The sequence below is a fragment of the Rhodococcus sp. 2H158 genome (assembly GCF_053764755.1).
This window is the reverse complement of the sequence record NZ_JBSNCE010000003.1, coordinates 115,344-230,686: the sequence shown is the minus strand read 5'-3', so window position 1 is coordinate 230,686 and position 115,343 is coordinate 115,344. Positions and strand designations below refer to the sequence as shown.

Annotated in this window: 95 protein-coding genes and 1 tRNA gene (2 of these 96 cut by a window edge); 43 read left to right on the top strand and 53 right to left on the bottom strand. The window is 71.6% G+C overall.

From position 1 onward, the window contains the following. On the top strand, positions 1-359 hold the end of the coding sequence (locus tag ACWPOB_RS04440) for a thioesterase family protein (protein ID WP_455400020.1). It extends 466 nt beyond the left edge of the window; only the last 359 of its 825 coding nucleotides appear in the window; the start codon falls outside the window, past its left edge; the stop codon is at positions 357-359. 153 nt (positions 360-512) lie between these two features. On the opposite strand, the gene hisG is transcribed toward ACWPOB_RS04440, so the two are convergent. The 6 genes from hisG to metH all read right to left on the bottom strand — a co-directional run bounded on the left by hisG (position 513) and on the right by metH (position 7,846). Then, entirely contained in the window at positions 513-1,376 is an 864-nt protein-coding gene (hisG, locus tag ACWPOB_RS04435) for an ATP phosphoribosyltransferase (RefSeq protein WP_100058804.1), read from the bottom strand. A gap of 125 nt (positions 1,377-1,501) precedes the next feature. Beyond that, positions 1,502-1,765 (bottom strand): phosphoribosyl-ATP diphosphatase, encoded by a 264-nt coding sequence (locus ACWPOB_RS04430; RefSeq protein ID WP_003937712.1) that lies wholly within the window; start codon positions 1,763-1,765, stop codon positions 1,502-1,504. 77 nt (positions 1,766-1,842) lie between these two features. Next, complete coding sequence (locus tag ACWPOB_RS04425) at positions 1,843-2,730, bottom strand: pseudouridine synthase (RefSeq protein WP_455400064.1); 888 nt, start codon at positions 2,728-2,730, stop codon at positions 1,843-1,845. 2 nt (positions 2,731-2,732) lie between these two features. Next, entirely contained in the window at positions 2,733-3,593 is an 861-nt protein-coding gene (trhO, locus tag ACWPOB_RS04420; protein ID WP_455400019.1) for an oxygen-dependent tRNA uridine(34) hydroxylase TrhO, read from the bottom strand. A 1-nt stretch (position 3,594) separates the two neighbouring features. Beyond that, the gene (locus ACWPOB_RS04415; RefSeq protein WP_455400018.1) at positions 3,595-4,284 is read right to left on the bottom strand and encodes an HAD family hydrolase; all 690 of its coding nucleotides are present in this window, start codon (positions 4,282-4,284) and stop codon (positions 3,595-3,597) included. Continuing rightward, positions 4,277-7,846, bottom strand: a complete 3,570-nt coding sequence (metH, locus tag ACWPOB_RS04410) for a methionine synthase (protein WP_455400017.1) — start codon at positions 7,844-7,846, stop codon at positions 4,277-4,279. The genes ACWPOB_RS04415 and metH overlap by 8 nt, the downstream gene beginning before the upstream one ends. A 51-nt stretch (positions 7,847-7,897) precedes the next feature. Between metH and ACWPOB_RS04405 the strand changes: the two genes are divergently transcribed. The 4 genes from ACWPOB_RS04405 (at position 7,898) to ACWPOB_RS04390 (ending at position 12,860) form a co-directional block, all read left to right on the top strand. Continuing rightward, positions 7,898-8,791, top strand: coding sequence for a PAC2 family protein (locus ACWPOB_RS04405; RefSeq protein ID WP_100057870.1), 894 nt, complete (start codon positions 7,898-7,900; stop codon positions 8,789-8,791). Further along, positions 8,788-9,927 (top strand): MFS transporter, encoded by a 1,140-nt coding sequence (locus ACWPOB_RS04400; protein ID WP_455400016.1) that lies wholly within the window; start codon positions 8,788-8,790, stop codon positions 9,925-9,927. The genes ACWPOB_RS04405 and ACWPOB_RS04400 overlap by 4 nt, the downstream gene beginning before the upstream one ends. Positions 9,928-10,017: 90 nt before the next feature. After that, positions 10,018-12,528: a nitrite reductase large subunit NirB gene (gene nirB / locus ACWPOB_RS04395; RefSeq protein WP_455400015.1), complete on the top strand. Its 2,511-nt coding sequence runs from the start codon at positions 10,018-10,020 to the stop codon at positions 12,526-12,528. Further along, a complete protein-coding gene (locus ACWPOB_RS04390; protein WP_100057239.1) occupies positions 12,525-12,860 on the top strand; it encodes a Rieske (2Fe-2S) protein in 336 nt (111 codons plus the stop codon). Before nirB ends, ACWPOB_RS04390 begins: the two co-directional genes overlap by 4 nt. Here the strand turns inward: ACWPOB_RS04390 and ACWPOB_RS04385 are convergent. Next, positions 12,847-13,743 (bottom strand): DUF4436 family protein, encoded by an 897-nt coding sequence (locus ACWPOB_RS04385; protein WP_455400014.1) that lies wholly within the window; start codon positions 13,741-13,743, stop codon positions 12,847-12,849. The genes ACWPOB_RS04390 and ACWPOB_RS04385 overlap by 14 nt on opposite strands. 365 nt (positions 13,744-14,108) lie before the next feature. Here ACWPOB_RS04385 and ACWPOB_RS04380 point away from each other — a divergent pair, with 365 nt between their 5' ends. Further along, positions 14,109-15,194: a hypothetical protein gene (locus tag ACWPOB_RS04380; RefSeq protein WP_455400013.1), complete on the top strand. Its 1,086-nt coding sequence runs from the start codon at positions 14,109-14,111 to the stop codon at positions 15,192-15,194. A 6-nt stretch (positions 15,195-15,200) separates the two neighbouring features. On the opposite strand, the gene ACWPOB_RS04375 is transcribed toward ACWPOB_RS04380, so the two are convergent. Both ACWPOB_RS04375 and ACWPOB_RS04370 read right to left on the bottom strand, forming a co-directional pair. Then, a complete protein-coding gene (locus tag ACWPOB_RS04375; protein ID WP_455400063.1) occupies positions 15,201-16,259 on the bottom strand; it encodes a tyrosine-type recombinase/integrase in 1,059 nt (352 codons plus the stop codon). A gap of 224 nt (positions 16,260-16,483) precedes the next feature. Further along, entirely contained in the window at positions 16,484-17,503 is a 1,020-nt protein-coding gene (locus tag ACWPOB_RS04370; RefSeq protein WP_455400012.1) for an NAD(P)/FAD-dependent oxidoreductase, read from the bottom strand. 80 nt (positions 17,504-17,583) lie between these two features. Here ACWPOB_RS04370 and ACWPOB_RS04365 point away from each other — a divergent pair, with 80 nt between their 5' ends. The 5 genes from ACWPOB_RS04365 to ACWPOB_RS04345 all read left to right on the top strand — a co-directional run bounded on the left by ACWPOB_RS04365 (position 17,584) and on the right by ACWPOB_RS04345 (position 26,903). Then, positions 17,584-18,189 (top strand): helix-turn-helix domain-containing protein, encoded by a 606-nt coding sequence (locus tag ACWPOB_RS04365; RefSeq protein WP_455400011.1) that lies wholly within the window; start codon positions 17,584-17,586, stop codon positions 18,187-18,189. A gap of 530 nt (positions 18,190-18,719) precedes the next feature. Continuing rightward, positions 18,720-19,739, top strand: a complete 1,020-nt coding sequence (locus ACWPOB_RS04360; protein ID WP_455400010.1) for a hypothetical protein — start codon at positions 18,720-18,722, stop codon at positions 19,737-19,739. Positions 19,740-19,921: 182 nt separating this feature from the next. Continuing rightward, positions 19,922-21,388, top strand: coding sequence for a TIGR02677 family protein (locus ACWPOB_RS04355; RefSeq protein WP_455400062.1), 1,467 nt, complete (start codon positions 19,922-19,924; stop codon positions 21,386-21,388). Then, positions 21,385-22,755 (top strand): DUF2398 family protein, encoded by a 1,371-nt coding sequence (locus tag ACWPOB_RS04350; RefSeq protein ID WP_455400009.1) that lies wholly within the window; start codon positions 21,385-21,387, stop codon positions 22,753-22,755. The genes ACWPOB_RS04355 and ACWPOB_RS04350 overlap by 4 nt, the downstream gene beginning before the upstream one ends. Further along, positions 22,752-26,903, top strand: a complete 4,152-nt coding sequence (locus tag ACWPOB_RS04345; RefSeq protein ID WP_455400008.1) for a TIGR02680 family protein — start codon at positions 22,752-22,754, stop codon at positions 26,901-26,903. Before ACWPOB_RS04350 ends, ACWPOB_RS04345 begins: the two co-directional genes overlap by 4 nt. Positions 26,904-27,031: 128 nt before the next feature. Here ACWPOB_RS04345 and ACWPOB_RS04340 read toward each other — a convergent pair whose 3' ends face one another. Continuing rightward, on the bottom strand, positions 27,032-27,400 hold the full coding sequence (locus ACWPOB_RS04340; protein WP_455400007.1) for a hypothetical protein: 369 nt from the start codon (positions 27,398-27,400) through the stop codon (positions 27,032-27,034). Between the two features lie 655 nt (positions 27,401-28,055). Next, a complete protein-coding gene (locus ACWPOB_RS04335; protein ID WP_455400006.1) occupies positions 28,056-30,161 on the bottom strand; it encodes a DEAD/DEAH box helicase in 2,106 nt (701 codons plus the stop codon). A 314-nt stretch (positions 30,162-30,475) separates the two neighbouring features. Here ACWPOB_RS04335 and ACWPOB_RS04330 point away from each other — a divergent pair, with 314 nt between their 5' ends. Further along, complete coding sequence (locus tag ACWPOB_RS04330) at positions 30,476-31,876, top strand: GreA/GreB family elongation factor (RefSeq protein WP_455400005.1); 1,401 nt, start codon at positions 30,476-30,478, stop codon at positions 31,874-31,876. Between the two features lie 21 nt (positions 31,877-31,897). Here the strand turns inward: ACWPOB_RS04330 and brxD are convergent, their stop codons facing one another. The 11 genes from brxD to ACWPOB_RS04275 all read right to left on the bottom strand — a co-directional run bounded on the left by brxD (position 31,898) and on the right by ACWPOB_RS04275 (position 53,375). After that, positions 31,898-33,178 carry a BREX system ATP-binding protein BrxD gene (gene brxD / locus ACWPOB_RS04325; protein WP_455400004.1) on the bottom strand — a complete coding sequence of 427 codons (1,281 nt, stop codon included), beginning with the start codon at positions 33,176-33,178 and terminating at the stop codon, positions 31,898-31,900. Then, entirely contained in the window at positions 33,175-35,835 is a 2,661-nt protein-coding gene (gene pglZ / locus ACWPOB_RS04320; RefSeq protein WP_455400003.1) for a BREX-2 system phosphatase PglZ, read from the bottom strand. The genes brxD and pglZ overlap by 4 nt, the downstream gene beginning before the upstream one ends. Next, entirely contained in the window at positions 35,832-39,542 is a 3,711-nt protein-coding gene (locus ACWPOB_RS04315; RefSeq protein WP_455400002.1) for a DUF6079 family protein, read from the bottom strand. The genes pglZ and ACWPOB_RS04315 overlap by 4 nt, the downstream gene beginning before the upstream one ends. Before the next feature lie 480 nt (positions 39,543-40,022). Beyond that, positions 40,023-40,184, bottom strand: coding sequence for a hypothetical protein (locus ACWPOB_RS04310; protein WP_455400001.1), 162 nt, complete (start codon positions 40,182-40,184; stop codon positions 40,023-40,025). A 976-nt stretch (positions 40,185-41,160) separates the two neighbouring features. Then, positions 41,161-44,742 (bottom strand): BREX-2 system adenine-specific DNA-methyltransferase PglX, encoded by a 3,582-nt coding sequence (pglX, locus tag ACWPOB_RS04305; RefSeq protein WP_455400000.1) that lies wholly within the window; start codon positions 44,740-44,742, stop codon positions 41,161-41,163. Next, positions 44,742-48,950, bottom strand: a complete 4,209-nt coding sequence (pglW, locus tag ACWPOB_RS04300) for a BREX system serine/threonine kinase PglW (protein ID WP_455399999.1) — start codon at positions 48,948-48,950, stop codon at positions 44,742-44,744. The genes pglX and pglW overlap by 1 nt, the downstream gene beginning before the upstream one ends. Positions 48,951-49,064: 114 nt before the next feature. Beyond that, positions 49,065-50,306: a cysteine--1-D-myo-inosityl 2-amino-2-deoxy-alpha-D-glucopyranoside ligase gene (gene mshC, locus ACWPOB_RS04295; RefSeq protein WP_455399998.1), complete on the bottom strand. Its 1,242-nt coding sequence runs from the start codon at positions 50,304-50,306 to the stop codon at positions 49,065-49,067. Positions 50,307-50,357: 51 nt separating this feature from the next. After that, positions 50,358-51,161, bottom strand: coding sequence for an SCO1664 family protein (locus ACWPOB_RS04290; protein ID WP_050035239.1), 804 nt, complete (start codon positions 51,159-51,161; stop codon positions 50,358-50,360). A 4-nt stretch (positions 51,162-51,165) separates the two neighbouring features. Continuing rightward, a complete protein-coding gene (locus ACWPOB_RS04285) occupies positions 51,166-51,750 on the bottom strand; it encodes a DUF3090 domain-containing protein (protein WP_100058250.1) in 585 nt (194 codons plus the stop codon). 42 nt (positions 51,751-51,792) lie between these two features. After that, on the bottom strand, positions 51,793-52,473 hold the full coding sequence (locus ACWPOB_RS04280) for a histidine phosphatase family protein (RefSeq protein WP_006939362.1): 681 nt from the start codon (positions 52,471-52,473) through the stop codon (positions 51,793-51,795). 56 nt (positions 52,474-52,529) lie between these two features. After that, the gene (locus ACWPOB_RS04275) at positions 52,530-53,375 is read right to left on the bottom strand and encodes an undecaprenyl-diphosphate phosphatase (protein WP_455400061.1); all 846 of its coding nucleotides are present in this window, start codon (positions 53,373-53,375) and stop codon (positions 52,530-52,532) included. Between the two features lie 191 nt (positions 53,376-53,566). Between ACWPOB_RS04275 and ACWPOB_RS04270 the strand changes: the two genes are divergently transcribed. The 5 genes from ACWPOB_RS04270 to ACWPOB_RS04250 all read left to right on the top strand — a co-directional run bounded on the left by ACWPOB_RS04270 (position 53,567) and on the right by ACWPOB_RS04250 (position 58,270). Beyond that, positions 53,567-54,505, top strand: coding sequence for an aldo/keto reductase (locus ACWPOB_RS04270; RefSeq protein ID WP_455399997.1), 939 nt, complete (start codon positions 53,567-53,569; stop codon positions 54,503-54,505). A 108-nt stretch (positions 54,506-54,613) separates the two neighbouring features. Then, the gene (locus ACWPOB_RS04265; RefSeq protein WP_006939358.1) at positions 54,614-55,288 is read left to right on the top strand and encodes a biliverdin-producing heme oxygenase; all 675 of its coding nucleotides are present in this window, start codon (positions 54,614-54,616) and stop codon (positions 55,286-55,288) included. Next, complete coding sequence (locus ACWPOB_RS04260; RefSeq protein ID WP_455399996.1) at positions 55,285-56,295, top strand: heme/hemin ABC transporter substrate-binding protein; 1,011 nt, start codon at positions 55,285-55,287, stop codon at positions 56,293-56,295. The genes ACWPOB_RS04265 and ACWPOB_RS04260 overlap by 4 nt, the downstream gene beginning before the upstream one ends. Continuing rightward, on the top strand, positions 56,292-57,371 hold the full coding sequence (locus ACWPOB_RS04255) for a FecCD family ABC transporter permease (protein WP_455399995.1): 1,080 nt from the start codon (positions 56,292-56,294) through the stop codon (positions 57,369-57,371). Before ACWPOB_RS04260 ends, ACWPOB_RS04255 begins: the two co-directional genes overlap by 4 nt. Continuing rightward, the gene (locus ACWPOB_RS04250; protein WP_455399994.1) at positions 57,368-58,270 is read left to right on the top strand and encodes a heme ABC transporter ATP-binding protein; all 903 of its coding nucleotides are present in this window, start codon (positions 57,368-57,370) and stop codon (positions 58,268-58,270) included. Before ACWPOB_RS04255 ends, ACWPOB_RS04250 begins: the two co-directional genes overlap by 4 nt. Here the strand turns inward: ACWPOB_RS04250 and ACWPOB_RS04245 are convergent. Further along, complete coding sequence (locus ACWPOB_RS04245) at positions 58,223-58,570, bottom strand: hypothetical protein (RefSeq protein ID WP_455399993.1); 348 nt, start codon at positions 58,568-58,570, stop codon at positions 58,223-58,225. The two genes, ACWPOB_RS04250 and ACWPOB_RS04245, sit on opposite strands and share 48 nt — an antisense overlap. Before the next feature lie 138 nt (positions 58,571-58,708). Here ACWPOB_RS04245 and ACWPOB_RS04240 point away from each other — a divergent pair, with 138 nt between their 5' ends. The 3 genes from ACWPOB_RS04240 to ACWPOB_RS04230 are packed head-to-tail and all read left to right on the top strand — an operon-like array spanning position 58,709 to position 61,088. Then, entirely contained in the window at positions 58,709-59,716 is a 1,008-nt protein-coding gene (locus tag ACWPOB_RS04240) for a hypothetical protein (RefSeq protein ID WP_455399992.1), read from the top strand. Then, the gene (locus ACWPOB_RS04235) at positions 59,716-59,976 is read left to right on the top strand and encodes a DUF5703 family protein (protein ID WP_100057666.1); all 261 of its coding nucleotides are present in this window, start codon (positions 59,716-59,718) and stop codon (positions 59,974-59,976) included. Before ACWPOB_RS04240 ends, ACWPOB_RS04235 begins: the two co-directional genes overlap by 1 nt. A gap of 41 nt (positions 59,977-60,017) precedes the next feature. Further along, the gene (locus ACWPOB_RS04230; protein ID WP_100057665.1) at positions 60,018-61,088 is read left to right on the top strand and encodes a quinone-dependent dihydroorotate dehydrogenase; all 1,071 of its coding nucleotides are present in this window, start codon (positions 60,018-60,020) and stop codon (positions 61,086-61,088) included. Positions 61,089-61,198: 110 nt separating this feature from the next. Here ACWPOB_RS04230 and ACWPOB_RS04225 read toward each other — a convergent pair whose 3' ends face one another. Then, the gene (locus ACWPOB_RS04225) at positions 61,199-61,732 is read right to left on the bottom strand and encodes a YbhB/YbcL family Raf kinase inhibitor-like protein (protein WP_006939343.1); all 534 of its coding nucleotides are present in this window, start codon (positions 61,730-61,732) and stop codon (positions 61,199-61,201) included. Positions 61,733-61,761: 29 nt separating this feature from the next. Continuing rightward, a complete protein-coding gene (locus ACWPOB_RS04220; RefSeq protein ID WP_455399991.1) occupies positions 61,762-63,123 on the bottom strand; it encodes a M20/M25/M40 family metallo-hydrolase in 1,362 nt (453 codons plus the stop codon). A gap of 113 nt (positions 63,124-63,236) precedes the next feature. On the opposite strand from ACWPOB_RS04220, the gene ACWPOB_RS04215 reads away from it, so the two are divergent. Then, positions 63,237-63,322, top strand: a tRNA-Leu gene (locus ACWPOB_RS04215). 76 nt (positions 63,323-63,398) lie between these two features. Here ACWPOB_RS04215 and ACWPOB_RS04210 read toward each other — a convergent pair. Further along, positions 63,399-63,623 (bottom strand): PLDc N-terminal domain-containing protein, encoded by a 225-nt coding sequence (locus ACWPOB_RS04210; protein WP_006939339.1) that lies wholly within the window; start codon positions 63,621-63,623, stop codon positions 63,399-63,401. A gap of 146 nt (positions 63,624-63,769) precedes the next feature. Between ACWPOB_RS04210 and ACWPOB_RS04205 the strand changes: the two genes are divergently transcribed. From ACWPOB_RS04205 to ACWPOB_RS04180, 6 genes are all read left to right on the top strand, one after another. Then, positions 63,770-65,212 carry an SDR family NAD(P)-dependent oxidoreductase gene (locus tag ACWPOB_RS04205; RefSeq protein WP_455399990.1) on the top strand — a complete coding sequence of 481 codons (1,443 nt, stop codon included), beginning with the start codon at positions 63,770-63,772 and terminating at the stop codon, positions 65,210-65,212. 141 nt (positions 65,213-65,353) lie between these two features. Then, a complete protein-coding gene (locus ACWPOB_RS04200; RefSeq protein WP_455399989.1) occupies positions 65,354-65,752 on the top strand; it encodes a universal stress protein in 399 nt (132 codons plus the stop codon). A 47-nt stretch (positions 65,753-65,799) separates the two neighbouring features. Then, a complete protein-coding gene (locus tag ACWPOB_RS04195; protein ID WP_455399988.1) occupies positions 65,800-66,171 on the top strand; it encodes a DUF2784 domain-containing protein in 372 nt (123 codons plus the stop codon). 25 nt (positions 66,172-66,196) lie between these two features. Next, the gene (locus ACWPOB_RS04190) at positions 66,197-67,441 is read left to right on the top strand and encodes a saccharopine dehydrogenase family protein (protein WP_455399987.1); all 1,245 of its coding nucleotides are present in this window, start codon (positions 66,197-66,199) and stop codon (positions 67,439-67,441) included. A 284-nt stretch (positions 67,442-67,725) separates the two neighbouring features. Then, the gene (locus ACWPOB_RS04185; protein ID WP_455399986.1) at positions 67,726-68,670 is read left to right on the top strand and encodes a sulfite exporter TauE/SafE family protein; all 945 of its coding nucleotides are present in this window, start codon (positions 67,726-67,728) and stop codon (positions 68,668-68,670) included. A 21-nt stretch (positions 68,671-68,691) separates the two neighbouring features. Further along, on the top strand, positions 68,692-70,071 hold the full coding sequence (locus tag ACWPOB_RS04180) for a CoA transferase (RefSeq protein WP_455399985.1): 1,380 nt from the start codon (positions 68,692-68,694) through the stop codon (positions 70,069-70,071). Here the strand turns inward: ACWPOB_RS04180 and meaB are convergent. From meaB to mutA, 3 genes are read right to left on the bottom strand one after another with little or no spacing between them, the layout of a single operon-like run. Further along, positions 70,068-71,087: a methylmalonyl Co-A mutase-associated GTPase MeaB gene (gene meaB, locus ACWPOB_RS04175; protein WP_455399984.1), complete on the bottom strand. Its 1,020-nt coding sequence runs from the start codon at positions 71,085-71,087 to the stop codon at positions 70,068-70,070. The genes ACWPOB_RS04180 and meaB overlap by 4 nt on opposite strands. Before the next feature lie 6 nt (positions 71,088-71,093). Continuing rightward, positions 71,094-73,340, bottom strand: coding sequence for a methylmalonyl-CoA mutase (scpA, locus tag ACWPOB_RS04170; protein ID WP_455399983.1), 2,247 nt, complete (start codon positions 73,338-73,340; stop codon positions 71,094-71,096). After that, positions 73,341-75,206 carry a methylmalonyl-CoA mutase small subunit gene (mutA, locus tag ACWPOB_RS04165; protein WP_455399982.1) on the bottom strand — a complete coding sequence of 622 codons (1,866 nt, stop codon included), beginning with the start codon at positions 75,204-75,206 and terminating at the stop codon, positions 73,341-73,343. A 224-nt stretch (positions 75,207-75,430) separates the two neighbouring features. Between mutA and ACWPOB_RS04160 the strand changes: the two genes are divergently transcribed. The 3 genes from ACWPOB_RS04160 to ACWPOB_RS04150 are packed head-to-tail and all read left to right on the top strand — an operon-like array spanning position 75,431 to position 77,248. Beyond that, positions 75,431-76,096: a TVP38/TMEM64 family protein gene (locus ACWPOB_RS04160; RefSeq protein WP_455400060.1), complete on the top strand. Its 666-nt coding sequence runs from the start codon at positions 75,431-75,433 to the stop codon at positions 76,094-76,096. 31 nt (positions 76,097-76,127) lie between these two features. Then, positions 76,128-76,709 carry a hypothetical protein gene (locus tag ACWPOB_RS04155; protein WP_455399981.1) on the top strand — a complete coding sequence of 194 codons (582 nt, stop codon included), beginning with the start codon at positions 76,128-76,130 and terminating at the stop codon, positions 76,707-76,709. Continuing rightward, positions 76,706-77,248, top strand: a complete 543-nt coding sequence (locus ACWPOB_RS04150; RefSeq protein WP_006939313.1) for a hypothetical protein — start codon at positions 76,706-76,708, stop codon at positions 77,246-77,248. Before ACWPOB_RS04155 ends, ACWPOB_RS04150 begins: the two co-directional genes overlap by 4 nt. 12 nt (positions 77,249-77,260) lie before the next feature. On the opposite strand, the gene ACWPOB_RS04145 is transcribed toward ACWPOB_RS04150, so the two are convergent. From ACWPOB_RS04145 to ACWPOB_RS04135, 3 genes are all read right to left on the bottom strand, one after another. Continuing rightward, the gene (locus ACWPOB_RS04145) at positions 77,261-78,499 is read right to left on the bottom strand and encodes an SPFH domain-containing protein (RefSeq protein WP_455399980.1); all 1,239 of its coding nucleotides are present in this window, start codon (positions 78,497-78,499) and stop codon (positions 77,261-77,263) included. Then, positions 78,500-78,931, bottom strand: a complete 432-nt coding sequence (locus ACWPOB_RS04140) for an NfeD family protein (RefSeq protein ID WP_100058798.1) — start codon at positions 78,929-78,931, stop codon at positions 78,500-78,502. A gap of 62 nt (positions 78,932-78,993) precedes the next feature. Next, complete coding sequence (locus ACWPOB_RS04135; RefSeq protein WP_100058797.1) at positions 78,994-79,815, bottom strand: DUF3097 domain-containing protein; 822 nt, start codon at positions 79,813-79,815, stop codon at positions 78,994-78,996. Positions 79,816-79,922: 107 nt separating this feature from the next. Here ACWPOB_RS04135 and ACWPOB_RS04130 point away from each other — a divergent pair, with 107 nt between their 5' ends. Then, a complete protein-coding gene (locus ACWPOB_RS04130; RefSeq protein ID WP_455399979.1) occupies positions 79,923-80,732 on the top strand; it encodes a hypothetical protein in 810 nt (269 codons plus the stop codon). Here the strand turns inward: ACWPOB_RS04130 and ACWPOB_RS04125 are convergent. From ACWPOB_RS04125 to ACWPOB_RS04085, 9 genes are all read right to left on the bottom strand, one after another. After that, entirely contained in the window at positions 80,723-80,908 is a 186-nt protein-coding gene (locus ACWPOB_RS04125; RefSeq protein ID WP_455399978.1) for a hypothetical protein, read from the bottom strand. The two genes, ACWPOB_RS04130 and ACWPOB_RS04125, sit on opposite strands and share 10 nt — an antisense overlap. Before the next feature lie 88 nt (positions 80,909-80,996). Beyond that, positions 80,997-82,061: a ferrochelatase gene (locus tag ACWPOB_RS04120; protein WP_455399977.1), complete on the bottom strand. Its 1,065-nt coding sequence runs from the start codon at positions 82,059-82,061 to the stop codon at positions 80,997-80,999. 9 nt (positions 82,062-82,070) lie between these two features. Then, positions 82,071-82,883, bottom strand: a complete 813-nt coding sequence (inhA, locus tag ACWPOB_RS04115) for an NADH-dependent enoyl-ACP reductase InhA (protein WP_100058915.1) — start codon at positions 82,881-82,883, stop codon at positions 82,071-82,073. A gap of 52 nt (positions 82,884-82,935) precedes the next feature. Further along, positions 82,936-83,685, bottom strand: coding sequence for a 3-oxoacyl-ACP reductase FabG1 (gene fabG1 / locus ACWPOB_RS04110; RefSeq protein ID WP_100058916.1), 750 nt, complete (start codon positions 83,683-83,685; stop codon positions 82,936-82,938). 79 nt (positions 83,686-83,764) lie between these two features. Then, positions 83,765-84,745, bottom strand: coding sequence for a VWA domain-containing protein (locus ACWPOB_RS04105; RefSeq protein WP_100059205.1), 981 nt, complete (start codon positions 84,743-84,745; stop codon positions 83,765-83,767). Beyond that, positions 84,742-85,695 carry a DUF58 domain-containing protein gene (locus ACWPOB_RS04100; protein WP_029543665.1) on the bottom strand — a complete coding sequence of 318 codons (954 nt, stop codon included), beginning with the start codon at positions 85,693-85,695 and terminating at the stop codon, positions 84,742-84,744. Before ACWPOB_RS04100 ends, ACWPOB_RS04105 begins: the two co-directional genes overlap by 4 nt. Beyond that, positions 85,692-86,852 carry an AAA family ATPase gene (locus ACWPOB_RS04095; protein ID WP_455399976.1) on the bottom strand — a complete coding sequence of 387 codons (1,161 nt, stop codon included), beginning with the start codon at positions 86,850-86,852 and terminating at the stop codon, positions 85,692-85,694. Before ACWPOB_RS04095 ends, ACWPOB_RS04100 begins: the two co-directional genes overlap by 4 nt. Before the next feature lie 153 nt (positions 86,853-87,005). Next, positions 87,006-88,763, bottom strand: coding sequence for an NlpC/P60 family protein (locus ACWPOB_RS04090; RefSeq protein WP_455399975.1), 1,758 nt, complete (start codon positions 88,761-88,763; stop codon positions 87,006-87,008). A gap of 344 nt (positions 88,764-89,107) precedes the next feature. Next, the gene (locus ACWPOB_RS04085) at positions 89,108-89,653 is read right to left on the bottom strand and encodes an Rv1476 family membrane protein (protein WP_100057649.1); all 546 of its coding nucleotides are present in this window, start codon (positions 89,651-89,653) and stop codon (positions 89,108-89,110) included. A gap of 257 nt (positions 89,654-89,910) precedes the next feature. On the opposite strand from ACWPOB_RS04085, the gene acnA reads away from it, so the two are divergent. Further along, a complete protein-coding gene (acnA, locus tag ACWPOB_RS04080) occupies positions 89,911-92,715 on the top strand; it encodes an aconitate hydratase AcnA (RefSeq protein WP_455399974.1) in 2,805 nt (934 codons plus the stop codon). Positions 92,716-92,812: 97 nt separating this feature from the next. Next, on the top strand, positions 92,813-93,385 hold the full coding sequence (locus ACWPOB_RS04075) for a TetR/AcrR family transcriptional regulator (RefSeq protein ID WP_006939281.1): 573 nt from the start codon (positions 92,813-92,815) through the stop codon (positions 93,383-93,385). Positions 93,386-93,390: 5 nt separating this feature from the next. Here the strand turns inward: ACWPOB_RS04075 and ACWPOB_RS04070 are convergent, their stop codons facing one another. Beyond that, positions 93,391-93,636 (bottom strand): helix-turn-helix domain-containing protein, encoded by a 246-nt coding sequence (locus ACWPOB_RS04070; protein ID WP_006939279.1) that lies wholly within the window; start codon positions 93,634-93,636, stop codon positions 93,391-93,393. Between the two features lie 154 nt (positions 93,637-93,790). Next, positions 93,791-95,419 (bottom strand): ABC-F family ATP-binding cassette domain-containing protein, encoded by a 1,629-nt coding sequence (locus ACWPOB_RS04065; protein WP_006939277.1) that lies wholly within the window; start codon positions 95,417-95,419, stop codon positions 93,791-93,793. Between the two features lie 125 nt (positions 95,420-95,544). Between ACWPOB_RS04065 and ACWPOB_RS04060 the strand changes: the two genes are divergently transcribed. Genes ACWPOB_RS04060 through ku form a run of 3 tightly spaced genes read left to right on the top strand, consistent with a single transcriptional unit; the run spans position 95,545 to position 98,476 of the window. Then, complete coding sequence (locus ACWPOB_RS04060) at positions 95,545-96,333, top strand: SDR family oxidoreductase (RefSeq protein ID WP_455399973.1); 789 nt, start codon at positions 95,545-95,547, stop codon at positions 96,331-96,333. Positions 96,334-96,336: 3 nt separating this feature from the next. Beyond that, entirely contained in the window at positions 96,337-97,446 is a 1,110-nt protein-coding gene (locus ACWPOB_RS04055) for a lycopene cyclase family protein (protein WP_455399972.1), read from the top strand. A 52-nt stretch (positions 97,447-97,498) separates the two neighbouring features. Then, positions 97,499-98,476: a non-homologous end joining protein Ku gene (gene ku, locus ACWPOB_RS04050; protein ID WP_100059130.1), complete on the top strand. Its 978-nt coding sequence runs from the start codon at positions 97,499-97,501 to the stop codon at positions 98,474-98,476. Between the two features lie 65 nt (positions 98,477-98,541). On the opposite strand, the gene ACWPOB_RS04045 is transcribed toward ku, so the two are convergent. The 8 genes from ACWPOB_RS04045 to ACWPOB_RS04010 all read right to left on the bottom strand — a co-directional run bounded on the left by ACWPOB_RS04045 (position 98,542) and on the right by ACWPOB_RS04010 (position 105,586). Continuing rightward, positions 98,542-98,934: a MarR family winged helix-turn-helix transcriptional regulator gene (locus ACWPOB_RS04045; protein ID WP_044476102.1), complete on the bottom strand. Its 393-nt coding sequence runs from the start codon at positions 98,932-98,934 to the stop codon at positions 98,542-98,544. A gap of 92 nt (positions 98,935-99,026) precedes the next feature. Then, a complete protein-coding gene (locus tag ACWPOB_RS04040) occupies positions 99,027-99,407 on the bottom strand; it encodes a metal-sulfur cluster assembly factor (protein WP_006939268.1) in 381 nt (126 codons plus the stop codon). Continuing rightward, a complete protein-coding gene (gene sufU / locus ACWPOB_RS04035) occupies positions 99,407-99,922 on the bottom strand; it encodes a Fe-S cluster assembly sulfur transfer protein SufU (RefSeq protein ID WP_100057859.1) in 516 nt (171 codons plus the stop codon). Before sufU ends, ACWPOB_RS04040 begins: the two co-directional genes overlap by 1 nt. Further along, entirely contained in the window at positions 99,922-101,175 is a 1,254-nt protein-coding gene (locus ACWPOB_RS04030) for a cysteine desulfurase (RefSeq protein WP_455399971.1), read from the bottom strand. Before ACWPOB_RS04030 ends, sufU begins: the two co-directional genes overlap by 1 nt. Before the next feature lie 14 nt (positions 101,176-101,189). Beyond that, complete coding sequence (sufC, locus tag ACWPOB_RS04025; protein WP_100057858.1) at positions 101,190-101,990, bottom strand: Fe-S cluster assembly ATPase SufC; 801 nt, start codon at positions 101,988-101,990, stop codon at positions 101,190-101,192. Between the two features lie 44 nt (positions 101,991-102,034). Continuing rightward, positions 102,035-103,270: a Fe-S cluster assembly protein SufD gene (gene sufD, locus ACWPOB_RS04020; protein ID WP_100057857.1), complete on the bottom strand. Its 1,236-nt coding sequence runs from the start codon at positions 103,268-103,270 to the stop codon at positions 102,035-102,037. Next, a complete protein-coding gene (gene sufB / locus ACWPOB_RS04015) occupies positions 103,271-104,716 on the bottom strand; it encodes a Fe-S cluster assembly protein SufB (protein WP_006939262.1) in 1,446 nt (481 codons plus the stop codon). It abuts the gene before it with no gap. 90 nt (positions 104,717-104,806) lie between these two features. After that, positions 104,807-105,586, bottom strand: coding sequence for a helix-turn-helix transcriptional regulator (locus tag ACWPOB_RS04010; protein WP_455399970.1), 780 nt, complete (start codon positions 105,584-105,586; stop codon positions 104,807-104,809). Between the two features lie 61 nt (positions 105,587-105,647). On the opposite strand from ACWPOB_RS04010, the gene mptB reads away from it, so the two are divergent. Genes mptB through ACWPOB_RS03990 form a run of 4 tightly spaced genes read left to right on the top strand, consistent with a single transcriptional unit; the run spans position 105,648 to position 110,148 of the window. Next, positions 105,648-107,393, top strand: a complete 1,746-nt coding sequence (gene mptB, locus ACWPOB_RS04005; RefSeq protein WP_455399969.1) for a polyprenol phosphomannose-dependent alpha 1,6 mannosyltransferase MptB — start codon at positions 105,648-105,650, stop codon at positions 107,391-107,393. Beyond that, entirely contained in the window at positions 107,390-108,334 is a 945-nt protein-coding gene (locus tag ACWPOB_RS04000; RefSeq protein WP_006939255.1) for an ABC transporter ATP-binding protein, read from the top strand. Before mptB ends, ACWPOB_RS04000 begins: the two co-directional genes overlap by 4 nt. Beyond that, complete coding sequence (locus tag ACWPOB_RS03995) at positions 108,331-109,128, top strand: ABC transporter permease (protein WP_455399968.1); 798 nt, start codon at positions 108,331-108,333, stop codon at positions 109,126-109,128. The genes ACWPOB_RS04000 and ACWPOB_RS03995 overlap by 4 nt, the downstream gene beginning before the upstream one ends. Before the next feature lie 54 nt (positions 109,129-109,182). Then, positions 109,183-110,148, top strand: coding sequence for a COX15/CtaA family protein (locus ACWPOB_RS03990; RefSeq protein ID WP_455399967.1), 966 nt, complete (start codon positions 109,183-109,185; stop codon positions 110,146-110,148). A 78-nt stretch (positions 110,149-110,226) separates the two neighbouring features. Here the strand turns inward: ACWPOB_RS03990 and ACWPOB_RS03985 are convergent, their stop codons facing one another. Next, a complete protein-coding gene (locus ACWPOB_RS03985) occupies positions 110,227-110,568 on the bottom strand; it encodes a hypothetical protein (protein ID WP_029543642.1) in 342 nt (113 codons plus the stop codon). A gap of 40 nt (positions 110,569-110,608) precedes the next feature. On the opposite strand from ACWPOB_RS03985, the gene ACWPOB_RS03980 reads away from it, so the two are divergent. Then, positions 110,609-111,574, top strand: a complete 966-nt coding sequence (locus ACWPOB_RS03980; RefSeq protein WP_455399966.1) for a quinone oxidoreductase family protein — start codon at positions 110,609-110,611, stop codon at positions 111,572-111,574. Positions 111,575-111,660: 86 nt separating this feature from the next. On the opposite strand, the gene ACWPOB_RS03975 is transcribed toward ACWPOB_RS03980, so the two are convergent. Beyond that, complete coding sequence (locus tag ACWPOB_RS03975; protein WP_100057358.1) at positions 111,661-112,638, bottom strand: heme o synthase; 978 nt, start codon at positions 112,636-112,638, stop codon at positions 111,661-111,663. A 184-nt stretch (positions 112,639-112,822) separates the two neighbouring features. Between ACWPOB_RS03975 and tkt the strand changes: the two genes are divergently transcribed. Then, positions 112,823-114,925 carry a transketolase gene (gene tkt / locus ACWPOB_RS03970; protein WP_455399965.1) on the top strand — a complete coding sequence of 701 codons (2,103 nt, stop codon included), beginning with the start codon at positions 112,823-112,825 and terminating at the stop codon, positions 114,923-114,925. A gap of 5 nt (positions 114,926-114,930) precedes the next feature. Continuing rightward, positions 114,931-115,343, top strand: partial view of a transaldolase gene (gene tal, locus ACWPOB_RS03965; protein WP_455399964.1) — the start only. 724 nt of this gene lie beyond the right edge of the window; only the first 413 of its 1,137 coding nucleotides appear in the window; the start codon lies at positions 114,931-114,933; its stop codon lies beyond the right edge, outside the window.

The window sequence follows — 115,343 nt, the reverse complement described above, 5'->3', positions numbered from 1 at the left end:
TCGTGCGCACCCTGGACTGGCGCACGATCACCCCGATCGGGGCGCCGGGGCCGTCGGCGGCGTGGCTGCGCACCGACCTGGCGCTCGTCGAGGGCGAGGCCCCGACCCCTGTCGAGCGGCTGTTCACCGTCGCCGATGTCGCCAACGGCGTCGGTTCCAAGCTCGACCCCGCCCTCTGGACCTTCCTCAACACCGACCTGACGGTGCACCTGTTCCGGGAACCGGTCGGCGAGTGGGTCGGCATCAGCGCCGAGACGTCCACCGGACCGGACGGGGTGGGCATGACCGCCGGGGTGCTGTACGACGAGGACGGCGCCGTCGGCCGGATCGCCCAGACCGTGCAGGTCCGCCGCCGCTGACCACACCCCGCGCGGGGGCCCCGGCATCCGACCGCGGATCACTGCGCGCGGACCCGACCACCGGGTCGTTCGGCCGGCGCCTCGCCGGGAACATCCCCACAGGACCGATGTGCACCTGCCCGCCGCGCTGACGCGACGGGCACTCGGGAGCGGCTACTCGGCGCCGCGCATCGCGCGGCACGACCGGATGTCCGTCGCCAGAATCGCCCGCGCCCCGATCTCGGCGAGCCGATCCATCACCGCGTTGTGGCCCTTGCGCGGCACCATCGCCCGCACCGCCACCGACGAGTCGTCGGCGAGCGGTGAGATCGTCGGCGACTCCAGACCCGGCGTGATCTGCACGGCCTCGTCGAGAACCGGCTTGGGGCAGTCGTAGTCGAGCATCACGTACTGCTGCGCGAACACCACGCCCTCGATGCGGGCGACGAGCTGATTGCGCGCCGAATCCCCGCGGCTCGCGCCCTCCTGCTCGATCAGCACGCCCTCCGAGTCGCACAGCGACTCCCCGAACGCCACCAGATCGTGCTGGCGCAGCGTCCGGCCGGAGCCGACGACGTCGGCGATCGCGTCGGCCACCCCCAGCTGAATGGAGATCTCCACCGCGCCGTCGAGACGGATGACCGTCGCCTCGATCCCCCGCGCCGCCAGATCGCGGCGGACCAGGTTGGGGTACGACGTCGCGACCCGCAGGCCGGCGAGGTCCTCGATCTTCCAGTCCCGGCCCTTCGGCGCCGCGTAGCGGAAGGAGGAGTACCCGAACCCCAGAGCGAGCCGCTCGGTGACCGGCGCGGCCGAATCCAGCGCCAGGTCACGGCCGGTGATGCCCAGATCGAGCTCGCCGGAACCGACGTAGATGGCGATGTCCTTCGGGCGCAGGAAGAAGAACTCGACGTCGTTGACCGGGTCGATGACGGTCAGGTCGCGCGAGTCGGTGCGGCGCCGGTATCCGGCCTCGCGCAGGATTTCGGCGGCGGACTCGGACAGCGAGCCCTTGTTCGGAACTGCGACGCGCAGCATGGACGGTCCTTTCGGCAACGGTGCGAAGAGCAGGGAAGGAACATGCGGAAGGTCTCGAGGGCACGACGGCCGGCCCCGGGCGGCTGCCCGACGGCGAGCCGTCACAGATACCCGACGGCGAGCCGTCACAGATGCTTGTAGACGTCCTCGAGCTTCAGTCCCCGCCCGACCATCAGCACCTGCACCCAGTACAGCAACTGCGAAATCTCCTCCGCCAGCTGCTCGTCGCTCTGGTACTCGGCGGCGATCCACACCTCGCCGGCCTCCTCGATCACCTTCTTGCCCTGCGCATGGACGCCGGCGTCCAGGGCGGCAACGGTGCCGGACCCCTCGGGACGGGTGACGGCACGCTCGGACAGCTCGGCGAACAGGGAATCGAAGGTCTTCACGGGGGTTCATTGTTTCATGACCGCGGCGTGCTCCCGCACCCAGTGCCGCGCCCGCCCCGGGCGCCCGGCCCGGACCGTCAGAACTCGAGAGCGAGGCCGCTGTCGAACCGGCGGCGTCGCCCGGTGCGCGGATCGTCGAACTCGACGGTCCGCGCCAGCAACCGCAGCGGATCCGAGAAATCGTCCGGCGCGCGGCGCCGGAACCGTGGATAGAAGTTGTCCCCGACGATCGGCGCCCCCAGCGAGCTCAGGTGCAGCCGCAGCTGATGGGTGCGCCCGGTCCGCGGATGCAGCCGGTACCGGGCCAGGTCCCCGCGCCGCTCGAGCAGCTCGATCCGCGTCTCGGAGTTCGGCTCGCCGGGCTCCTCCACGGCCGTGAGCTCGCCGTGTCGCTTACGGATCCGGCTGCGCACCGTGCGGGGGAACTCGAGGCCCGGCCGGTACGGGGCGATCGCCTCGTACACCTTGCGCACCCGCTGCCGCTCGAACAGCTGCTGGTACGGCCCCCGCAATCCCGGATCGGTGGTGCACAGCAGCACGCCCGCCGTCATCCGGTCCAGACGGTGCACCGGAACCAGGTCCGGCAGCCCGAGCTCGCGGCGCAGCCGCACCACCACCGTCTCCCGGATGTGCGCGCCCCGCGGGATCGTCGCCAGGAAGTGCGGCTTGTCCACGACGACGAGCCCCTCGTCGCGGTGCAGGACCGTCACCGGGAACGGCACCGGCACCTCCGGCGGCGGCTCCCGGTAGAAGTACACGAACCGGCCCGGCTGGTACCGGGTCTGCGCGGTCACCGGCCGGCCGTGCTCGTCGACGAGCTCACCGGCCGCGACGTGGCGGTGCCAGTCCTCGCCGGGCTCGGCGCCGCGCAGGAACCCGAGGATCGTGGGGGCGGGATCGGCGACGGGCAGCCGCAGCCGGTCCGGGCCGAGACCGTCGCGTACCGGCAGCGGCGGCGCAGCCACCGTCAGGGCCCGACCGGGTCCGGCACGCACGCCTCGCACACCAGGCTCAGCTCCCGGCCGTTGACGTCCGGGTGGTTGCGGTAGCGCGAGGTCGGCGCCCGGCACAGCGTGCACCGGCCCAGCACCGCCGCCGCGTCCGAGAACTCGACGTTCGTGCGGCCGTCGAAGACGTACAGCGAACCCTCCCACAGCCCGTCGTCGCCGAACGTCTCCCCGTACCGGACGATGCCGCCGTCGAGCTGATACACCTGCTCGAACCCGCGGTTGCGCATCAACGCGGACAGCACCTCGCAGCGCACCCCGCCCGTGCAATAGGTCACCACCGGACGTGACTTGAGGTGGTCGTAGCGGCCGCTGTCGAGCACCGACACGAACTCGCGCGTGGTCGCCACGTCCGGCACGACCGCCCCGCGGAACCGGCCGATCTCCGCCTCGAACGCGTTGCGCCCGTCGAAGAACACCACCTCGTCGCCGCGCTCGCCGAGCAACTCGTGCAGCCCGTGCGGCGACAGGTGCACCCCACCGCCGACCACCCCGTGCTCGTCGACCTTCAGCTCGTGCGGCGCCCCGAAGGTCACGATCTCCGGCCGCGCCCGCACCGACAGGCGCGGAAAGTCCCGCCCGGTGCCGTCCGACCACTTGATGTCGGCGTCGGCGAACGGCGCGTACGCGCGGGTGCCGCGCACGTACCGCTTGACGTCGGCGATGTCGCCCCCGACGGTGGCGTTGATGCCGTGCTCGGAGATCAGGATGCGACCGGTGAGATCGTTCGACGCCGCCAGGGTGTGCTGCCACAAGCGGATCGCCTCCGGATCGGCCAGCGGCGTGAACCGGTAGAACAGCACGATCTTCGGGATCGCCACCTCAGCACACCCCCGGCAGGTGCAGCGCGTGCAGGTCCGCGACGGTCAGCCCGTCCAGGGTCTCCCGGAACACCCGCCGCGGCGAGGTCGGCACCTCCGTCAGCGACGGCACCACCAGCACCGTGCAGCCCGCGGCCTCCGCCGCCGCCGCCCCGGTGGGCGAGTCCTCCACCGCCAGGCACTGCGCCGGCTCGAGCCCCAGCAGCTGCGCCGCCCGCAGGTACGGAGCCGGATCCGGCTTGCCGGCCGGCACCTCGTCGCCGCACACCGAATGGTCGAAGTGCTCGCGCCCGAGCGTGTCCAGGGCGAACTCGCACAACGTCCGGTCGGTGTTGGTCACCAGCGCCGACCCGAGCCCGGCGCCGCGCACGGCCCCCAGCGTCCGACGCGCCCCGGGCCGCCACGGCAGCCCCTGCGCGAACAGCTCCCCCATGCGCCCGTACAGCCACGCCTTCGCCGCGGCCAGGGCGTCGGGATCCGGTTCGAGATCCAGCGACGCGAACACCGTCCGCAACGCGAACGCACTCGACGCCCCGATCGTCGCCCGCCGTGTCTCGTCCGTCATCGGCCCGCCCAGACGCAGCGATAGCTCCCGGATCCCGATGTCCCACAACGTTTCCGACTCGAGCAGAGTGCCGTCCATGTCCCACAGGACGGCCCGCAGCGTCGACGTGGTCACCGCACTAGACATTGAAGTACTTCGCCTCCGGGTGATGCAGGACGAACGCGTCGGTGGACTGCTCCGGATGCAGCTGCAGCTCCTCCGACAGCTCCACCCCGATCCTGCCCGGCTCGAGCAGCTCGACCAGCTTGACGCGGTCCTCGAGATTCGGGCACGCCCCGTACCCGAACGCGAACCGCGCCCCGCGGTAGCCGAGCTTGAAGAACTCGGCCACGTCCGCCGGATCCTCCTCGGCCAGGTTGTGGCCGCCGGAGAGCACCAGCTCCTCCCGGACCCGCCGGTGCCAGTACTCGGCCAGCGCCTCGGTCAGCTGCACACCGATGCCGTGCACCTCCAGATAGTCCCGGTAGGAGTTCGACGCGAACAACTCGTTCGCGAAGTCCGCGATCGGCTGCCCCATCGTCACCAACTGGAACGGCAGCACGTCCACCTGCCCCTTCGCCCGCGCATCCGCCCGCGACCGCACGAAGTCGGCGATGCACAGGAACCGGCCGCGCTGCTGCCGCGGATACGTGAACCGGTAGCGCTCGGCGGCGTCCGGATGCGGCTCGGCCAGCACCACCACGTCGTCGCCCTCCGACACCGCCGGGAAGTACCCGTACACCACCGCAGCGTGCGCCAGGATCCCCTCGGTGGACAGCCGGTCCAGCCAGTACCGCAGCCGCGGCCGGCCCTCGGTCTCCACCAGCTCCTCGTACGTGGGCCCGTCCCCGGTGCGCTGCCCGCGCAGCCCCCACTGCCCCAGGAACAGCGCCCGCTCGTCGATCAGGCCGGCGTAGTCGGCCAGAGCCACCCCCTTGACCACCCGGGTGCCCCAGAACGGCGGGGTGGGCACCTCGAGGTCGGCGACCACATCGGAGCGCTCCGGCACCTCGACCGGCGTCTCGGCGGCCTTGCGCTTCTCCGCGATCCGCCGCGACCGCTCGTGCCGGGCCTTGCGCTCGGCGGCCTTCTCCTTCGCCGCGATCGCCTCCGGGCTGTCCGCCGCCGGACCGTCGCCGCGCTTGACGGCCATGACCCGGTCCATCAGATGCAGGCCCTCGAACGCATCGCGCGCGTAGGACACCTGGCCCTCGTAGATCTCGGCCAGATCGTTCTCCACGTAGGAGCGGGTCAGCGCGGCACCCCCGAGCAGCACCGGGAACCGCTCCGCCACCCCGCGATGGTTGAGCTCCTCGAGGTTCTCCTTCATCACCACGGTCGACTTCACCAACAGCCCGGACATGCCGATCACGTCGGCGTTCTTGTCCACCGCCGCGTCCAGGATCGTCGCGATCGGCTGCTTGATGCCGAGGTTGACCACCTCGTAGCCGTTGTTGCTCAAGATGATGTCGACGAGGTTCTTGCCGATGTCGTGCACGTCGCCCTTGACGGTGGCCAGCACGATCCGGCCCTTGCCCTCGTCGCCGGTGGATTCCATGTGCGGCTCGAGATGCGCGACCGCCGCCTTCATCACCTCGGCGGACTGCAACACGAACGGCAGCTGCATCTGCCCCGAACCGAACAGCTCCCCGACCGTCTTCATCCCCGACAGCAGCGTGTCGTTGATGATCGCCAACGGCGGGGTCGTCTGCATCGCCTCGTCCAGATCCGCCTCGAGCCCGTTGCGCTCGCCGTCGACGATCCGCCGCTCGAGCCGCTCGAACAGCGGCAGCGCGGCCAGCTCCTGCGCGCGGGACTCCCGCGACGACGCCGCCGACACCCCCTCGAACAGCGCCATCAGCTTCTGCAGCGGGTCGTAGCCCTCGCGCCGCCGGTCGTACACCAGATCCAGCGCCGTCTCGCGCTGCTCGTCCGGGATCCGCGCCATCGGCAGGATCTTCGACGCGTGCACGATCGCCGTGTCCAGCCCCGCCTGCACACACTCGTGCAGGAACACCGAGTTCAGCACCTGCCGCGCCGCGGGGTTCAGGCCGAACGACACGTTCGAGATGCCCAGGGTGAAGTGCACCCGCGGATGCCGCCGCTTGATCTCGCGGATCGCCTCGATCGTCTCGACGGCGTCCCGGCGGACCTCCTCCTGACCGGTGGAGATCGGGAACGTCAGGGCGTCGACGATGATGTCCTCCTCGCCGAGCCCCCACGTGCCGGTCAGATCCGCGATCAGCCGCTCGGCGATGCGCACCTTGTGCTCGGCGGTGCGAGCCTGGCCCTCCTCGTCGATGGTCAACGCCACGACCGCGGCGCCGTGCTCGACGACGTGCTCCATGATCCGCTCGAACCGCGAACCGGGGCCGTCGCCGTCCTCGTAGTTCACCGAGTTCACCGCGCACCGGCCACCGAGATGCTCGAGGCCGGCCCGGATCACGTCGGGCTCCGTCGAGTCGATCATGATCGGCAACGTCGACGCCGTCGCCAGCCGGCCCGCCAGATCCGCCATGTCGACGGCACCGTCGCGGCCCACGTAGTCCACGTTCAGATCCAGCAGGTGCGCGCCGTCGCGGATCTGGTCCTTCGCGATGTCCAGGCACTTCTGGTGGTCCCCGGCGAGCATCGCCTCCCGGAACGCCTTCGACCCGTTCGAATTGGTGCGCTCCCCGATCATCAGGATCGACGAGTCCTGCTCGAACGGCACCGCCGAGTACAGCGACGACACGCCCGGCTCCGGCCGGGGGCCGCGCTCGGCGCGCTCGGTCGCGTGCACCGCCTCGGCGACCTGCCGGATGTGCTCGGGGGTGGTGCCGCAGCAGCCGCCGACCAGCGCCAGACCGAACTCGGCGACGAATCCGCTCAGCGCCTCCGCCAGCTCTTCCGGCGTCAACGGGTACTCGGCGCCGTTCGCTCCCAGCACCGGCAGGCCCGCGTTCGGCATCACCGACACCGGCAACCGGGCGTGCTTGGACAGATGCCGCAGGTGCTCGCTCATCTCCTCCGGGCCGGTCGCACAGTTCAGCCCGATCAGGTCGATGCCCAGGGGTTCGAGCGCCGTCAGGGCCGCCCCGATCTCGCTGCCGAGCAGCATCGTGCCGGTCGTCTCCATCGTCACGTGGGTGACGATCGGGATGCGCCGGCCCGCCCGCTCCATCGCGCGGCGGCTGCCGACGATCGCGGCCTTCGCCTGCAGCAGGTCCTGGCAGGTTTCGACGAGGATGGCGTCGGCGCCGCCGTCGAGCATGCCCAGCGCCGACTCGGTGTAGGCGTCGCGCAGTGCGGCGAACGGGGCGTGACCGAGGGTGGGCAGCTTCGTGCCCGGACCCATCGAGCCGAGCACGAACCGGCCCATGCCGTCCGGGCCGGGACCCATCTCGTCGGCCACCTCCCGGGCCAGGCGGGCGCCGCGTTCGGACAGGTCACGGATGCGATCGGCGATGTCGTAGTCGGCGAGGTTGGGCAGGTTGCAGCCGAAGGTGTTGGTGGAGACGGCATCCGCCCCGGCCTCGAAGTACGCCCGGTGGATCCCCCGGATGACGTCGGGCCGGGAGTCGTTGAGAATCTCGTTGCACCCCTCGAGGCCGCGGAAGTCGTCCAGACTCAGATCCGCGGCCTGCAACATCGTGCCCATCGCCCCGTCTCCCACGACAACGCGCTGCGAAAGCGCATCGAGCAAGGCAGAGTGCAATGGGGTGGACATGCGTTCCAGACTAGTGGGCGGCCCGTCCGGGTCTCGCCGTAGGCTGGACAGGTGAGTGCAAGCGAGTTCGCCGAGACCCCGGAACCGGACGTGCCGACCCTGCGTGACCCGGTGCTGGTCGCCGCGTTCGAAGGGTGGAACGACGCCGGTGACGCGGCCAGCGGCGCCGTCGAACACCTCGAGCTCATCTGGGACGCCGAACCGTTCGCCGAACTGGACTCCGAGGACTACTACGACTACCAGGTCAACCGCCCCATGGTGCGTCTCGTCGACGGCGTCACCCGCGAGATCGAATGGCCCGCCACCCGCCTGTCGGTGTGCTCACCCCCCGGCAGCGCCCGCGACGTGGTGCTGCTGCGCGGCATCGAACCCAACATGCGCTGGCGCAGCTTCTGCGACGCCATCATCGAACTCGCCGACGAGATCGGCGTGCACACCGTCGTCATCCTCGGCGCCCTGCTCGCCGACACCCCGCACACCCGGCCCGTCCCCGTCACCGGCACCGCCTACAGCACCGACGCCGCCAAGCGCTTCAACCTGGAAGGCTCCCGGTACGAGGGCCCCACCGGCATCGCCGGGGTCCTGCAGGACGCGTGCGTCCGCGCCGGCGTGCCCGCCGTGTCGTTCTGGGCCGCCGTCCCCCACTACGTGTCGCAACCCCCTAACCCCAAGGCCACCGTCGCGCTGCTGCGCCGTGTCGAGGACGTCCTCGACCTCGAGGTGCCTCTCGGCGAGCTGCCGATCCTCGCCGAAGAGTGGGAACAGACCGTCACCGCGATGACGGAGGACGACGAGGAGATCGCCGAATACGTGCGGGCCCTCGAGGAACGCGGCGACGCCGAATCCGACATCTCCGAGGTCATCGCCAAGATCGACGGCGACGCCCTCGCCGCCGAATTCGAACGCTACCTGCGGCGACGGGGCCCCGGCGGCTTCACCCAGTGAGCGCGGCACGCGCCTCGCTGCAGCGTGCCGCCCTCTACGCCGGAGGCTTTCTCGGACCCTTCGGCGGCGGAGTCGTGGCATCCGTACTGCCGGAGATCGGCGCGGCCACCGGTGTGAGCGCCGGTGCGGCCGCGAGCACCCTCACCGCGTACCTCGGGCCGTTCGCGCTGACCATGCTCGTCTCCGGCACCCTCGGGGCACGGTGGGGACGGGTCCGCACCGTCCGCACGGCGTACATCGCCTACACCTGCGCGTCGCTGGCGTCCGCGCTCGCCCCCACCCTCGGGCTGCTGCTCGCGTCCCGGGCCCTGCAGGGCGTCGCCAACGCCTTCACCACCCCGCTGCTGCTCGCCGCGCTCGCCGCGATCGTGCCGCGGGCGCGGCTGGGCCGCGCCCTGGGCCTGTTCGGGGCGATGCAGGCCGCCGGGCAGACCTCGGCCCCGCTCGTCGGGGGCCTGGCCGCCGAGGTCGACTGGCGGTGGGCGTTCGTCGTGATCGCCGCCGCCGCCGCCGTCCTCGCCGCGATCGGGCTGCCCGAACAGCTGACCGCGCCCACCGGAGAGGCGCCGCCGCGGCTGCGCGACGCGCTGCGCCCCGACGTGTTGCGCATCGGTGTCGTCGCGCTGCTCGGCTGGGGCGCCCTCGGCGGCCTGAACTTCCTGCTCGCCTTCCGCGCCGAGGACGTCTTCGGCCTGACCCCCACCCAGCGGGGCCTGCTCCTGACCGGATTCGGGGTCGCCGGCATCCTCACCGCCCGCCGCGTCGGCACCCTCATCGACCGCATCGGCGCCCGCCGCACCGTGCTGCTCGGCGCACTCGCCGGCGCCGCCCTCGTCGTCGTCGCCGGCACCGCCGGACTGCTGTGGCTGGTCGCGGCCGCCTGGTTCGTCGCCGGCATCGCCTCGCAGTGCGTGCTCGTCGGTGTCAACGCCGCCGTCCTCGGCTCCCGGGGCCGCAACCGCGGCGGCGCCGTCTCCGTGGTGCAGGCCTTCCGGTTCTCCGGCGGCGCCGTCGCCCCGCTGGCGCTGACGCCGCTCTACGCCGCGGCGCCGGTCGCGAGCTTCGTCGTGCCCGCCCTGGTGCTCGCCGTCGTCGCCCCGCTGGCGATGCCACGCCGCGACACCACCCCCGGCTGACACCCCCACCCCGGCGGCGGTGAGCACTTCCTGACCGCCGCGTAACCCCGGTGCCGCCGATCCGTCACCGCCCCCGGCGACCCTGGACGCATGACCCCAACCGCGTCGCACCCCCACGGCCCGCGCCGACGGCTGCTCGTCGTCGGCAACGGCATGGCCGGCGCCCGCACCGTCGAGGAGATCCTCGCGCGCGGCGGCCGGGACCAGTTCGAGATCACGATGATCGGCGACGAGCCGTACGGCAACTACAACCGGATCATGCTCTCCCACGTGCTGGCCGGCCAGGCCGACCTCGACGACGACGAACTCGTCCTCAATCCCATGGGCTGGTACCGGGAGAACGGAGTCACCCTCCACGCCGGCGACCGCGCGACCCACCTCGACCGGTTCGGCAAGGTCGTCACGTGCGAATCCGGCCGGCAGGTCCCCTACGACCTGCTCGTCGTCGCGACCGGGTCGAACACCTTCTTCCCCAACATGGACGGCCTGCGCGAACCCGACGGCCGGCTCGGCCGCGGCGTCTTCGGCTTCCGCACCCTCGCCGACACCAACGGCATGCTGCAGATGGCCGACGCCCACGACGACGTCCGCGCCGTCGTCGTCGGCGGCGGCCTGCTCGGCCTCGAAGCCGCCTACGGGCTGCGCACCCAGGGCCTGACCGTCACCGTGGTGCACTCGCCCACCCACCTGATGAACCAGCAACTCGACGAACGCGGCGGCCGGGTGCTGCGCACCGAGATCGAGAAACTCGGCATCACCGTCCACACCGGTACCCGCACCACCGCCGTCCTGCGCGACGACCACAGCCGGGTCACCGGCGTGCAGTTCGCCGACGGCACCGTCGTCGACACCGACATGGTCGTGGTCACCGCCGGCATCCGCCCCAACACCGAATTCGCCCGTGCCGGTGGCATCGTCGTCGAACGTGGCATCGTCGTCGACGACCAGATGCGCTGCGAAGAAGAGTCGAGCATCTACGCCGTCGGCGAGTGCGCCCAGCACCGCGGCGAGGTGTACGGCCTCGTCGCCCCGGTATGGGAGCAGGCCGTCGTCCTCGCCGAGCACCTCACCGGTGCGAATCCGCACGCCGCCTACCAGGGAACCCGCACCAGCACCAAGCTCAAGGTCGCCGGCATCGACGTCGCCTCGATGGGGGTCAAGGGACCCGAGCACGAGGACGACGAGTTCGTCCAGTTCTACGATCCGCGCAGCGGCATCTACAAGAGCATCGTCGTGCGCGACGGCCGGCTCGTCGGCGCGATGCTGCTCGGCGACGTGAGCAAGGCCGCCACCCTCGCCCAGGCCTTCGACGGCACGCTCGAGATCCCGGCGGACCGCGCGGCGCTGCTGTTCGACCTCGGCGACCCGCAGGGCGCCGACGTCGCCGCCGGCCTGCCGGACGAGACCCAGGTGTGCAACTGCAACGGCGTCAGCAAGGGCGACATCGTCGCCTGCGTCCACGACGGCGCCGACACCCTCGTGCAGGTGTGCGCCCGCACCCGCGCCGGGAAGGGCTGCGGCTCGTGCAAGGGCCTGGTCGCCGACATCGTCGCCTGCGCCGCCGGCGGCGCCCTCGCCGAGGACCCCGCCGCGAACTGGTACGTGCCGTGCATCCCGCTCGCCAAACCGGACCTGATCGCCGAGATCCGCCGCCGCGACCTGCGTGCGGTCTCCCAGGTCTTCGCCGAACTCGCCACCGGCGGTCGCGAGGATGCCACTGCCAAGATGCCGCTCGCGTCGCTGCTGCGCACCGTGTGGGGCCCGGACTGGGTCGACGAACGGGGGGCGCTGTTCATCAACGACCGTGTCCATGCCAACATCCAGCGCGACGGCACCTTCTCCGTGGTGCCGCAGATGAAGGGCGGGGTCACCACCCCGGACCAGCTGCGCCGCATCGCCGACGTCGCCGACAAGTACGGCGTGCCCATGGTCAAGGTCACCGGCGGCCAACGCATCGACCTGCTAGGCATCCGCAAGGAGGACCTGCCCAAGGTGTGGGCCGACCTGGACATGCCCTCCGGATACGCCTACGGCAAGAGCTTCCGCACCGTCAAAACCTGTGTCGGCAGCGACTTCTGCCGGTTCGGTCTCGGCGACTCGACCGCCCTCGGCATCGCGCTCGAGGAGCGCTTCCAGGGACTCGAGACACCCGCCAAGCTGAAACTCGCCGTGGCCGGATGCCCCCGCAACTGCTCGGAGGCGCTGTGCAAGGACTTCGGCGTCGTCGCGGTCGGCGACGGCCGCTGGGAGATCTACGTCGGCGGCGCCGCCGGCGCCCACGTCCGCAAGGGCGATCTGCTCGCCACCGTCGGCTCCGGCGAAGAAGTCCTCGCCCTCGCGGGCCGGTTCATCCAGCACTACCGCGAGAACGCCAAGTGGCTCGAACGAACCTACGACTTCGTGCCCCGCATCGGCATCGACCGGCTCCAGGCACTGCTGGTCCGAGACGAGGAGGACATCGTGACCGAACTCGACGAACGCATCGGCACGGCCGTGGCGGGATACCGGGACCCCTGGCTCGAACGGACCACCCCGAAGTCGCCGGCGCAGTTCAGCCCCGCGCTGCCGTTGCTCCCGCTGCCGCAGGTGCCGGTCCGATGACCACGACCGAAAGCCGGACCACCGCAATGGAGTACGAGGTCGGCGCGCTGACCGACCTGACCCCGGGCGAAGGCCGCACGTACACGGTGGGCGGACGGCAGATCGCCGTGTTCCTGCTCGGCGACGGCGCCGTCCGGGCCCTGGACGCGGTGTGCCCGCACCGGGGCGGACCGCTCGCCGACGGACAGATCGACCACGACCTCGTCGTATGCCCCCTGCACCAGTACGCGTTCGTGTTCGACACCGGCCGATGCACCGCGCCCGGCATCGACCCGGTCCGCACCTACCCGGCGCGCGTGCACGACGGCCGGATCGTCGTCACCGTCGGGTGAGCGACGGGTGGCTGTCGCGCCACCAGCAGTACACGTACAGCGTCAGAGCCGCGACGAGGGCGGTGACCACCCACATGGTCACCGCCACGTCGACCCACGATCCGATCGGCGGTGAGCCCGGCAGGATGCCCCGTAGCGGCACCACCGCGAACAGCATCGCCGCCATCCACGCCAGCATGTCGGTCTCCACCGCGCGGCGCCGCCGGAACGTCTGTACCGCGACGAACGCGGCCAGGACCGCGAGGACAACCATCATCAGCAGCAGGATCGCCGCGTACACGAGAGTGCCTCCGGTGCGCGTGAACACCACCTCGGTGCCGTCGACGCCGTCGGGAAAGCCGAGTTCCGGAGCGGCGACGACGGTCCCCTGGTCGATCGCCCACCCGTCGATGCGGCCGTCGATCAGCACGTCCGACGGCACCGGTTCTCGCTCCGACCCCTCCCCCACAGCGGCCTCCACGACGACCGGCGTGACATCGAAGGTGTCGAACGGCCAGCGGATCGCCTGCCCGCGCGCAAGCAGTTCCACCGGGTAGCCGACGGGCACGGAATGGGCCGGGAAGAACAGCTCCGATTGTGAGACGGCCGGCGCGAGCATCACACTCAGCGGCACGGCGAGCGTGGCCCCGTTCGCATCGAGGAACGAGTCCCCGGGATAGATGGTGACCTCCGCATGCACCCGGTCGACCGTCGGCTGCAGCGACTTCATCGTCACCACCACGAGCACCGAGTCGGCATCGACGTCCACCGGCCGCCACTCCCGGGACTCGTGCGTGCTCACCCCGAACAGGACGAGTACGCCCAGGTATGCGGCCATCACCGCCGCCCCGAGCGACACCAGCAGAGTCCGGCGAGACGGGCGATTCGGACGTGGCGCAGGCATTCCCGGACTGTAGCCGCTGGGCCGCCATCGGCCCGGTCGTCGTGGGCGTATTTGGGTGCGGTTTTGTGGGGAAATGAGGGTGATTTCGGTATTTTTTATGTTTCCGTCCCACTCAGAATATGGACACGAGTTGCCAGTCGAGATCAGGACGCTCGACTCACCCCAGCCGGCGTCTCTACCCCCTCCTCACACGTCCGTTCCGCCGTTCCGCCTCCCCGATCGAATCGGGGTTCCCCTCTCGATCAAGATCGCCGGGTCGCGGTGGGGTGTGTCGAGGTCTCCTCCCCTGGGCCGGGTTGATCGGGTGGCGGTGGGTTCGTGAATTGAAGAGCTTCCGTGTCGTACCGATTACCTATTGTGAAGACATGACGGCTTCCGCCCAGCCCACAGAACCGGTCGACAGCGCGATGGGGCCCCGCCCGGAGCGCCCCATCGACATCTACCGTCGCTCGATCGCCGTGGTGGAAGCGTGTCTGCCCCTGGGCTGGACTGCCACGTCCGACCGCCCCCGCTCCCCTGCCGCCCCCGAGCGCATCCTCGTGACCGCGCCCGACGGCGAGTCGGTGTCGTACGCCGTCATCGCTTCCCGCGGTGTGCTCAGCGGGGACGTCGCGCGCATCGCCGCCGAACTGTCCGAGTCCGACCGGGGATTCGTGTGCGCGCACTACCTTTCCGATCCGGTGCGGCGCCAGCTCGACCAGCACGGCATCTCGTACTCCGACGCGACCGGGAATCTCACGCTCGTCGCGTCCCGGCCGGCGATCTGGGTGCGCAACCGGGGCGCCGACGCCGACCCGTGGCGCGGGCCCGGACGGCCCTCGGGCGTGCTCACCGGTGAACCGTCCGAGCGAGTCGTCCGAGCGCTTGCCGACTTCACCGGCGAGATGTCCGTGCCGGAGCTGATCCGGCTGTCGGGCGCCTCCACCGGCGCCACCTACCGCGTCGTCGAGGTACTCGGGGAGCGGGAACTGATCCGCCGCATTCCGCGCGGCCCGATCACCATGGTGCACTGGGAGAAGATGCTGCGAGCCTGGGCAGCGGACCGCAAACCCTGCACCACAAGGGGGTTCGCCGCACCGGACGGCGTCGGCACCGTACGGGCCGATCTCTGCGAACCGCTCGACCTGAGCTATGCGATCACCGGCCTCGGCGCCACCGACTACGCGGCCGCCGACATTCTCGAGGTGTACGCCGACGACCCGGACGCGTTCGCCCAAGCCCTCGGTCTGCGCCCCGTCGATCGCGGAGCCGACGTCGTGGTGGCCACGCCGTGGTCGTCGGTGGTGTTCGAGCGGATGCAGCGGCGCGACGGCCTGCGCTTCGCGGCACCGTCCCAGGTCTATGCGGACCTGCTGGCCGGACCGTTCCGCAACCTGAACGCCGCCGAACATCTACTGGCGGCGCTCACCGCCGACCAGAGCGCCTGGCGCCGACCCGTCGGCCGCACCTGACCGCGGTCAAAGGCCCAGCGCGGTGACGGCATTGCCGACGAGTCCGGCGTGCTGGCGGCTGTAGAGCGCCACCATCCGCTCGTCGGAATGCCCCGTCTGCGTCATGATCGTCTGAGTCGTGGCTCCGTTGCGGACGGCCTGGGTGACGAACCCGGCGCGCAGGCTGTGCCCGCCGAGCGTGGCGACCACCTCGGCGGCGAACCCGGCCTGCCGCGCCCGCCGCTGGATCATCGAGTGCACCGACTGCCCGCTCAGGGCGCCGCTCCCGACGGCACCGGTGCGGTGGATCGTGCGGAACAGGGGCCGCTCCGCACGCCCCTCCCCCGGCGCCACACCGCGGCAGCAGTGCTCGTCGCCGGCGGCACGATCGTCGGTCAACAGCGCCCGGACCGCCGCCCCACCGTCCGCGTCCCACACGTCGAGCACCTCGCGCCAGCGCCGGTAGGCGCACACCGGACAGGTTCGCGGATCGCGGCCGTACGGAAGCGTGACGGTGCGTCCGAGCGCGTCCCGGTCCGCCTTCGATCGGCGGATCGTCACGTACAGCCCGTCGGACCGATGGGCGACGACGTCGGAGGTGGTGAGGGCGGACAGCTCCGACCGCCGCATCGCGCCGGCCAGTCCGAGCAGCAGCAGGGCGGAGTCGCGGCGCTCGGCTACGCGGTCCGGCCACTCGGTGGCGCCGGCGCGCATCGCTCCGACGATCGCGCGGATGTCGTCGGTGAGCAGTGGGGTGCGGCGTGCCGGGGGCGTCGCACGGGTCCGCCGGATGCCGCGCACCACGTCGCGCACCGCCTCGTGATGTCCCGGCTTCGGCAGGCCCGCCAGGGCGTGCACCTTGTTGATCGTCGCGACCCACCGCGCGAGGGTCGACGGGGCGTAGGCCCAGCGCCCGTCGGGTCGAAGCTCGCCCGCCTTCTCGGTCAGGTACCAGCCCACGAGTTCGGGTGGCGCCGGTATCGGCACGTGGCCCACGGCGTCGCACCACCGGGCGAACTTGCTCCAGTCGCTGGTCAAGGCAGCTCGGGTGTTGTCCGACGCGGCCTTGGCTCGGAGTCGGCGCATCGCCTCCTCCACACCGGCGGGAAGTACCGGCGTGGAGATCGACGCCTCGAGGGACTCGTTGCCCGGCAACTGATTCGTCACGGTGACACCACTCCTCATGCCGAGTCGACCGCCTTCGCGGAACGGACGATACGCGCCTCGGCCGAAAACCCCGCCTCGGCGACGCCGATCAGCGCGGCGCGCCCGGCTCGGGCGCGCCGCGCAAGGGACCGGTCCGTCGCGGTTCACACGCCGCAGCGGGGGTCACCCTCCGCCGGTTCGCGCACGCGCGCTTCCGACCGGGCCGGGAACCGATCCCGGTAGGCGTCGACCGCCCTACGGGTCTCCTCGGCGACCAGGTCGGCGTTGATCTGGGCAGCGGCGGCCGCGCCCGCCGCTGCGGCTGCGCCCACCTGGGCGGCCGGATCGGTGACGTTCCCCGCGACCCACACTCCGGGGACGTCGGTGCGGCCGGTCGCATCCGCGGGAATGTGCTCTCCGACCCCGGCCGGGTGCTCGACGGCCCGCAGGCCGAGCGCCGCGAGGAAACCGGCGCGCGCCACCATCCGTGGCGCGACCACCAGCGCCTCCCGGGCGATCGTCCCGCCGTTGCTCAGCCGTACCCCGGCGAGGCGGTCGTCGACGATCTCCACGGCGGTCACCTCGCCGTCGACCACCCGGACGCCACGGGCGACCAGTTGCTCCGCCTGCTCGGCGGTAGGCACCGGCGCGGTGTGGGTGAAGAACGTGACGTCGGCGCTCCACTGCCGAAACAGCAGGGCCTGGTGCACCGACATGGGCCCGCTCGCCAGCACACCGATGGCCCCGTCGCGGACCTCCCAGCCGTGGCAGTACGGGCAATGCAGCACGTCTCGCCCCCAACGTGCCCGCAGCCCGGGCACGTCGGGAAGCTCGTCGACCAGCCCGGTGGTCACCAGCAGCCGGCGGGCGCGGGTCACCCGGCCGTCGAACAGGGTCACCTCGAACCCGCTCTTGCGGCGGGTCACGGCGGTCACGTCCGCGTGCGCCACGTCACCGCCGTGGCCGCGGACCTCGTCTCGGCCGCGGTCGAGCAGTTCGGCCGGCGGGATCCCGTCCCGGGCCAACAATCCGTGCACGCCCGCAGCCGGAGCGTTGCGTGGGGCGCCCGCATCGATGACGACCACCGACCGCCGCGCCCGGGCGAGCATCAGCCCCGCATTCAGTCCGGCAGCTCCACCGCCGATCACCACCACGTCGTATTCGTTTCCGAGCGAATCGCTCATCTCGATCACCTCCACGACGACTATGCGAGCCGACGAGACGGACCCGCAACGTTGTTTGCCGATATGGCAAACTGTGCGGCATGGACGACCTCGACCGAGCGCTCGAGACGGTCGGGCCCCGGCTTCGCGCGCTGCGGCGGAAGCGCGAGACCACGTTGGCCGATCTCTCGGCGGCGACGGGCATTTCGGTGAGCACCCTGTCCCGACTCGAGTCCGGCGCCCGCCGACCGACGCTCGAGCTGCTGCTGCCCTTGGCCCGCGTGCACGGGGTGACGCTCGACGAGCTGGTGGGCGCCCCACCGACCGGCGACCCGCGCATTCATCTGCGTCCGATCACTCGTCACGGCATGACCATGGTGCCGCTCACCCGGCGCGCCGGCGGCATCCAGGCGTACAAGCTGGTGATCCCTGCCGACAGCGGCCGCGGGGAACCGGATCCTCAGACCCATGAGGGCTACGAGTGGCTCTACGTCCTCAACGGACGGCTGCGACTCGTCCTGGGTGAGCACGACCTGGTTCTCGCGCCCGGGGAGGCGGCCGAGTTCGACACTCGCGTGCCGCATTGGTTCGGCGCCGCCGATGCCGCACCGGTCGAGTTCCTCAGCCTGTTCGGTAAGCAGGGCGAACGGGCGCACCTTCGTGCCCGACCGGCCTCGAAAACCGTTCCGCACCAGTCTGATCCGTAGTCGGGCACCCGCCGCGCCCCGCCCCGGCGGTGGGCCCGGAAGGGCCGACGGGCCCACCGCCGAGTCCGTCGCGGCCCCCTTCCCACTTTTCGCACCCCCTGCGCCCCCTGACTCACCATAAGGGGGAGTTATGACGATCAAGCCCAACCCATGCATATATGCGTACCTACGCGTTCCCCGAGCACCGATTGGACCGGTCATCCGTAACGTTTCGAGTTTCGCATCGCGGCACTCCCCTATTGAACTGGTATTACCAGATTTAATTTATTTCGTTTCATAATTCATTTCGTGTTGTGATACGTACAAATGACGTGGAGGAACGCTCCGGAGTCCGGTATCGGGGCCCGCGAGGACCGGGCGGGAGACCTCCCTCCTCGTGCGGTTGGTGGGCGAGTTCGTTCGAGAAGCGTCCGGGACGGTGTGTTCGGTAAATTGATGTATTCCGTAGAAACCCGACTCCACTACCGTCTTTTGGTCCCTCCCCCCACCTGATAGATATGGCTGCAACCACTGCCCGAGACGAGGAATCCGTGAGCGAAGCGAGCACCGGCGAGTCCATGTCCGACGAGCGCATGTCCGACGAGCGCCCGAAGCCGGGACGACCGCGGAAGTACGCGTCCGCAGCCGACCGGGTCCGGGCCTACCGAGAACGGGAACGGCAGAAGAGGGAGGCGGCCTCACTGGCCGAGCTGACCACTCCCCCGGGCCCGGCCGAAGCAGCCACCAACCTGGCGTCCGCCGTCGCCGCGCTCCGCACCCTGACCGCGACGACGCTCGAGCAGTACAGCGCCGTCGCCGCGCAGATCACCGCCGCCGTCGACAAGCTCACCGACCCGGACGCGCTCGAGGCGCAGATGAACCGGGCCACCACGGAACTGGCGAAGGTGAAGGCGGACGCGGACGCCAGGATCGCCCGCCTGCGCGAGCAACTCGCCCAGGCGACCGAGGACCGCGACAACGCGGAGGCCGCCGTCGAGGCCGTCGACCGGGAGCTGTCGGACGCCCGCGCGGCGCACGACACCCGGATCCGGGAACTGGAGACCGCACATCGCGACGAGTCGACACGAGCGGCACAGGAGCACGCGGACACCCTGCGCACCTGGCAGGAACGCATCGATGCCACCGCGGCCGCGCACGCCGCGGAGATCGCCGAGTACCGGTCGACCGTCACCACCCAGCAACAGCAGCTCGCCCGGCTCGAATCGGAACTCGCGACCCTGCGTGACGATCTGGTGCACACCCGCGTCGCCGCGGAGAAGGAGGCAGCCACGGCCGCCACGGCCGCCGCCCGGCTCGACACCGATCTCACCGCGGAACGCGCCCGCGTCGAGGAACTGCGCGGCGCCCTCGAAGAGGCCCGCATCGCGGCGGCGGCCGCCCAGGCCGCCTCGAGCGCGGCCCGCGACCGGGGCGACGAACTACGGGCCGAGATCGTCGACCTGCGCGGCGAGCGGGACCGGCTACGGGTCGACCTCACCGCGGCACACGCCGCAGCGGCCGAGTCCCGCCGCGAGGCGGACACGACGGAGACGGCGCCGGCCGAGAGCTGACCGAGCGGCGGGATCCCGACCCCGACGACGGCCGGACGCGCACGAGGGGCACGGGCTGCACCTCCGCCCGGGTGTGGCGCGCACGGCACCGGGGGTTGCGCGGCACGTGGGCCGCCCCCGCCTACCCTGTCACAGTGAACGAAACGCAGCCGCCCGCCGGGCCCACCGATCCGGGGGCCGGGGTGCAGCACGACCGGCTCCGGTTGTTCTCGTTCGCGACGGCCGAGAAGCGGGCCGAATACCTCTGGGTGCTGCGTGCTTTCGACCTCGCCCGCGCCAACTACGTGGTGCTGCTGCACGCCGCCGAGGTCGCGGCGATCCTCGAGCGGACCGACTCGGCGGATCCGGCGGCGGCGCTGTCGGCCCAGGACGTCGCACCGCTGCTCGAGCAACTGCACGCCTGGGGTGTGCTCGAGCGCAGTTACGACGGCACCCGGGCGGCGTCGCTGGCCGAGTACCGCAACCGGCACTACGTGTATCAGTTCGGCCGGGCCGGTTATCACGCCTTCCGGGCCGTGGAGGATGTGCTGCGGGCGCGCGGCGAGGACGCGTCGCTGTCGCGTCTCGCGCTGGCGGATCTGCTGGCCGACCTGACCGAGCTGGCGGCGGCGAACGCGGCCGGGGACGGGGAGCTCATCTACCGCAAGCTGTCGCGGCTGGACGCGACGTTGTCGGACATGGCCGAGCGGGCCGCGGGGTTCTATCTGATGCTCGGTGATCTCGTGCGCACCACCGAGGTCACACCCGAGTCGTTCCTGGCGCACAAGGATGCGGTGCTGGCGCACATGCGGGAGTTCAGCACGGACCTGGCCCGCTACGCGCCGAAGCTGGCGGCCGCGCTGGCACGGGTGCAGGAGACGGGCATCGACCGCATGCTGGGGCTCGCCGCCGCGCACGACGAGCGGGTGCTGCTGCCCGCGCCCGAACGGCAGGCGGACTGGCGAGCCCGATGGCGCGGCCTCGAGCGGTGGTTCGTGGGCGCCGGGGACGTGCCCAGCGAGTCGGAGCGGCTGCGGGAGGGCACAATGAGCGCGATCGCGGCGGTGCTGGCGCTGCTGCGCCGGGTGACGGAGACCCGGCGCGGCGGGGTGAGCCGCGAGTCGCAGCTGCGGCACCTGGCCGGCTGGTTCGCGGCCGCGCCGAGCGAGGAGTCGGCGCACGCGCTGTTCGGGGCGGTGTTCGACCTGGGCCGCCCACGGCACTTTTCCGCCGTGCATCCCGACCCGGAGACGATCCCGGTGACGACGTCGTGGTGGGAAGCGGCACCCGTGCCGATCGCCCGGACGCTGGCCGAGACCGGACGCACCCCGTCGGCGGGGGCACCGGCGCGGGTGCAGCGCAACGAATCCGGGATCCGGCGGCTGCGGGAGCGGCAGCTGGCGGCGCAGCGGGCGCGGGCCGAGGCGGCGCGATCCCTGGCGGCGGGCGGCGTGGACGAGCGGGAGTTGTCCGAGCCGGAGACCGAGGTGCTGTTGAGCCTGCTCGACGCGGCGCTGTCGGCGCGGGTTCCGGTCAGCGGCACCGTGCCGGGGGCGACGGGCACGCAGAACGGGGTACGGCTGACGTTGAGCCCGGCCGCGGAGGGCACGGTGGTACGCACGGCGCGGGGCCGGCTGCATCTGGACGGACTGCGGGTGAGCGTGCAGTGAGGGCCCGGCGGATCTCGCCGCTCGACCGGGATTCGTACCAGCGGGCGGCGCGGCTGGTCCTGTCGCACCATCTGGTGACCGCGCAGTACCCGGACCGGGCCGCGCTGCCGCTGCTGCGCCGGTGGGCGACGGAGCTGCGGGAGGACCTGCTCGAGTTGTTCGGATACCGGCTGGAGGTGACCGAGACGACCGCGCGGTTGTTCACCGTCGCGGACCGGCTCGATCCCGGGGGCGGCGCGCGCACGGTCACCGACCGGCCCTTCGACCGTCGCCGGTACGCCTACCTGGCGCTGGCGCTGGCGGCGCTGGGACGCGCCGGCGGGCAGATCACGCTGTCGGAGCTGGCCGAGCAGGTCGCGTCCGAAGCCGGCCAGGTGCCCGGGGTGGAGCTGGCCACCGAGCGGGCGACCGACCGGGACGCGTTCGTCGACGCGGTGGCGTGGCTGGCCGCGCGGGGGGCGATCGCGCTGGCGGACGGCGACGCCGGCGGCTGGGTGTCGGATCCGGACCGGGGTGAGGCGCTCTACGACATCGACCGGCCCGTGGTGGCGGCGCTGTTCCGGCCGCCGCGCGCGCTACAGCACCTGCGGTCGGTGCGGGGCCTGCTCGCCGCCGGTGACGGCCGCGACGGGGACCGGATCGTGGACACCGCCGAGGTGGCACGGCGGGTACGGCGGGCGCTGGTGCAGCGCCCGGTGGTGTATGCCGAGGAACTCGACGACGACGCGCGGCTGCAGCTGGCACTGCCACGGACGACCGCGGGGATCGAGCTGCTGACGGGGCTGGTGGCCGAGCGGCGCGCGGAGGGCGTCGCGCTGGTGGATTCGTCGGGACGGATGTCGGATCTGCGGTTCCCGGGGGTGGGAACGGTTCCGCAGGTGGCGTTGTTGCTGGCCGGGGAGATCTGCGCGCGGGTGTCGGATCCGGAGTCGGTGCCGGTGCGGTTGCCGAGGCCGGCGGATGCGGAGGCGGAACTCGAGGCGGGACTGGACGCGGCGATTCCGGCGGCCGGGGTGTTCGCGTCGCTGGCCGGTGACGCCGGCGCCGGGCCGGCGGATACGACACCGGCGCAGCAGCCGGCGCCGACGCATCCGCTGGTCGAGGACAGCTGGCTGGCGGAGACGGCGGCGAAGCTGGTCGACGAGTTCGGCCGTACCTTCGCCGCGCAGTGGCAGGCCGACCCGGCGGGCCTGCTGGCGGCGGCGGTGACGTTGTTGCAGCGGCATCGGTTGGTGGCCCGGGTGCCGGGCGGGGTGCTGGCGTTGCCGGCGCTGGCCCGGTTCCGGGGTGTGGTGGTGACGGTGCGCGAACGCGACCCGCGCCTCGCGCCGGCCGGTGAGGATTCGAACGAAGCGGAGATGTCGTGAGCAGTGCCCGTTTCCGGCCGACACGTGCCGGGATCATCAATCTGTGGGACTACCGGGACCAGGAGTTCTCGTTCGCGGACGGCCGGCTGGTGCTGCGCGGGCCCAACGGGTCGGGCAAGACCAAGGCGCTCGAGGTGCTGTTCCCGTTCGTGTTCGACGGGCGTATCGAGCCGCGGCGGCTGAACCCGTTCGCCGGCGAGGAGCGCACGATGCGGTCCAACCTGCTGTACCAGGGGCAGGACAGAGCGTATTCGTATGTGTGGATGGAGTTCTGCCGCGGCCGCCGGGACGATCCGGAGGCGGTGACCGTGGGGGTCGGGATGCGGGCGGCGCGCGGCAACGACAAGGTCACGCGGTGGTATTTCGTCGTCGACGGCCGGGTCGGTGTGGACTTCTCGCTGCTGGATGCGGCCGATCGCCCGCTGACGCGGCGGCAGCTGATCGAGGAGGTCGGGGCCGACGCGGTCACGGACCGGCCGGTGGACTACCGGGCGGCGATCGATGCGCGGTTGTTCGGGCTTGGGATCGAGCGGTACGACCAGCTGATCAACCTGATCCTGACGTTGCGCCGGCCGCAGCTGGCCAAGAACCTGGACCCGAAGGGGTTGTCGCAGGCGCTGACCGACGGGTTGCGGCCGCTGGACGAGCAGCTGGTGCTCGAGGCGGCGCGGTCGTTCGCCGACATGGAGGAGGTCTCGCGCGCGCTGGAGTCGCTGGCGGCGGCGGACGAGGCGGCGCAGCGGTTCGTCGCGGTGTATGCGACCTACCTGGGTCAGCAGGCCCGCGCCGACGTCGACCGGCTCGGGGCGCGGTTGGCGGCGGTCGAGGGCGGGAGTGCGGAGTGGACGGCGTCGGTGACGGCGTTCGACCGGGCCGGCGCGGAGCGGGCGCATGCCCACGAGCGGCTCGAGGTCGCGGAGCGGGACCTCGAGCAGGCCCGGGCGACTCTCGAGGCGCTGCAGCGGTCGAGCGCGTACGAGGGTAAGCAGCAGCTCGACGATCTGGCGCAGGTGGTGGCGGACCTCGAGCGCACCACGGCCGGGCAGGCGGAGCAGGCGCAGCGCGCGAGGGCGGAGCTGGCGCAGCGCGACGAGGAGGCGCGGCGGGCCGCGGCCGCGGCGACGGACGCGGCGGCCGCGGTGGGCCGCGCCGAGGACGCACTCGCCGCGGCGGCGCGGGATGCGGGTATCGAGTGGGCACCGCCGGCCGAGGACGCGCTGGGCGAGCAGATCGCGGCGACGGTGGCGGCGTGTGCGGAGGAGCGGGCCGCGGATGTGCGGGCGGTGCGGGCGGCGGTGGCGGCCGCGGAGGGCGCGGCGGCGGCGCGGGTGCGGGCCGAGACGACCGCCGAGCGGGGCCGGGCGCAGCTCGAGTCGGCCCGGGCGGCGGTGGCCACCGCGGACGCGGTGGTGGAGCTGGCCCGCGCGGAAGCGTCGAACCTGTTGCGGGAGTGGTGGGTCGGTCACCGGGACACGTGGTCGGTGCTCGGCCTGCCGGAGGAGCTGGTCGAGGCGCTGGCCGCGGCGATCGCAGCGGCCGGCGACGACGAGGCTGCGACGCCGGCGGCGGCGCTGGCCGAGCGCACGGCCCCGGTGGTCGAGGAGTTACGGTTCCGCGGCCGCGGCCTGGAGGCGGAGATCACGCAGGCGCGGGAGCGGATCGCGGTGTTGCGGGCCGAACGGGACCTGGTCGAGGCCGAGCGCGACGACGCTCCCCCGTCGTTCCCGATGCGGCCGACCGGGTCGTCGGGCCCGTCGGGGGCGCCGCTGTGGCGGCTGGTGCGGTTCGCGGACGACGTGAGCGCGGAGGCGGCCGCGGGACTCGAGGCCGCGCTGGAGGCGGCGAACCTGCTGACGGGCTGGGTGTGCGGCGGTGCGGGGGACGTGCCCGCGGGGGCGGTCGCGCTGATGCCGGTGCCGCCGGTGCAGCGGCCCACCGGCCGGACGTTGGCCGACGTGCTGGTGGTGGAGCCGGACACCGGGGTGCCGGCCGAGCGGGTACGGGCGGTGCTGGCGTCCGTCGCAGTGCGGGATGCGGTGACGGACGAGACCGGCCCGGCCGTCGACGAGCGGGGCGGCTACCGCCAGGGGGTGCAGCTGGGCAGGCACACGAAGGCGGAGGTCGAGTACATCGGGGCCACCGCGCGGGCCCGTCGCCGTCGCCTGCGGGTGACCGAGCTCGACGCGGAGATCGCTGCGGCGCAGAACCGGATGGCGGGCGCGGAGGCGGAGCGGGCGGAGCTCGACGGACGGCTCGCGCAGCTGGAGCGGGCCGCGGCGGCGGTGCCGCGCACCGGCGCGGTGCTGGCGGCGCTGCGGAAGGTCAGCGAGTGCGCGGGCGCGCTGCGCACCGCCGGGGAGGCGGCGGCCGCGGCGGACCGGGACCTCGATCAGGTGATCGCCGAGTGCGCCGTGAAGGAGCAGCGGGTGCGCTCGGTCGCGGCCCGGCACCGGGTGCCGCACACGGCCCGTGAGCTCGAGCATCTGGCGGCGGCGATCCGGTTCTTCGAGTCGCAGGGCCAGGCGGTGCTGCGGGCCTGGCGTGAGCACGTCGCCGCGGCCGAGCGGGCACGGGAGGCGCAGGTGCGGCGCGACGACGCCCGGCTGGCGGCGGAGGAGTCCGCCGAGCGGGCGGTGACGGCCGAGGAGTCGCTGGGGCAGCAACAGCAGCGGCTGGGGACGCTGCGCGAGGCGTTGGGTGCCGACGCGCAGCAGATCGACGCGCAGCTCGCGCACGCGCGCGAGCGGATCGAGGCGGCGCGGGTGGAGCAGCGCGCCGCGCGCCGCGCGCACGACGACGCGGTCGAGCGGCTCGGGAAGGCGGAGGCGGCGCACGTCGCGGCGGAGCAGGCGCTGCGGTCGGCGCTGACCGAGACGCGGGCCGACGCCGCACAGCTGGCGCCGTATGCGCGGCCGGATGTGCTGTCGCTGCTAGGAATCTCGGAGGAACTGCGGTGGCCGTCGGCGGCGGCGTGGCCGACGCCGGAGCAGATGGTGGACCGGCTCGCCCGGGCGGACGGGGACGTGCCTGCGGTGCCCGCGGAGGTGGGGGCGCTGTACGCGGCGCTGGCGGCGGCGACGGCGACGCTCAAGGGCGGGGACGGTGCCCGCAAGGCGGCCCGGTCGGCGTTGACGTCGGCGTTGCAGGAGTTCGACGGGCAGCTCGCGGCGGCCGGTCAGGACTATCGGCTGCAGTGGGACGCGCCGGACGGGTTGACGGTGGTGCGGGTGCAGGACGAGCAGGGGTTCTCGTCGGTGGCGGAGTTCGCGGTGCGGATCTCGGCGGCGCGGCGGGATCAGGAGCTGCTGCTGACCGACGCGGAGCGGCGCATCCTCGAGGATGCGCTGCTGGCGGGGCTGGCGCAGCAGATCCACGAGCGCACCGAGGACGCGCGGGATCTCATTGCCCGGATGGGGGCGGAGATGCGGCAGCGGCGCATGTCGTCCGGTACGACGGTGGGGGTGCGGTGGGTGCTGGCCGATCATCTCGACGATCAGGCGCGGGCGGTGTGCCGGCTGCTGGACCGGGAGGTTTCGGCGCTGGGGCCGGCGGAGCTGGCGAGCGTCCGGGCGCATTTCGCGGCGCGGATCCGGGCGGAGCGGGCGGCGCATCCGGAGCGGTCGTATCCGGAGATCCTGGCGACGACGCTGGATTACCGGCGGTGGCGGGTGTTCGCGTTCGGGTTGATCGGGGCGGACGGCGCGGAGGATCGGCTGACGGTGGCGCGGCATTCGGCGTTGTCGGGGGGTGAGCAGTCGGTGTCGCTGCATCTGCCGTTGTTCGCGGCGGCGCACGTGATGCTGGATTCGGCGGATCCGCAGGCGCCGCGGCTGCTGGCGCTGGACGAGGCGTTCGCCGGGGTGGACGACAACGGCCGCGCGGAGCTGCTCGGGTTGAGCGTGCAGTTCGACCTGGATCTGTTCATGACGGGCTACGACCTGTGGATCACGTATGCCGGGGTGCCGGCGTGTGCGCACTACGACCTGGCGCATTCGGTGGCCGAGCACACGGTCGGGGCGACGCTGCTGGTGTGGTCGGAGGGCGGGTTGCTCGCCGAGCACGACGGGTCGGATCTGGCGGCGGCGCTGGGGTCGCCGGGTACGCGGCGGGTGCCGGCGCCGGTGGAGGGGGCGCTCGAGTTCGCGTAGGGGTGCGGGCGCTCCCCTACCTGATTGGTGCGGGGGTCGGCGAAAGCACTCGGATGCGCACGGCAGCGGGCTCTGACCTCGGGCTGGGCGTGGGTTTCGCTGTCGAGGTGGCACTGCTTTCGGTCTTTCTAGTTATTCCGTTTCACTCGGATTTTGCTGGGGAGGTCGAGGCACTCGCAGACCACAACCCCGGTGCCATCGAAGCGGCGCGCACTACGGCACATATCCCAGGAGCACCACGCCGGATCCGGAGGATTTCGTCGGCGCTGCGCAGGTGACGATACGAGCATCGAAGCGATCACGTGCGCTCTGGAACGCGCCGCGATCCCCTCCCCCACTCCACCGGGCATGCCGTCGGCGCCGGCGCTCACGGCGGTACTGATCAGCCTGGTGAACCACGCCTCGCCACCCTCGTCCAGGTCGGTCTCATCTGCCGCGGCGACCAGCAGCACGTCGCCGTCAACGTCGCCCGCGAGGACCGTTGCCTCACCTGTCACCACCTGACGATGCGGCGGGATGACGCATCGTCGCCCCGTTCCCGCGGACGGGGCGACCAGCACGCGCCCGACGGGGTGCCAGCCGAGCGGCTACGGGGTGACACCCCTGTCACCCGGACGCCGTCCTCGAACCAAGAAGCGAACCCGCTGTTGCGGCGCGATCGGCACCTCGTCCACGCCCCGCGACGGCAGCGCACCGGCAAGAACATCCGCAGGTCAAGACACTGGCCGCGGCGTGCCGCCAGGCCGGTCTCACCGGCCGGTTCGACATCCTTACCGCGGCGAAAGCCTCGATGATCGCGCCCTCGGTCGACGTCCACAGCATCATCGACGCGCTCGTGCGCGCGGCACTCGAACGCCATCGACCACACGCCCCCCGCTCGGCAGCGGCGTGGATCCAGACCTGACAGGAACTGCGTCCACCACCCCGGAACTTCCACCTACCTGCGGCAACTGCGACGAGTACGGCTGGCGCCTTGACGACGAACTCGGCAGAGCTGTTCGCTGCCCGTGCCGCCGTATCGGATTCGAGTGGCCGGAGGCACCCATTGGAGTTCGGAGTGCCGAGCGCACGCAAGCGGGCCGAATCCTGCTCCGCTCACGACCGCACGCACCGGGCGCTGTGTGCGAGTAGTGCATGACTCGGACGGAGTGCTTATTCCCCGTGGTCGGTCCGATCGATCCGGCGACGCGTCGCGACGACGTCTCGGGCGTGCGGTTCGTCCGCGAGCCTCACCGCCAGGGTCATCTCGGCGACTCCCGGTGGTAGCGCGGCGGAGAACTTCAGTCCGGCCACGGCGTTCTGCGCGACATGCGGGAGGGTCCAATGAGGTTCTGCCAGAGCCGCACTCACGTCTGCCGGGGCGATGGTCGGAAGGAGACGCAAGGACTTCTCGTCGACCCGCTGGCGGGGATCGACCAAAGCCGGAAGCGATGCTTGCAGGGTGCGGTTGGCCGCGGTTCCTGCCCAGGTCCACCACCGGCCAGAGCCTTCCGACGGCATCGTGAGCACGGAGGCATCCGGATCGACGCTGTCGGCGTAGCTCTGCCGTAGTTCCGTGAGCACTGTGTCCGCGCGTCGGGTGAGGGTCACTCCTGCAGGTGCGGCGCCGAGCAGCACTGCGCGCATGCCCCGAGTGATGTCGTAGGACAATCCGCCGCCTGTGCCGGACCACTTGGCCTTCCCACCGCCGTCCGCGGGTTCGACGAAGCACCGCCGCCGTTGCCAATCGATGTGGGTCACCATCCACGAGCGACCACCGAGCAACAGCACGCGGGGGCCGTCGACCTCCTCGACCAGCAGGTCGGTACCGACGGTGCCGACCTCGTTGCGTCCGGCCAGCACGGTGAACTCCGGTGGGGCACTGAAGACTGCCGTCAGGTCGGAGAAGTATCGCCGTCCGAATCGGCGCTCGGCCTCCGGTCCGATGTGCATGAAGCTCCCGTCACGCTCGAAGAAGCCCTGCGCGCGGAGGAACGCCATGATCTCGTCGGCGTGCTCGTCGAAGATCGTCAGAGAACCCCACCATTGCCGCCAGCTCTTCTCCCCAAGTCGGTGTTCCTGCAGGCACAGCGCCAGCATCTGCTGCGCAGCAATATGCCGCGGGGATGGGGGTGGGACAATCGGCTCCACCCATCCGCGCGACCAGCATTCGAGCATGCCCAGGGTGAGCAGCACCTGTTCGTCGTCGATGCCGAGGAACAGACAGTTGCGGACGCTGCCCGGGCGGCGGCCAGTGCGCCCGAGACGCTGCAGGAACGACGCGACGGTGCGAGGCGAACCGATCTGGATGACGCGGTCGAGGTCGCCGACATCGATACCGAGTTCGAGGGTGGAGGTCGCGACGATCACCGTGTCCCGGGCGTCGACGAACGCCGCCTCGGATCGCCGTCGCTCGGCAGCCGAGAGCGACGAGTGCGACAGGAAGGTGGTTACTCCTCGTTCCCGCAAGGCCGCACCGAGTTCCTCGGCGCGGCGTCGCGAGTCGACGAAGACCAAGCGTTTCTCTCCCTGGTGCAGAGCGGCGATGACTTTGGCGGCGTTGTCGATCGAGCCGACGCAGTCGACGGTGATCTCAGGTGGCGTGGTCGCGGCGGGGACGGTGGGGTCGACGACCCGGCGAGGACGGTCCGGAGTCCCACCCTGCAGCCATTGCAGCAGCTCGTCGGGATTGCCGACCGTCGCCGACAGCCCGATGCGTTGCAGGGGACGGCCGGCGAGGCGCGCGAGTCGTTCAAGTACGGCTAGGAGGTGCCAGCCACGATCGTCGCCGGCGAACGCGTGGACCTCGTCGACGACGACGGCACGCAGCCCCGCAAACAACACGCGCGGGTCGACCTTGGTGGACACCAGCATCGCTTCGAGAGATTCCGGTGTGGTGAGCAGGATGTCGGGGCGGTCCCGCAGGATCCGCTGCCGCGCGGACTGGCCGACGTCCCCGTGCCACAGAGCGGCGGTGCGGCCGAGCCACTGGGCGTAACTGTGGAGGCGGGGTTGGAGGTTGTTGAGTAGTGCCCGCAGTGGGCATACGTACAGCACCGACGTGCCCTGCCAATCGTGCTCGGCCATCGCCGAGAGCATCGGGAAGGCGGCGGCCTCGGTCTTGCCTCCCGCGGTGGGGGCGAGCACGAGGGTGTCGTCGCCGGCGAGGATCGGCGCGACCGCTGCTGCCTGGGTGGGACGCAACCCGTCCCAACGGAGCGTGTTGACGAGGTGGTACTGGATTCCTGGATGAAGAAGGCCGAAGGCGTCGTCGGTCACGAATCATCCTGCTCGGTCACACTGCGGTCGGACACCTCGTCGATCATTCGCCGTTGAATGACTCGGGGCAACTTCATCGTCGATCAATGCCGTGCTGTCCCGGTGCCGCATCACGCACCGTACGAGTCACGGGCGGGGCTGACGTAGAGCCGAGCCCCGCGCGGCTTCCGCAATCCGACACTGCGACCGCCGGACAACGGGAGGAGAAACCCACATCCTCAACCTGGCGGATGCTCGTTGTCCCGAACCCTACTACTGAGGGGGTCCACGCTTCCAACGTTCGATCTGACCGTATTGCGCGATACCATCACGGAGTGAAAAAACGGCTGGGCCGCCTGTGGAGCTTGCGGCGTAGGGTGGGCAGTCGCTCCTCGACTGAACCCGGCGCGCGTGACGAAAATACCGATACAACGATGTCGAGTGAATCGGTCACAGTAGCGCCGCCGGTCAGCACACGGATCAACACCACTCACCCGCTCGAAGATCGGACGATTTCCGAGAATCCACTCTTCGAATTCGACCGTGAACTCGAGCAGCACCAAATCGTCGAGAACATGCTGACCGAGCGTATACGGACACTCCAAGCAAGGATGGTCGAGTGCCGCGACGGAGGCGAATTGTCGGTGGATTACCAGCGTTACCACAGCCAAGTGCGGCGGCTGGAGGAGCAGCTGGCCGGCCTGGCAGACAGCCGCCGCCGGTACGTCGCAGACCGTGATCGCCTCGCTGCATGGGGCCCAACCGATGACTGGGTGGTCGCCGGATCGATCGTGACGATCCAGTACTTGGACGGCCATCGCGACACATTCGTGCTCACCGAACGGCCGCTCGACACCGAGTACGAGACCGTCTCCTACGAGTCACCGATAGGTAGCGCAGTCAAGCGCCGCAAGGTCGGCGACAAGGTGTCACTGCCAGCGGGAGCGCAGCTGACCATTGTTGAAATCACCGCCGGATTTCGGGTTGATCCACACATCGACCGCACTCAACTCAACCAATCCGAGGTGCCTGGCGGGGGCGTTCAGCGCATGGCTACGCAGCCCGTGCCCACCGCCAGTGAGGCTGACCAATTGATCGGAGGACAACGATGCAGCGACAAGACCTATCGCGATGACCTCTATCGCAGACGGACCGCTCCGAACGTTCGACGAATCAACGAGTATGTCGACCTGCTGAGATCGCAGCGTCCCGGTGCATTTATTCCTTACATTGCACCGACATACGGCGGTGTGCATGCCCGGTTGCTCACGCTCATGCAGGACCCGGGTCCAAAGACCGACTCGGCCAATCATAATGGATCAGGGATGATCTGTTTGGAGAACGCCGATCTGACGGCGGCCCGGCAGAAGTACTTCTTGACCCAAGCGGGTATAGACGTTTCACAAATCGTTTCGTGGAACGCCTACCCGTGGCCCAAGCCACATCCCCAAACAGAAAATACCGACCGCGCAGCTGCGGTAGCACTTCGCGGATTCCTTGAACTCACGCCGCAGCTAGAGGCCGTCATACTCAATGGCGTCGTCGCAAAACGGGTCTGGGCAGTGATGAAAAGGCTCGACCCTCACATTGCTATGGCAATTCGGGAGTTTCCGACCTTCCATACGAGTCCGAGGGCAGTTGATCCTGCAAAGAGATCAGCCGAATACATCGAGGATGTGAACCGAGACCTGAGCGCAAAGTACATAGCGGCCGGACGGAAGCTCAATGGAGCCTGAATAATTGGCGGTCTCCGGAGACTACAGATCTAAGTCGATGTCGTCGGCGTTGACAGCCTCTCGCTCCGCGGCTGACATCTCCGATGCTGCAATCTTCACGTCATAGTCGGTATACGGATCGAAGTCTGGATGCAGTTCGACCACGTCGAGGACGTCGACGAGTTTGCGCAGGAACAATCGCGGCGCGATGCCCACCCTGCCCCCGAGGCTGCCGGCGACGGCGGAAGCGAAGCGACGCAGGAACTCGTCGTCGACGGTCGACCGCACCCGATCACCTGCGTCGATCCCGGTGAAGAACAACTCGCGCACGCGCCCCCCGAGTTCGACGAGCCGGTCGAGGTCGAAGCCGGTCAGCCGTAGCTGCGGGGCGCGGGGGTTGTCGAACCGCGGGTCGCGGGAGAAATCGGTGTGCAACCGGTCCGCCAGCGGCGGCAGCAGCTGGATGCCCTGCCGGCCTTCGAAGAACGCCGGTGTGCCAGTGATAAGCAGGTACAAGCCTGGGAAGTGCCCGTCGTGGATCTCGTCGATCAACTGACGCAGCGCGTTGAGTGCTTTGGCGCGCGCGTCGGAACGGACCCGTTGCAGTGTCTCCACCTCGTCGAGTACGAGCAGCAGGCCGGCGTTGCCTGCGTCGGCCAGCACCGCGAGCAAGCCGCGGAGAAAGCCGAGGGCAAGGAAATGGTCGAGGTCGCCCTTGATACCGGCGCGGCGTTTCACCGATGCGGCGACGTGCGGTTGGCCGCCGAGCCAGGCCACCAGGGCATCGGCGCCGTCGTGATCGGCTTCCTCGACCATGCGACGGTACGCGCGAATCGCCATGGGAAACACGGGGGCTCGCGCGGCAACGTCGGCGAGCCGACGTTCGAGCAACTCCTCGACACCCACGCCCTGCCGCGCGGCGTCGTCCTCGACGGTGAACAACCACGCGTCGAGGATCGGACGCAACGCCGACGGCGGGATCGACGCAGTACGCAGCGATTCGATGCTGCGCCGATACACGGTTTCCAGCTTGTGCAGCGGGGTGTCGATCTCGTTGATCTGCACCTCGGCAACCGCGAAGCCCCGTTTCATGGCGCGGTCGGCGAGCCACCGCGCGAAGAACGTCTTGCCCGAGCCGTAGTCGCCGCGCACCGCCTTGAACATCGCGCCGCCACCGGCGACCACCCCGAGTTCGGCGTCGAGTTCGGTTTCGAACTTTCCGAGGCCGACGGCGAGTTGGTCGAGCCCGTTGGCCGGGACAGTGCCACGGCGCAGCGCGTCGAGGATCTCCCGGCGTCGACGGGGCGAAACCGCAGCTGTCACGACCCGAGTCCGAACTGTTCTCGCAGTGCCGCTTCGTCGAGTCCGGCGACACCGCCGTCAAGTAGGAGCACCTCGTAGCCTTCGACGTCGAGCACCCGCTTGATCTGTAGAAGCGCACCGCCGACGCGGGCCGGGGCGATGCCGAGCAGGCTCGCGGCCTGCGCAGTGGTCAGTTCCCGTGCCGGCGCCGCGAGCAGTGCGGCGAGCAACGCTCGGATCTGTTCACGCTGCACCACGATTCGTCCGGCAAGCCGTTCCTGATCGGCGAACACCGGGGTGGCGATCACCTGGTCGGCGACGTTCACGGTGACGGTGGCCGGTTCGTCGGTGTCGAACAGGGTGGGCGCCGCCTGTTTCGCGGGCGCAGCCGACACCGGTGTCGCCGCAGGTGCCGCGATCTGCACGGGGGCATACCACCATCGCGGTTCGACGGGTTCGAGTGCGGTGAGGGTGGCCGGGCGTTCCCCGGTGTGGAATGCGAGCACCGGCACGAGCACCTCGGAGGGCGCCGCTCCCCCGTGGTAGCCGGCGTTGACCGGTCCGTAGCGAACATTCTCCTCGACGGCGAGTACCACCGTATGACTGTCGGTGAGCACCCGCGGGCCGCGAACCACGATCTCTCCGTCGTCGACGTGGTCGAGGTCGCCGTGGGCGCGCTGCCCGTAAAGGTTCGCACGGGCGCGTTTGACGCTGGTGCGCCGTTCGATGATGTGTCCGTGATCGGAGGTGACAACCACCGCCCGCCCGGCGCGCTGCGCGGCCTGCAGCAACGCCCGCAGGTGGGTGATGGTGCCGATTCCCCAGTCGGTTCCGCCCGGGTCGGTGTGGTGGAGCGTGTCGTCGACGAAGTTGAGCACCGCCGCGACCAGCGGCCTGCCGGCGGTGTCGGCGATCGCGTTGGCGACTTCGGTGGCCAGGTCCGCACCCGCGGGCACGGTATCGAGGGCCTTCTTGTGGAAGATCGGATCGACCCGGCCGAGGGCTGCTTCGAGTCCGACCGAGCGCAATGCATCGAGGAATCCGGCGCGTTCGGCGGCAACGTCACCTTCGCGCAGGTCACCGGTCAGCAACGAACAGCGGCTGCGCTGCGTGAGCGTCGGGAGCACCGCCAGCGCGGCGGCCCGGCGGGAGCCGCCGAGAGCTGCAGCTTCGGTCCATCCGTGTTCGGCCGCGGCGGCAGCAATGTCAGTGGCCGCGGCGATGGACAGTGCGTCGACGACGAGCAGCAGGGTGGGTCGGGCCTTGGCGAGCGGCAGCACCACCGTGCGCAGCAGCTGTTCGACGACCGGCCCGGTGGGGTGCGGGGTGTCGGCGAGCGCCGCGGCGAACCGGCGGTCGTGTCCGCGACGACGCGCGGTGACGGCGTCGATGACGCGGGTGACGGCAGCGGCGAGCGCCCGGTGGTCCGTGCCGCGGTACGCGGCGGCCAGCGCGGCGTCGACCCAGCCGTCGCCGTCGATGTATCGCCGGGTGTGATCGTCGAGGTTTCCGGTGGTGGGGGTGTCGACGGCCAGCCAGCGCAGCAATCGCACGGTGGCCTCGGCGGCCCGGTACGAGGAAGAAGTACGGGCGGACAGGTGCCGGAGCGTCTGCTGCCACGCCCACTCGACGCTGTCGAGACCGCCCTGCTTCGGTCCGAACTCGACGGGGTCGCCCGGCATGGCCACCTCGATGGCGTGGGCGAGCGCGTCGAGTCGGGCGGTGAGGCCTTGCGGGAGCAGTTCGGAGCGACCGGCGAGGTCGTCGATCCCGAGTTCACGCGCATGCGCGGCCGCGGATTGAAGCACGGCACGTCGTTCACTGTCGGTGAGCGTGCCGATGACGAGTCCGGACGAGTCGTCGTGCCAGGCGGCGAGGTCCTCGGTGGTGAGGTCGGTCAGTCCGTAGCGGCCGAGAAACAGGCCGCGGGCGAGGTCACTGCCAGGATCGGTGAACAGTCCGGCGAGCAACCCGAGCGGGACCAGGTCGGCGATGCGCTGGGTTTTCAATAGTGCAGCAACGGGTTTTGCGAGACGTCCGGCACGTTCGGCCAGCCACGTGGTGGTGGCGGCGACGAGTTCGGCGCCGCCGTCGGTGCGCAGCCGGTCGAATTCAGCGGTGACGCCGGGCCGGCGACTCCATTCGAGGACGACGAGCGTGTCGATCTCGGTGGCCGGGTCGTCGGTCATCGCCAGCGCACCGCGTGCAACGGCGGACATCGCGTGCGCGCGGGTGAGGACCCCACCCGGCGCGGGGGTCACCGCGGCGGTGGGGATCGCGGCGAGCAATCCCATCGCGAGGGCACGATCGTTGGCCACCCGGTAGAGGGCGGGTTCGACGGTGGTCGCCGAGAACGTGGACCGCAGCGCATCCCACGGGTCGGGGCTGATGAGACGCCCGTCGACGAGATGCGCAAGCACCCCGACACCGAGGTCCGCTTCCTCGATGGGGGTGAGCACGACGAGCCATTCGTCGTGGTTGCGTTGTTCGAGCGCCTCCCACACTGCAAAGGTCGACGGGCACGGCGCGACCGTGACGGGCACGCCGTCGTGCACGAAGGTGCCGCCGTCCCATTTCGGGGTGGCGCGCAGCCCGAGGACGCCGTTCCGGTGCCGCTTCTCCACGGCTTTCGCAAGCTTGGCGGCGATGATGGGGCGGGTGACGGTGAGGGTGCTCACTCGACCCACCACTTCACATGCAGACGAGAGCCATTCTTGACAAAGGCCTTTCGCAACCGAGCTGCGACGGAGTCGATGTCGTCGATGTCGTGGAGGACGACCGTGTCGGGATCGGTGACCACGTCGTCTTCGGTGTCGTCATCTACCACGTGGTCGTCATCGTCGTCGGTGCCACCGCCGTTGTCCTTGACATCGGAGACCACCCACTCCACCACGCGGGTTTCCACGCGCTTGAGCTCGGACAGCGGCGTGCCCGGCGTCGCGACAAGCTCTCGGAGATTCTGCAGGATCACTCGCGCGGATTCACCGCGCTCCCCGCCGGTTTCGGCACCGGCGACGAGGGTCTCGACCAGTTTCCACTGCACGTTGCGCAACGCGCGTGCATCGTCGGAGGCTTCGGTACGCAGATTGCCGGCGGTCTCCATCGCGACGGGTAGCTTCGCGGTCGCGAGGAGACCGATGAGCGCGACATTGCCGGCGGTGCCGACGAGCTGATCACAGAGTTCGACGAGCGCCCGAACCGCGCTGATCCGGTCGGTGTCGGTGACATCCAGCCCCAGCACCCGGTGGGCGTCGGCGAGCCGTTCGACGAGTTGCCGCAGCTCGGAGGTCCGCTCACCCGCCTTCACCCGCACCTGCTGGGCGAAGTCCGCGACGTTCGCGCCGGTGAGGTAGGTGCGCGGGATGGTGTAGCCGAACAGCTGGGTTGCGGCGAGCCGCGCGGCGTCCCAGGCGTTCTGCTCAGGCAGTTCCTCGGCGCGCAGTTCGATGCTCTCCCGCATCCGCCCCAGGGCCGGTGCCGGGACCGGGGAGCCGGCCTCGAACCAAGCGCGTTTGCGCAGCAACGCCCAGGCCGCGACGATCAGGTCGCGGGCCTCGGGCCGCAAGCCCCATGCAGGGCTGACGGCGTCGATGCGGCGTTGCAGCACACCGACGGTGACGCGGTCGGTGTCGACCGCGGCCCGGTCGAGCTCCCCGGCCCAGAACGCGAAGGTGTCTTCCCCGAACAGGAAGTGGTCCTCGGTGGCCTTGCCGACCTTCAACGGACCGGCGACCCGCTGGGCTACCTTGCGTTCGCCCCCTGCGGTGGGGACACGGCCCTGCCGGTCGGCGACGGCCTGCTCGACGAAACCGCGGACGACCTCGTAGTGGCGGGCGGTGACTTCCTCGTCCGGGCTCGGGAACTGCGGGTGGTTCGGATACAGCGCGGCGAAGGCCTGGTCGATGACCTTGTCGAAGGCATCCTCGAGGTTCAGCGCGGTCGGCAGCTTGGGGCTGAAGTCCTTGCTGAGCGAGACGAGGATCTCGGTGTGGCCGGGATCGTCGATGAATCGTTTCGGGTCGGGCGCTTCGATGCCGTAGGCCTGCTCGAGGAGCCGCTCGAACGAGTGGAGCGTGCCCCGATACAGGTTTTCAAGGATGCCGCGGGCCTGTGCGCGGTCCGACGGGGACAGGTGGTCGGTGTTCTCCTGCCAGCGGTCGCCGGTGCCGGTGAACAACCAGTCGAGCTTGACGAGCAGCGCGAGGTCCTGCATCGCCTCGTCGGAGAAGAACTTCGGCAGCCACACGATGGTGTGGCGATCGCCGTCGGCGAGGAGCCGGTCGATGCGGGCGATGTCGTCCGCGGCGGAGAAGTTCTGTTCGTCGAACGGGTAGTCGACGACGAGCCGCCACGTGCCGGGCCGGTTGTCGAAGTTCTGTTCGGGGACCGATGAGGCGTCGCGGACGTTGCCGAACACGACGTCGACCTCGCGGCGGGATCCACGCCAGATCACGGTACGGGTAGCGCCACCGGCGAGGTCGTCCTGCTTGGTGTCGACGCCGAGTGCCTTGTGCACGAGGGTGCGGATGAGCACCTTCCGCTTGCCGAGGTTGTCCTCGCCGCGGATGCGTTCGAGCACCGAGTTGTAGTCGACGTTGGCGAGCTGCACCCGGATGATCGGGTTGGTGCCCTCGGAGACGGTGATCTCGGGGACGTCCTTGGCCCATTCCCGCACGACGCCGAGGACGACGCGAGCCTCTCCGCCCTTCATGCGGGTCTTGATCGAACCGTGGTTGAGCGCGGCGAGACGGGATGCGGTGAGGTCGCGCAGCGCCGGGACCTTGGGGGCGATCGCCGAGAGCAACAGGGTCTTAGCGATGCGGTCGTGGGCTCGGAACCCGGCGGGCACCGAATCGGGGTCCGTCTCGAGCTGTTCGGCAGTCACCTGGTGGCGGGCGAGCAGCAGCGGCAGCAGCTTGTCCTTGTAGAGATTGGCAGCTGCGGTGAACAGGGTGCCGGCAACACCGTCGATGGGGTCTTCGCCGTCGACGATGGGTCCGAAGGCGTCGCCGACGGGAATGAGGTCGGCGGTGGTGAGGGTGTCGCGCCGTTCGACGAGCATGCGCTGCATCACCTTCAGGGCGGTGCGGTCGCGCTGCATCACCGATGCCAGTTCCCGCAGGGTCGCCACGAGCGCCGGGGAGAACGGGTAGGTGAGCCGGAACTCGTGTTCGGAGGCGCCGCGGTAGTCCTCGGTGGTGTTCATCGAGTCGCGCAGCACGTCCCACACCTCGGGGCTGCGGGTGACCGAACGGAACGCCTCGTCGAGGACCTGCCGCGCCTGCTCGTCCTTCGGCTGCAGTAACCGGACGTTGGCGACCTCGGCGAGGTTGTCGTTGCCGAGTTCGGTGGTGCGGAACCGGCCCTGCTGGTATTGCAGGGCCCGGTCGGATGCTTCCTGCTCGGAGCCGGATGCACCGGCGTCGGCGAGCCACTTGCGCAGGTCCATCTGGCGGGAGATGAACGAGATCAGCGGAATGGGTCGCGGGTTGCCGGCGGCTTCGACGAGTTTGGTGATCTTCTGCGATTCGCGACCGAAGAACTCGTTGCTGCGGACGGAGAAGATCAGCCACAGGATCAGCTCGTCGAGGAACAGCACCACCGCGTCGTAGCCGAGGGACTTGGCGTGTTCGGACAGCACCGCGAGGCCGCGGTCGATGTCGATGTAGTCGGCTTGTTCGACGAACGACGAGAAGTAGCTGCGCACCAGCGCGGAGACCAGTTCCTTGCGCAGTTCGCTCTCGGCCGGGGCGGCCAGGGCGCTCTGGTAGCGCTCAAGAGTCCAGCCGTCACTGAGCACCCCACCCCAGCCGTCGTCTGCGGCGGTATCCGAGTCGCCACCGAGACCTGCGAGGAACTGCTCGTCGCCGATGCGTTCGCGGAGGTTCTCGGCGTCGGCGAGCAGCGTGTCCGAGACGTGCAGGGCGGGCAGCGGCGCTTCCGGGTGCAGCCGGGCGATCTGGCGCACGTAACCCTGGAAGATGGCCTGTTCGAGGGATTTCGCACCGATGAGGTGGTAGGTGAGACGCAGGATCTTCTTGCCGGCCAGTTCGCCGTCGTAGCGGCCGGTGAGGTCGCGGAACCGGTCGACGCGCAGCGCCGGATGGTTGCCGAGCAGCGCGTAGAGCACGGCCATGAAGTGCGATTTACCGGATCCGAAGGAGCCGGCGAGGTAGGCGCCGCGCGAGGTGTTCTTCTTGATCGCGTCCGCGATGAGCGCGATCGCAGAGGCGAAGTTGTCCTTGAGCGAGTCGGTGAGGACATAGGCGTCGAGGGTGGCGCGGATGTGCGCGTCGTCGTCGGTGCTGTCGGTCAGCCGCAGCACGTAGTCGTCGGCGCCGATACGTTCCGGGATATCGATGACGTCCCGCAGCAGGATGCTCACGCTTGACCTGCCCTCCTTCGTGGTCCTCGTGACACAGCGGCCCCGAAGCGGGATCGCTGCGTGGTTCATCCTGCCAAAGAACAGCAACAGCTCGAGCCTCGCCTGCCTCGGCGTGCCGTGTACTCAGTCCGTTTCCTTCGGATGTCCCGGCTCGCACCGTTCGAGCAGTACTCGGCCACGACCTTGTCGCCCTTGGGTGCGGATCGAGGAAGAACCAGATGCGCCCACCATCGGTCACCTGGTACTGGTAGCGGGCGAAGTTCCGGCCGCTGTACGTCCCGCAGGCGTACCCGCCCTTCAGTTGGTACAGCCGCGGTGCCTGCACAGTCGGCTCCCGGGTGAGGGTGGCCCACGCATCGACGGGGGCGTTGCGGGCCGTCGCCCACAGATCGGTCCAGCTCTTCTGCGCATCCCGTGTGGCGAACACCAGTTGCCACTCAACGCGCTTGATCGAGCGAGGGATCGCTTCACCCTTCCTCCTCACGCGGGAAGATCCGGTCGTGCGACCACCTCGGCGGCATCGAGGTACTCCAGGTCCGAACCATCAACAGTGAGGCTGGGATCTGCGTATGCCTCCGCGGTCGCCTTCCACGCCTCGAACAGGATCGCGAGCCGGTAGAAACGGGCCACCGCCGTCTGCACTGTTGACTGCCGCGACACGAACGCGTGTTCGAGTTGACCCTCGCCGCCACCCGTGGGACCATCCCTGCACCGGCCTGAATACAGGTCGACCCCGGAAGGTGCTACCAACACCAACCGGGGTCTGGGCACAAGACAGTAGGAGCTGTCATGCACCGTACGGTGGATTCTATCCACACGCCCCGCAGAGGCGTGCATCAGCAACGCGCCGCGAGCGCGTTCCGCGCCGGCCGACACTCCACCCGGCCGCCAGGCCTTCTTTCGACGCTGTAACCTTCCCGCCCCTCGATCCCGCGACCCGCGGTCCGATCGAGGGGCTCGAGGTGTTTCCTCGCCTGTCTCGGTGTGCGCGGCCAGTTCCGGTAACCGCGGCACATCGACGGTGGGTGTCGTCGCTCGTCTCCCACAGTCCGACGTCAGCGCATCGACGCTGCGAACCGGGGTGCCATTCCCTGGTTCGAAACCGACTGGGCACCAGTAACCCTCGTCTCCACAGCTGGTGGTGGAGCACCTGATCGAACGGGTCGACACGAACGGTCGGGTCCAGTACCAGCCGCACGTCCTCCGCGACGTGGGGCCGGAAGTGCTGGCCGAGATGGTCTATCGGGGCATGGCGACCGGGCAGCGTTGGGGAAGGGGCCGAAGCAAGCTCAGGGACCCGTAGGGTCTCCGATCGGTTGGGTGCAGCCGCCCGCAGGGCGTCCTCTTCTCGAAGCTCTTCCCAGGCCACATCGAAAGCGGCGGTGGGCGAGTCGAGTCCACCCGCCGCCTCCGGTGACGTCGAGATGACGATGGACGAGCTACGGATCGTGGCCCACTTCGCGACCGAAGCCGCGCAAGAAGCCGTGCCGATCTTCGACGATGCTCCAACGAGCACAGCACATCTCACCGCGCGCCGACCGCACGCAGCCGCGCGGCCTCTACTTGCGAGCGTGTTCGACCGGGTCCTCCGCACACCAGGCGCGGGCCGGTCACCGGATCAGGCCAGATCGGCCTCCTTCGTGGACTTCTTGGCGGTGCGGCGTCCGCGGCTGGGGGCTGGGGGTCGCCATGCCGCAAGGTCCTCGGTAGTGACGCCGAGGTCCGCACTGTGCGAGCGCAGCACTTCCTCGATGGTGTCGGCGACGGACTCGCCGTACTCCGGGTCGATCTCACCGTGCCACTGCCGCACCCACGGCAACAGTTCCGCCAAACCTGCCAGCATCGGGATCAGCTTCTCGGGGCTCTCCTGATCCCAGCCGTCGGTGGCGACACGTTCATCGACGAGCCCGGCCAGGGCCAAAGCCTGTTCGGCGTGATCCCAGCCTGCCCAGCCGAGCAGCATCGTCGGGTCGGTGTCGCGGTTTGCATTCGGATACGAGATGAACCGTTCCTTAGGCACGTCAAGCTTGCCGCGCCGCGACCAGTACGAACCCTTCAGGAAGTCTGCCGGCTTGTACTTCGGCGGCACCGGAATCGGGGACTTCAGCTCCTCCCCCGCGTCCTCGCGGCGCTGCAACTCCCAGGTGTGCTCCCACGCCTCCCGCTTGATCAGGCCGGACGGCTTGTAGCGCAGCGCGGCGAGGTAAGGCACGCCTTCCTCTTCGAGGAGTTTCTCGAGCGCGGTACCTGTGGAGACATCGGGACTGCCGGCCCACAACCGCAGCACCTGACGGAAGTCCTCATCGCGGTCGAGCCTGTCGGCGAGCTGCGCGACGCTTCGCGGGGTGGGATGCCCGTCCTCAAACCACAGATCGCGACTCTCAACACGATCCAACAGCCAGTCACGCAGGGCTTCGGTGACATGCTTGTCCCACGGTTCAGACGCCCAGCGCCGCTTGTTCTCCGGCTCCTCCAACAGCCGGATACCCGAATTCGACGCGATGACGTCGAGGCGGCGCTGGATCAGGTCGCGATAGTCTTCGGGTAGGTGCTTGGGGATCTCGACGACCGGGGTGGAGCGGTGTCGTTCGAACCAGACGGTGGATTCGCCGTCTTCGAGCCGCCGTGCAAGTGCGACCTCGAAAGCTCGCTCCCCCAGGCTAATTCCGGGCAAGTTCCCGGTGTAGGTGAGCTCCTCGTCGAGGAGCCCGTAGAGGCGGTAGCACTCCCAGTCGAGTTCTTCCTGGTGCGCAATCATCAGCGCACGGATGCGTTCCGACTCGGCACGGGCCGTTTCCAGGGCCTGGGTGGTGAGCGCCCCTGCCGCAGCGACGGCGGCCGGGGCTCGGGAGGCGAGTTCCTGCGCGAGGGTGTCGAGGGTGCGTGCGCGTTCCAAGGGGTAGGACGACGGAAGTGGGAAGTCCTTTAGGTTTGTACCTGTGAACTCATAGAAGACCTCCCACTCGTCGTGCATGAAGCCACCCGAACCGGACTGACTTCCCTTGTCGTGGCACACCTGTTTGAGCCAGAAGCAGCCCACCGAACTGTTCAGCACCCCGAGCAGCCGCAGGTGTTCGTCCTCACTTGCCCCCTCCGGCAACTTGATCACCGGTGCGGAACGGTTGAACACCTTCCCGCCACGGTCCAGGACGAAATGATTGTGCGTGGCGACGAAAGCGAAGGTGATCGACAATGGGATTCGAATCTTGTTGCGGTAGAGCTCGCGAATCTCCCACCAATGAAGTTGAGGAATCTGTTCAACCGGCACCCCAAATCGCTTCCGTACCTGCAGCAACCGCCTGTATTGCCACAGATGGTGACTAATCCCCGAAAGCGAAAGCGGCTCCAAATCCGCGCTGTATGGCCATGCTGTCGCGACAGTCGGGGCCGTTCTGTAATCGCGGACAACGTCCCCCTCGACCATCGGCACAAACTGCTCGATACGTATCCGCGAAGCAGTTTTTCCGAGAGGTAGGAAGAAGGCATCGTCCTCTCCAGTAATCGCGGCGAAACCAATGCTCGTTATATACCGTTCGAGAGTCTCCCTTCCGTCAGCTATGGCGGTCAACAACTCGACTGCACCGCCACCTGACAGACTCCAAGGATGCGCGCTGAGGAGCGAGCGGTTGAGACTAGCTACGCTGATCCAGCCGTTGTCGAAGCCCGGTTCGTCCACATGCTCAACGATGGCCGACCACACCAGTCCCTTCGCTGGCACGTCCGGCTTCCCCGGCTCGCCTCTCACTCCCAGCACCGCGCGAACGGTGTCACCCACCGGAGTCCGATTGCGCCCCACCAGGATCACCGTCGGCGTGCCATGACCTGGGATGTAGGCACCTGAGGTGTCGATGACCTGCTTCAGATCGCGTGTACTCAGAAACTCTTCGATGAGCTTGGTCCCGAACTCGCGCTTCATGAACGAATTCGAGGTGATTTGCCCGACCCAACCGGGCTTGCCCGCAGCGTCACTCTTCGCAAGGTCGAAGAAGAGCTCCATGAACGGCACCGTCAGCGCGTACTGCCGGTGACACGTCGAATAGAGCTGCCGGTAAGTCGCATTGAGAGCCGCGTCCTTGACCGTGATGTATGGCGGATTCCCCACCACCACATCGTGTTCCCGCTGCAGGATCGCCTTCAACGCATTGGCATTCTCCGTCGACAGCGCCATCTGCTCGCTTCCCGTGGACCACAGGTCGTCGCTGATCGCCTGCTGCCGCGCCCCCCACAGCAACGAATCGCCAGCCGCGAGGTTCAGTTCGATGTCGATCAGTTTCTCGATCGACTTGTCCCCGCTCGCGTCCAACGCCGCGACCATCAATCTGAACTGTGCGATCGCAACAGCGAACGGGTTGATGTCTACGCCGAACACTGACGCGAGTGCCTTCTGCACCAACACGCGCGAACCAAGGGCCGGCGCCTCCCGCTCCCACTGCTCCAGCAGGCGATGGAACGCACCGAGCAGGAAGTGACCCGACCCGCACGTCGGGTCGATCACCGTGAACCCCTCGAGCGGCCGCCCGGCGAGCGCCGGCTCCAGGGTCTGGTCGAGGATGAACTCCTCCACGAACTCCGGGGTCTGCAACAGCGCGTACGTCTTCTTCGCGAACTCCGACAGGTCCTGATAGACGTCACCGAGGAAGCGGGTGTCCACCCCGACGAAGCTCCACAGCGGCTCACCGGAAGCGTCCTTGTCCCACCAGAATTCGAGCAGCGCACGAGCCGCGTCACCCGAGGGTGCGACCTGGTGCAGCGGCGAGTAGTCGTCGACGAGGCCGCGGGTGGCTTCCATCTTCGCGAAATGCTCGATGATTGTCTCGAGCCATTCACGGTCGGTGTGCTCAGCGAATTCGGTGAAGTACGCGCGGCGGGCGTCGAGGGCCTGCTGGCGCGCGTCGGCGTTCGGGCCACCGATCCACGCCTTCGACACCAGCGCATGATCCTCGCAGTAGCGGGCGAACACCGTCAGCAGCACCCACGCCACCGCGGCCTGCGTCACGCGTTCGTCCCGCCACGCCTGCCACGACGCCGCCGTGCGCTGCGCCGTGAGCGCGGCCGTGTGCTCGGCGCGCCACCGCTCCCCCGCACCCACCTGCCGGGCATCGACATCCGCGCCGTCGACACGCGCACGCAGATCGTCCTCGAGGACCGTGACCTGCTTGCGCAGCGCCTTCACCAACTCGGTCGCGGAAAAGTCCGCCATCACACCTTCTCGCTCTCAGCTGCCTCGGTCTTCGCAACCGAGTACGTCACATACTGTCCACCCGGCGAACCCAACTGGATCGGATCACCGTCGATCACCGCTCCGCGCTGCCCACGCATCTGCGGCAGCACCACCCACACCGGCCGGCGGCGCGGCGCCGACAGGTCGGCCAGCCGCGCCAGCACGTCGAGGTAGCCGTAGCGTGCGAGCGGCGACAACTCGGTGAGGACCAGTGGCGTCGCCGGCACACCGTCCTCGAACACCTGCGCCTCGATACGGGCACACGCCCGCGGCATCACCTGATCGAGCACCGCGCGCAGACCCCGCGCATCGCGGCTACCGGCCTCGGCGGCGTCGGCGCTGCGGATCAGATCCCACGACACGCCCTTCTCGGCGGCGAACGCGCGCATCGCCTCGACGATTTCCCCGGTCACGTCCACGAGATCGCCGTCGTACGTTGCGGCGAGTTCCGCCGCGACCTTCTGATGGTCGCCGGGGCGATGCACCGTCACACCGAATGCGAGGAAACCGTTCTCCCGCAGCGATGTCGCGACCAGCGAACCGTATATCGAACCACCGCCGCCGGATGCGCCCGCGGTGTCGCCGGGGGGTCCGGTGTAGGTGGCGGCGCGGGTGTTCAGGCTGGTTTCGCTGGCGGGCGTGGCCTGCTCGTAGCGGTAGCCGGTGCCGTCCCACGCCAACCCGATGCCTGCGCGTTCGATGTGCGCATCGAGGGCCGGGCGGCCGGGCAGCCGATCGAGTTCCGGGAAACGGGCTGCCACACGAGCCCGCACCTCGGTGGGCGAGAGCGCCTCGGTCTGCGCGAGACCGGCCAGCGCGATGCGCAGCGCGTCGGACGGCCCGAGGTTACGTCGATGCAGTTCACCGCGTCCCGATACGGCCGCGTACCGGGAGATGGCCGCGGCCAGGCGGATCAACCGTGCATCCGACGGAAGCGGCACCTGGGCATCCGGCCCCGCGGCGCCCTTGTAGGCGCGGGTGAAAGCCGCGCGCAGATCGCGAGCGGCGGTACTGACGCGCACCACCTCGGATGCGGGGGTCGAGACCATCAGGTCGTCGGCGCGCCGCCCGGCCGCTTCCGCTCCAGCGAGCAGCAACTCGTCCTCCGCGATGAGCGCGAGACGTCCGGCGTGACGACGCCGCACCCAACGGCGGGTGCCTTCCGCGGTTTCGTGTTCGGTGAGCCGGTCGAGGGCGGCACGCAGCAGACCCGCAGCGGCGCGTTCAGCGAGGCGCGGTGCCGCGGCGTCGGACGGCGACGCAGGCGGTTGCGGCAGCCGCCCACGGATCTCGGCGGTGAGGGTAGACACCGCCACCACTCCACCGGAGTCGCGCAGTACCTGTTCGGCGACAGCGATCAGTTCGTCGAGCAGTTCACGGGTGGCGGGGTTCTCGGCCCAGTTGGCCTGCAGCTCCTTCAGGAGTTGGTGGCCGCGTGGGCTGGTCTTCCTCAGAGCGGACGCCAGTTCGTTACCGGACGCGAACGCGTCGAGGGTGCCGGTGGTGCCGAGCAGCAGTTCCGCGGCCTGGCGTCGGGTGCTGGTACGGCCCGTCGCGACGGCGGACAGCAGCAGCGCCACGGCCTCGTCGAGGCCGAGCAGCCCCTGGGTGCTCGCGGGCTTCGTCGCGGACCGGCCGAGTTCCTTGACCCAGGCGCGGTGCCGGTCGCGGATCTCGGTGCGGGTGGCCTTCGCTTCCTTCGCGACGAGGCGGTTGAGGCGGGTGGAGTCGAGCGCCACCAGTTCCCCGACCGTGGTGACGTGCACGGCCGCGAGCGCCGACACCGCGCGAGCACTCAAACCGGCCGCGGCGAGCGCCGTTGCGGCCTCGACCTTCTGGACCGGTTCGGGGGCAGCGTCGAGGTCGGTGAACGCTCGACGCCACGCGCCCAGCATGTCTTCGGCGGTGTCGGGTCGCGCGGCGGCGTCGCGGGACAGTGCCGAGGTGAAGAACGCGGTGAGCGCGGCGGCGACCGGCGTCTCGAACATGGCCGGGTCGACGGTGACGTCGTCGTCGACGGTGGCCGGGTTGGCCTGCGGGTCGGGTCCGTACTGCGGGGCGGTGCCGGTGGCCATCTCGAACAGCACCACGGCGGCGCCGTAGCGTTCGGCGGCGGTGTCGTACTGGCGGCGTCCGCCGGTGCCGAGGAACGGGTCCAGGTAAGGCGGGGTGCCGGCCTCGATGTTGCGGGGGTCGACCCCGGCCATCGAGAAGTCGAACAGTCGCAGGTGCGTATCGGCACGCGAACTCGACTGGTGCACACCGAGATTCGACGGTTTGAGGTCGCGGTGGGTGACGCCGGCGCGTTCGAGCGCGATCAGCGCCTGCAGCAGGTCGGTGCCCCAGCGTTCGAGCAGGTCGATCGACAGCCGACCACCCTTGGCGGCCAGCTCCTCGGCGAGGGTGGTGCGACCTGCGTCGTGCACGACCAGCGCGGTGCGCCCGCCGACGTGCTCCTCGGAGGCGAGCTGGACGATGCGCGGATCGTCGAGTTTCGCGAGCACCTGCGCTTCGGCGTGCAGGCGGGCGGCGGCTTCGTCGTCACGGGCGACCTTGAGGACCCGTTCGTGATCGCCGGCCTTGCGGTCGACGACAAGGATGCCCACCGCGGTGGAGCCGGCGCCGAGGCGGCGCTTGTAGACGAAGCGGCCGTCGCCGAGTTCGTCACCGGGTTTGGCCTCGAGCGGGTCGGTTTCGCCTTCCGCGCGGAACAGTTCGCCGCGGACCTGTTCGAGGCGTTCGAGGAACTCGGCGACGGTGGCGATGCGTTCCGCAGGGCTGGGATCGGTGGCGTCGAGGACGAGTTGCCGCAGCACCGACGGCACCTGCGGCAGTTCCACAGCCAGGTCGAGACCGCCGTCGCGACGCAGCCGGTCGAGCAGCTCGCCGCGTTCGGTGGCCGGGGACACCCCACCGCTGAGCAGATAGAAGGCCAGCGCACCGAGCCCGAAGACGTCCATGCGCGCCGGGTCGGCGGGGCTGGCGCCTTCCGGGGCGGCGAACAAGCGCGCCTGGTCGCTGAGCGCCCCGGCCATCAGGCTCAACGGTCCGGCGGACAGCCGGGTGATGCCGGTGTCGGCGTTGGCGGGCAGCACCCCGGCGGTGTCCCAGTCGGTGACCTGCGGTTGCGGGCCGGCGGCGCGGTCGCGCACGACGACCGCACGCGGATTCAGGGTGCGATGCACCACCCGATGCCGGTGTGCGTAGTGCACGATCTCGGCGATCTCGGCGACGAGCTCGAGCTGCTGCTCGAGCGCGAGCCTGGCGCGGTGATCGGCGAGCCACAGATCCAACCGCAGTTCGTCCTTGGACTGCAGGAACACCAGACCGATGCCGAGTTCCTTGTCCTTGACCACGTCGACGGGCACCTGCAGGCCGTCGTGCTTGAGCCGCGACAGCAGCTTGTACTCGTGTTCGACGCCGCGCGCCCGGGCATGTTCCTCCGCGGAGGTGGCGCCGGGTTTGGGCAGGTAGAAGCGGATGCGGGCTTCCCGTTCCATGTCGACGTGGTGGAAGGCCGGCCAGTCCTGCCAGCCTTCCCCGTCGCCGAGGGGTTGTTCGTCGATCACCCACGAGCCGAGTTCCCGCTGCCGCCGCGGTGCGAGTCCGATCGCGGTCATCAGATCGCGGATCAGCAGGGACTTCTCCTCGCTGACCGGCTCGTGCTTGGACGGCGCGAGCAGACGCTCGCCGATGCCGGGCAGGCCGCTGTGGGGTTCGTTGCCGTCGAGGCCGTACAGGTTGATCGCGGAACTGGCCGGCAGCGCGCACCGAAGGTCGGGGTGGTGCAGGAACACCAGTTCCTGCACGAACGGGATGACGCCCTTGAGGTTCTTCTGCCCGGTCTTCTCGGCCAAGCGGTCCTTGAGCAGCGACGAGAAGTACTGGGCCTTCTTGCGGGTGAGCAGCAGCGGCGAGTCCTCGGACCGGTACCCGCCGCGACTCCACACGTGGTCGTTGCCGCGCAGCGTGCCGCTGTAGTACTTGAGTTCGATCAGGTAAAGGGTGTCGCGGGACAGGACGAGCAGATCCACCTCGTGCCAGCGACCGCGGTTGTCGCGGAACTCGAAGTTCGACCAGGCACGGAACGGCGGGGCGTCCGGCAGCAAATCCTTGACGAAGTCGAGGCCGAGCTTTTCATGCTCGAACTGCGAGGGGCTGACCTCGACCCAACGGTCACTTTGCACCTGTTCCCGCACCTCTCGATCTCATCCGTCACCCATGTATAGAGAGTCGAGTGTGCACATCTCGTCGTTACGCCTCGGCGTGTCGCGACGAGATGTGCACACTCGAAATGCGCTCTATCGCAGCGGGATGCCGAGCAGGGCGTCGACGGCGTGCGCGAACGCGGCGGGTGCGGCCGCGTCGTCGCCGCCGCGGTCGACGGCGAAGCGGGCCCAAGCGTCGAGGGCGTCGAGGGCCTTGGGGGTGTCGAGGTCGTCGGCGAGGTGCTGACGCAGCCGCGCGATGGTGTCGTCGGCGGACTGGGCCGAGCCCAGGGCCGCGGCGTCGCGCCACAGGGCGAGGCGGGCCTGGGCGTCGGCGAGGACCTGATCGGTCCAGGCGCGGTCGGTGCGGTAGTGCCCGGCGAGCAGGCCCAGACGGAGGGCGGCGGGGTCGACGCCCTGGCCGCGGAGCTTGGAGACGAACACGAGGTTGCCGCGGGACTTGGACATCTTCTCGCCGTCGAGGCCGATCATCCCGGTGTGCACGTAGTGCCGGGCGAAGCGGCGGTCGCCGGTGACGGCCTCGGCGTGGGCGGCGGAGAATTCGTGGTGGGGGAAGATCAGGTCGCTGCCGCCGCCCTGGACGTCGAAGCCGCTGCCGATGCGGTTGAGGGCGATGGCGGCGCATTCGATGTGCCAGCCGGGGCGGCCGTCGCCGAACGGGGACGGCCAGGCCGGTTCGCCGGGCCGCTGCGCGCGCCAGAGCAGGGCGTCGAGCGGGTCGCGTTTGCCGGGCCGGTCGGGGTCGCCGCCGCGTTCGGCGAAGAAGTGCTCCATGGTGGCGCGGTCGTAGCCGGATTCGTAGCCGAACTGCTCGGTGGCGTCGGCGCGGAAGTACACGTCGGGGTATTCGGCGTCGTCGACGATGTACGCGGCGCCGGAGGCGACGAGTTTCTCGACCAGTTCGACGACCTCGCCGACGGATTCGACGGCGCCGATGTAGTCGCGGGGCGGCAGGACGCGCAGCGCCTCCATGTCCTCGCGGAACAGGGCGGTCTCGCGCATGCCGAGGACGATCCAGTCCTCGCCGTCGCGGGCGGCACGTTCGAACAGCGGGTCGTCGACGTCGGTGACGTTCTGGACGTAGTGCACGTCGTGGCCGGCGTCGCGCCACACCCGGTGGACCAGGTCGAAGGCGAGGTAGGTGGCGGCGTGACCGAGGTGGGTGGCGTCGTAGGGGGTGATGCCGCAGACGTACATCGTGGCCGTGCGGCCCGGGGTGACGGGGCGGACCGCGCGGTCCGCGGTGTCGTAGAGCCGCAGCGGGGGGCCCTGGCCGGGGACGGACGGGAGCGCGATGTCGGACCATGACAGCATGCGCACGAGCCTAGTGGAGGGCGCGGGCGGCTCCGGACGGAGGCCGGGTCCTCAGAACGCCGGCCAGGGGATGCGCCGCTCTCCGACCGGGCGGGGCATGACGGGGCGGCGGAGCAGGGCGCCGACGCGGCCCCGCAGGGCGGCGACCTCGCCGGCGGTGATGTGGGTACCCAGCCGCTGCCCGAGTTCGCCGTCGAGTTCGCGGGCGAGTTTGTCCAGGTCGACGAGCAGCGACGGGTCGACCTGGCTGCCGGCCCAGCCCCACAGCACGGTGCGCAGCTTGTTCTCCCGGTGCAGGCAGATGCCGTGGTCGACGCCGTATACGCCGCCGTCGACGCCCTCGAGGGCGTGCCCGCCCTTGCGGTCGGCGTTGTTGAGGATCACGTCGAGCACGGCCATGCGCTGCAGTCGCGGGTCGTCGGCGTGGACGAGGACGACGTCGGTGCCGTCGAGGTCGCGGGCGCGCAGGACGGGCAGCCAGCCGGGCGGGACGGCGTCGATCGGACACAGGTCGACCAGGTCGAGGCGGCCGGGCGGGTCGGCGGGGTCGGGGGTGTCGATCCACCGCTGCACCATGCCGGTCCCGAAGGGTCCCTCGCGCAGCACGGTGGTGGGGATGACGCCCCAGCCGAGGGCCTCGGAGACGAGGTAGGAGGCCACCTCCCGGCCGGCGAGGGTGCCGTCGGGGAAGTCCCACAGGGGCCGTTCGCCGCGGACGGGCTTGTACACGCAGCGCACGGTGGTCGCGTCGAGGGTGGCGTCGCACACCAGGGTGGCGTTGCTGGCGTGCACGACGCGGCCGACCACGGTGAGTTCGCCGTCGGTGAGCACGGTGCGGACGTCGGGGCTGCCCACCGGGTCAGGTCTCCTCGCCGAGCCAGGCGGCGGGGTCGAAGCCCTCGGTGCGCAGGTACCCGTTGGTGCGTACGCAGATGTGGCCGCCGCCGACCGGTTCGCCGCACAGCGGGCACGGGGTGCGGCCGGCGGCGACGACGAGTTCGGACCGGGCGGCGAATTCGCGGGCCTGCTGGGGGGTGAGGAAGACGCGGACCGCGTCCGGGCCCTCCTCGGCGTCGTCGAGGACGACGGACTCGTCGACTTCGGTCTCGGTGACGGCGAGCAGTTCGACGACGACGTTGCCGCTGTCGGCGTCCCAGCCCAGGCCCATGGTCCCGACGCGGAACTCCGCGTCGATGGGGGTGATGAGCGGACTGATGTCGACGTCCGCGTCCTCGGGCAGGTCCGTGCCGAAGCGGCGGTGCACCTCCTCGAGCAGCAGGCCCATGCGGTCGGCGAGGATCTGCACCTGCTGCTTCTCGAGCATCACGCTCACCACCCGGGAGGCGTGCACGGCCTGCAGATAGAACACCCGGTCGCCGGGTTCACCGACGGTGCCGGCGACGAACCGGTCCGGGGTCCGGAAGACATGTATCGCGCGGGCCATCGCACCTCCTCGTTGTCGAATCCATCCGGTGTCGCTCTCCCATTATCCGCCGCGGGGACCGACCTCCCCGCCCGGCACGGGCGCCGGTTGCGCCGGCGGCGCGAGCCCGGACAGGTCCGAGCCGGTGTCGTTGACGCGCAGCACGAACGGGCGGGTCTCGGTGTAGCGGACGACGCTGAGGGAGGCGGGCTCGGCGACGATGCGCTGATAGCCGTCGAGGTGCGTGCCGAGCGCGTCGGCGAGGACGGCCTTGATGACGTCGCCGTGGGTGCAGGCGATCCAGACGACGTCGCCGCCGTGGGCGGCGGCGAGGCGGCCGTCGTGTTCGCGGACGGCGGTGACGGCGCGGGCCTGGACCTGCGCGAGGCCTTCGCCGTCGGGGAACACCGCGGCGGAGGCGTGCTGCTGGACCACCTTCCACAGCGGTTCCTTCAGCAGGTCACCGAGTTCGCGGCCGGTCCACTGCCCGTAGTCCACCTCGACGAGGCGGTCGTCGACGAGGGGGGTCAGGCCGCGGTCGGCGGCGAGGGGGGTCACCGTCTGGCGGCAGCGCAGCAGCGGCGAGTGCACGATCTCGGCGATGGTGAGGCCGGCGAGCCGGTCGACGAGGCCCTTGGCCTGGATGTGGCCCATCTCGTCGAGTTCGACGCCGGGGGTGCGGCCGGCGAGGACCCGGGAGGTGTTCGCCGTCGAGCGCCCGTGCCGCAGCAGGATGACCGTCATGAAGCCAGCCTAATGGGCCGGGCGCCCGACGAGCGGGCCCGGCGTGGGTCCTTGGGTCAGGTGGCCGAGATGGTGCCGGTGGCGAGCAGGGCCAGGACGGCGGCGCCGAGGGCGATGCGGTAGCCGACGAACCAGTACATCGAGTGGTTGACGACGAACCGGAGCAACCAGGCGATCGAGGCGTAGCCGACGGCGAATGCGACGGCGGTGGCGACGAACAGCTGGGCGCCGGAGGCGTTGAGGCCCTCCCCGGCGGGTTCGAACGCGTCCGGGAGGCTGAACAGGCCGGAGGCGACGACGGCGGGGATGGCGAGCAGGAACGAGTACCGGGCGGCGGCCTCGCGGGTCAGGCCGAGGAACAGGCCGGCGCTGATGGTGCCGCCGGAGCGGGACACCCCGGGGATCAGGGCCAGCGCCTGCGCGCTGCCCATGAGGATGCCGTCGCGGAGGGTGAGTTCGTCGAGCTTGCGGGTCTTGCGGCCGTAGCGTTCGGCGGCGGCGATGACGAGGGCGAACACGATGAGCATGGTGGCGATGAGCCACAGGTTGCGGGCGCCGGTGCGGATCTGGTCCTTGAACAGGAATCCGAGGACGCCGACGGGGATGGTGCCGACGATCACGTACCAGCCCATGCGGTAATCGAGGTCGCTGCGGTGTTCGCGGTGGGCGAGGCCACGGAACCACGCGGCGACGATGCGGACGATGTCCTTGCCGAAGAAGACCAGGACGGCCGCCTCGGTGCCGAGCTGGGTGACGGCGGTGAAGGACGCGCCGGCGTCGGTGCCGAAGAAGATCTCCGAGACGATCCGCAGGTGGCCGGAGGACGAGATCGGGAGGAACTCGGTCAGACCCTGCACGAGGCCGAGGACGAGGGTCTGGAGCCAGGTCATGGATTCGCCGATCACGCGGCGACCTCCGGGTGATCGTGGGGACGGTCGCCGGGGGTGGGGTCGATTTTCACCTGGGCGAGGGTACGCGGCGCGGCGGAACGGTTTTCGCGGCCTCGCGGCACTAGGGTGCTGGGTCAGGGGCGGCGGTCGCGGCTGCGGCGGATCGGCCCCGTCGGTCGGATGGTCACGAGGCGCGGGCGGATATGGAACACAGAACGGTGGGTGCGAGCGGGCTGCGGGTCTCGCGGCTCGGTCTGGGCACCCTGAGCTGGGGACGCGGCACGGACGGGGACGAGGCGGCGGCGCAGCTGTCGGCGTTCGTCGACGCCGGCGGCACCCTGGTCGACACGTCCCCCGCCTACGGCGACGGGGTGGCACAGCGGATCCTGGCGGAGCTGCTCGACGACGTGGTGCCGCGGGATCAGCTGGTGGTGTCCGGCAGCTCGGGCATCGACACCTCGAAGGTCGGGGCGGGCCGGGTGGACTGTTCCCGTGCGGGCCTGCTCACGCAGCTGGACCGCACGTTGCGGGAGCTGGGCACCGACCACCTGGACCTGTGGCAGGTGGCGACGTGGGATCCGCGGACGCCGGTCGACGAGGTCGCGGCGGCGCTGGAGTTCGCGGTGACCAGCGGCCGGGCCCGGTACGTGGGGGTGCGTGGGTACCTGGGCTGGCAGCTGGCGACGGCCGCGTCGGTGGCGACGCGCCACGCGCCGCTGGTGGCGACGCAGGTGGAGTACTCACTGCTCGCGCGCGGGGTCGAGGAGGAGCTGATCCCGGCGGCGCTGCACCACGGGGTGGGGGTGTTCGCGGCGGTGCCGCTGGCGGGCGGGGTGTTGACGGGTAAGTACCGCGACGGCATCCCGGCGGACTCGCGCGGCGCCGACGACGTGCACACCGAGGAGGTGCGCAGCTATCTGACCGAGCCGGCGGCGCGGGTGGTCGAGGCGGTGGCGACGGCCGCGGACGGACTTGGGACATCGCCGCTGGCGGTGGCGCTGGCGTGGGTGCGGGACCGGCCGGCGGTGGCGTCCACGGTGGTCGGCGCGCGGGATCTGGCGCAGCTGACCGGGGTGCTGGTGGCCGAGGAGCTGGAGTTGCCGGCCGCGATCGCGGCCGCGCTCGACGACGTCAGTGCGTGACCTCGGACACGTCGCCCCCCGGATCCGCCGCCGGGTCAGGTTAGCCTGTCTTCTAGGTCGGCGTGGGTGCGCCGACGGTGGACGTCGGGCACGAGGAGGAACCGGTCGATGACCGCGATCGAGGTCACGGGGTTCGCGGAACGGCTCCGGCGCGAGACGGCGCAGGCGCACAGCGACACCGAGAACGCGCAGTTCGTCACCGAACTGCTGGCCGGCCGGCTCACCCGGGAGGGCTACGCGGCGCTGCTCGCCCAGTCGTGGTTCGTCTACGAGGCGCTCGAGCGGGTAGGCCGGGGCCACGCCGGCGACCCGATCGCCGGGCCCTTCCTGGACGACGCGTTGCTGCGCACCCCGGCGCTCGAGGCGGATCTGACGTTCCTGCTCGGCCCGCGGTGGCGGGAGACGATCGCGCCGCTGCCCGCGGCCGAGCGGTACGTCGCGCGGCTCGAGCGGGTGGCCGCGGCCCGGCCGGAGGTGTTCCTGGCCCACCACTACCTGCGGTATCTGGGGGACCTGTCCGGCGGCCAGATCATCCGGCGCATGCTCGAGCGGGCCTACGGGTTCGACCGGGACGGGTTGCGGTTCTACATCTTCGACGACATTCCCAAGCCCAAACCGTTCAAGGACGCCTACCGGGCGAAGCTGGACGCGGCGCCGCTCGACGAGGTGCAGCAGCGCACGGTGATCGACGAGGCGAACCTCGTGTTCGGGCTCAACGGCGACCTGTTCGCCGACCTGGCCGCCGACCTCGATCGGTACCGCACGACCCCTCCCCTGCCATGACGCGGCGCGGCCTCTTCGCGTTCCTCGCCGCGGCGCTCGCGCTCGTCGCGCTCGTCGCCGGCTGTTCGGCCGCCCCGACCGGGGGTGCCGGGACCGGGGCGCGCACCGCGGTGGTGGACGACCCGAACCCGCGGCCGATCACCGAGGCTCCCGCCCCGGCGCTGCCGGTGACGGTCCGCGGCGTCGACGGCGCCGAGGTCACCGTCACCGACGTCGCCCGCATCGTCACCGCCGACCGGTCGGGCACCCTCGCGCAGACCGTGTTCGCCCTCGGTCTCGGGGACCGGCTGGTGGGGCGGTCGACCGCGGGTTTCCCCGCCGTCGAGCAGGTGCCCAATGTCACCCCCGGTGGGCACGGGCTCTCGGCCGAGGCGATCCTGGCCCTGGCCCCGACGGTGGTGCTCACCGACACGTCGGTCGGCCCGCTGGCGGTGCAGGAGCAGCTTCGGGCCGCGGGCGTGCCGGTGGTGTTCGTCGACCCGCGCCGCACGCTGGCGACCGTCGGCGAGCAGATCCGTTTCGTGGCCCGGGCCCTCGGCGTGCCCGCGGCGGGTGAGGCCCTGGCCCAGCGCACCGACGACGAGATCGCCGCAGCCCGCGCGGCCGTGCCGGACGACGGCGACCGCCCGACCGTGGCTTTCCTGTACCTGCGCGGGTCGGCGATCAAGATGCTCGGCGGTCCCGGGTCGGGCGCCGACGCGCTCGTCGAGGCCCTCGGTGGCCGCGACGCGGGCACCGTCGCCGGCTTGACCTCCGAGTTCACCCCGATCACCAGCGAGGCGATGATCGCGTCCGCCCCCGATGTGATCTTGATCATGACCGAGAGCCTCGCCTCCGTCGGCGGACCCGCGGGGCTCGCCCAGCTGCCCGGCGTCGCGCAGACCCCCGCCGGGCGCGACGGCAACGTCGTCGACATGGCCGACTCGGTGCTGCTGAGCTTCGGCCCGGACACCGGGCGGGTGCTCGCCGCGCTCGCCGCTGCGCTCTACCCCGCCGCGCCGGCATGAGCGCCGTCGACACCGCCGCGCCCGCCCGACTGCCCGCCGCGCACCGCGGCCGGACCGCCGCGGTGGTCGCGGGCCTGACGGTCGCGCTGCTGGTGCTGGCGGTGCTCTCGGCGTGCCTCGGGCAGGTGCCCACGTCGCCGGCCGAGGTGATCGGCAGCGTGCTGCACCGCATCGGGCTCGACCTGGGGCCGCTGCCGGCCCACCCGGCCGGGGAGGTCACGCTGTGGGAGGTGCGGTTCCCGCGGGTGGTGCTGGCCGTCCTGGTCGGCGCGTCGCTGGGCTGCGCGGGGGCCCTGCTGCAGGGCGTGTTCGCCAACCCGCTGGCCGAGCCCGGCGTGATCGGCGTGTCCGCGGGCGCCGCCGTCGGCGCGTGCGCCGCGATCGTGCTCGGCGGCGCGTTCACCGCCGGATGGGCCCTGGCCGGCGCCGCGTTCGCCACCGGCCTGCTGACCACGAGCCTGGTGTACGTGCTCTCGCGTTCCGAGGGCCGCACCGAGGTGGTGACGGTCATCCTCACCGGCGTGGCGGTCAACGCGTTCGCCGGCGGCCTGATCGCCCTGTTCACCTTCGTCGCCACCCCCGCCGCCCGCGACCAGATCGTCTTCTGGCAGCTCGGCAGCCTGGGCGGGGCCACGTGGGACGTCGTGGCGGTGGTCGCGCCGCTGGCGCTCGGCGGGATCGCGGCGGCCGTCGTGCTCGCCCCGAAGCTGGACCTGCTCGCGCTCGGCGAGCACGTCGCGCGGCATCTCGGTGTCGACGTCGAACGGGTGCGGCAGGCCGCCATCGTGATCGTCGCCGTGCTGGTGTGCTCCGGCGTCGCGTTCACCGGCATCATCCTGTTCGTCGGCCTCGTGGTGCCGCACCTGATGCGGATCGCGCTCGGGCCCGCGCACCGCGTGCTGATCCCCGCCGCCGCGCTGTGCGGCGCGGTGGTGCTGCTCGCCGCGGACCTCGGCGCCCGCACCCTGGTGGAGAACGCGGACCTGCCGCTGGGCATGCTGACCTCGCTGGTGGGCGGCCCGGTGTTCTTCTGGATGCTGCGCCGCACCCGGGCGCGCCAGGGAGGCTGGGCGTGAGCCCGCGCCTGCCGTGGCCGGACCGGCACGTGCCGGCCCGTGCCGGCCGCGGCGCGGTGACGCTGCGCGCCGCGGGGGTGCGGGTCCGCCGCGGGGACCGCGTCGTCCTCGACGGTGTCGACCTCGAGGTGCGGGTCGGGGAGGTGCTCGCGCTCGTCGGCCCCAACGGCGCCGGCAAGTCCACCCTGCTGGCCGCGCTCGCCGGCGACCATCCCGTCGCCGCGGGCCGCGTGACGGTCGGCGACCGCCCGCTGGCCGGGTTCTCGGCCGCCGCCCTGGCACGTCGACGGGCGGTGCTGCCGCAGCAGCACGCCGTCGGCTTCGCGTTCACCGCGCTGGAGGTGGTGCGGATGGGCCGCGCGGCGTGGGCGCGCACCGGGCGCAGCCGGGACGACGACGCCCTGGTGGCGGCCGCGCTGACCGAGGCCGACGTCACGCACCTGGCGCACCGGCCGTTCCCCGCGCTCTCCGGCGGCGAACGGGCCCGGGTGGCGCTGGCGCGGGTACTGGCCCAGGACACCGAGACGCTGCTGCTCGACGAGCCCACCGCCGCGCTCGATCTGGGCCATCAGGAGACGGTGATGCAGGTGGTGCGTGCCCGCGCCGACGCGGGCACCGCCGTCGTGGTGGTGCTGCACGACCTGGACCTGGCCGCGGCGTACGCCGACCGGATCTGCGTGCTCGACCGGGGCCGCGTCGCCGCCGACGGCCCGCCCGCGCAGGTACTGACCGGCGAGCTGCTCACCCGCGTGTACGACTACCCGGTGCGGGTTCACGCCCATCCCGAGACCGGCGCACCGCTGGTGCTGCCGCACCGGCCGCCGCGGCACCGCGAGGCGGGTGCGGCGGGGTCAGCGGCCCGGCAGCAGCCCGAGCACGCGGTCGAGCAGCGTCGGTGACCGGCACGGCCGGGCGCGCGCGACGGTGTCCCGCACCGCCGCCACCACGCTGCGTTCGTCGGCGAGGTCGACCTCCGCGACCGACGCCCGGGCCCGGGCGATCACGTCCGCCGCGGTGGGGACGGCGACACGGCCCGCGGGCCGGTACACCTCCACCCGCAGCGTCTTGCGGCGCACCCGGAACGAGAACGGCTGTCCCTCGTCGGTGCGACCGAACCCGTGCGCGTGGACGCCCGGGCTGACGTATTCGACGGCGAAGCCGTCGGCGGGCACGTCGGCCGAGCCGGTGGGCCAGGTCACATCGGTCTCCTCGCTGGGTGGAGGGCGGACGAGGCGCCTGCGGCGGCGCCGCGGCGATCAGGAACACTGGGGGTCGGGTGCGGGGCCGGCGACGGTGCCGCCCCGGACCGACCGTGGACGAGTACGAGGAGCGAGACGATGGGCAGACCGGCAGCACGTGGCGCCGCCGCGGCGGTGGGGTTCGCGTTGGCGCTGGTCACCGGGTGTTCCTCCTCGAACAGCGGCGACAACCTGCCCACCATCGACGCGGCCACGCCGGCCGTGGCTCCGGCGCCGGCCGTCCCGCCGGCGGGAACGGTGCAGGCGCTGGGCCGTGCCGTCGACGCCCTCACCGTCGATCCTGGCACGAGTACGGTCGCCGCGCTCACCGACGACGGGTCGCGGCTGCTGCTGCTCGGGGCCGCCGATCCGGCCGCGGCGCCCCGCGAGGTCGCCCTGCCGGCCGCGGCGGTGACCGTGGTCCCCGGCGCCGACGGCGAGGTCCTCGCCCCCGGCCCCGGAGTCGTCGCGCGGGTGGATGTGCGGGCGGGCACCGTCACCGAGGTGCCGGTCGACGGCGACGCCCGCGCCGCGGCCGTGCTGGCGGACGGCCGCCTCGCCGTGGGCACCGCCGACGGTGTCACCCACGTCGTCGATCCGTCGGGTGCGACGCAGACCGTCCCCGGCCTGGCCTCGGTCGACGCGCTCGCCGCCGTGGGCACGTCGCTCGCCGCCCTGGACCGTCGCCAGACGTCGCTGACCGAGGTCGACGTCGCCGACGGCGATCTGGGGCTGGCGTTGCGCGCCGGGGAGGGGGCCACGCAGCTGACCACCGATCCGTTCGGCCGGGTGCTGGTGACCGACACCCGCGGCGGCGAACTGCACGTGTACACCTTCGACCCGCTGGTGCTGCGCCAGCGTTATCCGGTGCCGAACGCCCCGTACGGCGTCGCCTACGACACCGCGAACGATCTCGTGTGGGTCACCTCGACCGGCAGCAACGAGGTCATCGGCTACGATCTGTCGACCGGGATTCCGCAGGAGCGGGGCCGGTACGCGACGGTGCGGCAACCGAACTCGGTGGCGGTCGACGCCACCGACGCGGTCCTGGTGATCGGATCCGCGACCGGGGACGGACTGCAGCGGATCCCGATCGGGGGTGTGTGATGGCAGGGGCACGCGACGTGGGCGGCCGGTGGACCCGGCTGCCGGTGGGCTGGGACACCAGCAACGACGAGTACGAGTACGTGCCGCTGCGGCTGCCGCGCGACGTCTCCCGAGTCAGCGCGTCGCTGCGGCTCGCCATCCAGGCCGAGTTCCACGGCTGGGAGCTGACGCGGGTGCGGCTGTATCCCGACGGCAGCCGCCGGGTGCTGCTGCGCCGCCGCAAGACCGGCCACCACGTTCCCGAACCCACCGTTCGTTGACGCCGACCCCGGGCACCGCCCGGGCCTGCAGGGAGTGTTACGTGTATCGCTTGTTCCTTCGACTGCTGTTCCTGCTGCCGCCGGAGCGGATCCACCACATCGCGTTCACGGCGTTGCGGCTCGCGACCCGGGTCCCGCCGCTGCGGGCGCTGATCGCGAAGGTCCTCGTCGTCGACGATCCGGTGCTGCGCAACACGGTGTTCGGGGTGACGTTTCCGGCCCCGCTCGGCCTCGCGGCCGGCTTCGACAAGGATGCCGCCGGGGTGAACGCCTGGGGCCCCCTCGGCTTCGGGTTCGCCGAGATCGGCACCGTCACCGCCCAGGCGCAGCCCGGCAACCCGGCGCCCCGGCTGTTCCGCCTGCCCGCGGACCGGGCGCTGATCAACCGGATGGGCTTCAACAACCATGGGGCCGGGGAGGCCGCGAACCGCCTGCGCACCCGCGTGCACACCGTCCCCATCGGCGCGAACATCGGCAAGACCAAGATCGTCGCGCCCGAGGACGCCGCCGACGACTACACCGCCAGCGCGCGGCTGCTCGGCCCGCTCGCCGACTTCCTCGTCGTCAACGTCTCCTCCCCCAACACGCCCGGGCTGCGGGACCTGCAGGCGGTCGAGTCGCTGCGGCCGCTGCTCGCGGCGGTGCTGGACACCGTGCACGTGCCGGTCCTGGTGAAGATCGCCCCCGACCTGTCCGACGACGACATCGACGCGGTGGCCGACCTCGCCGTCGAACTCGGGCTGGCGGGCATCGTCGCCACCAACACCACCATCCGGCGGGACGGGCTGCGCACCGACCCGGCCCGGATCGCGGAGATCGGCGCCGGCGGCCTGTCCGGTCCGCCGGTCGCGGAGCGCTCGCTCGAGGTGCTGCGCCGGCTGCACGCGCGGGTCGGTGACCGACTGGTGCTGATCTCGGTCGGCGGCGTCGAGACCGCCGAGCAGGCGTGGGAGCGGATCCTCGCCGGCGCGTCGCTGGTGCAGGGCTACACCGGTTTCATCTACGGCGGCCCGTTCTGGGCGCGCCGCATCCACAAGGGCCTCGCCCGCAAGGTGCGGGCCGCGGGCTTCGGTTCGGTCGCCGAGGCGGTCGGCGCGGACGCCCGCGTCTGATCCGCCGAGCCCGGATCGGCGGGCCGGGACGCGGCTGGAATCGGACCGGCACACCCGTCCGGGGGGTGTGCCGGTCCGATTCCGGTGCGGAGGCGATCCGCGGAACGGGTCTACTGCTCGAACGTGCCGTGCAGCGTCGCGCGCGCGATCGCGTGCGAGAACACGTTGAAGCCGAGGAACGCGGGCGTCGAGCCGGTGCCCACCCCGTCGAGCTTGTCCACGTCGAGGGCGTGCACGGCCACGATGTAGCGGTGCGGGCCGTGCCCGGCCGGCGGGGCCGCGCCGAGGAAGCGGTGCAGGCCGCCGTCGTTCTTCAGGGTGACCGCGCCCTCGGGCAGGCCGGAGCCGGTGTCGTCGCCGGCGCCGGCGGGCAGCGACGTCACCGAGGCCGGGATGTTCGCCACCGCCCAGTGCCAGAACCCGGACGCGGTCGGTGCGTCGGGGTCGAACACGGTGACGACGAAGCTCTTGGTCTCGGGGGGAAAGCCCGACCACGACAGCTGCGGGGAGATGTCCTGCCCGCCGGGAACCCCGAAGATCCCGCTGGCCTGTGCCGGCTTCAGCGGCCGACCGTCGGTGATGTCCTCGCTGGTGAGCTCGAACGTGGGCAGGTCGGGCAGCGGCGCGTACGGGTCGTGGGCCATACCGGTCCTTTCTCTGGGTGCTGGTGTGCTCAGGCGTGCAGCAGGAAGTGTTCCATGACGCGGGTGCCGAAACGCAGCGCGTCGACCGGGACACGCTCGTCCACCCCGTGGAACAGCGCGGCGAAATCCAGCTCCGGGGGCAACTGCAGCGGGGCGAACCCGAAGCAGCGGATGCCGAGCTTGGCGAAGGCCTTCGCGTCGGTGCCGCCGGAGAGCATGTAGGGCACGGTCCGGCCGAGGGGATCGTGGGCGAGGATCGCCGCGTTCATCGCCTCGACGAGGTCGCCGTCGAATGTGGTTTCGTACGAGTCGAGGTCGGTGATCCACTCGCGGGTGACGTCCGGGCCGATCAGTTCGTCGACGGTGCGTTCGAACTCGGCGCGCCGGCCCGGCAGGATGCGGCAGTCGACGACGGCCTGCGCCGTCTGGGGAATGACGTTCGCCTTGTAGCCGGCGTCGAGCATGGTGGGGTTGGCGGTGTCGCGCAGGGTGGCGCCGACGATGCGGGCGATGGACCCGAGTTTGGCGAGGGTGCCGTCGAGGTCGGGCGAGGCTGGATCGAAGTCGAGTCCGGTCTCCTCGGCGACGGCGGCGAGGAACTCGGCGACGGAGTCGGTCAGCACGAGCGGGAAGGTGTGGGTGCCGAGCCGGGCGACGGCCCGGGCGAGGGCGGTGACGGCGTTGTCCTCGTGCAGGAACGAGCCGTGGCCGGCGCGGCCCTTGGCGGTCAGCCGCATCCAGCCGAGGCCCTTCTCGGCGGTCTCGACGAGGTAGAGGCGGCGCTCGCCGCCGTCCCGGCGCGGCACGGTCAGGGAGAATCCGCCGACCTCGCCGACGGCCTCGGTGATGCCGTCGAACAGGTCGGGGCGGTGCCGCACGAGCCAGTGGCTGCCGTAGGTGCCGCCGGCCTCCTCGTCGGCGAGGAACGCGAAGACCAGGTCGCGCGGCGGCACGATGTTCTCGGCCTGGAAGCGGCGGGCGACGGCCAGCATCATCCCGACCATGTCCTTCATGTCGACCGCGCCGCGACCCCAGACGTAGCCGTTCTCGACGGCGCCGGAGAACGGGTGCACGGTCCAGTCGGCCGGTTCGGCGGGGACCACGTCGAGGTGCCCGTGCAGCAGCAGCGCACCCCGGGACGGGTCGGCACCCGGCAGGCGGGCGAACACGTTGCCCCGGCCGGGAGCCCCGGATTCGACGTATTCGGTGGTGTAGCCGACCTCCTCGAGCCGCGCCGCCACCCACATCGCGCAGTCCCGTTCGCCGCGGGTGGTGGCGAGGTCTCCGGTGTTGGAGGTGTCGAAGCGGATCAGCTGCGACACCAGGTCGACGACTTCGGCCTCGGCGCGGGATCCGCCGGCCGGCTGGGCGGGATTCGATGTTGTGGACACGGTCCCCTGTCTACCATCGATCTCGGCAAACACGCAGGTGGGCGGGGCGATTTGGGCGCCGCGACGCGGTGGGTTACTCTTTCACAGCGCCCGCGGAAGTGGGAGCGGAGCAGGTCCGAGTGGCGGAATGGCAGACGCGCTAGCTTGAGGTGCTAGTGTCCTATTAACGGACGTGGGGGTTCAAGTCCCCCCTCGGACACTCTGAGTTGAGACAGACGGCGAAGGCCCCGAACCGATCAGGTTCGGGGCCTTCGCCGTTGCGGCGCCGGAGCCGTTCAGCCGATCCGGCCGCGGCGGAAGTACGCGATCGGACCGATCCAGTTCACGGCGATCATCGCAGCCCACTTCGCCTTGCTGCCCGCGACCTTGTCCGCCGGGCGCCGCGCCAGATCGATCCATGCCGTCGCCGCGAGCGAGAGCTGCACGCAGGCGAGCGTGAGAACGAGCGTCTGCTGCCACGGGGACAGGTCGCGGAACTTCGGGCGGCGCCGTGCGGTCATCGTCGTCTCCTGGGGTCGGGGATCCTTCCGGCCCGAGCCTGCCAGGTTTCGGGCGCCGCGGGCAGGGCCACAGGTCCCGCGGGGTCGGCCCCGCGCGACCGGCCGGATACCATCGGTCGGTACCGCACCACACGACGAACAGGCCCATGACTTCGCACACCGACGCGTCGGGTATCGACCCGGCCGACCTCGCCACCTGCCTCCGCGTCCTGTCCCTCGTGGACGAGCTCGACGCCGACCATCCGGATTCGGTGACGGTGCAGCGCGCCGTCGGGAGCATGTTCAAGAAGCTCAAGCAGTTGCGCCGCAACGAGACCCGCCGGGCCAAGGTCGCTGCGGACCGACAGGTGCTCGCGACGACGGCGACCGGATCGCCCACCCGCATCGACGACGAGACGGCCGGGATCGCGCTGAGCTCGAACGCACCGGGGGCGAGCGCGGGCACCCTGATCCGGCCGCGGGCCTGCTACGTGTGCAAGGACAAGTACACCCGGGTCGATGCGTTCTACCACCAGCTGTGCCCGCGCTGCGCCGCGGAGAACCACGCGAAACGGGACGCCCGTACCGATCTGACGGGTCGGCGGGCGCTGCTCACCGGCGGCCGCGCCAAGATCGGCATGTACATCGCGTTGCGGCTGCTGCGGGACGGCGCCCACCTGACGATCACGACCCGCTTCCCGAACGACGCGATCCGCCGCTTCGCCGCCATGGACGACAGCCCCGACTGGCTGCACCGGCTGCGGATCGTCGGCATCGACCTGCGCGACCCCGCCCAGGTCGTGGCGCTCGCGGACGACGTGGCCGCGCAGGGTCCGCTGGACATCCTCGTCAACAACGCCGCCCAGACCGTGCGCCGCTCCCCCGGCGCGTACTCCGCCCTCGCCGAGTCCGAGTCCGGCCCGTTGCCGGCGGGTCCGCTGCCGGAGGTGCTCACCTTCGGCAAGCCCTCGGACGCCCATCCGGCCGCGCTGGCCGGGTCGCTGCCGTCCGAGCTGACCGCCGAGTCGCTCACCTCGCTCGCGCTGGTCGCCGGGTCGGCGACTCCCGAACGGATCGCTGCCGGTGTCGCGGTCGACGCCGGCGGCCTGCTGCCCGACCTGGTGCACACCAACAGCTGGGTGCAGACGGTCGGCGAGGTCGAGCCGCTCGAACTGCTCGAGGTGCAGTTGTGCAACTCCGTGGCCCCGTTCATCCTGGTCAATCGCCTGCGACCGGCCCTGGCGGCGTCCCCGGCCCGCCGCACGTACGTGGTGAACGTCTCGGCGATGGAGGGGCAGTTCGGCGGGCGCCGGTACAAGGGCGCCGGGCACCCGCACACCAACATGGCCAAGGCCGCGCTGAACATGCTCACCCGCACCAGCGCCGAGGACATGCGCGCCGACGGGATCCTCATGACCGCCGTCGACACCGGCTGGATCACCGACGAACGGCCCCATCACACGAAGCTGCGCCTGGCCGACGAGGGCTTCCACGCTCCGCTCGACCTCGTCGACGGGGCGGCCCGCGTGTACGACCCGATCGTGCGGGGCGAGGCCGGGGTGGACCTGTACGGCTGCTTCCTCAAGGACTACCGCCCGGCCCCGTGGTGAGCACGCCCACACCCGGCAGGTGAGATCCATCCGACACGTCCCCGCAGGTGGAGACCAGTTCCACACCACCGGGAGCGGCCAGGGCGACCCCCGGACGGGGATACTGGAAGGCACACGTCACCGCCGCCTCCGGAGGACCCCATGCCCGTTGCCGTAGTCCACGCCGCCACCCCGGAAGGACGTGCCGCGCTCACCACGGCCGCCCGCGAGGCCGCACACAGCGACGGCACGACCCTCGTGCTCGTCGCGGTCGACGACGACGGCCCGTCCGGGCAGCGGGAACTCGAGTCGGTCCGCACGGACGTCACCGCCGCCCTCGGCGCCGACGGGTGGGAGCTGCGGACGGCGGTGCACGACGGGGACCCGGTCGGCGCCCTCGTCGACCTGGTGGAGCGGTCCGGCGCGGAACGTCTCGTGGTGGGCAGCCGCGACCGCAACGCGCTCGGCAAGTTCCTGCTGGAACGACGCCTGCAGCGGCTGCTGCTCGAGGTGCCGGTGCCCGTCCTCGTGGTCAAGGGCACCGACGCGGACGCAGAATAGAAGCCCGGAACGGCCGCTCCCCCGCCCGATCCGGATAGGCTGGCGGCATGGCGTACCGGCTGTTGGCCGACGTCACCGTGGTCGTGCACCTGACCTTCCTGCTGTATGTGACGTTCGGCGGTTTCCTGGCGTGGCGGTGGCCCCGCACGCTGGTTCTGCACGTCGTGGCGGTGGTGTGGGGGTTCGCCACCGTCCTCGTGGGGTTCGACTGCCCGCTGACCGATCTGGAGAACTGGGCGCGCCGCCGCGCCGGGATCGCCGGCCTGCCGCCGAGCGGGTTCATCGACCACTACCTGACCGGGGTGATCTACCCGGAATCGGCGGTGGGGCTGGTGCGGGCCGCGGTGGCGGTGACGATCGTCGTGTCCTGGCTCGGCTGGTGGCTGCGGCGCCGCCGTGTGAGCCGCGTCGCATCCTGACTTACCCGGCAGTAGGGTGTGGCGCATGACTGCCTCCCGCGATCTCGACATCGTCGTCTACGGCGCCACCGGCTTCGTCGGCCGGCTCACCGCCGCCTACCTCGCCGAGCACGCCCCCGAAGGGGTGCGCATCGCGCTCGCCGGCCGCTCCGCCCAGCGCCTCGAACGGATCCGCACCGGGCTGGGCGCCGCCGCGGCGGCCTGGCCGGTGTTCGAGGCGGACGCCGGCGACCCACAGTCGCTCGCCGCCCTCGCCGCCCGGACCCGCGTGGTGGTCACGACGGTCGGGCCCTACGCCAAGTACGGGCTGCCGCTGGTGCAGGCCTGCGCCGAGGCGGGCACCGACTACGTCGATCTCACCGGCGAGGTGCTGTTCCACCGCGAGAGCATCGACCGGTTCGACGACGTGGCCCGCCGCACCGGCGCCCGCATCGTCCATTCCTGCGGATTCGACTCGATCCCCTCCGACCTCGGCGTGCACGCGCTGCACCGGGCCGTGCAGGCCGACGGCGCCGGCGACCTGACCGACACGACCCTGGTGGTGCGTGCGATGCGGGGCGGCGTCAGCGGCGGCACGATCGACTCGATGCGCACCCAGGTGGACGTGGTGCGCCGGGACGCCGAGGCCCGCAAGGTCGCCCTCGCCCCGTACTCGCTGTCGCCGGACCGGTCCCGCGAGCCGGACCTCGGGCGGCAGAACGACCTGGCGACCGTCGACGGGAAGTCCGTCGCCCCCGAGCTGTCCGGCCGGCTCGCACCGTTCTTCATGGGCCCCTACAACACGCGGGTGGTGCGCCGCAGCAACGCGCTCACCGGCTGGGCGTACGGGCCGCGGTTCCGCTACCGGGAGGTGATGAACGTCGGCTCGTCGCGGTTGTCGCCCCTCGTGGCGACCGGCGTCGCGGCCGGCTTCGGCGCGCTGGTGGCGGGCCTGGCGTTCCCCCCGACCCGGTTCCTGCTCGACAAGGTGCTGCCCGCGCCCGGGCAGGGCCCGTCCGAGTCGGCGCGCGAACGCGGCTTCTTCACCATCGACCTGTACACCACGACGAACACCGGCGCCCGCTACACCGCCCGCGTCGCCGCCCAGGGCGATCCCGGGTACAAGGCGACCGCGGTGATGCTCGGCGAGTCGGCGCTGTCGCTGATCCTCGGCGGCGACCGTCTCCACGCGGGCGGCGGGGTGCTCACCCCCGCGACGGCCTTCGGGGACGTGCTCACCGACCGGTTGCGCGCCGCCGGATTCGAGATCACGGCCCGGCGCCTGCCGTGACCGGCCACGGCGGCATCCCCGGGCGCGACACACCGCCCGAAGATGCCGCCGCCGCGCACGACCGGCTATGCTCGGACGGATCGTCGCGAGCGCGGCGAACAGCAGACCGGCGAAGGGACACGAACGTGCAGGCGACGAGCATCGCGGCGGCTCCGGCCACCCTGCTCGCGTTGATGGCGTTCTGGCCCACCCGACGGGGCGCGTGCTTCGACCAGGAGTGTTGCTGAGCGGCGTCCGCCGCCCGCCCTCCCCCGGTTCGCTCCTTCGTGGTCGGAGTCTTCTGCATGTTCGCTCTCCTGGTGTTCACGCTCGTCGGTATCGGCGCACAGCTCGTCGACGGTGCCCTCGGCATGGCCTTCGGTGTCACCGCCACCACCCTCCTGATCTTCAGCGGGATCGGCCCCGCACACGCCAGCGCCGCCGTGCACCTCGCGGAGGTCGGCACCACCCTCGTCTCCGGCGCCTCGCACTGGCGGTTCCGGAACGTGGACTGGGGGGTGGTCGCGAAGCTGGGCGTGCCCGGCGCGGTCGGCGCGTTCCTCGGCGCCACCGTGCTCTCGAGCCTGTCCACCGAGGCCGCGATTCCGGTGACGTCGACGATCCTGCTCGCCATCGGTGTCTATGTGGCGCTGCGGTTCTCCGTCCGGCCGCCCGCCGTCGCGCACGCCCGCACCTCGCCGCACTCGGCCAGGTTCCTGTCTCCGCTGGGCCTGTTCGGCGGGTTCATCGACGCCAGCGGCGGCGGTGGATGGGGGCCGATCACCACGAGCACCCTGCTCTCCCGCGGCAAGACGGCCCCGCGGACGGTGATCGGCTCGGTCAGCGCCTCCGAGTTCCTCGTCGCGCTCGCCGCCAGCATCGGCTTCCTCGTCGGTCTCGGCCGGGAATCGCTCGGCAACCTCCTCGTCGTGGCCGGTCTCGCCCTGGGCGGGGCGATCGCCGCGCCGATCGCGGCATGGCTGGTCAGCCGGGTGCCGGCCACCCTGCTCGGCACCGCCGTCGGCGGCGTCATCGTGCTGACCAACGCGCAGAAGCTGTTCACGGCGTTCGAGATCTCCGGCACGGCCACCACCCTGCTGTACCTGCTGATCGTGGCCGGATGGATCGCGCTGCTCACGGTCTCGTGGCGCCGCTCCCGGCTCACCCGCGCCGAATCCGCCGGTGCGCTCGAACGCCTCGAGCCGGCCCGCCCCGAACTGCGCGAGCCGGCCGCGGACCGCACGAGCTGAACCTCGCTCTAGGCTCGGCGCATGACGCGCCCCCTCGCCCTGCTCGACGACTACAGCGCCGCCCTCGCCGACGCCGGCCTGGACGTCCCGGCAGACCCGGCCGCCGGCATCCGCTGCGCCCCGGCCGGGCCCTTTCTCGCCGCCCGGCTCCCGGTGGGCGACCTCGCCACGGGGGCCGTGGCGGCCTTCGCGTCGGCCGCCGACCGGTACCGCCACACCCGCGGACTCGAGCCGCAGGGGGCGCGGCTCGACCCGGAGCGCATCGCCGCATCGTTCGCCGGGGACCGGATGCTGCGCCTGGCCGGCCGGCCCGTTCCCGGGTTCGCGGCACTGTCCGGGTTCTTCGCCGCCGCCGACGGGTGGGTGCGCACCCACGCCAACTACCCGCACCACCGCGTGCGTCTGCTCCGCGCACTCGACCTGCCGGACGGTGCGGGCCGTGACGACTGCGCCGCCCGGATCCGGCAGCTGCCCGCCGCGGCGGTCGAGGACGCGGCCGCCACGCACGACGCGATCGCGGTGCGGGTGCGCACCGAGCACGAGTGGGCCACCAGCCCGCAGGGCCGGGGCGCGGCGGCGGGCCCGCTGGTCCGGATCCTCGCCCGGTCCGACAGTGCCGGCGAGACCCGGCCGGGCGGCGATCCGGCGCGGCCACTGACCGGGATCCGGGTGCTGGATCTGACCCGGGTGATCGCCGGCCCCGTCGCCGCCCGGGCGCTGGCCCTGCTGGGGGCGGACGTGCTGCGGGTGGATCCGCCCGCGCTGCCCGAGATCGCCTGGCAGCACGCCGAGAACGGGCAGGGCAAGCGCACCGCGCTGCTGGACCTGCGCACTGCCCGCGGCCGGGAGACGTGCCGCCGCCTGCTCGCCGACGCCGACGTGCTGCTCACCGGCTACCGGCCCGGGGCGCTCGACGCGCTGATCGGCGCACCCGTGCACCAGGCCCGGCCGGGCCTGGTGCACGGCCGGGTGTGCGCGTGGGGATGGTCCGGGCCGTGGGCGCCCCGTCGCGGCTTCGACTCGATCGTGCAGGCCGCGTCCGGGATCGCCGGCGTCGAGGGCCGCCCGGACGCGCCGGGGGTGCTCCCGGCGCAGGCTCTCGACCACGCGAGCGGCTACCTGCTCGCGGCCGGGGTGCTCGACGCGCTCACCGCGCGGCTCCGGGACGGGCGGGGCCGCGACGCGGCGGTCGCGCTGGCCCGCACCGGGGCGTGGCTGCTGCAGGCGCCCGGCCGCAACCCGCACCCGGCGGCGCCGGCGAGCCCCGGCGCGGGCACCGTGGCCACGCACGCGGCGGTGACCGCGGCCCGGCCCGCGCTCGCCGAGTATCCGGACTATCCGTTCCCGGCCCGCGCGTGGGGCGCCGATCCGGCGGCCTGGGCCCCGGCTCCGGTGCTCTAGGGTGCGGCGTCGAACGCGTCGAGGATCTGCCGGGCGGCCAGGGCTGCCGTGAGCGAGCCGTCGCGCACGGCGCGTTCGACGTCGCCGCGGAGCGCACGCACCCGCGGGTTGGTCTCGAGCCGGCGCAGCAGCTGGTCGTGCACCATGGTCCAGGTCCAGTCCACCAGCTGGCGGCGCCGGTTCTCCTCGAACAGGCCCGCCTCGGTGAGCACCCGGCGGTGTTCGAGGACGGTGTCCCAGAACGTGTCCAGGCCGGCGCCCTCCAGCCCGCTCATGGTGATCACCGGTGGTTTCCACACCGCGTCGTGCGGGTGCACGAGCCGCAGCGCGCCGGCGAGTTCCCGGGCCGCGACCCGCGCGTCGCGTTCGAACGGCCCGTCGGCCTTGTTCACCGCGACGAGGTCGGCGAGTTCGAGGACGCCCTTCTTGATGCCCTGCAGCTGGTCGCCGGTGCGGGCGAGGGTCAGGAAGGTGAAGCAGTCCACCATGTTCGCGACGGTGACCTCGGACTGCCCGACGCCGACGGTCTCGACGAGGATCACGTCGAATCCGGCGGCCTCGAGCAGCACCATCGTCTCGCGGGTGGCCTTGGCGACGCCGCCGAGGGTGCCGGCCGTCGGGGACGGCCGGATGTAGGCGTCGCGCTGCACCGACAACCGGGCCATGCGCGTCTTGTCGCCGAGGATGGAGCCGCCGGTGCGGGTCGACGAGGGGTCCACCGCGAGCACCGCCACCCGGTGGCCCTTGCCGAGCAGGTACATGCCCAACGCGTCGATGAAGGTGGACTTGCCGACGCCGGGGACGCCGGTGATGCCCACGCGCATCGCGCCGCCCGCCTCCGGGAGCAGGCGCAGCAGCAGCTGTTGCGCCTGCTCCCGGTGATCGTCCCGGGTGGATTCGACCAGGGTGATCGCCTTCGCCAGGCCGGCCCGCCGGTTGGCGAGCACGGCCTCGGCGAGGGTGTCGACGTCGACCGCGGGCCGACGGGTGGGACTGCCGACCGAGGTGCTGCCCATGCCGGGTCAGGCTCCCAGGTCGTGACCGAGCTGGTCGGCGAGCTTGTGCAGCAGGCCCACCGCGGCGTCCGCGATGACGGTGCCCGGCGGGAAGATCGCCGCGGCACCGGCCTGGTACAGCTCGTCGAAGTCACCGGGCGGGATGACGCCACCGACGACGATCATGATGTCCGGGCGGCCCACCTCGGCGAGGGCCTCCCGCAGCGCGGGCACCAGGGTCAGGTGGCCCGCGGCCAACGACGACACGCCGATGACGTGCACGTCGTTGTCGGCCGCCTGGTTCGCGACCTCTTCGGGGGTCTGGAACAGCGGTCCCACGTCGACGTCGAAGCCGAGGTCGGCGAAGGCGGTGGCGATCACCTTCTGCCCGCGGTCGTGACCGTCCTGCCCCATCTTCGCGACGAGGATGCGCGGCCGGCGGCCCTCCTCCTCGGCGAACTTCTCCACGAGATCGGTTGCCGTGCTGATGTTGCCTGCCTTTCCGGCCTCGTCCCGGTAGACCCCGCTGATGGTGCGGATCTCGGCCTGGTGCCGTCCGTACACCTTCTCGAGGGCGTCGGAGATCTCGCCGACGGTGGCCTTGGCGCGGGCCGCGTCGATGGCCAGGGCCAGCAGGTTGTGGTCCGGGCCGCCGTCGGCCGAGCCGGCGGCGCGGGTCAGCGCGTCCAGCGCGACCTGCACGGCCTCGGGATCACGGTCGGCGCGCAGCTGCTCGAGCTTGGCGATCTGCTCGGCCCGCACGCGGGAGTTCTCGACCTTGAGGACCTCGATCTCGTGGTCCTCGGTGACCTGATACTTGTTGACGCCGATCACCGGCTGGCGGCCGGAGTCGATGCGCGCCTGGGTGCGGGCCGCGGCCTCCTCGATGCGTAGCTTCGGGATGCCCTCGGAGATGGCCTGGGCCATGCCGCCGGCCTCCTCGACCTCCGCGATGTGCTTGCGGGCGCGGTTGGCGAGCTCGTGGGTGAGCCACTCGAGGTAGTACGAGCCGCCCCACGGGTCGATCGGCCGGGTGGTGCCCGATTCCTGCTGCAGCAGCAGCTGGGTGTTGCGTGCGATGCGGGCGGAGAAGTCGGTCGGCAGTGCCAGCGCCTCGTCGAGGGCGTTGGTGTGCAGCGACTGGGTGTGGCCCTGGGTCGCGGCCATCGCCTCGATGCAGGTGCGGGCGACGTTGTTGAACACGTCCTGCGCGGTGAGCGACCAGCCGGAGGTCTGCGAGTGGGTGCGCAGCGACTTGGACTTGGCCGACTTCGGGTGGAACTTCTCGACGAGCTCGGCCCACAGCAGGCGGCCGGCCCGCATCTTGGCGATCTCCATGTAGAAGTTCATCCCGATGGCCCAGAAGAAGGACAGGCGCGGGGCGAACTTGTCGATCTCCATGCCCGCGTCGAGGCCGGCGCGGAGGTACTCGACGCCGTCGGCGAGGGTGTAGGCCAGCTCGAGGTCGGCGGTCGCACCGGCCTCCTGGATGTGGTAGCCGGAGATCGAGATGGAGTTGAAGCGCGGCATGTTCGCGCTGGTGTAGGCGAAGATGTCGGAGATGATCCGCATCGACGGCTTGGGCGGATAGATGTAGGTGTTGCGGACCATGAACTCCTTCAGAATGTCGTTCTGAATGGTTCCGGCCAGCTGCTCGGGCTTGACGCCCTGCTCCTCGGCGGCGACGACGTACAGCGCCAGGATCGGCAGGACGGCGCCGTTCATGGTCATCGACACCGACACCTGCGACAGGTCGATGCCGTCGAACAGCTGCCGCATGTCGAGGATCGAGTCGATCGCGACGCCGGCCATGCCGACGTCGCCCTGCACGCGGGGATGATCCGAGTCGTAGCCGCGGTGGGTGGCCAGGTCGAATGCCACCGACAGGCCCTTCTGCCCGGCCGCGAGGTTGCGCCGGTAGAAGGCGTTGGACTCGGCGGCCGTGGAGAAGCCCGCGTACTGGCGGATGGTCCACGGCTGGTTGACGTACATCGTCGGGTACGGGCCGCGGACGAACGGCTCGAGGCCCGGGTAGCTGCCCAGCGGGTAGCCCTCGGCGACGATCCGGTCGCGGTCGGCCTTGGTGTAGACGGGCTTGACGTCGATGCCCTCGGGCGTGGACCACACCACCTGATCGGTCGTGTAGTGGTTGGCGGCGGCGACCGATTCGACGAGCGCCGTGGCCTGCTCCTCGGTGGGGGCGGCGGGAGCCGGCGCCGCCGGATCCGTCAGCGGGACGTCGGCGAAGCTGCCGATCTCGTGTTCGATGCTCACTTACGCTCCCAGGGTGGTCAGCAGGTCGGTCAGCGCGGCGATCGCGTCGATCTTGGCGGTGAGGAACCCGTCCGGGCGCTCGGCGCCGGTGGTCTCGCTCACGGCCTTCTCCGGCCCGGCGAGCAGGACGGTGCCGATCCCGGCGTCGCGGAGCGCGGTGACCGCGGCGGCGGCGTGTTCGCCGTAGCGTTTGTCGGTGCCGCACACGACGGCGACGGCGGCGCCCGAGTCGCGGACGGCGGCGGCGATGCTGTCGTCGTCGACGGACAGCGGGCCGGGGTTGACCGTCTCGATGCCGCCGGAGGCGAGCAGGTTCGCGGCGAACGTCGTGCGGATGTTGTGCTCGGCGATCGGGCCGAGCGGGGCGAGCAGCGCCCTGGGCCGGGCGCCGTGCGCGGCGAGATGGACGTCGGAGCGGTTGCGCAGCGCCTCGAACGCCGCGGCGTACCGGGCGACATCGGCGCCGGCGTCGGCGGTCTCCGTGGGCAGCGGCGCCTCGGCGAGGTTCGGGAACTCGTTGACGCCGGTCACCGCGGTCCGGCGGTGGGCGATGTCGGAGTCCCGGCGGGCGCGGGTGGCGGCGATGCGCTCGCCGATCAGGCCGTCGTCGAGGGCGGCGCGGTAGCCGCCGGCCGCCTCGATCTGCTGGAAGAACTCCCATGCCTTGGCCGCGATCTGCGCTGTGAGTTCCTCGACGTACCAGGACCCGGCGGCCGGGTCGAGGACGCGGCCGAGGTTGGACTCCTCGAGCAGCAGCAGCTGGGTGTTGCGGGCGATGCGCGCGGAGAAGGCCTCCGACACGCCGAGCGCACCGGTCGGCAGGGCGGTGTCGAACGGGAGCACGGTGACCGCGTCCGCACCGCCGATGCCGGCGCCGAACGCGGCAAGGGTGGTGCGCAGCATGTTCACCCAGGGGTCGCGTTGGGTCATCATCGCGGCGGAGGTGACGGCGTGCTGGGGGGCGTGGCCGGCGTCGGCCGCGCCCACGACCTGCGCGATGCGGGCCCACAGCTGCCGGCCGGCGCGGAACTTGGCGATGGTCTGGAACTGGTCGTCCGTGGCGGCGAGCCGGAACTCGATCTGGCCGAGCGCACGGGCCGCGGACTGGCGGCTGCCGGTCAGCTCGCGCAGGTACTCGAGGCCGGCGGCGACGGCGGCCCCGAGTTCCTCGGCGTCGGCGGCCCCGGCGTTGTGGAACGCGGTGCCGTCGACGGTGAGGGCCCGCACGGTCTCGGCGCGGTCCGCGGCGGCGTGGGCGAGTTCGACGGCCTGGGCGACGGTGACGTCGGCCCGACCGGAGAACGCGCTGGTCAGCGGCGCGGCACCGAGGTGCAGGCGCACGGCGGCGCGGTCGGCGACGTCGGTGCGCGCATCGAGCAGGGCGTAGAGGGCGGCCGCGGCGGCGGCGGTGTCGGCGCCGGCGTCGAGGGTGACCGGCGCGAGGTCGAACAGGACCTTGTCGAGCGCGGCGGGCAGGTCGGCGATCGCGATGCCGTCCGTGCCGACGCGCAGCCACAGGGCGCTGACGCCGTGCTCGAGGGCGTCGAGGATGCGCTCGTTCACGTCACCGGCGGTGTCGCCGAAGCGGGCGCTGACGAGCCAGCCGGTGTTGACGTCGCGGGTCGCGGAACCGCCGCGGACGAACGGGAAGGAGCCGGGCAACGGCGCCTCGGGACGCTCGTCGCGCACGCCGTAGAGGGGGGCGACGGCGACGTCGTCGTAGGTGGTGGTCGCGAGCAGCCGCTGCGGTTCCGGTCCGAGCTCCGCGGGGTCGACGCGGCGGGACTTGGCCAGCACCCCCGCCACCGCCTCCTGCCACTGCGCATAGGCGCGCGCAGCGTCCTCGGCTTCTGAAGCTAATGACACGTGAGGGTCCTCTCGTACGCAGCGGGCGGGCTCGCCGAACACGGCCGTGGGAAACCTTAAACCGATTTCGATGTGATGCTAGCCGCATACACGCCGCCCCTATTGTGGGGATCACCACAATTTCCCTAGCGATCGATAATGTCGTCGCCTAAGGAATCTACCGCGTGCCGAGGCGACCGCTCGTCCGGCCCCCGGCCCCGGTATCGTGACCGTTCGTGACGAGGATGCTGCGGGACCGCCGGATCCTCGGTGCCCTCGCCGTACTGGCCGCGCTCGCGGTCGTCGCGCTGCTGCTCCCCCACCCGTCCGTCGCCGAGGTGCGTGCGTGGGCCGAGTCGGCCGGGCCGCTCTTCCCGCTGCTGTTCTTCCTGATCCACGCGGTGGTGACCGTGGCCCCGTTCCCGCGGACGGTGTTCACCCTCAGCGCCGGGGTGCTGTTCGGGTCGACCACCGGGATCGCGGTGACCGTCGCCGCCACGACCGTCAGCGCCGTGCTGGCGCTGCTGCTGGTGCGCGCGATCGGCCGCGGCGCGGTCGAGGCCCACCTGAATCATCCGACGGCGCAGGCGGTCGACGAGCGGCTGGCCCGCCGGGGCTGGCTCGCGGTGGGGTCGCTGCGGCTGATCGCGCCGCTGCCGTTCGCGGTGGTCAACTACTGCTGCGGGGTCTCGTCGGTGCGGCTGGTCCCGTACACGCTGGGCACGGTCGCCGGCATCCTGCCGGGCACGGTGGGCGTGGTACTGCTCGGCGACGCCCTGACGGGACGGACCGATCCCGCATTGCTGGCGGTCTCGGCGGTGTGCATCGCTCTCGGCGCGTCGGGACTGTGGCTCGAGTCGCGCCTCCCGGCGCCCCGCCCCGCGCCCGACCGATCAAGTCTGAAACCTTGATTTTTCATATTCAAGGCTGCATCCTTGAGCCATGTTCGTGTTGACCGTCGACCAGCGCGGCAGCCGTCGCGACGTCGACCGGGTGGCGGACCTGCTCACCGAGCTGCGCGACGCCGAGCTGCTGCGCCCGTTCGAACGCACCGCCGGCGACGAGGTCCAGGCCGTCGCCGACGACCCGGCCGTCGTCGTCGATCTCGCACTCGACCTCGTCCGCCGCGGCTGCTGGAGCGTCGGCATCGGCGCCGGCGCCGTCGAACAGCCCCTGCCGGCGCAGACCCGCGCCGGCCGGGGACCGGCCTTCGAACACGCCCGCCGCGCCGTCGACCGCGCCAAGAACGCCCCCGCGCGGGTCGCCGTGGAGGGCTCGGACGCCGCCGCGGCCGCCGACGCGGACGCCGCCCTCACCCTGGTGGCGCTGCTGGTGACCCGCCGGTCCGACGCCGGGCACGAGGCCGTCGACCTCGTCCGGGGCGGGCTGACGCAGGCCGAGGCCGCCGCGCGGCTCGGCATCAGCACCCAGGCGGTGTCGCAGCGCCTGGCCACCGCCGGCTGGCAGGCCGAACCGGCCGGCCGCGACCTCGCCCGCCGCCTCCTGGAAAGGGCCGACCGTTGACCGTCGTCACCCTGGTTCTGCTCGCCGTCGCCGCGCTGGCCCCGGCCCTGAGCCTGCGCCGCGGCGCACCGGTGTGGCTCGTCGCCGGGCTCGCCACGGCGGCGCTCGCCGGCGCCGCCCTCACCGCGACGGCCACCCCCGCCGTGCACGGCGTCGCCCTCGCCGCGACCCTGGTGCTCACGACCCTGGCGGCGGTCACCGGGGGCGCCCCCGCCGTGCTGGCCTCGTTCCGCATCGCCCGCCGCCAGCCCGACGCGGGACCGGCCCCCTCCCCGTCGCCGTCGCCGGCCGGCCCCGAACCGCCGCCCGGGCCGCTGCGCGGCGGGCGGGTGATCGGCCTGCTCGAGCGGGCGGCGGTCGCCGCCGCGATCCTGTCCGGCTGGCCGGAGGGCATCGCCGTGGTGCTGGCCGTCAAGGGCCTGGCCCGCTACCCCGAACTGCGCGAACCCCAGGCCTCCGAGCAGTTCATCATCGGCACCTTCACCAGCGTGCTGTGGGCGATCGCGGTGTGCGGGGTCGGGCGGGGCCTGCTCACCTGAACGGCCCTCCGGTCACTGGGGTTCGCCGTGCCGCTGCCCCGGCTGCGGCTGCACCCATCCGCCCGTGATCGGCTCCGACGGCGGCAACGCCGTCGCGGGGGACGCGGCCGGCTCCCCGCCCCGGCGTGCGGCGCCGGTCGGGTTGTGCACCGCCGGATCGACCGGCTTGCGGGCGACGGCCTCGGCGGCGGCGACGGCCTGCGCGACCTCCGGGTCGCGCGCGGTGGAGAACCAGTCGGCCACCTCGTCGGTGTCGTCCTCCGGCCGCGGGAGTCTCTCGTCGATCGGGCTCGGCTCGAACCGGAACACCCCGTCCTCGCCCGGCGCACCGAGGTGCCGGGCGAAGCCCTTGAGGGCGTCCCCGAAATCGCTCGGCACCATCCACACCTTGTTCGCGTCGCCCTGCGCCATCTGCGGCAGCGTCTGCAGGTACTGGTACGCGAGCAACTCGGGCGTCGGCCGACCGGACTTGATCGCCGCGAACACCTTCTCGATGGCCTTCGCCTGGCCCTGCGCCTCGAGGTACTTCGCGGCGCGGTCACCCTGGGCGCGCAGGATCCGCGACTGGCGATCGGCCTCCGCCTCGAGGATGGCCGCCTGTTTGGCGCCCTCGGCCGACAGGATCCGGGACTGCTTGTCGCCCTCGGCGGTCTTGATCGCGGACTCCCGGTGTCCCTCGGCGGTGAGGATCATCGCCCGCTTCTCCCGGTCCGCCTTCATCTGCTTCTCCATCGACTCCTGGATCGACGGGGGCGGATCGATGCTCTTGAGCTCCACCCGGGCCACGCGCAGTCCCCAGCGGCCGGTCGCCTCGTCGAGCACGCCGCGCAGCTGCCCGTTGATCGAATCGCGGGAGGTCAGCGTCTCCTCCAGGGTCATGCCGCCGACCACGTTGCGCAGCGTGGTCACCGTCAGCTGCTCCACCGCCGCGATGTAGTTGCTGATCTCGTACACGGCGGCCTGCGGATTCGTCACCTGGAAGTACACGACCGTGTCGATGCTCAGGGTGAGGTTGTCCTGGGTGATCACCGGCTGCGGCGGGAACGAGACCACCCGCTCGCGCAGGTCCACCTTGGCGCGGATCCGGTCGACGAACGGCACCAGGAACGTCAGCTGTCCCGACACGGTCCGGTAGTAGCGGCCGAGCCGCTCGATCACCGCGGCCTCGGCCTGCGGCACCAGGGCCACCGACTTGACGACCACCAGCGCCACGAACGCCACGACGACGGCGAGCACGATCAGCGCTTCCATCTACAGCCCCTTCCACACGACGGCCGTCGCGCCGTCGATCTGCATCACGGTCACGGTCGTGCCGGGCGGATACACCTCGGTGACGTCCAGCGGACGCGCAGTCCACACCTCACCGTCCAGTTTCACCTGCCCGGAATGCGCGGCCACCTCCTCGAGCACCAGTGCCTGCTTGCCCGGCAGGGCGTCCACGTTCGTCGCCTTCGCCGGCGGCAGCGCGTAGCGCCGGCGCAGCACCGGCCGCACCCCGCCCAGCAGCACCAGCGACGACACCGCGAACACCACCGCGTCGGCCCACACCGGCAGATCCGTCGCGGCGGACACCCCGGCGGTGGCCAGGGCCGCGCCGCCGAGCATCAGCAGGACGAAATCACCCGTCAGCGCCTCCGCGGCGGCGAGCACCAGTCCGGCGATCAGCCATATCAATGCCGACACGACGCCATCCAACCACAAATCGGACATCCCGGGTGGATCCGCAGGTCATGGCCCCGGCGCGCTCAGTCCCCGGTGGGCTCGGTGACGAAATCGACGAGCCGCTCGACCGCCCCGATCAGCGGCGCCTCGAGATCCCGGAAGCTCGACACCGCCGAGTAGACGCGGCGCCACCCGTCCTGCGGGCTGCCCCACCCCAGCGCCCGGCACACCCCGGTCTTCCAGTCCTGCCCGCGCGGAATCGTCGGCCACGCCTCGATTCCCAGCGCCTTGGGCCGCACCGCCTGCCACACGTCGACGAACGGATGCCCGGTGACGAGCACGTGCGGCCCGAGGTTCGCGGTCAGCCGCTCCTCCTTGGATCCGGCGACGAGATGGTCGGCGAGCACCCCCACGCGGCGGCCGGGACCGGGCGCGAACTCGGCGAGCCGCTCCCCGAGATTGTCCAGGCCCTCGAGTTGCTCGACCACGACCCCCTCGACGCGCAGATCGTGTCCCCACACGCGTTCGACGAGGGCCGCGTCGTGCACGCCCTCCACCCAGATACGGCTGCCGCGCGCGACCCGCGCCCGCAACCCCTCGACCTTCGTGGACCCGGACGCGGACCGGGTGGGTCCGCCCGCCGTCGGCCGCGGCGCGGGCCGCACCAGCGTCACCGGCCGGCCGTCGAGGAGGAACGCGGCGGGGCGCAGCGCGAACAGCCGGGTGCACCGCGAAGCGTCCTCGAGCCGGACGAAGTCGCCGTCGTAGGTGCGTTCGATGCCGACGATCGCACCGCACCAACCGGACGCGGCGTCCTCGACCACCAGGTCCTTCTCGGCGGGCACCTCGGGGATCGTGGGCTTACGGGCGCGCGGATGGCCGGCGAAGATGTCGCCGCCGTACATGTCGGGACTCACGCCCGCCACGTTAGGGCCGTCGCGGCCGCAGCGGCGGGAGGGCACGCCGACCGGCCGTGGCCCCGTCGCCGGGACGGCGCCTATGCTCGGAAACCGTGAGTTCACCCGGTCAGACCCTGACGGTGTGGGCCGGTTCCTGGTTGGCCGGGCACGCCGCACCGGACGACGTCATCGACGCCCTGCACGCCTGGGCGCCGATGCATCTGGTGGTCTCCCGCGACGAGCCCGCCGCCGACTTCTCCGCCGTGCCCGAGCATTCGCCCGTGGACGGCGCCGCCGTGCTGCTGTCCGCGCTGCGCCGGGCCGATCCGGCCGGCGTGGACGGGATCCGGCTGGTGCTGCCCGTGCCCGGCGACGTGCGGGGCCTGCCGCCGGGCACCGAGCTGGCGCGCGCCGCGGTCGCGGCCGGCGAGGCGGTGCTCGCCGGCGCACCCGGGACCCCCGGTCTCGGCTTCGTCCCCTCGGTGGAGGGGCCGGACGTGCTGCGCTGGACGCTGTTCGCGGTCCCGGCGGTGCCCGAGCCGCCCGCCGAGCCCGGCCTCGGGGAGGCCGAGTTCGCCATGCGCGAGGCGGTGCGGGACGCCGCGGCGAGGGTGGGCCGGGTGCTGACCGTCGGCGCGGACGGCCGCACCGCCGACCCCCGGGAGCAGATCGCGGCCGAGGTCGCCGAACATGCTCGGCACCGGTATCCGGAGTCGATGCCGGGGCGCGCGGCCCGCATCCTCGACTCGGCCGATCAGGTCGCGGCCATCCTCACGGTCGCCGGCCGCGGTGTGGAACCGAGCGCCGCCTCGGCCACCGGGCACGCCGCGCGGGAGGAGGCGCTGCGTCCGCTGTGGGCCGCGGTGCGGGCCGCCCGGCTCGGGGCGGTGGCGGCCGCGGTCCGGGCGGGACATCACGCCTGACCCGATGCCGCGGACACGCCGCGCGGGACTGCCGGCGGCGCGACGGCGGTCTTCGCCGTCCGGATCGCCACCCGCACCACGATCAGCAGCAGCAGCGACACCGCGAACCCGGCGAGCGCCCCGCACTGCCGCAGGTCGAACTGCCAGAGCCCGGCCACGATCAGCACGGCGCTCACGGCACCGGAGACCTCGACGCCGAGCTCGGAGAGGCCGGCGTCCTCGTCCTCCCACCCCGGCCCGGGGTGGTGGGCTGAGCCCGCCCGGTCAGCGGCGGGGCCGTGCCGGTGGCCGGCAGCATTCCGGTGCACACAGCACGCCGTTGCAGCCGACGCCCAGCAGCGGCTGGGTGCCGCGCCGCAGGGGGGCGGCGCCGTCGAGGTGTTCGCGCACCAGCTCGCGCACCATCTGCACGAACCGCGGGTCGGGGCCGGCGGTGGCGGCGCGGGCGAACGCCATGCCGAGTTCCGTGGCCCGGTCGCGGGCTTCGGTGTCGAGGTCCCAGACGACTTCGAGGTGGTCGGAGACGAAGCCGACCGGCACGACGACAACCGCGTCGACGCCGCGCGCGTGCAGGGCCTCGAGGTGGTCGACGATGTCCGGCTCGAGCCACGGCACCTGCGGCGGCCCGGATCGGGACTGCCACACCAGATCGTGGTCGGCGCTGCCGGCGGCGGTGGCCACCAGGCGGGCCGCCTCGGCAACCTGCCGGCTGTACAGGTGCCCGCCCAGCCCGGGTGGGCCGCCGGTGGCGTCGGCGGCGGTGGGCACCGAGTGGGCGGTGAACACCAGGCGCGCCGCGTCGCGACGGTCGGCGGGCAGCTGTGCCCGCGCCGCGGCGACCGCGTCGGCGACGGCGTCGAGGAACAGCGGGTGATCGTAGAAGTGCCGCAGCTTGGTCAGCACGGGTGCGTCGTCGCCGACGGCGGCGCGGGCGCGGGCGATGTCCTCGTGGTACTGCCGGCACCCCGAATAGCCCCCCCACGCCGAGGTGGGGAACACCAGCGCGCTGCGCACCCCGTCGTCGCGCATGGCCGCGACGGTGTCCTCGATCATCGGGTGCCAGTTGCGGTTGCCGAAGTAGATCGGCAGGTCCAGCCCGGCGGCGGCGAAGTCCGCCTCGAGACGCGCGATGAGGTCGCGGTTGAGGGCGTTGATCGGCGAGACACCCCCGAAGTGCAGGTAGTGCTCGGCGACCTCGTCGAGGCGTTCGGGCGGCACGCCGCGGCCCCGGGTGACATTCTCGAGGAACGGGCGCACGTCGTCCGGCCCTTCCGGACCGCCGAACGAGAGCACCAGCAGTGCGTCGTACGGCTCGGAGGTGCGGGTCATGGCTCGACCCTAGGCGCCGGCACCGAAGCCGACCTGGGAATGGAATCCCCCGTCGACGTAGACGATCGACCCGGTGGTGCCGGGCAGCCAGTCGGACAGCACCGTGCACACGGTCTTCGCGACGGGCGTCGGGTCATCGACGTCCCAGCCGATCGGGGCCGCCGCGGACCAGCCCTCGTTGAGCCGGTTCATCTCGGCGCCGGGTCCGGTGGCGTCGCCGGCGATGGCCTTGGCGGCGAGGGTCTTGATCGGGCCGGCGGCGACGAGGTTGGAGCGGATGCCGCGGCCGCCGACCTCCTTGGCGACGTAGCGGTTGACGGACTCGAGGGTGGCCTTGGACACGCCCATCCAGTTGTAGAACGGGACGGCGCGGGCGGGGTCGAAGTCCATGCCGACCAGGGAGGCGCCGTCGTTGAGGACGGGCAGCAGGGCCTTGGCGAGCGCGGCGTAGGAGTAGGCGGAGACCTCGAGGGCGACGGCGACGTCGGTCCACGGCGCGTCGAGGAACGGGCTGCCCAGGCAGGAGCGGGGGGCGAAGCCGATGGAGTGCACGACGCCGTCGAGGCCCTCGGGGGCGAGCGCGCGCACCCGGTCGGCGAGGGTGTCGAGGTGGTCGGTGTTCTGCACGTCGAGTTCGAGGGCCGGGGGCACCGGCTGCGGCAGCCGCTGCGCGATGCGATCGATCAGGCGCAGCCGGTCGAAGCCGGTGACGACGACCTTCGCGCCCTGTTCCTGCGCGACCTTCGCGGTGTGGAAGGCGATGGAGGCGTCGGTGATGATGCCGGTGACGAGAATGGTCTTGCCCTCGAGCAGTCCGCCCATGAGTGTGTCGGTCCTCCAGTGAGTTTCGGATGTGGTGGCGTGCGTGCCGGCGTCAGTGGCCCATGCCGAGGCCGCCGTCGACGGGGATGACCGCGCCGGAGACGTAGGCGGAGTCGTCGGACGCGAGGAAGCTCACGACCGCGGCGACGTCCTCGGGCTTGCCGAGACGCTGCAGCGGGATGAACTTCTTCGCGGTGTCGCGGACGTCGTCGGAGAGTTCGGCGGTCATGTCCGTCTCGATGAAACCGGGCGCGACGACATTCGCCGTGATCGAACGCGAGCCGAGTTCGCGGGTCACCGAGCGGGCCAGGCCGATGACGCCGGCCTTCGAGGACGCGTAGTTGATCTGCCCCGCCTGACCGGCCATGCCGACGACCGAGCCGAGGAAGATCATCCGGCCCCAGCGCCCCCGCAGCATCGCGCGGTTGGCGCGCTTCGCGCACCGGAACGCACCGGTGAGGTTGGCGTCGATGACCTTCGCGAACTGGTCCTCGGTCATCCGCATCAGCAGCGTGTCGTCGGTGATGCCGGCGTTCGCGACCAGGACCTCGACGGGACCCTGGTGCTCTTCGACCTCCTTGAACGCGGCGTCGACGGACTCGCTGTCGGTGACATCGCACCGGACGCCGAACAGTCCGTCCGGGGCGCCGGAGCCGCGGTGGGTGACGGCGACCTTGTGGCCGTCCGCCTGCAGGCGGCGCGCGACGGCGAGGCCGATGCCGCGGTTGCCACCGGTGACGAGAACCGAGCGGGGGGTGGCCGCGGGGCGCGGCGATCCGGCGGGGCTGCTTGCGTCAGTCATGGGGTCAAACCCTATCTGGTGGCGGTACGGGTCGGTAACAAGGCGCCCGCGGCGGCGGGCGCGCGGGCCGCGGCGCAGGTCAGGGCAGGCGTTGGCGCAGCAGCAGGGCGGCGGCGACACCCCCGGCGACGGCGAGGACACCGAGGATCAGCCACGGGCGGCTGGCGTCACCGCGGGTGGTCTCGTACCCGATCTGTTCCTCGAGGGTGTTGTAGGCGTCCTCGAGTTCCTGCAGGTTCGACGCGGTGAAGAAGGTGCCGCCGGAGAGGTTGGCGATCTCCTTCAGGGACGGGTCGTCCACCGGCACCGGGATGCGCTCGTCCTCGATCGTGACGGTGCCGTACTCGGTGCCGAAGGAGATGGTCGAGACGGGCACGTCCTTGTCCGCGGCCTGCCGGGCGGCGGTGAATCCGCCGCGCGGGTCGTCGGGGCTCTCCGGGACGGTCTGCTTGCCGTCCGAGAGCAGCACGATCCGCGCCGGGGGTGCCTGGTCGCCGCCGCCGAGCACCGCGGCGAGGGTGTCGACGGACTGCAGGGCCGTGAAGATCGCCTCGCCGGTGGCGGTGCGCTCGCTCAGCTGCAGGTTGTCGATCGCGGTCTTGGTGGCCTCCCGGTTGGTGGTCGGCGAGACGAGCACCGACGCGGTGCCGGAGAACGCCACCAGGCCGAGGTTGATGCCGGGAGTCAGGTCGTCGGCGAACGACTTGGCGGCCGCCTGCGCGGCGGCGAGGCGAGTGGGCTCGACGTCGGTGGCCTGCATCGACAGCGACACGTCGATCACCAGGACGACGGTGGCGCGGTTGCGCGGGACCCGCTGCTCGGCGGTGGGCCCGGCAGCGGCGACGGTGAGCAGCGCCAGCCCGGCCAGCAGCAACGCGACCGGGACGTGCCGGCTGCGGCCGGGCCGCTGGGGGGCGACCTTCTCGAGCAGCTCGAGGTTGGTGAACCGCAGCGTGTGCCGCATCCGGCGGCGTTGCACCGCCACGTATCCGGCGGCGAGGGCCCCGACGACGAGCAGGAACAGCAACCACCACGGCGCGGTGAAGTCGGAGATGCTCACCGGCCCCCCTTCACCGGGGCGCCGAAGCTGTGGCGGCGGGCGGCGACGAACCGGACCACGTCGTCGATCCAGTTGCGGTCGGTGCGCAGGCTCAGCAGCGGGGCGCCGCAGCCGCGGACGGCCTTGCGCACGGCGGCGCGGTGCTCGGCGGCGGCGCGGGCGTAGTCGGCGCGCAGCTGCTCGCTGGTGGTGAACTCGCGGGTGTGCCCGGTCTCGGGGTCGTGCAGCACGACGTCGCCGAGGTCGGGCAGTTCGAGGTCGCGGCGGTCGAGGACTTCCACCGCGAGCAGGTCGTGCCGGCCGGACAGGGCGCGCAGCGAGCGTTCCCAGTCGATGGGGCCGAGGAAGTCGCTGACGACGACGGCCAGGCCGCGGCGGCGCTGCGGGCGGCGCAGCGACTCGATCAGCCCGCGCAGGTCCCCGCGGGTGCCGTCGGGGGCGTGCGGGGTCGTCGCGATCGAGCGGAGCATCGCCTGCGTGTGCAGCTGGCCGCCGCGGGCGGGCACGCGGTGGGTGCGCGCCCCGGTGCTCACGACGGCGCCGATCCGGTTGCCGCCGCCGCCGGCGAGGTACCCGACCGCGGCGGCGGCGGCCACGGCGAGGTCCCGTTTCTCGCAGACCCCGGTACCGAAGTCGAGGCTGGGCGAGAGGTCGATGGCCAGCCAGGTCTCGAGTTCGCGGTCGGCGACGGTCTGCCGCACGTGCGGGTGGGTGGTGCGGGCGGTGACGGACCAGTCCATCTGCCGCACGTCGTCGCCGGGCTGGTACTCGCGGGCGTCGCCGGGCTCCGAGCCGGGTCCCGGAATGAGCCCGAGGTGGTCGCCGTGCAGCACCCCGTCGAGGCGGCGCCGCACGGTCAGCTCGAGGGTCCGCAGCGCCGCCGTGAGGGCGGGGTCACGCAGCTCGCCGGAACGGAAGGTCGGCGGGGTCACCGGGGGGCGTCGGCTCACCGCTGCCCCGCACCCGCCTCCGGCCCGGTCACGCCTGCCGCCGGCGCGGCCGCGGCCCCGACCGGGACCGGGGCGGGCGGGTTGGCCTGCGGAGCGACCTGCGGCATGCCGACGGTCTGCAGGATGCGGGCGATGATCTGGTCGGGGGTGACGTCGTCGGCGAGGGCGTCGTAGGACAGCACCAGCCGGTGCCGCAGCACGTCCGGGATGATGTCGACGACGTCCTGCGGCACGACGTAGTCGCGACCGCGCAGCAGCGCCAGGGCGCGCGCGGCGGAGATGATGCCGAGGGTCGCCCGCGGGGAGGCCCCGTAGGCGATCCACCCGTCGACCTCGGTCAGGCCGATCTCGCCGGGGGCGCGGGTGGCGAAGATGACGCGCACCACGTAGTCGACGAGGGCGTGGTGGACGAACACGCCGTTGGCGACCTGCTGCAGGCGGATCAGCTCGTCGCTGTCGAGGACCTGCTTGGGTTCGGGTGCGGCCACCCCCATGCGGTAGACGATCTCGCGTTCCTCCTCGACCGTGGGGTAGTCGACGAGAACCTTGAACAGGAACCGGTCGCGCTGTGCCTCCGGCAGCGGATACACGCCCTCGTTCTCGATCGGGTTCTGGGTGGCCATCACCAGGAACGGGTCGGGCATGGGGAAGGTCCTGCCGCCGATCGTGACGTGCCGTTCGGCCATCACCTCGAGCAGCGCGGATTGCACCTTCGCCGGGGCCCGGTTGATCTCGTCGGCGAGCACGAAGTTCGCCACGACGGGCCCGAGTTCGGTGTCGAACGCTTCGCGGCCCTGCCGGTAGATGCGGGTGCCGACGAGGTCGGTCGGCACCAGGTCGGGGGTGAACTGCACGCGGGAGAACGAGCCGCCGACGACCTTCGCGAACGTCTCGACCGCGAGGGTCTTGGCCACGCCGGGAACACCTTCGAGCAGCACGTGGCCGCGGGCGAGGACGCCGACGAGCATCCGCTCGACGAGCCGGTCCTGACCGACGATCACCCGTTTGACCTCGTAGATCGCCTGCTCGAGCAGGCGCACATCGTGTGTCTGGTCCGACGTGCGTGCCGTGTCCCCGGCCGGGGCGGCCGCGGCCGCCGTGGCGGTCTTCGCGTCCGACGTTGCCGTGCCCGACGTGCCACCCTCGCGTGAGGTCACCAAGAATCCACCGCTTTCGCCTAGGTCGTTCCTGCTCGAAGTCACCTACCCACACCACTATTCCAGGTGCCGGACGCCCCCGCCGTCGCCGAGCCGACGCCCGCGGTCACCGGTGTCGAGCGAGCCCGCCTCCGGCCGGGCCGAAGCGGTGCCTCAGGACACCATCCGTACCACGTACGGGGTCATGCCGTCCCAGCGTACCGGTGAGATCTTCACGTGCGAACCCGACTGCGGCGCTTCGATCATCTGCCCGTCGCCCAGGTAGAGGCCCACGTGCTGGCTGGCGTTCGGGCCGTAGAAGATCATGTCGCCGCGGCGCATCTCGGCCGACGGCACCTGCTCGCCCGCGGTGTACTGGTAGCCGGTGTAGTGCGGCAGCGAGATCCCGATCCCGGCGAATGCGTAGATCATCAGCCCGGAACAGTCGAAGCCGACCTTGTTGTAGTCCCCGTAGCTGTCGGCGACGCCGCCGTCGCGGATGCCGAGGGTCGGACCGTTCTCGTCGCCACCACCCCAGGCGTAGGGCACCCCCATCTGCGACATTGCCCGGTCGATCACCGTTTCGACGGCGGCGGTGCCGCTGAGGGTCGAGCCCGGCTTGGGAGTGGTCCTGGGCCGGCTGCGGGTCGGCGGAGACGTGGTGGTGCCCTCCTCCTCGACCGGGTCGGCGCGGTCGGGGATCGTCGAGTCCTCGGAGTCGGACTCGTCGGTGCCGTCGGTCGACGAGTCGCCCGATCCGTCGGTGCCGTCCCCGGGGCCGTCGGTGCCCGAATCGCCGGTGCCCGGATCGTCGGTGCCCGACCCGTCCTGCTCGGGCGTGGGGCGGCCCGGCCGGGTGGTGGTCGCGTCGGAGGTGGGTGGCAGCGGCGACTCGAATCCGACCTCGGACTCGGCGGATTCGGCGGCCGCGGGCCGGGGCCGCACGTAGCCGTCGATCTGGGTGTGGGGCCGCTGCCCGTTGGCCAGTTCGGCAGCGCGGGCGCGGGCGTCGGCGTCGGCGGCGACGCGCCGGGCGGCGTCGGCCGCCGCCTGCCGGGCGGCGGTCTCGGCCGCGGCCGCCGCGGCCTCCTCGGCCTGCCGCTGCCGATCCCACTCCGCGTACTGCACGCGCTGGCCCGCGAGTCCGGTGACGGTGCCGCGGGCCCGGTCGAGTTCGGCCTGCGCCTGCGCGCGGTCCTGTTCGATGCGTTGCTTCTCGGCCGTCTGCGCGGCCAGCGCGGTGCGCGCCTCGGCGATGGCCGCCTCGGCGGCGGCCCGGCGTTCCTCCGCCGCGGCGGCGGCGGCGTCCGCCTCCTGCTTGCTGGCCCGCGCCCGCGAGTCCCGGTTGGCCTGCTCGGTGCGGGCGCGTTCGAGGGCGTCGAGGACGACGGTCCGGCCCGCGGAGAGCAGGCGCATGATCTGGGCGCGGTCGAGCAGGTCGTCGGGACCGGTGGAGCCGATGAACGAGGCGAGGGAGGCGACATTGGTGCCCTGGACGTAGCTGTCGCGGGCGAACGCGTCGAAGTCCTGCTGCGCCTGCCGGATCCGGGTGCCCGCGTCCTTCAGCGCCTGCTGCGACAGGGCGACCGCGTGGGCGGCGGCGTCGGCGGCGTCGCGGGCGGACTGCAGGTCCACGAGGGCACGGTTGACGTTCTCCCGCTTGACCGCGACCTGATTCTCGAGTTCGGCGAGTTGCTGGTCGGCGGTGGCGATCCGGAGGATGAGGCCGCCCACCTGGTCCACCCCGGCGGCGACGGCCACCCCGGCGGCCGCGAGATCGGCGTCGCTGGGATTCGGCGGCGGGGGCGGCACCGCGCCGGCGGACGCGGCGGTGCCCGCGATCAGGGAGGCAGCCAGGCCGAGACCGAGAACCAGTCGGGTCGTGCGGGACAGTCGGCGTCTTCGGGGCGTCCGCGACGGCTGTCGGGACATCGCCTGCCGTATACCGCTACGCCTCACATCGCCCTCCCTCGGTCGCGCCGGCGGGACGCACCCGAGCGCAACCTGGAAAGGGGTCGCCGCAGCAGCGATCCACCGCGGACGAGGCCGCGGTTGCACCGCTCGGCAGACCGGCGTCGCCTCACGGTTCGCACCGCGACCCGACCCCGGGTATGTGTGACACCCCTTCCCCAAGAGCGCCAAGTGCACCGTACGACACTTTGCACCCCGAGGAAACTCCAGTCACAAATAACAGAAGGGTAATTCGACCTCTGTCAACGCCCTGAACTGTGACGACGGCCACAGTGGCGGCCGGGAAATTTCCCGGCGCGGTCCGGTCAGCGGGCGGGCCGGTCGGCAGCGACCGTCTCCGCCGCGCCGGTGTCGCCGCGGCGACGGACCGCCTTGGCGAGGTACGTGGCCCCCGCCGCGCCCGCGACCACGAGCAGCAGCAGCACCGTCAGCAGCGTCCAGGGCGGGGCGGGCTCGGTGAGTGCGTCGACGAAGTTGGCCGCCGAGACGACCGGATCGCCGGTGTAGGTACGGTCCTGCGCGGACTCGAGGAGCACCCGGTCGATGCTGTCGCTGTGGGCGCCGACCCAGCCGGGGCTCAGCACGAGCACGGTGCCGCCGTCCGCGCCGGCGACGTCGGTCGCGAGGTCGCGCAGTTGCGAGTCGAGCCGGGGATCGCGGTCGAGCACGACGATGCTCAGGTCGATGCCGTGCTGCTGCGCGCGTTCGACGACGGCGACCAGGTCGTCGACGCGGTCCGGGGGTGCCGAGACCTGGTCGTCGGCGAGATCGGCGAGGACCTGCTCGAGCGAGACACCCGGGGGGAGGTCGGTGGCCGACGGTGTCAGGACACGTGACAGGGGCGCAGACATCTCTCTCCGTGGGGCTCGACGGCCGCCGCTCGTGCGGCGCCGTTCGTACCCTACGCGACGGCGCCGCGGCGGCGGCCGGACGCCGGATCGGCGGTTGTGTCCCATCGGTTCACAGGACAAGCGTACTGTTAGACTTGCCGCGAGACGCCTCCGACGCCGTCCGGCCCTGTTCTGCGGCCCGGCTCGGCTCCGGGGCCTCGCTTCGGCCGTCGACACAGCCCCGTCGGCGGCGAGCCTCATCGACGAGTGGAGCTGACGTGAGCACCAGTATTGATTCGTTCGGCGCCAAGGGGACGCTGGAGGTCGGAGAGAACTCGTACGAGATCTTCCGCCTCTCGGCCGTTCCGGGCGCCGAGAAACTCCCTTACGCACTTAAGGTTCTCGCCGAGAACCTGCTGCGCACCGAAGACGGTGCGAACATCACCGCCGATCACATCCGCGCCATCGCGAGCTGGGATCCGTCGGCCGAGCCGAGCGTCGAGATCCAGTTCACGCCCGCCCGCGTGATCATGCAGGACTTCACCGGCGTGCCCTGCATCGTCGACCTCGCCACGATGCGCGAGGCCGTCGAGACCCTCGGCGGCGACCCGAACAAGGTCAACCCGCTGGCCCCCGCCGAGATGGTCATCGACCACTCCGTGATCATCGACGTCGCCGGCCGCGCCGACGCCTTCGAGCGCAACGTCGACATCGAGTACCAGCGCAACGGGGAGCGCTACCAGTTCCTGCGCTGGGGCCAGGGCGCCTTCGACGACTTCAAGGTCGTCCCGCCCGGCACCGGCATCGTGCACCAGGTCAACATCGAGCACCTCGCGCGCACCGTCATGGTCCGGAACGGCCAGGCCTACCCCGACACCTGCGTCGGCACCGACTCGCACACCACCATGGTCAACGGCCTGGGCGTGCTCGGCTGGGGCGTCGGCGGCATCGAGGCCGAGGCCGCGATGCTCGGCCAGCCGGTCTCCATGCTCATCCCGCGCGTGGTCGGCTTCAAGCTCACCGGTGAGATCAAGCCGGGCGTGACCGCCACCGACGTGGTCCTCACCGTCACCGAGATGCTGCGCAAGCACGGTGTCGTCGGCAAGTTCGTCGAGTTCTACGGCAAGGGCGTCGCCGAGGTGCCGCTGGCCAACCGCGCCACCCTGGGCAACATGAGCCCCGAGTTCGGCTCCACCGCGGCGATCTTCCCGATCGACGAGGAGACCGTGAACTACCTGCGCCTGACCGGCCGCAGCGACGAGCAGCTCGCCCTCGTCGAGGCCTACGCCAAGGAGCAGGGCCTGTGGCACGACGCGGATGTCGAGCCGCAGTACTCCGAGTACCTCGAGCTCGACCTCGGTGACGTGGTTCCGTCCATCGCCGGCCCGAAGCGCCCGCAGGACCGGATCCTGCTGTCGGAGTCGAAGAGCGCCTTCCGCAAGGACATCCACAACTACGTGGAGGAGCACCACCCGGCCGACCACACCCAGCTCGACGAGGCCGTCGAGGAGTCCTTCCCGGCGTCCGACCCGGTCGCCCTGTCCTTCGCCGACGACGGTGCAGTGGACGTGCAGTCGGCCGCGAACGGCTCCGAGGGCCGGCCGACCAAGCCGGTCAAGGTCGTCTCCGAGGAGAAGGGCGAGTTCGTCCTCGACCACGGCGCCGTCGTGATCGCCTCCATCACCTCGTGCACCAACACCTCGAACCCGTCCGTGATGCTCGGCGCCGCGCTGCTCGCCCGCAATGCCGTCGAGAAGGGCCTGTCGGCCAAGCCGTGGGTCAAGACCTCCATGGCACCCGGCTCGCAGGTCGTCACCGACTACTACGAGAAGGCCGGCCTGTGGCCGTACCTCGAGAAGCTCGGCTTCTACCTCGTCGGCTACGGCTGCGCCACCTGCATCGGCAACTCCGGCCCGCTGGACGAGGCGATCAGCAAGGCCATCAACGACAACGACCTGACGGCCACCGCGGTGCTCTCCGGCAACCGCAACTTCGAGGGTCGCATCTCCCCCGACGTGAAGATGAACTACCTGGCGTCCCCGCCGCTGGTCATCGCCTACGCCCTCGCCGGCACGATGGACTTCGACTTCGAGCACGACGCCCTCGGCCAGGATGCCGACGGCAACGACGTGTTCCTGAAGGACATCTGGCCCTCCGCCCAGGAGATCCAGGACACCATCGGCTCCGCGATCAGCCAGGAGATGTACGTCAAGGGCTACGCGGACGTGTTCAAGGGCGACGAGCGCTGGCGTGGCCTGCCCACCCCGGAGGGCAAGACCTTCGAGTGGGATCCCCAGTCCACCTACGTGCGTAAGCCCCCGTACTTCGAGGGCATGCCCAAGACCCCGGCTCCGGTCACGGACATCAAGGGGGCGCGGGTGCTCGCGCTGCTCGGCGATTCGGTCACCACCGACCACATCTCCCCCGCCGGCAACATCAAGGCGGGCACCCCGGCCGCGCAGTACCTCGAGGCCAACGGTGTCGAGCGCAAGGACTTCAACTCCTACGGCTCGCGGCGCGGCAACCACGAGGTGATGATCCGCGGCACGTTCGCGAACATCCGGCTGCGCAACCAGCTCCTCGACGACGTCTCGGGCGGCTACACCCGCGACTTCACGCAGGACGGCGGCCCGCAGGCGTTCATCTACGACGCGTCGCAGAACTACCAGAACGCCGGCATCCCGCTGGTCGTGCTGGGCGGCAAGGAGTACGGCTCCGGTTCCTCGCGGGACTGGGCCGCCAAGGGCACCAGCCTGCTCGGCGTCAAGGCCGTCATCACCGAGTCGTTCGAGCGGATCCACCGCTCCAACCTCATCGGCATGGGCGTCGTCCCGCTGCAGTTCCCCGCCGGCGAGTCGGCCGCCTCGCTGAAGCTGAACGGCACCGAGGTCTACGACATCGAGGGCATCGAGAAGCTCAACGAGGGCGTCACCCCGAAGACCGTCAAGGTCACCGCGACCCGTGAGAACGGCGAGAAGGTCGTCTTCGACGCGGTCGTGCGGATCGACACCCCCGGTGAGGCGGACTACTACCGCAACGGCGGCATCCTGCAGTACGTGCTGCGCAACATGATCAAGGGCTGACGTCCGAGATCGGTTCACCGCACACGCAGTGCACCGGCGGCGGGCTCGGGACGTCTCGTCTCGGGCCCGCCGTCTCTTCCCCGAAAGGACGTTCGCGGTGCCCAAGGTCAGTGAGGACCACCTCGCCGCGCGCCGGAGTCAGATCCTCGCCGGCGCGCGACGGTGCTTCGCCGAGTTCGGCTACGACGGCGCCACGGTGCGCCGTCTGGAGGACGCCACGGGACTGTCCCGCGGCGCGATCTTCCATCACTTCAAGGACAAGGACGGGCTGTTCCTGGCGCTGGCCCAGGAGGATGCGGCGCGGATGGCCGACGTCGCCGCCGAGCAGGGTCTCGTGCAGGTGATGCGGGACATGCTCGCCTCACCGGAACAGTTCGACTGGCTCGGCACCCGACTGGAGATCACCCGGCGCCTGCGCACCGACCCGGACTTCGCGAAGGCGTGGACGCAGCACTCCGCCGAGCTGACCAAGGCGACGGTGGGCCGGCTCGAGCGGCAACGCGAGGCCGGCCGGCTGCGCGACGACGTGCCGACCGAGGTGGTGCTCAGCTACCTGGACCTGGTCCTCGACGGCCTCATCGCGCGGCTCGCCTCGGGCACCGCCGACAGCGAACTGTCGGCGGTACTGGACCTGGTCGAGGAGTCCGTGCGACGGACCGCCGCCGGCTGACCCGCTCAGGTCGAGGCGCGCGCCGCGCTCCGCCGGTTCGGTCCGCCCCGGCCACGCAGCGCCACATGGGACTCCACGAGCACGTTGTGCACGAACCCGTAGGAACGGCCCGTCTCCTGCGCCAGCGTCCGGATGCTCGCCCCGGCCTCGTAGCGGCGTTTCAGTTCTGCCTGGAGACGGTCACGCGATTCCCCCGTGACCCGTGTGCCCTTGGTCAGTACATTCCCGGCGTGCCCGGATTTGCGTGCCATCGGATCCTCCCGTCGGCTCGGCAAGGCCCCGCTTCCAGGCTAGTGGACGGGGCGGGGTGCCGGGAGGAATCGCGCAGGTCCGGGCCGCAGCCGCACCCCGGGCCGGCGGGATCGGCTCCGGGTACTCCCGCGCACGGTCACGCAGGGCCGGACCTCACGCCAGCTGGATCAGCTCCAGGTACTCCTGCGACCAGTGGTCCTCGGAGCCGTCCGGCAGCAGGATCACCCGCTCCGGATCGAGCGCCTCGGCCGCGCCGGGATCGTGGGTGACCAGCACGACCGCACCGGCGTAGCTGCGCAGCGCGTCGAGCACCTGCTCCCGGGAGACCGGATCCAGGTTGTTGGTCGGCTCGTCGAGCAACAGCACGTTCGCCGCGGACGACACCAGTCCGGCCAGCGCCAGCCGGGTCTTCTCACCGCCGGACAGCGTCCCGGCCGGCTGGTCGAGCTGCGGGCCGGTGAACATGAACGCCCCGAGCAGCCCCCGCAGGTCCTGCTCCCCCGCGTCCGGCGCCGCGTGCCGGATGTTCTCCCACACCGTCGCGTCGTCGTCGAGGGTGTCGTGCTCCTGGGCGAAGTAGCCGATCTTCAGGCCGTGGCCGGGCGCCAGCCGGCCCGCGTCCGGGGTCTCCACCCCCGCGAGCAGGCGCAGCAGCGTGGTCTTGCCGGCACCGTTGAGACCGAGCACGACGACGCGGCTGCCCCGGTCGATCGCCAGGTCCACACCGGTGAAGATCTCCAGCGAGCCGTACACCTTCGTCAGGCTCTCGGCCATGAGGGGGGTCTTGCCGCACGGCGCCGGCTCCGGGAACCGGATCTTGGCCACCTTGTCGGCCACCCGCACCTCGTCGAGCTCGGCGAGCAGCTTGTCGGCGCGCTTGGCCATGTTCTGCGCCGCGACGGCCTTGGTGGCCTTTGCACCGAGCTTGGCCGCCTGCTGCCGCAGCGCGGACGCCTTCTTCTCGGCGTTGGCGCGTTCGCGGCGACGGCGCGCCTCGTCGGTGGCCCGCGCGTCGAGGTACTTCTTCCAGCCCATGTTGTAGATGTCGGCCTCGCCGCGCACCGCGTCGAGGAACCACACCTTGTTCACGACGTCGGCGAGCAGGTCCACGTCGTGGCTGATGACGACCAGGCCGCCGTCGTGGTTCTGCAGGAATCCGCGCAGCCAGGTGATCGAGTCGGCGTCGAGGTGGTTGGTGGGCTCGTCGAGCAGCAGGGTGGTGGTGGACTTGCCGGAGCCGTCGGAGGCCGCGAACAGGATGCGGGCGAGTTCGACGCGGCGGCGCTGACCACCGGACAGGGTGCGCAGGGGCTGGCCCAGGACCCGGTCCGGCAGTCCGAGGCTGGTGCAGATCCGGGCGGCCTCGGACTCGGCCTCGTACCCGCCGAGGGCCGAGAAGCGTTCCTCGAGCGACCCGTACTTGCGTACCGCCCGGTCACGCACGTTCTCGTCGACGGCCTCGGCCATGACGGCCTGCTGCTTCTCCATCGCGCGCAGGATCTCGTCGAGGCCGCGGGCGGAGAGCACGCGGTCCTTGGCCAGGACGTCCAGGTTGCCCTCGCGCGGATCCTGCGGCAGGTAGCCGAGGTCGCCGGAGCGGACGACGGCGCCCGCGTACGGCTCGCCCTCCCCCGCGAGGATGCGCAGGGTGGTGGTCTTGCCGGCACCGTTGCGCCCGACCAGCCCGATCCGGTCGCCGGGCTGCACCCGCAGCGCCGGGCCCGGCGCCGAGAGCAGCGTCCGCACGCCGGCGCGGACTTCCAGATCGGTGGCGGTGATCACGCGTGAGGCTCCTCGGGGACGACTCGGATTGGCTGCCCATGATGCCGCAGGGGCAGGCGCACGAACCATTCATTTTACCGTGTCCACCCCGGGATGCCGGGGTGAGATGCGCTACGTTCGCCGGCATGACGACTTCCCCCGACACCTCCCCCGGCTCCGACCTCACGGGCCGCGCGGCGCTGGTCACCGGTGCGAGCCGCGGGATCGGCAAGGCGATCGCCGCGGCGCTGCTCGCCCGCGGCGCGAGCGTGGCCCTCACGGCCCGAAACGCCGAGCCGCTCGCCGAGGCCGCCGGCGAGCTGCGCGCCCTCGGGCACGGCGGGCAGGTGCTCGAGCTGCCCGGTAACGCCGGGGACGCCGACGCCCGCGCCGAGGCGGTGCGCCGCACCGTCGCCGAGCTCGGCGGGCTCGACATCCTGATCAACAACACCGGCATCAACCCCGTCTACGGGGCGTTGATGGACGCCGACCTGGACGCCGTCCGCAAGATCTTCGACGTCAACGTCGTCGCCGCGCTGGGATTCGTGCAGCAGGCCTACCGCGCGTGGATGGCCGAGCACGGCGGTTCCGTAATCAACGTCGCGAGCGTGGCGGGCCTGCGCTCGACCGGCGTGATCGCCGCGTACGGGGCGTCGAAGGCGGCGCTGATCCGGCTGACCGAGGAGCTGGCCTGGCAGCTGGGGCCGGGCGTGCGCGTCAACGCGGTCGCGCCCGGGGTGGTGCAGACGAGGTTCGCGGCCGCGCTCGTCGCCGGCGGTGAGGACACCGCCGCCGCCCGATACCCGATGGGCCGCCTCGGCACACCCGAGGACGTCGGCGAGCTGGTCGCGTTCCTGGTCTCCGATGCAGCCGGCTGGATCACCGGGGAGACTGTGCGGGTGGACGGTGGACTGCTGGCGACGGGAGCGATGTAGCGGGTGATCGACGCGGAGGTGCTGATCGTCGGGCTCGGGCCGGCGGGGCGTGCGGTGGCGCACCGGGCGGCCGCCGCGGGTCTCGACGTGCTGGCCGTGGACCCGCAGCCGGATCGGCCGTGGACTGCGACGTATGCGGCGTGGCTCGACGAGCTGCCGTCGTGGCTGCCCGCCTCGGTGCTCGCGGCGCGGGTGGACGAGCCGGCGGCGTGGACGGTGCGGCCACACCGGATCGAGCGCCCCTACGGTGTGTTCGATGCGTCGGCACTGCAGCGAAGCCTGGCGCTGGAGCCGGCGCGGGTACGGGCCGGCCGGGTGGACGTCGTCGCCCCGGATCGCGTCACCCTCGCGGACGGTACGGTGCTGCGGGCCCGGAGTGTGATCGACGCGCGCGGGGTGCCCGCCGACCGCTCCCGCGCCCAGCAGACCGCCTTCGGCGTGATGGTCGACACCGCGACCGCCGCACCCGTGCTGGAGGGCCGCGCCGCATGGTTCATGGACTGGCGGCGCGACAACCGCACCCGTTCCGGGGATGCGCCGTCGTTCCTGTACGCGGTGCCGCTCGGCGGCGGCCGGGTGCTGCTGGAGGAGACCTGCCTGGTGGGGCGGCCCGCCATTCCGCTCGCCGAGTTGCGGCGCCGCCTCGAGGCACGGCTCGCCGCGCGCGGGGTCACGCTGGCCGGGACGGAGCCGGTGGAGCGGGTGCGGTTTGCCGTGCAACCCCCGCCGGGGTCGGCGCGCGGGGTGGCCCGGTTCGGCGCCCGCGGCGGGCTGATGCACCCGGGCACCGGCTACGCGGTGGCGGCGTCGCTGGCGGCGGCCGATCCGGTGGCGCACGCGCTCGCCGGGGGCCGCAGCGCCACGGCGGCGTTGTGGTCCCCGTCCGCGCGGGCGGTCGCGCAGCTGCGCGCCTCGGGGCTGCGGGTGCTGCTGGGATTACGCCCGGAACAGACCCCGGCGTTCTTCGCGGGGTTCTTCACGCTGCCACCGGAACGCCAGCGCTCCTACCTGTCGGGCCGCACCGACCTCGGCGGGACAGTGGCAGCGATGACCCGGATGTTCGCGACGGGTTCGCCGGCGTTGCGTGGGGCGATGCTGCGCGCCCTGTGGTGAGGAGTTCGCCCGGTTCCGCGCGGCGGGCGCCGATCTCGATCATGATGGAACCATGCGTTCGATCTGGAAGGGTTCCATCGCGTTCGGGCTGGTGAACGTGCCGGTGAAGGTGTATTCGGCCACGGACAGCCACGACATCCGGTTCCACCAGGTGCATGCGAAGGACGGCGGGCGGATCAAGTACGACCGGGTCTGCACCGAGTGCGGCGAGTCGGTGCCCTACCCCGAGATCGACAAGGCCTACGACTCCGACGAGGGCGTGCGGGTCGTGCTCACCGACGAGGACTTCGACAAGCTGCCCGTCGCGGAGAAGCACGAGATCCCGGTGCTGCAGTTCGTCCCGACCGAGCAGATCGACCCGATCCTGTTCGAGAAGTCGTACTACCTCGAGCCGGACTCGTCGTCGCCGAAGGCGTACACGCTGCTGGCCGAGACGCTCACGCAGACCGATCGCACCGCACTGGTGCACTTCACGCTGCGGCAGCGCACCCGGCTGGCGGCGCTGCGCAACCGCGACGGCGTGCTCGTGCTGCAGACCCTGCTGTGGCCGGACGAGGTGCGGTCGGTGGCGTTCCCGGGGCTCGACGACGCGGAGCCGCCGAAGCAGAAGGAACTGGCGATGGCGGAGATGCTCGTCGAGTCGATGGCCGACGACTTCCGCCCGGACGAGTTCACCGACGAGTACCAGGTCGAGCTGCGGTCGCTGATCGACGACATCATCGCCCGGGGCGGCGAGAAGGTGCTGCCGGTGACCCCGGCGGGGGAACCCGCCGCCGAGGACGCCGAGGTGCTGGACCTGGTTGCTGCGCTGCAGCGCAGCGTGGACGCCGCCGCGGCCGGCGACGAGTCGGGCGCGGCCGCGCCCGCCCGGAGCTCGGCGGCAAAGAAGACACCCGCCAGGAAGAGCGCCGCGAAGAAGACGCCGGCGAGGAAAACCGCGGCCGAGAAGTCCACCGCGAAGAAGACGGCGGCGAAGAAGAGCACCGAGAAGGCCCCCGCGAAGAAGTCCACCGCGCGCAAGCGGGCCTGAGGCCTCGGCACCGGCCGGGGCCTCAGGTGTCGGGGTGGGGTGCCGGCCGCGGCCGGCACCGCATCTCAGTCCAGGCCGTCGCCGAGGCGGCGCAGGAGCGCCGTCAGCTGCTCCACGTCGGCCGGGTCCCATGCGGACAGCCGGCGACGCCACCGCGCCGTCTGCTCGCGCTGCAGCGCGGTCAACCGCTCCCGGCCTTCCGGGGTGAGCGCGACGAGCCGCGCCCGCGCGTCCTGCGGGTCCGTCGTCCGCTCGACCAGGCCGAGCCGGGCGGCGGCGTCGATGCGCCGCGTCAACGTCGACTTCTCGATGGCGAGATCCGCGAGCAGCTCCGACATCGCCACCGCGTCGGCGCGGCCGAGCAGCACCAGCAGCGGGTAACACGCCGGATCCAGCCGGGGGTGGACGGCGCGGGCCCGCTCCCCCATCTGTGCCCGGCCGCGGCGCATCAGCGCCATGAACTCGTGTTCGAGGGCGGTGATCGGATCCGGGGGGCTGCCGGCCCCCGGATCCGGAGGCGCCTGGGGGCTGGGCCGGGTCACCGGCCGCGTCAGACGGTGAAGCCGAGCGCGCGCAGCTGCTCGCGGCCGTCCTCGGTGATCTTGTCCGGCCCCCACGGCGGCATCCACACCCAGTTGATGCGCAGCTCGTCGCACAGGCCGCTGCGGACGAGAGCGTTGCGGGACTGGTCCTCGATCACATCGGTCAGCGGGCACGCCGCCGACGTGAGCGTCATGTCGATGGTGACGGCCTCGTCGTCCTCGGTGATGCCGTACACCAGGCCCAGGTCGACGACGTTGATTCCGAGCTCGGGATCGACGACGTCGCGCATCGCCTCCTCGAGCTCCTCGAACCGCTCGGGGTCGAGGGTGGGGGCCGCGTCCGGGGCTGCGGCGGTGGTCTCGTCCGCCGGGGTCACGGGTTCGGTCATCAGTTCTGTCCTCCGCTGGCTACGGGTGCGATGCTGTCTCCGACAGCGGTGTTGTGGATGCTGTCTGCGACAGCGGTGCCGTCTGCGATCTGCACGACGGCGTCCTTGAAGGCCATCCAGCCCAGCAGCGCGCACTTCACGCGCGCCGGGTACTTCGAGACGCCGGCGAAGGCGATGCCGTCGCCGAGTACGTCCTCGTCGCCCTCGACGGTCCCGCGGCTGCCGACCATCTCCGCGAACGCGTCGACGGTGGCCAGGGCCCGGTCCAGCGGCACCCCGATCACCTGGTCGGTGAGCACCGAGGTGGACGCCTGGCTGATCGAGCAGCCCTGCCCGTCGTAGGAGACGTCCGCGACGGTGCCGTCGTCGGCGAGATGCACCCGCAGCGTCACCTCGTCGCCGCACGTGGGGTTCACGTGGTGCACTTCCGCGCCGTAGGGCTCGCGCAGACCCCGGTGGTGCGGGTGCTTGTAGTGGTCCAGGATGACCTCCTGGTACATCTGCTCCATCCGCATCAGCGCGCTCCGAAGAAGTCCTGGGCCCGGCGGATCGCCGCGCCGAGCGCGGCCACCTCGTCGAGCGTGTTGTACACGGCGAAGGAGGCGCGGGCGGTCGCTGCGACCCCGAAGCGGCGGTGCAGCGGCCACGCGCAGTGGTGCCCGACGCGGATTTCGACGCCCTCGTCGTCGAGGATCTGCCCGAGATCGTGCGCGTGGATGCCGTCGACGACGAACGACACGGCCCCGCCGCGCTGCTCGGCCGTGGTGGGGCCGACGATCCGCACGCCGTCGATGCCGCCGAGTTCGGCGAGGGCCGCCGCGGTGAGCTCGTGCTCGTGCGCGGCGACGGCGTCCATGCCGATCTGCTGCAGGTACCGCACCGCGGCGCCGAGACCGACGGCCTGCGACGACATCGGCGAGCCTGCCTCGAAGCGCTGCGGCGGCGGCGCGAACGTCGATGCCTCCATGGTGACGGTTTCGATCATCGAGCCGCCGGTGATGAACGGCGGCACGTCGGCGAGCAGCTCACGGCGGCCGTAGAGGACGCCGACGCCGGAGGGGCCGAGCATCTTGTGGCCGGAGAACGCGGCGAAGTCGACGCCGAGCGCGTGGAAGTCCACGCTCATGTGCGGCACGGACTGGCAGGCGTCGAGCACGACGATCGCGTCGACGGCCTTCGCGCGCCGTACCAGCTCCTCGACCGGCGCCACGGCCCCGGTGACGTTGGACTGGTGGGTGAAGGCGACGACCTTGACCCGGTCGGTGAGTTCGAGGGAGTCGACGTCGATGCGGCCGTCGTCGGTCACGCCGAACCAGCGCAGCGTCGCGCCGGTGCGCCGGGCGAGTTCCTGCCAGGGCACCAGGTTGGCGTGGTGTTCGAGTTCGGTGACGACGATCTCGTCGCCGGGCCCGAGGCGCCGCGGGAACCGGGCGTCGGCGAAGGCGTAGGCGACGAGGTTGAGCGATTCGGTGGCGTTCTTGGTGAACACCACCTCGTCGGGATCCGCGCCGACGAAGTCGGCGATCACGGCGCGGGCGCCCTCGTAGGCGTCGGTGGCCTCCTCGGACAGCTCGTGCGCTCCCCGGTGCACGGCCGCGTTGCAGGTGGTCAGGAACGCGCGTTCGGCGTCGAGGACCTGCGTCGGGCGCTGCGAGGTGGCCCCGGAGTCGAGGTAGACCAGGGGCTTTCCGTCGCGCACCGTGCGCCCGAGGATCGGGAAGTCGGCCCGGATCCGGGCGACGTCCACCGTGGGCACCTGCACCGTCATCGGCTCACTGCTCCTTACTTGTCGGCACCCGCGGCCGCGGCGGCGGCCTGGGTGAAGCGCACGTAACCGTTGGTCTCGAGTTCCTCGGCCAGCTCCGGGCCGCCGGACTCGACGACGCGGCCGCCGACGAACACGTGCACGAACTGCGGCTTGATGTAGCGCAGAATGCGGGTGTAGTGGGTGATCAGCAGCACGCCGCCGTGCTCGCGTTCCTGGTAGCGGTTGACGCCCTCGGACACCACGCGCAGGGCGTCGACGTCGAGGCCGGAGTCGGTCTCGTCGAGGATGGCGATCTTCGGCGCGAGCAGGCCCAGCTGCAGGATCTCGTGACGCTTCTTCTCGCCACCGGAGAAGCCCTCGTTGACGGAGCGGTCACCGAACGCCGGGTCGATGTCGAGTTCGGTCATCGCCGACTTGACCTCCTTGACCCAGTGCCGCAGCTTCGGCGCCTCGCCGCGGACCGCGGTCGCGGCGGTGCGCAGGAAGTTCGACATGGACACGCCCGGAACCTCGACGGGGTACTGCATGGCCAGGAACAGGCCGGCGCGGGCCCGCTCGTCCACGCTCATCGCGAGCACGTCCTCGCCGTTGAGGGTGATCGACCCGGAGGTCACCTCGTACTTGGGGTGGCCGGCGATGGCGTACGACAGGGTGGACTTGCCCGACCCGTTGGGGCCCATGATGGCGTGCGTCTCCCCGGACCGGACGGTGAGGTTCACGCCCTTGAGGATGTTGATCGGCTCGGCGTTGTCGTCGGTCTGGGCGACGCGGACGTGCAGGTCCTTGATCTCGAGGACGTTCTGCTCGGGGGACATGTCGGTAACGGTTCCTTCGCGAAGATGGGGAGAACGGGTGGGGGTCAGGCGCCGACGGCGGCGAGCTCGGCCTCGATGGCGGCCTCGAGCCGCTCCCGGACGGCGGGCACGGTGATCTTCTCGACGAGTTCGTGGAAGAACCCGCGAACCACCAGCCGGCGCGCCTGCTCCTCGGAGATGCCGCGGGCACGCAGGTAGAACAGCTGCTCGTCGTCGAACCGGCCGGTGGCGCTGGCGTGACCGGCGCCGACGATCTCGCCGGTCTCGATCTCGAGGTTGGGCACCGAGTCGGCGCGGGCACCGTCGGTGAGCACCAGGTTGCGGTTCAGCTCGAAGGTGTCGGTGCCCTCGGCCTCGGCGCGGATGAGCACGTCCCCGATCCACACGGTGTGCGCGTCCGGCTTGCCGGAGCCCGGATCGCCCTGCAGCGCACCCTTGTACACCACGTTGGACTTGCAGTGCGGCTGCGCGTGGTCCACGAGCAGGCGCTGCTCGAGGTGCTGGCCGGCGTCGGCGAAGTACAGACCGAGCATTTCGGCGTCGCCACCGGGCGCGTCGTACCTGACGGTCGGGGACACGCGCACGAGGTCACCGCCGAGGCCGACGGTGAAGTGCCGCAGCACGGCGTCGCGGCCGAGGCGGGCGTGGTGGGCCGTGACGTGTACCGCGTCGTCGGCCCAGTCCTGGATGGCGACGATGTTCAGGCGCGAGCTGTCGCCGAGGACGAACTCGACGTTCTCGGCGTAGGTGCCGGAACCGCGCTGGTCGAGGACGACGGTGACCGACGCGAACGGCTCGAGCCGCACCTGCAGGTGCCCGAACGCGACCTTCCCCACCCCGGGGCCGGTGACGGTGATCGTGACCGGCTCGGTGACCTCGACCTCGCGGCCGACGGTAACGACGGTGGCGGTGGTGAAGCCCGAGTAGGCCTGGGCGGCGACGCGGTCGGCCGGCACGCCGCCCCGGCCGAGGCGGGCATCGTCGCGGCCGACGGTCTCGACCTGCACCCCCTCGACGGGTGTGACCTCGACGGTGGTGGCGCCGTCGGCGACCGCGGTGCCGTCGTGCAGGCCCCGCAGCCGGCGCAGCGGGGTGAACCGCCAGGCCTCGTCGCGACCGGAGGGGATCTCGAAGGCGTTCACGTCGAACGACGTGAAGACCTCCCCCTTGTTGACGGCCGGCCCGCGGGCGGTCTTGATCGCGGGCCCGGCGGCGTTCTCCGAGCGCGCGGCTCCCTGCACCCCGGTGGCGGTGGGGGTGTTCTTCGCTTCCGCAGTCATTTAGCCGACTGCCCCTTCCATCTGCAGTTCGATCAGGCGGTTGAGCTCGAGCGCGTACTCCATCGGCAGTTCCTTGGCGATGGGCTCGACGAAGCCGCGCACCACCATCGCCATCGCCTCGTCCTCGGTCAGTCCGCGGCTCATCAGGTAGAACAGCTGGTCGTCGGAGACCTTGGAGACGGTCGCCTCGTGGCCCATCGTCACGTCGTCCTCACGGATGTCGACGTACGGGTAGGTATCCGAGCGGGAGATCTGGTCGACGAGCAGCGCATCGCACTTGACGGTCGACTTCGACCCGTGGGCGCCCTTGTTGACCTGGACCAGGCCGCGGTAGGAGGCGCGACCGCCGCCGCGGGCCACCGACTTCGACACGATGGTCGAGGAGGTGTGCGGCGCCAGGTGCAGCATCTTCGCGCCGGTGTCCTGATGCTGGCCCTCGCCGGCGAACGCCACGGACAGCACCTCGCCGCGGGCGTGCTCACCCATCATCCACACGGCCGGGTACTTCATGGTGACCTTGGAACCGATGTTGCCGTCGATCCACTCCATCGAGCCGCCGGCCTCGACCTTGGTGCGCTTGGTGACGAGGTTGTAGACGTTGTTCGACCAGTTCTGGATGGTCGTGTAGCGGCAGTGCCCGCCCTTCTTGACGATGATCTCCACCACCGCCGAGTGCAGCGAGTCCGACTTGTAGATCGGGGCGGTGCAGCCCTCGACGTAGTGCACGGAGGCGCCCTCGTCGACGATGATCAGGGTCCGCTCGAACTGGCCCATGTTCTCGGTGTTGATCCGGAAGTAGGCCTGCAGCGGGATGTCGACGTGCACGCCGGGCGGGACGTAGATGAACGAGCCGCCCGACCACACGGCGGTGTTCAGCGCGGAGAACTTGTTGTCGCCGGCCGGGATGACCGACCCGAAGTACTCCTTGAAGATCTCCGGGTGCTCGCGCAGGCCGGTGTCGGTGTCGAGGAAGATCACACCCTGCGACTCGAGGTCCTCACGGATCTGGTGGTAGACCACCTCCGACTCGTACTGCGCGGCGACACCGGCGACGAGGCGCTGCTTCTCCGCCTCGGGGATGCCGAGCCGGTCGTAGGTGTTCTTGATGTCCTCGGGCAGCTCTTCCCAGCTCGCGGCCTGCTTCTCGGTGGAGCGCACGAAGTACTTGATGTTGTCGAAGTCGATGCCCTCCAGGTTCGAGCCCCACACCGGCATCGGCTTCTTCTCGAAGGTGCGCAGCGCCTTGAGGCGGATGTCGAGCATCCACTCGGGCTCGTCCTTCTTCGCGGAGATGTCGCGCACGACCGCCTCGGACAGGCCTCGCTGGGCCGTGGCGCCGGCGGCGTCGGAATCCGACCAGCCGTAGCCGTAGTGACCGAGGGACGCGATGGTCTCCTCCTGTGTCAGCGGCGCGCCGGCCGACGCCTGATCCGATGTGACGGTCATGTGAGCTCCTTCCGGAGTCTTGTTCGGTACCGGCGAGGGCTGCTCGCCGGCGGACAACGTGTTGCTCTGTCGGGGGGAAGCGGGTCGTGCTCAGGTCTTGCCGATGTCCGGCGGCAGCACCGGGACGTGGGTGGTGCAGAAACTGTCGCCGTTGGCGATGGTCGCCAGCCGCTGCACATGGGTGCCCAGGATCTCGGTGAACGCCTCCCGTTCGGCCTCGCACAGCTCCGGGAACTGCTCGGCCACGTGCGAGACCGGGCAGTGGTGCTGGCAGATCTGCACGCCGGTGCCCACCCGCCGGGTCGACGCCGCGAACCCCGCGTCGGTGAACGCCGCCGCGATGTCCTCCGCGGTGGCCTCGATCTCGGTGGCGCTCCCGGACTCCGCGGGCGGGACCCCGCCGAGGATGGACTGCACGCGCCGCCGGGCGAAGTCCTCGACGGCGGCCTCGCCGCCGACCTCCCGCAGGTGCCGCATCGCGGCACTGGCGAGGTCGTCGTAGGAGTGTCCCAGCCGGGCCCGGCCCACCGCGGTGAGCTGGAATCGGCGCGCCGGACGTCCCCGTCCCCGGCCCTCCCGCCGCGGCGGCGGAGCAGCCTGGGCCTCGCCGGTGTCGATGAGGGCGTCGAGGTGGCGGCGCACCCCGGCCGCGCTCAGGCCGAGCCGGGCACCGATCTCGGTGGCCGTGATCGGGCCGTCCTCGAGCAGCAGCTGCACCACCGCCGCCCGGGTCTGGCCCTCGTGCGCGCCCGGCGCCTGGGTGACCGGGAACGCGGCGACAGGCGTGTGACCTGCGCGTTCCTCGTGCACCCGGGCATCGGACGTCGTTTTCACAACACCAGTGTGACGGAATTCCCCGGGCCGGTCCACAAAGGGTGCCCTACCTAACTGGCGGCGGGGCCCCGGTCCCCGGCCCCGCTACGCTGCTCGGGTGCCGCAGTCCACCGTGGAACCCGACCCGACCGGCCCGGCGCCGAGCCGCCGCGCCGCGGACCTCGGAGCCCGTGCCGTGGAACTCGGCCGCCGCGCCCTCGGACTCGACGATCGCGGCGGCGACCCGGCCGTGGCCGCGATCCTGCACGGCGACGAACTCGAGGGCCGCGGCCTCGACGCCACCGAGACCACCCAGTTGCACCGGATCCGGTTGTTCGGCGCGGCGGGCACCGTGCTCATGGCGGTCGGCGCGCTCGGCGCCGGCGCGCAGCCGGTGCTGCAGAATCCCGTCCAGGGTCTGCGCCTGCTCGGGCTGCCCGCGCGCATGCCCAGCGCCGCCCTGACCCTCACCATGACCGGCACCGTGCTGGTGGTCCTCGCGTGGCTGCTGCTCGGCCGCTTCGCGATCGGCCGCCGCGACCCGGACGGGGTGCCCCGCCGGCTCACCCGCTCCCAGCTCGACCGCACGCTGCTGCTGTGGATCCTGCCGTTGATCGTGGCACCCCCGATGTTCAGCAAGGATGTGTACTCGTATCTCGCGCAGAGCGAGATCGCCGCCCGCGGACTCGACCCGTACGGGATCGGCCCGGCCGGCGCCCTGGGCGTCGACCACGTCCTGACCCGTACCGTGCCCAACATCTGGCGTGACACCCCCGCCCCCTACGGGCCGGCGATCCTGTGGCTGGGGCAGCGCATCACCGACCTGACCGGCGAGAACATCGTGGCCGGGGTCTTCCTGCACCGCGTCTCCGCGCTCGTCGGGGTCGCGCTGATCGTGTGGGCGCTGCCGCGGCTCGCGCGCCGCTGCGGCGTCGCCTCCGTCAGCGCCCTGTGGCTCGGCGCGGCCAACCCGCTGCTGCTGTTCCACCTCGTCGCCGGCATCCACAACGAGGCCCTGATGCTCGGTCTCATGCTCGCCGGCCTCGAGCTGGCACTGCGCGGCATCCACACCCCCGATCCGGCGGGGCCGCTGCGCGGCCGGGCACTCGCCTGGCTGCTGGCCGGTTCCGCCGTGATCGCGCTGTCGTCGATGGTGAAGGTCCCGTCGCTGCTCGCCCTCGGCTTCGTCGGGATGGCGCTCGCGCACCGCTGGGGCGGCACCCTGCGCGCCGTGGCCGCCGCCGCCGCACTGCTCGCCGTGGTCGCCGCCGTCGTCGTGGGCGCGGTCAGCTGGGGCAGCGGCCTCGGCTTCGGCTGGACCCAGACGCTCGGCACCGCAACCGAGGTGCGCAGCTGGATGTCCATCCCGACGCTGCTCGGCCTGGGCACCGGCCTGGCCGGGGTGCTGCTCGGGCTCGGCGACCACACCACCGCGATCCTGTCGCTCACCCGGCCCGTCGCCGCGCTGATCGCGGCGCTGGTCACGGTGCGAATGATGTTGGCGGTGCTCACCGGCCGGCTGCATCCCGTCGGCGCGCTCGGGGTGTCCCTCGGCGCGATCGTGCTGCTGTTCCCGGTGGTGCAGCCGTGGTACCTGCTGTGGGCGGTGATCCCCCTGGCCGCGTGGGCCACCCGGCCGATCTTCCGGCTCCCGACGGTGGCGTTCTCGTCGCTGGTGAGCGTGATCCTCATGCCCAACGGCGGTGAGTACCAGCCGTTCATCATCGTCCAGGCGGCCATCGCGACGGTCGTCGTCGTGGGCCTGGCCATCTTCGCCACCCGCAACCGGCTGCCCTGGCGCGACGAGGAGGACGCACCACCGCGTCCCGCCGATTCGCCCGGCGCCTACGCTGGAACCTCGTGACCTCGAGATCCCCCGTCGCTGCGCCACCCGCCGTACGCCTGGAGGGCGTCGTCAAGCGATTCGGCGACCTCACCGCGGTCGACGGCCTCGACCTGACCGTCGAACGCGCCCAGGTACTCGCGCTGCTCGGCCCCAACGGTGCCGGCAAGACCACCACCGTGGAGATGTGCGAGGGCTTCGTCGCACCCGATTCCGGCACCGTGCGCGTCCTCGGGCTCGACCCGATCGCCGACTCGGAGGCCCTGCGCCCGCGGATCGGGGTCATGCTGCAGGGCGGCGGCGCCTACCCGGGGTCCAAGGCCGGGGAGATGCTCGATCTGGTGGCTGCCTATTCCGCGGATCCGCTGGATCCGGCCTGGCTGCTGCGCAGCCTCGGGCTCGAGGAGGCCCGCCGCACCCCGTACCGGCGGCTGTCCGGCGGGCAGCAGCAGCGGCTCGCGCTGGCGTGCGCGCTCGTCGGTCGGCCGGAACTCGTCTTCCTCGACGAGCCGACCGCGGGTCTGGACGCGCAGGCGCGGTTGCTGGTCTGGGAACTGATCGACGCCCTGCGGCGCGACGGAGTCGCGGTGCTGCTCACCACGCACCTGATGGACGAGGCGGAGGAGCTCGCCGACGAGGTCGTCATCATCGATCACGGCCGGATCGTGGCCGCCGGCACCCCCGCCGAGGTCGCCCGCACCGGCGCGGAGGGCCAGTTGTGGCTCACCGCCGCCGCGGGTCTGGACCTCGCTCCCCTGCGCGCCGCCCTGCCGGACACGTTCCGGGTGCGTGAGGCCGGTCCCGGCCGGTACCTGGTGGAGGGCCCCATCGATCCGCAGGTCGTCGCGGTGGCCGCGTCGTGGTGCGCGGACCAGGGCGTCCTGGCCAGCGAGATCCGGGTGGACCAGCGCAGCCTCGAGGACGTGTTCCTGGACCTGACCGGACGGGAGATCCGAGGATGAGCATGTCGCACGAGCGGCTGGCGGCCAACCGGTTCGCCCCCGGCACCTTCAGCCCGCGGCCCCGGCCGAACGCCCCGGCGGCGATGCTCGCCGCGCAGACCCGCATGGAACTGCTGCTGCTGCTGCGCAACGGCGAGCAGCTGCTGCTGACGATGTTCATCCCGATCACCCTGCTGATCGGGCTCACCCTGCTCCCGATCGGCGACCTCGGCGCCACCCGGGTCGACCGGGTCCTGCCGGCCGTGATGATGGTCGCGGTGATGTCCACGGCGTTCACCGGGCAGGCCATCGCGGTCGGATTCGACCGCAGATACGGTGCATTGAAAAGACTCGGTGCCACCGCCCTGCCGAAGTGGGGCATCATCGCAGGCAAGAGCGGCGCGGTCGCGCTCGTCGTCGCGCTGCAATCGATTCTGCTGGGCGGCATCGGCCTCGCCCTCGGCTGGCGCCCCGAGCCGGTCGGGCTGCTTCTCGGGGCCGTCGTCATCGCGCTGGGCACCGTGACGTTCGCGACCCTGGGCCTGCTGCTCGGCGGCACGCTGCGCGCCGAGATCGTGCTGGCCCTGGCCAACATCATCTGGTTCGTGCTCCTCGGCATCGGCAGCGTCGTCCTCGCCGGCGACGGCCTGCACGAGGCGGTGGTGCACGTGGCCCGCCTGGTCCCGTCGGGGGCGCTCGCCCTCGCCCTCGACGACGCGCTGCGCGGCAGCATCGACTGGCTGGCCGTCACGATCCTCGGCGCGTGGGCGGCCGTCGGCGGTTTCCTGGCGAGCCGGCTGTTCCGCTTCGTCTGACCCGGAACACCACCCCACTACAGCCTGTAGTGGATCGGCCCGTACCATCGTCATGTGCTGTATCGCGGCTTTCTGAGCCTTGTCGACCGTCTGCCCCTGCCGTCCCTGCGGAGCCAGCGGCTGCTCGCGCTGATCGCGATCCTGACCCAGGGCGGTATCGCCGTGACCGGGTCGATCGTCCGCGTGACCGCGTCCGGCCTGGGGTGCCCCACCTGGCCGCAGTGCTTCCCGGGCAGCTTCGTGCCCGTCGGCGTCTCCGAGGAGGTCGCCACCCTGCACCAGGTCGTCGAGTTCGGCAACCGGCTGCTGACCTTCGTCGTCGTCGCCTCCGCCGCGGCGGTCGTGCTGGCCGTGACCCGCGCCCGGCGCCGCCGCGAGGTCCTCACCTATGCCTGGCTGATGCCCGCCGGCACCGTCCTGCAGGCCGTCATCGGCGGCATCACCGTGCTCGCCGGCCTGGCCTGGTGGACCGTGGCGGTGCACCTGCTGGCGTCGATGCTGATGGTGTGGCTCGCGGTGCTGCTGTACGCGAAGGTCGGCGAGTCCGACGACGGGGTGGTCGTGGAGACGATCCCCCGCCCGCTGCGGACCCTCACCGCCCTGTCCGCCGCGCTGCTCGCCGGGGTGCTCGTCGCGGGCACGATGGTCACCGGCGCCGGCCCGCACGCCGGCGACAAGAGCGCCGACAGGCCGGTGCCGCGCCTCGAGATGGACATCGAGTCGCTGGTGCACCTGCACGCCGAGCTGCTCGTCGGATACCTCGGCCTGCTCGTCGGCCTGGCCTTCGCGCTGTACGCCGTCGCCGCCCCCCACCCGGTGAAGAAACGCCTGCACGTGCTGCTCGCCCTCGTCGTCGCCCAGGCCCTCGTCGGGGTCGTGCAGTACTTCACCGACGTGCCCGCCGCACTCGTCGCCGTGCACGTCGCCGGTGCCGGGCTGTGCACGGCCGCCACGGCGGCGGTGTGGGCGGCCGGGCGGGTCCGCACCACCGAACCGGTCCGCGAACCGGTCACCGTCTGACGCCGGCGCACGCGATACGGAGGAACGGCTCCGGGGGCCGCCCGTGGCGGGCGGCCCCCGGAGCCGTTCGAGGATCGGTCAGCGCTCGTTGCGCGCCCGCGGGAACCGGGTCTGGTTGGCCACCCAGCCGGCCATCTTCTTCCAGTGGCCCTGCTGCGGGGTCGCGATGCTGGTCACCTCCCGGTCCCACTCCGAGACGGTGACGTCCGGCAACGCCTCGACCACGGCGTGCGCGGTGGCGAGATCCCGCACCACCCGGTCCCCGAGCACCCCGTCCTCGGCGACGAGGGTGATGCGCACCGCACCCCGCGCGACCGGCTGCAGCACCGCCTTGGCGGAGCCGCCGTGCGCGGCGACGAAGCTGCGGAAGGACTTCACGATGTCGGCCGGTGCGGCCACGACCTGAGTATCGGCGCTCATGCCTGCAGAATCGCTCATGCCTGCAGAATACTGTGAACGCATGCGCGCAATCGAAGTGGCACGGTTCGGCGGCCCCGAGGTCCTCACCCTCGTCGACCTCCCGGCTCCCGAGCCCGGCCCAGGTCAGCTGCTGGTACGGACCGACGCCGTGGGCATCAACTTCATCGACACCTACTTCCGCACCGGGCTGTACCCGCGGGCGCTGCCGTACGTCCCCGGGACCGAGGGCACCGGCCGCGTCGTCGCGGTCGGTGCGGGCGTGGCCGACGTCGGGGTCGGCGACCGGGTGAGCTGGGCGTCGGCCGACGGTTCCTACGCCGAGCAGGTGCTCGTGCCGGCGGCGGTGGCCGTACCGGTGCCCGACCCCGTTCCCGCCGAGCAGGCCGCGTCGGCGCTGCTCCAGGGCATGACCGCGCACTACCTGTTGAATTCGACCTATCCGGCGCAGCCCGGCGAGACGGTGCTGGTCCACGCGGGCGCCGGCGGCGTGGGCCTGCTGCTCACCCAGCTCGCCGCCGCGAAGGACGTGCGGGTGATCACGACCGTCTCCACCGACGAGAAGGAGGCCCTGTCGAGGGAGGCGGGCGCGGCCGAGGTGCTGCGTTACACCGACGACCTCGCCGAGCGGGTCCGTGACCTCACCGGCGGGGAGGGCGTCGCGGCCGTCTACGACGGGGTCGGCGCCGCCACGTTCGAGTCGTCGCTCGCATCGCTGCGCATCCGCGGCACGCTGGCGCTGTTCGGCGCCGCCAGCGGCCCGGTGCCGCCGTTCGACCTGCAGCGGCTCAACCCGGCCGGCTCGCTGTACGTCACCCGCCCCACGCTCGCGCACCACGTGCGGACGCGCGAGGAGCTGATGTGGCGGGCAGGCGACGTGTTCGCCGCCGTCGCCGACGGCACCCTGACCGTCCGTGTCGGCGCCCGGTACCCGCTGGCGCAGGCGGAGCAGTCACACCGGGACCTCGAGGCCCGCCGCACGACCGGCTCGATCGTCCTGATCCCCTGAGGGCCGCTCCGAGCGAATGTATCGTTCCGTCGCTCAGCGGCAGCGGACGATACACTCGCTCGGCCCCGGCGCCGCGCGGACGCGGATCAGAAGAACGAGGCGATGGTGCGCAGGTCGAGCACCGAGTCCACGGCCAGGCCCAGGCACACCAGGGCGAGGTAGTTGTTGGACTGCAGGAACAGCTTGAGCGGCTTGACCGCCGCCCCGCCCCGGACGCTGCGGTACAGCTGATGCGCGACGAGCAGGAACCACGCGCCCGCGGCGACGGTCACCACCGCGTACACCAGGCCGGCGGCCGGCACGAGCACCAGCGTCGCCAGGACGGTCGCCCACGTATAGAGCAGGATCTGCTTGGTGACGTGCTGCTCGCTCGCGATCACGGGCAGCATGGGCACGCCGGCGGCCTTGTAGTCCTCCTTGTAGCGCATCGCCAGGGCCCACGTGTGCGGCGGCGTCCAGAAGAAGATCACCAGGAACAGCACGATCGGTTCCCAGCTCAGCGAGCCGGTGACCGCGGCCCAGCCGACCATCACCGGCATGCACCCGGCGGCCCCGCCCCACACCACGTTCTGCCAGGTCCTGCGCTTGAGGACCATCGTGTAGACCAGCACGTAGAAGGCGATCGTGGCAACGACGAGCAGGCCGGCGAGCAGGTTCGCCCGCCACCACAGCCACAGGAACGACACGACGCCGAGCACCATGCCGAACACGAACGCGTGCCGGGTCGGGACGGCCTGCCGGGCCAGCGGCCGCAGCGCCGTCCGTTTCATCACCTTGTCGATGTCGGCGTCGACGACACAGTTCAGCGCATTCGCACTGGCCGCGCCCATCCACCCGCCGAAAAGGGTGCTCAGGATGAGCACCAGGTCGACCTCGCCACGGTCGGCGAAGAGCATCGCCGGGATGGTCGCCACCAGCAGCAGCTCGATCACGCGCGGCTTGGTCAGCGCGATATAGGCGAGCACCGTGCCCGAAACGCGTCCCCACACCGTGTCGGGGCGAGGCGCCCGGGGTGTCTCGGGGGCGCCGAAGCCGTGTCCTCCCGGCCGTTGCCCTGCCCGCACCCTGTCTCCTTGCACCACGCGATTACGCACCTTCGCTCGCCGTCGCCCTACTACGAACGATGGTAGACGTCGCACAGGCCCGGACCGAATCGACCCGCAAAGCGCAGCACATTACTCTGGAGGTGCGCTCGAGGCTTTCGCGCCCGCACGCTCCCCGTATACCCATGTCAGGAGACTTCTGCTCGTGTCGATCACAGACGAGATCCGCTCTCTCACCCAGGCAGTGCACCCCGCCGACTGGACCGACCTCGACACCAAGGCCGTCGACACCGCCCGCGTGCTCGCCGCCGACGCGGTCCAGAAGGTGGGTAACGGACACCCCGGCACGGCGATGAGCCTCGCCCCGGTGGCCTACACGCTGTTCCAGAAGGTGATGCGGCACGACCCGACCGACCCGCACTGGGTGGGGCGGGACCGGTTCGTGCTCTCGTGCGGGCACTCGAGCCTGACCCTCTACATCCAGCTGTACCTGTCGGGCTACGGGCTCGAGCTCGCCGACCTCGAGGCGCTGCGCACGTGGGGTTCGAAGACCCCTGGCCACCCCGAGTTCGGGCATACCGCGGGGGTGGAGATGACCACCGGCCCGCTCGGGCAGGGCCTGGCCTCCGCCGTGGGCATGGCGATGGCGGCGCGCCGCGAACGCGGCCTGTTCGATCCGGACGCGGCGACCGGCGCGAGCCCGTTCGACCACCACGTCTACGTCCTCGCCTCCGACGGCGACATCGAGGAGGGCGTGACGTCGGAGGCCTCGTCCCTCGCGGGCGTGCAGCAGCTCGGCAACCTGATCGTCTTCTACGACGACAACAAGATCTCCATCGAGCACGACACGGCGATCGCCCTCGGTGAGGACGTCGCCAAGCGCTACGAGGCGTACGGCTGGCACGTGCAGACCGTCGAGGGCGGCGAGAACGTCACCGCGATCCTCGACGCCGTCGAGGCCGCCAAGGCCGTCACCGACAAGCCGTCGCTCGTCGTGCTGCGCACCATCATCGGCTACCCGGCGCCGACCAAGATGAACACCGGCGACGTGCACGGCGCCGCCCTCGGCGCCGACGAGGTCGCCGCAGTCAAGACCGCCCTCGGCTTCGACCCCGCCAAGCACTTCGACGTCGACCCGGCCGTGATCGAGCACACCCGCGGCGTCGTCGAGCGCGGTGCGGCGACCCGCACCGCATGGCAGGCCGAGTTCGACGCGTGGGCCGGCCGGGAGCCGCAGCGCAAGGAGCTGTTCGACCGGTTGCAGTCCGGGGAGTTCCCGGCCGGCTGGACCGAGGTGCTGCCCACCTACGAGCCGGCCGCCAAGGGCCCGGCCACCCGTAAGGCGTCGGGCAGCGCCCTCGCCGCGCTCGGCCCGGTGCTGCCCGAGCTGTGGGGCGGTTCGGCGGACCTGGCGGGCTCGAACAACACCACGATCCCCGGCTCGGATTCGTTCGGCCCGGTGTCGATCTCCACGAAGGACTGGAACGCCCAGCCGTACGGGCGGACGCTGCACTTCGGCGTGCGCGAGCACGCGATGGGCTCGATCCTCAACGGCATCGCCCTGCACGGCCCGACCCGCCCCTACGGCGGCACCTTCCTGGTGTTCAGCGACTACATGCGTCCCGCGGTGCGGCTCGCCGCGCTCATGCAGACCCCGGCGATCTACGTGTGGACCCACGACTCGATCGGCCTCGGCGAGGACGGCCCGACCCACCAGCCGGTCGAGCACCTCACGGCGCTGCGCGCCATCCCCAACCTGGCCGTGATCCGCCCCGGCGACGCGAACGAGACCTCGTTCGCGTGGGCCGCCGCGCTGGAGAACAAGACCGGCCCGACCGCCCTGGCCCTGACCCGCCAGGACGTGCCGGTGCTCGAGGGCACCCGCGAGAAGGCCGCCGAGGGCCTGGCCCGCGGCGCGTACGTGCTGGCCGAGGCGTCCACCGGCACCCCGGAGGTGGTGCTGCTCGGCACCGGCTCGGAGTTGCAGCTCGCCGTCGCGGCCCGCGAGGTCCTCGAGGCCGACGGCGTCCCCACCCGTGTGGTGTCGGTGCCGGTCCTCGACTGGTTCCTCGAGCAGGACCAGGCGTACCGCGACGAGGTGCTGCCGCCGGCGGTGCGTGCCCGCGTCTCCGTCGAGGCCGGCCTGGCGATGCCGTGGTACCGCCTGCTCGGCGACGCCGGCGAGGCCGTTTCGCTCGAGCACTTCGGCGCCTCCGCCGACCACAAGACCCTGTTCCGCGAGTTCGGCATCACCGCCGAGGCCGTCGTCGACGCCGCCCGCCGCTCGCTGACCCGAGTGAAGGGATGATCCCGATGACCCAGCAGGTAACCCAGAACGAGAACCTCGCCCAGCTCTCGGCCGCCGGTGTGTCCGTGTGGCTCGACGACCTCTCCCGGGACCGCATCGAGTCCGGCAACCTTGCCGAGCTGATCGCCACCCGTAGCGTCGTGGGCGTGACCACCAACCCGTCGATCTTCCAGGCCGCGCTCAGCAAGGGTCACGTCTACGACGCCCAGGTCCGTGAGCTCGCCCTGGCCGGCGCCGACGTGGACACCACTATCCGCACCGTCACCACCGACGACGTGCGCGCCGCGTGCGACGTCCTGGCCCCGGTGTTCGAGGCCACCGGCGGCGTCGACGGCCGCGTCTCCATCGAGGTCGACCCGCGGCTGGCGCACTCCACCGACGCGACCGTGCAGCAGGCGATCGAGCTGTGGCGCATCGT

Coding starts and splice junctions, on each gene's coding strand:
- hisG (WP_100058804.1), bottom strand. CDS start 1,376: ATGCTGCGCGTCGCAGTTCCGAACAAGGGCTCGCTGTCCGAGTCCGCC.
- ACWPOB_RS04415 (WP_455400018.1), bottom strand. CDS start 4,284: ATGTCTAGTGCGGTGACCACGTCGACGCTGCGGGCCGTCCTGTGGGAC.
- metH (WP_455400017.1), bottom strand. CDS start 7,846: ATGTCCACCCCATTGCACTCTGCCTTGCTCGATGCGCTTTCGCAGCGC.
- nirB (WP_455400015.1), top strand. CDS start 10,018: ATGACCCCAACCGCGTCGCACCCCCACGGCCCGCGCCGACGGCTGCTC.
- ACWPOB_RS04390 (WP_100057239.1), top strand. CDS start 12,525: ATGACCACGACCGAAAGCCGGACCACCGCAATGGAGTACGAGGTCGGC.
- ACWPOB_RS04385 (WP_455400014.1), bottom strand. CDS start 13,743: ATGCCTGCGCCACGTCCGAATCGCCCGTCTCGCCGGACTCTGCTGGTG.
- ACWPOB_RS04380 (WP_455400013.1), top strand. CDS start 14,109: ATGACGGCTTCCGCCCAGCCCACAGAACCGGTCGACAGCGCGATGGGG.
- ACWPOB_RS04375 (WP_455400063.1), bottom strand. CDS start 16,259: ATGCGCCGACTCCGAGCCAAGGCCGCGTCGGACAACACCCGAGCTGCC.
- ACWPOB_RS04370 (WP_455400012.1), bottom strand. CDS start 17,503: ATGAGCGATTCGCTCGGAAACGAATACGACGTGGTGGTGATCGGCGGT.
- ACWPOB_RS04365 (WP_455400011.1), top strand. CDS start 17,584: ATGGACGACCTCGACCGAGCGCTCGAGACGGTCGGGCCCCGGCTTCGC.
- pglX (WP_455400000.1), bottom strand. CDS start 44,742: ATGGCGGACTTTTCCGCGACCGAGTTGGTGAAGGCGCTGCGCAAGCAG.
- mshC (WP_455399998.1), bottom strand. CDS start 50,306: ATGCTGTCATGGTCCGACATCGCGCTCCCGTCCGTCCCCGGCCAGGGC.
- ACWPOB_RS04285 (WP_100058250.1), bottom strand. CDS start 51,750: ATGGCCCGCGCGATACATGTCTTCCGGACCCCGGACCGGTTCGTCGCC.
- ACWPOB_RS04280 (WP_006939362.1), bottom strand. CDS start 52,473: ATGACGGTCATCCTGCTGCGGCACGGGCGCTCGACGGCGAACACCTCC.
- ACWPOB_RS04270 (WP_455399997.1), top strand. CDS start 53,567: ATGGAACACAGAACGGTGGGTGCGAGCGGGCTGCGGGTCTCGCGGCTC.
- ACWPOB_RS04265 (WP_006939358.1), top strand. CDS start 54,614: ATGACCGCGATCGAGGTCACGGGGTTCGCGGAACGGCTCCGGCGCGAG.
- ACWPOB_RS04260 (WP_455399996.1), top strand. CDS start 55,285: ATGACGCGGCGCGGCCTCTTCGCGTTCCTCGCCGCGGCGCTCGCGCTC.
- ACWPOB_RS04255 (WP_455399995.1), top strand. CDS start 56,292: ATGAGCGCCGTCGACACCGCCGCGCCCGCCCGACTGCCCGCCGCGCAC.
- ACWPOB_RS04240 (WP_455399992.1), top strand. CDS start 58,709: ATGGGCAGACCGGCAGCACGTGGCGCCGCCGCGGCGGTGGGGTTCGCG.
- ACWPOB_RS04235 (WP_100057666.1), top strand. CDS start 59,716: ATGGCAGGGGCACGCGACGTGGGCGGCCGGTGGACCCGGCTGCCGGTG.
- ACWPOB_RS04225 (WP_006939343.1), bottom strand. CDS start 61,732: ATGGCCCACGACCCGTACGCGCCGCTGCCCGACCTGCCCACGTTCGAG.
- ACWPOB_RS04210 (WP_006939339.1), bottom strand. CDS start 63,623: ATGACCGCACGGCGCCGCCCGAAGTTCCGCGACCTGTCCCCGTGGCAG.
- ACWPOB_RS04205 (WP_455399990.1), top strand. CDS start 63,770: ATGACTTCGCACACCGACGCGTCGGGTATCGACCCGGCCGACCTCGCC.
- ACWPOB_RS04200 (WP_455399989.1), top strand. CDS start 65,354: ATGCCCGTTGCCGTAGTCCACGCCGCCACCCCGGAAGGACGTGCCGCG.
- ACWPOB_RS04195 (WP_455399988.1), top strand. CDS start 65,800: ATGGCGTACCGGCTGTTGGCCGACGTCACCGTGGTCGTGCACCTGACC.
- ACWPOB_RS04190 (WP_455399987.1), top strand. CDS start 66,197: ATGACTGCCTCCCGCGATCTCGACATCGTCGTCTACGGCGCCACCGGC.
- ACWPOB_RS04185 (WP_455399986.1), top strand. CDS start 67,726: ATGTTCGCTCTCCTGGTGTTCACGCTCGTCGGTATCGGCGCACAGCTC.
- ACWPOB_RS04180 (WP_455399985.1), top strand. CDS start 68,692: ATGACGCGCCCCCTCGCCCTGCTCGACGACTACAGCGCCGCCCTCGCC.
- meaB (WP_455399984.1), bottom strand. CDS start 71,087: ATGGGCAGCACCTCGGTCGGCAGTCCCACCCGTCGGCCCGCGGTCGAC.
- ACWPOB_RS04160 (WP_455400060.1), top strand. CDS start 75,431: ATGCTGCGGGACCGCCGGATCCTCGGTGCCCTCGCCGTACTGGCCGCG.
- ACWPOB_RS04155 (WP_455399981.1), top strand. CDS start 76,128: ATGTTCGTGTTGACCGTCGACCAGCGCGGCAGCCGTCGCGACGTCGAC.
- ACWPOB_RS04145 (WP_455399980.1), bottom strand. CDS start 78,499: ATGGAAGCGCTGATCGTGCTCGCCGTCGTCGTGGCGTTCGTGGCGCTG.
- ACWPOB_RS04135 (WP_100058797.1), bottom strand. CDS start 79,815: ATGTACGGCGGCGACATCTTCGCCGGCCATCCGCGCGCCCGTAAGCCC.
- ACWPOB_RS04120 (WP_455399977.1), bottom strand. CDS start 82,061: ATGACCCGCACCTCCGAGCCGTACGACGCACTGCTGGTGCTCTCGTTC.
- inhA (WP_100058915.1), bottom strand. CDS start 82,883: ATGGGCGGACTGCTCGAGGGCAAGACCATTCTCGTCACCGGCATCATC.
- fabG1 (WP_100058916.1), bottom strand. CDS start 83,685: ATGACTGACGCAAGCAGCCCCGCCGGATCGCCGCGCCCCGCGGCCACC.
- ACWPOB_RS04090 (WP_455399975.1), bottom strand. CDS start 88,763: ATGTCCCGACAGCCGTCGCGGACGCCCCGAAGACGCCGACTGTCCCGC.
- ACWPOB_RS04085 (WP_100057649.1), bottom strand. CDS start 89,653: ATGTCTGCGCCCCTGTCACGTGTCCTGACACCGTCGGCCACCGACCTC.
- ACWPOB_RS04070 (WP_006939279.1), bottom strand. CDS start 93,636: ATGGCACGCAAATCCGGGCACGCCGGGAATGTACTGACCAAGGGCACA.
- ACWPOB_RS04060 (WP_455399973.1), top strand. CDS start 95,545: ATGACGACTTCCCCCGACACCTCCCCCGGCTCCGACCTCACGGGCCGC.
- ku (WP_100059130.1), top strand. CDS start 97,499: ATGCGTTCGATCTGGAAGGGTTCCATCGCGTTCGGGCTGGTGAACGTG.
- ACWPOB_RS04045 (WP_044476102.1), bottom strand. CDS start 98,934: ATGGCGCTGATGCGCCGCGGCCGGGCACAGATGGGGGAGCGGGCCCGC.
- ACWPOB_RS04040 (WP_006939268.1), bottom strand. CDS start 99,407: ATGACCGAACCCGTGACCCCGGCGGACGAGACCACCGCCGCAGCCCCG.
- sufU (WP_100057859.1), bottom strand. CDS start 99,922: ATGCGGATGGAGCAGATGTACCAGGAGGTCATCCTGGACCACTACAAG.
- ACWPOB_RS04030 (WP_455399971.1), bottom strand. CDS start 101,175: ATGACGGTGCAGGTGCCCACGGTGGACGTCGCCCGGATCCGGGCCGAC.
- sufC (WP_100057858.1), bottom strand. CDS start 101,990: ATGTCCCCCGAGCAGAACGTCCTCGAGATCAAGGACCTGCACGTCCGC.
- sufD (WP_100057857.1), bottom strand. CDS start 103,270: ATGACTGCGGAAGCGAAGAACACCCCCACCGCCACCGGGGTGCAGGGA.
- sufB (WP_006939262.1), bottom strand. CDS start 104,716: ATGACCGTCACATCGGATCAGGCGTCGGCCGGCGCGCCGCTGACACAG.
- ACWPOB_RS03995 (WP_455399968.1), top strand. CDS start 108,331: ATGAGCATGTCGCACGAGCGGCTGGCGGCCAACCGGTTCGCCCCCGGC.
- ACWPOB_RS03985 (WP_029543642.1), bottom strand. CDS start 110,568: ATGAGCGCCGATACTCAGGTCGTGGCCGCACCGGCCGACATCGTGAAG.
- ACWPOB_RS03980 (WP_455399966.1), top strand. CDS start 110,609: ATGCGCGCAATCGAAGTGGCACGGTTCGGCGGCCCCGAGGTCCTCACC.